Below are 115,343 nucleotides of genomic sequence, written 5' to 3'. Positions count from 1 at the left end.
ACGGCTTTATCGACTACGACCCACAAGAAGATGCAGTGTGGCGCGACTTAGTGGCGCGACAACAACCCAGCGTAGAACGACTGGCAGCAGCGGTTTTTCTAGAGGGCCAAAAGCAGCTTGATCTGCCCAAAGACCGTGTACCTCAATGCGTTGAGGTGTCGCAAAAATTGCAGGGGCTCACGGGGTGGAAAGTCGCCCCAGTTCCCGCGCTGATCGGATTCAAACAGTTCTTTCGAATGCTGTCGGAACAAACCTTTCCCGCAGCGTCGTTTATCCGTAGCCGCGAAGATTTTGACTATATCGAAGAACCCGACATCTTTCATGAAATCTATGGGCACACTCCGCTTTTGGCGGACGCTCGCTTTGCCCGTTTCTCGCAAGTGATTGGTGAAACGGGTCTCAACTGTGATAAATCCGACTATGCGTGGCTGATACGGCTTTACTGGTTTACGGTCGAATTTGGTTTGATCCGCGAAGACGGCGCGATCAAGGCGCTTGGGTCTGGTTTGGCGTCCTCACCTGAGGAACTGGAACATGCGATTCACGCCCCAAGTGTCGAGCGAAAGCCTTTTGATGTGATGGACATTCTGCGTACGCCCTACAGGATTGATATCAACCAACCGATTTACTTTGTGTTGGAAGATGTTGCGCAGCTGACAGAAATCCAAAACCGTGATCTGCTGGGTGATATTCGCAAAGCTCGAGACCTTGGGCTGCACGCCCCGACCTATCCTGCCAAGCAGACATGAGGAACACAGATGACCGACACAGATATTGCAGCGTTGAAAAATGACCTTAACCCAGATTGGATACTTGATGCACAAGCGCAAAAATTAACGCGGACCTTCACGTTCAAAGCCTATGCAAAAGCGGTCTATACCGCAAATCTGGCCGCTTTCATAAGTGACCAACAAGGCCATCACGCCGATGTAGCCTTTGGCTGGGGCTATTGCACCGTGACCTTTACCTCGCATGAATTAGGCCGCTTGTCGCCAGATGATTTTATCTGCGCTGCCAAGTTGGATGCCGCGACGGCATAAACCCTACCCATATGTGCTTTGGCAAAAGCACATGCGTTGATTTGAACAGGCGGTTTGTTTTGGCGTATTTTATGAAGTGACTGCCTCAAATGTCACAGCTTGACCTGTCAGGGCGCGTGTTTTGGCAATCTGTTCCAGCTGATCCATGTGACAAAAAATCGGGCTAACAATGACAAGGCAGTTCAAATCTTCGAACGCCAAAAGCGCATCTATACCGTCGCACAGCTGTGCTTTGGGCGCAAATTCGGCCGCAACCTTTGCCATCTCAGGGTCAGGTTCAAAAATTGCTGTGACTTGCGTGTCAGGCAGTAAGGCGATGTTGCGCAGGTGTTCCTGACAGTTTGGAGAAATCATGCGGCGCCCAGTCTGGCACGGCACCGATGCCCACACGGTCTTCTGCCCGAGTGATCCAAAATCCAAGCTGCTCTTGGTAGAACTGATATAGCTAATCTGACAGTGCTCCGTCTGGCACTTGGCCCGCGTGAGCGTCCAACCAGATTTCTTCGATCCCAATTATGGTGTCGTTAAGATACCGCAGGCGGCGGATTCGGGTGGCGTCTGTCGATGTGCCAAACCGTGGCAGGTCGGCAGGCTTCTGCATGGCCTCAACGGATATAACATCAGCTTTGGTCGGATCCGCTGATCAGGTTTTGTCAAAAATCGAAGCCTATCAAAAAATGGGAATGCGCGCCTTTATATTTTCAGGTAATCCTCACATCGATGAGGCCAAATATTTCGGTCGTCTTGTTTTACCGCATCTAAAAACCTGTTCAATGCCGCAGGCCTATGGTCGCGTGCCGAACAGCACCCCAAACACCCCCTTGGCCGCAGGAGTCCGCCGTTAATGGAACGCATTCGTTTTTCCGACACCCTAGACCTAAGCCGCATTGTTTACGGAATGTGGCGTGTTGCCGACGACACGGATACAAGCGCTGCGCATGTCACAGCCAAGATCAACGCCTGTCTTGAACAAGGGATCACATCCTTTGATCAGGCGGATATCTACGGGGAATACACGGCGGAAGCTGTTTTGGGGACCGCCCTACGCGGGGCATCTTCTTTGCGTGACCAAATGCAAATCATCACCAAATGCGATATTGTGGCACCATGCGGCAACTACAGCGACGCGCCTGTCAAATATTATGACACATCAGCGGCGCATCTTAATGCCTCGGTCGATGCCTCTTTAAGCAACATGGCCATCGACCATATCGATCTATTGCTGATCCATCGCCCTGATCCGTTCATGGATCATCACGAAACAGGTGCAGCGCTAGATGCCTTGGTCGCCTCGGGCAAGGTTGGCAATATCGGAGTGTCGAATTTCAAACCTTGGGATTGGGACTTGCTGCAATCTGGTATGACAAACAAGTTGGTGACCAACCAGCTTGAAGTGTCGCTGGCGGCACATGAAGGTTTGGTAAACGGCGATATCGCTTTCCATCAAAAGAATGCTCAGCCCATCATGGCGTGGTCACCCTTGGGAGGCGGTGCTTTGATGACCCAAAACGACGAAATCGGAGGCATATTGGACATCGTTGCGCATGAATATGGAGTGGATCGTTCGGCGGTGGCCGTGGCTTGGGTATTGGCACATCCTGCCAAAATTTTGCCCGTAATGGGCACGAATAATTTGGCACGTATTGCAAAAATCTCAGAAGCCTTCAAAGTCAAAATGGACCGCCAGACGTGGTACAGACTTTATACAGCGGCTTTAGGTCGCGAAGTCGCATAAAAGGCAAAGGAAGCTATGAATGCCAGAGTGTTTTGAACCCAATGCCGATAATACCCGTCTGTTGCGCGATGCTTTCGGGCGCTTTGCAACGGGCGTGACTGTGATAACAACGGCATCTTCAGACGGGCCTGTTGGCATCACAGCAAATAGCTTTTCGTCTTTGTCTTTGGACCCTGCTTTGGTCTTGTGGTCGCCCGCTAAAGGCACGCGGCGGTTCAAATATTTCGAAGCTGCCCCTGATTTTGCGATCCATATTCTTGCGGCGGATCAGGCTGAAATCTGCGAAGGCTTTGCCCGCAATATGCATGCCTTTGATAACTTGGATATGACGATCAATGCGCAGGGCGTGCCCTTGATTAACAACTGTTTGACGCGTCTTGAATGTCGTCATGTTGCGACCCACCCAGGAGGCGATCATGTGATCGTGGTGGGGCAGGTGACTCGCGCCGAGATTAATCAAGGCACCCCTCTAGGCTTTTTTGCTGGTCAATTTGGTGTGTTTCAAGCCGCGTAAATAAAGCCCAACGAAAACAAGAAAAAAGCGAGCTTTGCGAGGACTGTAAAAGAATAAGACCTAAAACGGGTCATCAAGGGAGGAAATAGTCTGTAGGAGAACGACTACTGGTGCTTGCACCACTTGGTTTTGTGAACCATCACGTTTTACGAGTCGCACGGGGTATTGGTGCCGTCGCGGTTGGACTTATGGCCCCCACCCGATTGCGCCTTGATGATCTTATCGCATTTGACAAAGATCAAGCAGCCTTTGGGATCGGTGAAGGTGGTCTGAGCTTAGGGCCAAGCCGTACGACAGGTGAGGGGAGTGACAGAATTCGCAAGCGTATTCCACGCAATGCACCTGCACTTTGGAATCTTGGGGCACGCGAAATTCACACGTTATTTCACGACGGTCGATTGATGGCGAGTGAGCGCTATGAAAATGGTTTTGACAGTCCCGCAGAAGAATGGTTGCCGCAAGGGTTCAACTCACTGCTCGCTGTGCAAGCTATCTTTCCGCTGGTCGCGCAATTCGAGATGGCGGGCAATCCGCGTGAAAATGAAATCGCAGGCGCCGTGCACGACCGTATCGATGCTGCATATCCGACGCTTGAGGGTATCGTACGACATCATATTGACGCCGCACCAATCTGGACGCGCGATATGGCGCAATTGCCCCAAGCTGAATGGTTGGCTGCCGTCGATTTCGCAGCACAAGATGATCGTTTTGAACGCCAGCGACACGCGCGCGTTCGCGATACAACCCCTATCGCTTTGACACAGGACGATATTACCGCTTTGGTGCATTTTCTGAATGCGTTGACGGGCACCTCTGTAACACGGCCTCCATTTGGTGTGCCGACAGAAGTCCCCAGCGGGCTGCCATTAGACTAGGAACAAAATATGAAGCCTTTGAAACGTACCGCTGAACGCCTTTTCCCCGGCTTAATTATCGCTGGTCTTGTGGCTGTCACGGCGCAATTTTTGTCGGAACATTACGGCGCGCCTGCAATGCTGATGGCGATCTTGTTGGGCATTTCGTTGCAGTTTTTATCGGAAGAAACGCGCACAGAACCTGGCGTTTCATTCGCTGCAAAGGATCTATTGCGCTTTGGTGTCGCCCTTTTGGGTGCGCGGATTAGTGTGGAGATGCTGCAAGACCTAGGTCCAGTTTTGGTAGGTTTGATTGTCGCTGGGGTGATCTTAACGATCCTGTTAGGCACGCTCATCGGGCGTTTGTTTGGGCGCGACACTTTGTTTTCATTTTTAACAGCTGGTTCTGTTGCGATTTGCGGGGCCTCTGCTGCGATGGCGATTGCTTCGATTTTACCCAAAGGGAAAACCCGCGAGCGTGATCTGGTGTTTACTGTTGTCATCGTCACCGTTTTGTCGACCGTTGCCATGATCTTTTACCCGATTTTATCGGATCGCATCGGGCTTGATCTGCGCCAATCAGGGGTGTTTCTGGGCGGCACGATTCATGACGTTGCCCAAGTGGTCGGCGCGGGCTATTCGATTTCGGATGAGACAGGCGACTTGGCCACAGTGGTCAAGCTGATCCGTGTGACGATGCTTGCGCCTGTTGTTTTGATCTCGTCTGTATTCTTGCGCAAATACGCTGAGCCTGGCGAAGCGCGACCGCCATTGGTGCCTGGATTTGTGTTGGCCTTTTTGATCATCGCGACGTTGAATTCATTTCACCTTTTACCCGAGGTTTTGCGCGACTTGGCCGCCGTCGTGTCGCGTTGGGCGCTGCTCACGGCGATTGCGGCTGTCGGAATGAAAACGTCGATCCCGCGTATTTTGCAGGTTGGTGGGCCGGCGATTGGTCTGTTGGTGGCGCAAAGTTTATTTTTGGCGGGGTTTGTTTTGATTGGCGCTTTGATGTTGGGATGACGCCGTCCAATTACCGCCGCGCATCGCATCAAAGAAACATGCCAAAGCGCCAAGAAAAGGATCTGGACTTATCTCATGTCACGCGACAGCGGTGAAACATTGCCACCCAAAGGATGAGCTTGGAAAAGAAAGATAACAACTGAGCCCGTCTCAAAGGTCGGTTAGGACCGTGCTTTCTGGGAAAGTAGAATTCAACTTGCGAATATGCTGCCCCGATTTCACGGCAGCCTCGAGCCCAGTTTACCTAATTGTCTGCGTGCCTGCTTTGCACAGCTTTACCCGCCTGTCTGCCCAAAAACCTATAGCAGCTTCCAACCATAGATTGCCGTAACTGCAAGCGTGTACGTCGCGAGCAAGACAACGTTCACAGGATTTCCCGATAGTTTTGGGGTTTTGATTTGCGAGACGTTCAAGGCCGCAAGGCATAGGCCTGCGACGGCAAGCACGATAGCAAAGGTCGGTTGGCTGAAATAATCGGCAAACATGAATAGAAACACTAAAAGGATGCTATTGTTATCAATGGCTAACCCAGTGTATTTCGCATCACCTGACAAGCCAAATGTACTGAAATAACTCAGACGGATGGCGCCGAAAACCAGCATGATAAATGCGACCGGCAAGAATGCGGGATGGAAATTACCATAGCTCAGAACCAAAAGCGCTGGGGTCACACCGTAGCTGACAATATCGATGAGCAAATCAAGCTGCCCACCAAATTGCCTGTCGTCTCCAGTGCGTCCCTTCATTTTGCGCGCAATCAAACCATCGGCCCAATCAAACCCAACGGCCCAGATCATGCCGATCATAGCCGCGCCATAGACGCCGGTGATCAGGAAATAGATCGCCAAAAGAGTGCATGCGAGCCCCGCGAGAGAACACAAATTCGGCAGGTCTTTGATATAGGACAGGATTGGCCTTGTCGGCGTGTCGGTTACGTTCTCGGTTGTCATGGCAAGTCCTTTGCGTTAGGTGATCTGATGCTGCGTCGATGTTCGACCGGCACTCTCTCACTTTCCGTTCTGCGTGCATTTGAAACATGTAGCTTTCAAAACACCTACCCGCCCCAGTCTGTTATGATCTGGAGCGTTCACGGATTAATTGTATGAAACTACTGATAAATGTCGTGCGTTCGAGGATTTCAGTTCCTGTGCGCTAACACCGTTTATGGGTATGCAACAGGATAAAATGAACCATGATCGTTTACACCGTCGGCACGTTTGACCTTCTTCATGTCGGTCACCTTGCATTGTTGAACCATTGCAAGAGCTTGGGGGATGTCCTCGCCGTTGGCGTTGCGTCCGACGAGGTTGTGAATATGTATAAACCCAACGTCCCTGTCGTGCCATTGGACCAACGGGTCGAAATGCTAGAGGCGCTAAGCTGTGTCGACATTGTTCGCCCCTATTATGAACTGGAATACGTTTCGGGCTGTAAAGCCGTGGGCGTCGATATCTTTGTTGTTGGCGAAGATTGGGGCAGCAAACCTCACAATCTTGATGTGAACGACTACCTTCACGATTTAGGCAAACAGATTGCTCAGGTGACGTATAATCCTCGCACTTCGTCAACGCGGATTAAGCAGATGGTCATGACGCAATCGGCCGCGTGACACAGGGTGCAGTCGCCAAAACCCGATGCGCCCCCCAACACTTCCACTGCCTCAATGTCTGGAAAGGGGCGGTGCGGTGACGCCGCTTCACGCGATGCCCAACGCCTTCAGTGTTGTCGAGTGCGAACGGATCATTGCCAGTACGGCGCTTGCACCGAAAGACGAAGCGCTTCTTGTAGGTCAGACCCGTGATCATAATCAGCGCCGCGCAGAGTTGGTATGGATCGACCAAGTCGACGGCATGGGTTGGGTTATGGAGCGTTTGATTGACTTTGTGCGCATATCGAACCGAGAACGGTTCGACTTTGACCTGCGAGATTTTGCGGAAAGCCCACAAGTCGCGACATATGATGCTGCCTCTGGTGGTCATTTCGCATGGCACTCAGACATTGGCGATGGGCGGCTCGCACGACAGCGCAAACTGACACTGGTTTTGCAGTTGAGCAATTCGAAATCCTATGAGGGCGGTGATTTGCAGGTGATGCCAAGTGCAAATATTCTAACCGCCAATCGCGAACAAGGTTGCGTCAGTATCTTTCCAAGCTTTTCCTTGCACCAAGTCACGCCCATTACGCATGGGATACGGCATTCACTAACGGTATGGTCGCACGGCCCTTCTTTTCGCTAAAGACCAGCAAAGAGGTCGCAAAAAGAAAAAGTGGGGCGATCACAACCCAACGGGTGGAGACAATTGAATGTCCGTCGGCTGAGAATGGGTATTGAAATAGGGCGCCTGAACGCCCGCAAAGTCCGCACTGCCGACCTCTAAGTTTGGCACAGCAAATGTTTGGGTTAGAGCAACGTAAACGGTCCCATGCCGGCCATTGGCCAGATGTAGAAGCGCTGCTGCGCGGAAAAAGCTGCTTAGGAAGGGCGGTGACGCGTTGCGGTTCTGTAAGTCTGGCGTTTGCAACGCGGCCTGCAAAAGACCGCGTCTCACTCTTACCTATACAGCAGAACTGGAATTTTCACGGACTGGATCATTGCAGTGGTCGTGGATCCGATGATGAGGTTTCTGATCCGGCTATGCCCATAAGCCCCCATCACCAGAAGATCGAAATCCTCCTCAGAAACCAACTTATTGAGAACCTCTTCGGGTTCTCCAGTTGCGATACGCGGTAATGCCGTGATGTTAGCTGTCTGAAGCTTAGTAACGGCTTCATCAGCAACTTTTTGGGCATGGGTAATATCTTGCGCCACACAAAGCACACAGACATCGAGATCAGCAAAAGCAGGGCTGATCGACATACGTTCGATAGCGGTCTTGGCCGTTGCGCTGCCGTCATAGGCCACAAGAACCTTAGAAATCGGGCGGAACTCGCGTGAGGCCACAAAGACTGGCACCTTCGCGCTGCGCACGATCCGCTCCAAGTTCGATCCCAAATGACCAGAGGCGAAATCCGCCCCTTCACCCCGCTTACCGATGGTTATTGCGCGAATATCGCTTTCAAGTTCGCGAACCGCCTCCAAAAGATCACCCTTTCGCAAACGCACATCCACCTTTGGGATTCTGTCTTGTTCAAGGATCGCTTTCGCATCTTCCAGAATGGCATGACCCTTCGCTTGGGCAAGTTTAGCGCGTTGCGCGTCCATGGCAGAAAGCTCTTCTAGAAGTGCAGTCCTCGCTCCTAGGCTTAGCGCCCCCGAAAGGTCGGTTGAGGCAGCCCCTTCGCGACGGCCCAACACATGCATGGCTATCACGCTGGCGTTGAGCTTTTGCGCGATCCAAGCAGTATGGTGGCAGACGCTTTCGGAATAGTCCGATCCGTCCAGTAGTGTCAGTATCTTATCCATAACGATCCTCCCTCAATGTCCCATCAACTTATCCATCGCGTCGGGCTTGTCATGTAGAGCAAGCTTATCGACGAGCGTTTCTGTTGCGGCGTTCATTCCGACAACCTCGACCTCCGAACCTTCTCGGCGGAATTTCAAAATGGCCATGTCCAGCGCTTGGACGGAGCTGATATCCCAAATATGGGCCTCGCTCACGTCGATGGTGACCCGATCAAGCGCCTCGCGGAAATCGAAAGCATCTGCGAAATCCTCGGCTGACCCATAGAAAAGCTGGCCTTCGAGCACGTAAGTCCGCTCGCGTCCATCAGCTGATAGGGTCGAGGTGATACGGAAAAGTTGCGCAATCTTGCCTGCAAAGAAGATGCCAGACAGCAGCACCCCCACCAGAACGCCAATGGCGAGGTTGTGTGTGTAGACCACGGTGACGACAGTTGCGATCATCACGATTGAGGATGAACGCGGATGCACTCTGAGCGCCTTGATCGAGGACCACGAAAAGGTGCCGATCGACACCATAATCATTATCGCGACAAGTGCGGGCATTGGAATTCGGGCGACCAGATCGCCAAGTCCTACCACAAGGATCAGGAGCACAACACCGGCGGTGAACGCCGATAATCGGCCGCGCCCTCCAGACTTCACGTTGATGATTGACTGACCGATCATCGCACACCCTGCCATGCCGCCAATAAACCCCGTACAGGTATTGGCGATGCCCTGTCCGATACATTCCTGATCGCGGCTGGATTTCGTGTCAGTCAGATCATCGACGATGTTCTGGGTCATCAGGCTTTCCAGCAGGCCGACCACCGCAACGGCGGCGGAATACGGAAAGATGATCAGCAGCGTCTCGATGGTCAGCGGCACATCCGGAATCAGGAAGAAGGGCAGCGTATCCGGCAGTGCGCCCATATCGCCCACCGTTCTGACGTCCCAGCCCATCGCCAGAACCACAACGGTCAGCACGATGATGGTAACCAGAGGCGAGGGAATGGTCGTGGTAATCCGAGGGAAGAGATAGATGATCGCAAGTCCCGCAGCCACAAGGATATAGGTCAGCCAAGTCACACCGGGGTTGCTCAGGTTCAACTCGGGCAGTTGGGCCATGAATATCAGGATCGCCAGCGCATTCACGAAGCCGGTCATCACCGATTTTGAAACATAGCGCATGAAGCGCCCGAGCTTCAAAAGCCCCGCCCCGATCTGCAAGAGACCCGCAAGAACGGTCGCGGCCAAGAGATATTCAAGCCCGTGATCCTTCACGAGCGTAATCATCAGAACAGCTGTGGCGGCAGTCGCCGCCGAAATCATTCCAGGCCGCCCGCCTGTAAAGGCGATGAGCACGGCAATGGAAAAGGAGGCGTACAGACCCACCTTGGGGCCCACGCCTGCGATGATAGAGAATGCGATGGCTTCGGGGATCAGCGCCAACGCGACGACGATACCCGCAAGCACATCGCCACGAATGTTACCGAACCATTGCTGTCGGTAGTCAGAAATTGAGATCATATAGTCAGTCCATTACCCTGCGCAGGCCCGTCTTTCACGAGACGGTCTACGGTATATATTGGGAGTTATCAGGGTTGTCCGGCGGATCAGCGGCCGGAAGAGCCACCCGGGCTCTCACCGGGTCCTTACGCTATTGGGATCACATAAACCCTATCTTCGCGGAAAAATCAATCGTTTCCAGATGCAGGGGTATCACGCCACTTGATCGAACTTCCTGTCGAGGGTCACAAACGGCCCATTGCCGAGCTTAGAGGTTTGCACTGATGCGGCGATGCCGCAATTTAATCGGTTGCCATTGCGACAGTTGTTCTAGCTTACGTGCAGGCGACAAGAATCCCAAGGCTTTCCGTGACCGATTGTTTAGGTGGTATATATTGGCCTGCCACGCCGCGCGCGTAATTTCGACACTATTTTAGAGCTGAACGCAGGCTGGGATCAGCACTCAACTGCCTCGCTGAACCCAATGCGAAACATGCACAGTAGGGCGTGCTTAGCAGGCGCGTTTAGTGGTATCCTAAAAGCTCAGTCTCCAAGCCATGCTCCGCGATTTTAATATCCGCAATGGTCAAGTCCTGTCCGCCAGTTATTTCTGCGATCAGGTCATCACCAGCGTAGAGATCTGCCCCTGTGCCGTCTTCCCAAGGCACGACCGATAGCACTTCTTCGCCATGCCAATTGGAGCCTTGCGCCTGCGTAATAAAGCCGTTTTCGATGTAGATAATATCTTCGTCAATGTTGAAATCGGTTATGATGGACGCCGCTAGGTCATGACTTGATCCGCCTTGCTCTGAGTAACTGTATTGGCTCGCCGAGAGACCAAATGTATCCGCGCCTTCGCCGCCGGTGAGGATATTGGCGTTGCTGGACAATATGATGTCATTCCCTTCTCCGCCATCAAGCACATTCATATCATCCGTGTTTTCAGCAAAAAACGCCCCAGCCCCAGTCAACAAGTCGTTGCCTTCGCCGCCATAAAGAGTGTCGCCATGGTACGCTCTGAGTTCATCGTCTCCACCATTTCCGTAGATTGTTGCCTGTGCATCATCATAATCAGCTTGAATGCGGCTCGCCTCGTCGCCATCATGAACTGTACCATTCCCAAGTACTTGCACCAAGATTCTCGAATTTTCGAAATCTTCTAACTGAGCACCGTAGATCTCAGCCAAGACTGTTTCCCCATTCATAAGATTCGCACCTAGGCCGTCGTCACGCTCTTCAAAAGACAGGTCCAGTACATCTTCATCATGCGCATAGATACGCACGAAACTGAGGGAATCTTCTGCGGTTTCGAAATCTGTAATGATCGGCGCAGGCTCTGTAGCTTGTGTATCAAGCTCCAGCCGAAAGTCGGAATGCCCATTTACGGAGGTTTCTGTAATACGATCATCCGCTTCAATGTCGTCGTCATTGGGAACATTGTCAGGTTCTTGAATGATCTCATCCGTCAAATCTGCAACGTCACCTTCAGTGTCACCCTCGTCATAAGTGTCCAGAAGGTCAGGAGTGCCGTCCGATGCGTCCAGCGCTTCGGCATCGCTTTCATCCGTTGAGGTTGTATTCTCGTCAGAGTTCTTATCAAAAACATCGGCCACGGTCGCAATGCCAATGGCACCGAACAAACTCAAGAAAATCAAACCAAACATTACGACCTCACAAAAAACACAGGGATTATATACTTAATATTATGTAACTATGAGATAAAAGATAGTCTAAACCATTGGCCTTGTCGCGGCTTAGTGTAAGCAGTGTTTCACTTCCCAAATTCCCACCGCAAAAGCTATTCAACAGCTAATTTGCACTGGCAGCGCAAGTCCGCAATCCGCCGAAATTTTAAAGGTCAGGCCTGCCTATTGCGGAAACCCAGCCAAGTTAGACGAATTCGCCTCAGCATCCTCAAGGATACTGTTCCGTTTTCCAATTATTTTAGGGTCTAAAAAGGTCTATCCACAATATTTGTAGATTGTATGGGAACTGCGGGTAGGCATGAGGTGTGCTGAACAAACCGAGAATTTGTGCAGTCTTATGCCCCATCTACAAAAACACCAAAATGATGGCGATCCCACGAGGAATCGAACCCCGAACCCCCTGCTTAGAAGGCAGGTGCTCTATCCAGTTGAGCTATGAGACCGTGCAAGTGTTTTGCGCGACTGCGATAGGATTTTCAAGCCCTAAGACGCAATTGTTTTTCGGATCTGGCGTGTGGAAAAAAGACGATCTGGCTCAAGGGCAATCATGTCGGGCTAGGCAGGTTGCAGGTGCGGCAAGCCAAGTTCGCCCAAGAATGCATTGAGATGTATTGCGCAGGCGGTGGGGGCATCCAGCATCGGCAAATGGCCTGCACGTCGGATCAGTTGAAAGCGTGACCCCGCAATTAATCCGACCGTTTCACGCATCAAATCAGGTGGTGTGACGCGGTCATCAATGCCACACAGCCCAAGACAGGGCAGACGCAGTGCAGCGGTCGGGGTGTAGAAATCAGTCCCTGATATGGCAGCGCAGCAGCCCACGTAACCTTGGACATCCATCTGTGCGCATTGGCTCTGCCAGTGTCGTGCATGCGTACTGTCTTGGGTCTTGCGGGGAAAGGTGAGGGGCATCGCGTTATAAGCAATTTGCGCCATGCCTTGCGCCTGTGCCATTTCGATTTGCCGCGCCCATGTCTGCGGCGTGCCCAATTTGGCAGCTGATCCGCACAAGACGAGCGCACGGATTTGATCAAGGCGTTTTACGGCCAACCCTTGTGCGATAAGCCCGCCCATACCCGCACCTAAAAAGACGCAATCTCGAACGTTGAGGTGATCCAATACATGCTCGGCGTCTTTGATCAATTGCCCCATAGAATAGGGAGTATCAGGCGCGCCTGAGGCACCATGCCCGCGCGCATCATACCGCACCAGTCGCAAACTGTCGGGCAGCTTCGCACAAAGCGCGTCCCATTGACTTAGGTCACTGCCAAGCGAATGTGCGAAAACCAGCGCAGGTCCGTCTTGCGGGCCTTGGTCAGAAATATTGATTGTATGGTGTGAGATTTTAATGCGCATCAATGGCCTTTGGGGTCGCGCCGTAATTGCGGCGTTGCTTTCCGAAAGCTATAAACGCGCCGCATCTTTGGGTCAAAGCATGATCTGTCTAGGCAAAGCCCGACGGTTACAAATATGCTTATTGCCCTATACCCCTGACGGGGGCCCCAAATTGGGGGCGGCGCGCTGTGACATTTTTAGTGTGAAACGGCAATCATGCCAGAAATAATAAGACCGCCGCCGATCATCATTTTCGGGGTAATACGTTCCCCCATAAACAAGGCTGCGATCAATACAAGGGCCGTTTCGACACCAACTAGGATGAGGTAGAGTTCGCTCATCGAGTTGTCTTTTAGCAGTGCTATTTCGCCGGTCGCGGCGAGCGCGAGCCCCGCGAGAATGAGAGCAGCCCCTCCCCAAGCGAATTGGATGCCAGAGACAAGCTTCATTCCCATTGTGGCAAGCGCATAGCTTGAACCGACGAGAATTAATAATACGGATTGCGGTACTGCATAGGCTAACATAAAGCCCCTTATTGTTGTTGACGATGGCCCCTTATATCATGGCTTTATGAACCGCATATCTCTATTTCATCGTGGCCTCACACATAAGCGTGATAGATATTTTTTGCACGTATACTGGGCTATGGTCGAGGTAGGGCTGCGATGAATAGCGCGATGGCGTCTATGCTTTCGGGTTCGTCCAAAAAAGGCACATGCCCACGGTCTTTGACCTCGCGTGCGATCATATCTGGGCGTAAGTTTTGCATTTTTTGCCAGCATTTTTCACAGAGAATATCAGAGTTTTCACCGCGCAGCGCAGCAAGGGGCAGGTCGGTCAGCGCATCAAAAAGCGGCCACAAGTCGGGGGTCTCACCTGTGGCCCCTTGGGCTTCTATCGCCTCACGCAGTTTGGGATCATACCGCAATTCCATGCCCGTGGTACTTTCATGCCAAAGTCGTCGCGCATAGTCCTGCCACTGTTTTTCGGTCACATTTTTAAAGGAGCCAGAGAGTGCAATGGGCAGTTTTTGCGCGGCGTCATCATAGGATACGTAAGCGCAAGGACGCCCGAGATAGGTCATGATGGTGCTCATGCCCTTGTGATCAATCTCAGGGCCAATGTCATTAAGAAGTACGCCCAAAAGGCGATCTTTGGCAGTTGCCGCGATCACCATCGCGATCAAGCCGCCGCGCGACGTGCCAAGAATAGCCGCGCGTTCAAGTCCCAAATGGTCAAGCAAGGCCAAGGCATCATGGGCCTCAATCGGAATTGTATAGTTCTGCGGATTGAGATCGTAATCTGACGCCCCGCGTCCGCGGCTGTCGATTCGAATAATCTGCGCTTGATTGGCAAATGCTGCGATCACAGGATCAAAATCATCCATGTTGCGAGTCAAGCCCGCCAAGCACAAGATAGGCACGCCCGACCCCGTGATGTCGTATGCCAAGTTGAGTCCATCATGGGTGGTGAATGTCTGGATCATGTCCTGCCTCATTCTACACTGGTTTTATGAGGCACAGTGGCACGGGTAAGGCCAAAGAATAAAGTCTTATAAAACGCTGTTCAGCAACCACCAGCCGCCCGTAAAATGAACGCAGAGGCAAAACGCATAGGTCGCCATGACCAGCAGCGTGTTGTTTGGAGACAGTTGAGTTTGACTATGCCTTTTACGGTGAAATAGACTTTGCAGCCCCGCGGCCGCCAGTATCCCCATTGCGATAGATTGATCGCGCAGCGCGGCCGATAGAAACGCGGAGGCCATAAAAATCGTCACGACGAATGACATCTTTGGCCAAAAGCTATCTGAAATAGCGCGCACGACGCGCCCACCTGCAAAGGGAAGAAAAGGCAAGAGCATGATGAAGTTGAATGCGCCTGTCATAATGCCGATCGCGCGCATAAATTCTGAGAAGGTCGGGAAAAATGGCGCACTGGCTTGGAATAGCCCGAAAGACACCACCATAGGCAATACCGCCAAGCCTGGCGCGTAGAGCGCAGCAAAACTGTCTTCTAAGGCATCGTCAAAAGCATGATCGGTGCGCGGTGGTGCGACGAAAGGTAGAGGGACCAAGCGCAGGCGAGCCACATCATGGCCTATTATATTACAGGCCTTCGCAGCCCCATATTCATGTAGGATGACGGCGAAAACAAAGCCAAACCCCATGAAAGGTGATGTCAGCGCGGCGACGGCTGCGGTCAAGGCAAAGCCCATAATCACGCCTGTGCCGTCAAATCCATAAGTTGCAATGCGCCCTTGTCCTTGGGCGGCTGGGCGTAACAAGGGTGCAGCCAGAATGCTCAAGGCAAGAGAAAGCAACAAAAATATCATAGAGAGTAGGTCCACGCAGAAAATATATTTTCGACCTTGATGCGTCCCAAATATGGCAACAATGTGTCTTTTGCCTTGGTTTGCAGCGTAAGAAGGGAAGGAAACAGTCTATTTCCACAATGCGGACAATGGAATTGAACCGCTCTGCGTCGAGTATAAAAAATGCCCCGCCTGTGACAAGCGAGGCCTATTGTAGCGCGATAAATAAGGCGGTTACAGATTTTCGATCTGCGGCATGCCCACAACGTGATACCCACCATCAACGCGGATGATTTCGCCTGTCGTGTAAGCCCCGCCATCAGAGTTCAGGTAAACGGCTGTTGCGCCCACGGCTTCCAAAGTCGCGTTCGAACGCAAGGGCGCGTTTTCTTCGGTGTGTCTGTAGGTGCGTCGCGCGCCGCCGATGGCTGCCCCTGCAAGGGTTTTCATTGGACCTGGAGAAATCGCATTGACGCGAATTTTCTCTGACCCAAGATCATTGGCTAAGTAACGCACAGAGCTTTCCAAAGCGGCTTTCGCGACACCCATCACATTGTAATTCGGGGTCACGCGGTTTGAGCCGCCGTAGGTCAATGTGATCAAAGATCCGCCATCAGGCATTAATTCTGCGGCGCGTTTGGCCACATCGATGAAAGAATAGCAGGAGATGTGCAAAGAGTTTTTAAAGTTCTCCGCAGTTGTGTCGCGGATGCGCCCTGTCAGTTCATTTTTGTCAGAATATGCGATGGCATGGACCACGAAATCCAATGTGCCCCATTTATCTTTGAGAGCGGCAAAGGCTGCATCCATTTGTTCGGGGTTGGTGACATCAACGTCGACCATTGTGTCTGATCCAACACGTTCCGCCAAAGGGGCCAAGCGTTTTCCAAAAGCTTCGCCTTGGTATGTAAAGGCCAGTTCTGCACCCTCTGCCGCACAGGCTGCTGCGATGCCCCATGCGATAGAGCGCTCGTTGGCGACGCCCATGATAAGCCCGCGTTTGCCTTTAAGAAGATCTGCCATGTAATCACACTACCTTTGTTGGTTTGAAGGTGTTTCGCCTTTTTACGCCTTAACGTCAAGTTTTTGCACTGTTTCAAGGAAGTTTGAGAGCGATTTTAGCTCGTCTGTCATGTGGTGCAGCTGCTCTTCAGACCAATTGTCCAAAAAGCTTGGCAATTCCGGCATCAGGCTGCGGTGTACCTTTTGCAGATGCATACCGCCGTCGCGCGTCAGTGACGCTTCTTTGACGCGCCCGTCTTGTTTTGATCCGCTCAAAGTGACCCATCCGGCCCGTTCAAACTTGATTAGCATTTTTGTTACGGCAGGCTGACCCACGTCGATGGCGCGCGCAATGTCGCTGACACGTAGCGGCATTGCGCGCCGCGCCAGATGCGTCAGCGCGGCCAATTGCGCAGGTGTGAGGTCATGTGCGGTGAGTCGTTTTTCTATAATGCCGCGATACAGGTCAGACGTAATCGCCAAGCGGGTCGCAAATTTGATAATGTTTTCAGGGCTATGCTTCACAGATTGCGACCAATTCAAATTGGGGGTTGATTTACGTTCCAAGGAATGAATATTATATATTCCATGGAATGCAAATTGAATTAACTCGGAAAGATTTCAAATGTCTGTTCTCTCAAACATTTTAAACGTCGCAGCAAAACGCCCTGTATGGATTCACGCTCTTGGAGCCGCGGCAACTTTTGTGGTCTTTGGGCAAGTTCAGGCGCACCTAAATGCGTCTTATGAAGCCTCAAACCATCCTGTTGATTACATGACAGGGCAGACAGGCTTCGATGCCGTGCTGATCAAAGGCTACTATGCGCATATGGAGCACCTCGGCACCTTGGGCGTGTATCTCCAGACGCAGTTCATAGATTTCGGGTTTATCATCATGATGGCCCTGATGGGGATCATGTTTGGCACCTTGGTCGCGCGCTTGGGCGGGCAGGGCAGTTGGAGGTATCGATTTGGGGTGGCTGCCGCAGTGTCGGTCGTCTGCGGTGCGATGTGCGACGCTTTTGAAAACCTAGTGTCGTTCGTGATGCTGGCCAATCCGACCAGCTTTGCCGATTGGTTGGCGCTGCCTTACTCAACCTTTGCTGTCATCAAGTTTGGCTTGATCGCACTGGGGCTATTGCTTGTCATCTTGAGCGCGGTCATTGGTGCGGGGGAACGCGGATTGGCACTCATTGCAAATAAGCGCGGTGTGGCCAAAGCCTAATCACAGGTCACAAATCGACAAAACCCAGATCGGGATCGTTGAAATATTGCGCATCCATGTTTGTATCGGATCAAACTCTACAAGCCGACCAATGCGGACACGTGAGACAGTGGTGTTCAAACTGCGATTGCTCGTTCGTAATTTCACTAGTGTTTCGGACTTCAATCCTAGGTATTGCGAATTACTCAACAGTCAAAGATGTCTTCTATACAAAAGCGGCCGCACCTCAAGGGTGCAGCCGCTCATAAGCTAGAAACGGCAAGCTTTAGTCGCGGTATTTTGACATCAGCATTGACCCGTTGGTGCCGCCAAAACCAAACGAATTGGTCATCACGGTATCAAGGCCTGCGTTGTCGATGCGCGTTGTGGCGATCTCACCAGCATTGATCGCAGGATCAAGCGTTTCGACATTGATCGACGGTGCGATGAAATCGTTTTGCAACATCAAAAGACAGTAGACAGCTTCTTGTGCGCCAGTCGCACCTTGGCTGTGGCCTGTCATTGATTTCGTTGATGAAATCAAAGGTGTTTTACCGTCATACGCTTCGAGTGGATTGAAAACACGGCGTACAGCTTCGACTTCGCCCACATCGCCCACTGGTGTAGATGTGCCATGCGCGTTGATGTAGCCGACTTTGCGGTCTGCGCCCAATGTAGACAGGGCGATATTCATAGCGCGTTCGCCGCCTTCACCTGATGGGGCAACCATGTCAGCGCCGTCAGATGTGGCGCCGTAACCTGTGACTTCTGCATAGATTTTAGCACCGCGGGCTTTGGCGTGCTCAAGTTCTTCCAAAACCAAAATAGCACCACCGCCGCCGATGACAAAACCATCACGATCGGCGTCAAAGGCGCGTGAGGCTTTCGTCGGCGTGTCGTTGTATTTCGAAGACATCGCGCCCATGGCGTCAAACAGACAAGACAGGGACCAATCCAACTCCTCGCCGCCGCCTGCAAACATCACGTCTTGCTTGCCCATCATGATCTGCTCTGACGCGGACCCGATGCAGTGCAAGGATGTGGAGCAGGCTGAGGTGATGGAATAGTTGATGCCTTTGATCTGAAACGCAGTCGCGAGGTTCGCAGAGATCGTTGACCCCATACATTTGGGCACAGCGAAGGGACCAACACGTTTGGTCGCACCCGATTTCAAAACAGTTTGGTGTGCTGTGAGCATCGCAGATGTGGACGGACCACCAGAGCCTGCAATCAGACCTGTGCGCACGTTGATCACGTCGCTTTCTTCCAAGCCTGAATCCGCAATCGCCTGAGACATCGCGATAGAGGCATAGGCCGCACCAGGGCCCATAAAGCGCAATGCGCGTTTATCTACGTGGTCTTTGATATCAAGCTTGACGTTGCCTGCGATCTGACTGCGAAACCCGTATTCTTTCATGTCCTCGTTGGCAGTGATGCCAGAGGTGCCTGCTTTGAGGGAGGCAAGAACTTCTTCGGCATTGTTGCCGATTGAGGAGACAACCCCAAGACCTGTAATAACGACGCGGCGCATAGCGTGCTCCTTTTATATGTTCGGTCTTTTGTACGGCAGGCGGGGGCAGGGGTGCAAGCGGTTAGGCCATTTATGCTTTGCCCTGTTGTGCTGTCTGAGTAAAATAGACCGTGTCGATCCGTCGTGGGCTCAAGAGGCTATGACACTCAAGGCAGATCATAGAAAAAGCGGCAGCATTTTTATGCCGCCGCTTATAGGTACCAGAGTCATAAACGCCGTGTCTTTTTCGCGTCTCTCGCTCGGGCGCTTAGCTTTCAGACAGTGCCACTTTCATGTCTTTTACTTCGTAGGCCACTTCGCCGTCGATTTTCACGATGCCGTCGGCCACACCCATGGTTAGGCGGCGAGTTTGGATGGCTTTGGTGAAATCGATCTCATAGGTCAAAAGCTTGGCCTCTGGGCGCACCATGGCTTTCAGTTTGATTTCGCCCACGCCCAATGCATAACCACGGCCCGTCCAGCCACGCCAGCCAAGGTTAAACCCTGTGAGCTGCCACAGGCCATCAAGGCCTAGACAGCCAGGCATAATTGGATTGCCTGGGAAATGGCATTCAAAGAACCAAAGATCGGGTGTGATGTCGAACTCTGCGCGCACGTGACCTTTGCCATTTGCACCACCATCACCCGAAATATCGGTGATGCGGTCCATCATCAACATGGGCGGGGCTGGCAATTGCGCGTTGCCTGGGCCGAACAGCTCGCCGCGTGCACATTTCAAGAGGTCTTCTTTATCAAAGCTAGTCGGAAAATCGGCCATGGATGCAATTGCCTTATGTTGGTTTTTTGTCAGGTTTTTTAGGTCTGTACCATTGGACAGGCAAAAGGCGCAAGTCTGCAGGCTTGTGTCCGCACAAGACGTTGCAGGGAAAATGTTTGAAACATAAGGTAACGGCGGTATATAGTCTCAAAAGTTGGGAATGACGTGCACTTGGGATCGCCCGTGTCGCAACAAGATTGCCAAGCCAGTGACCGCACTGCCAGCCATATGAAACAGCGAGCCAAACAGTGACCAATGCAAATAACGAGATAGCACAAGCGGATAAAATGCGCCGTGGAAAAGCGTGGTTGGCCAGCGCCGATTTGCGCCCGACCCGTCAACGCTTAAGCTTGGCCGCGCAGCTTGTGGGGGATGGTCAAGATCGGCATGTGACAGCAGAAAGCCTGTTTGTTTCTGTCAGCGAAACGAGCGAAAAAGTATCATTGGCGACGGTTTATAATACGCTGCGCACTTTTTGTGATGCAGGTCTGATGCAAGAAGTCACTGTCGATGGCACGCGTTCTTATTTTGACACGAATATGAGTGATCATCCGCATTTTTACTGGGAAAACAGCGGTGAGTTGACGGATGCGCCTGCGGACCAATTGCAAATCATCAATCTGCCTGATGCGCCTGAGGGTACAGAAATTTCGGCTGTAGATGTCGTCATACGCTTGCGTAAAACCTAACAATATTTGCTCTGCATTATGTGGTTTGGGGCACGTAGTTTGCCAAACCGCGCAGCCACATCGTGACTTCGGTCTCTGTATTATCCAGTTCAAACTGCTCTAGGGCCGCCAGCGACCATATATCTGGGGTGATGCGATCCAGCCAAGAGTCGCGCTGCATTTCTAAATCCCGCGGAAGTGACAGGGCTTGTGATGCCAACAAAAGCTGGCGACATTTTTGCACGCTGCGCATTTGACGAAAGGCATCCATCATCGGCACTGTCAGTTTCGGATCATCGCGCCACGTGGTGTCAAACAGCGCGGTGGTGCGCTGGCCTGCGCCCAAACATTGATAGGCCACGCAGCCCGAATAGCCTTTTTGTGTCAGATCTTTGTGGATGGCACAGCCTAACCCCACCTCTGTCGCAGCAAGGTTGTGGCAAGCCACGCCTGCGGGTTTGTCATGAGCAAAACTGGCATCTGCATCAAAGGCCAAAGCCAAACAACACAGCGCAGCGCAGTTTGCGCAATCAGAGGTGAAATCATCTGCGTCAGTCATAGCTTAGGGGTGACAGTCTTGGGGCTGGCAGGCAAGAAAAAAGGCGACCCATTTACTGGGCCGCCTCTTTTATTTTTTGACATGACCCCCATAAAATCCATTTTTTGCAATGGGTTAAATGCCTGTCAGTGGCGTTAACCTTTATGCGATTTCAACCAACTCAATGTCGAATGTCAGGTCTTTGCCAGCCAACATGTGGTTCGCATCCAAAGTCACAGTTTCTTCGCCGATGGACACAACGGACACAGGGATCACTTGGCCTTCTGGAGATTGCATTTGCAACTGCATGCCAACTTCGAGCGGGATCTCAGCTGGGATCATTTCGCGCGGTACATCTTGTTGCGCATCGTCTTGGCGCGGACCATAAGCTTCGGCGGCAACAGCTGTGATGGTTTTCTTTTCGCCAACAGTCATGCCGATCATTTCTTTGTCCATGCCAACAATCACTTGACCTGAGCCAACAGTGAATTCCAATGGATCACGACCTTCAGAACTGTCAAATACAGTGCCGTCTTCCAATGTGCCTTTGTAGTGAATGCGAACTTTGTCGCCTGATTTTACGTCGCTCATGATGTGTCCTTACTTACTTTGGGGGCCAATAGCTTTCGCTGCGACCGCAATTGAGATTGGCGGGCAAGATAGGGACGTAGGCGCAGATGTAAACCCGATCACCTTTTTACAGTAAATACTCGCGATTTACCGCGTTTTTTAAAACCACTGGCCGGGTTCCATCAGCCCCAAGTCCAATAATTGTTGGGAATGCCATTCAAATTCAATCGAGTTATGCCAGCGAAAACTGTGAATATCAAAGGCGGACCCTGAGTTGCTTTTCAGCGCTTTAGCTGTGCGAAAACTGCCGATCGCTGCGGTAATGTTGTGGTGCCATGGGCAAGAATAGGTGTTGTACTCTTCTATGTTAAACGTGTGATCTTCGCGCAGCTCTAACCCTTTTTGCGACTTGAAAATCGCGATGCGGTCAATTCGACGGCGTGCGGCTGGCATGTGTTCTTCAAAGCGCCAGCGTAGCCCGCCAAAAAAATCAAGCTGGCGTTCTTTCGGCCCGTCAACGCCCGCACGCCCCAAGGCGTAATACCCAGAACGATCCAGATGCGCGTCTTCTAGGGAGACCGCAGAAGGGCAGTCTTCTAGATCGCCTGCATATAAATCAACAACATAGGTCAGCATGCCAAAGCGACGTTCTTCGGTGTGAAATGTCAGCATATCAAGCACGCTGCGCGTTTCACAAAACGGGTAGAACAAATATTCAGCATTAAAACAGTAGTACATCCAAGTGTTGGGGGCCGCTTTGATCAATGCGTTCACCGCATTGGTCAGCATGTCCGGTGCGCGTGTGTTATAGGTAACGCGGTGTATTTTCATCTCGACCGCTTTGGGGATTTCCATACTTTCGGGGCCAAACAAGATCACCGATTTAAACCCAAGTGACAAATGATGCCGCAGCGTTGAGGGAATTTCAGTCAAGTCTTCGGCAAAAATCAGCGCTATTGGGCCTTTGGCCCAAGCGTCCTGTCCGTCCTTTAGAAAGGTTTCCAAGCTATCAAAGCGCATTATCTCTCCTGCCCGATGGGCGTGCCTACTGGGGCAGTGTTGTTACTTGCGGTAAAAAAGCCATGAACGCCCGTGGATTGCAAGCATATCAGAAACAAACATCCCCGCAGCCATACTGTGAAAACAACAGAATGCTTTGCCCTAGGCTATGTGGCTTAGCGCGTCGTTACAGTGGATTGCAAGATCGCTGGTATTTGTGTAGCTAGGCGCTTCAAATTGTTCTTTCCAAATGCATGGACCTGCCGACATGTCTGACACGCCAGCCGATACAAAAGCTGATCTGAAAAAGCTCTTCGTGAAAACCTACGGGTGCCAGATGAATGTCTATGACTCCGAGCGCATGGTCGAGGCGCTGGGCGGATCAGGCTATACCGAAGTCAGCAGCCCCGAAGAGGCTGACATGATTTTGCTAAACACGTGTCACATCCGCGAAAAGGCGGCTGAAAAGGTCTATTCAGATCTGGGCCGCTATAAAGATATCAAGCTTGCCAACCCAAATCTAAAAGTCGGTGTAGCAGGCTGTGTGGCGCAGGCGGAAGGCGAAGAAATCATCCGCCGTCAGCCGATGGTGGATTTGGTTGTAGGGTCGCAAGCCTACCACCGCTTGCCCGAACTTGAGGCAAAAGTGGGCAATGGTGTGACCGCCGTTGATACGGATTTTCCCGAGGTCGATAAATTCACAGCTATGCCTAACCGTCCCAAAGCGCGCCGTGCGCCCGCTGCGTTTTTGACGGTACAAGAAGGCTGCGATAAATTCTGCGCTTTCTGTGTGGTGCCCTATACGCGCGGTGCAGAAGTTTCGCGCCCTGTGGACCGTGTTTTGCGTGAGGCACAGGATCTTGTAGAACGCGGTGTGCGTGAAATTACTCTTTTAGGTCAGAATGTTAACGCCTACCATGGTCAGGTCTCTGGCGGGGCAAAAGACACGTTTGGCTTGGCGAAACTGATCCGGAAATTGGCTGAAATCGATGGCTTGGAGCGCATTCGCTTCACCACGTCACACCCCAATGATATGGAAGACGATCTAATTGCCGCCCACGGTGATTGCGCGAAATTGATGCCCTATCTGCACCTTCCTGTGCAGTCGGGATCGGATAAAATCCTGAAAGCTATGAACCGTAAACATACGGCTGAACAATACATTCGCTTGATGGAAAGATTTCGTGCAGCGCGCCCTGATATGGCATTGTCTGGCGATTTTATTGTTGGGTTTCCAGGTGAGACGGAACAGGATTTCGAGGATACAATGGCACTGGTGCGTGAAGTAAAATACGCCTCTGCCTATTCCTTTAAATATTCGCCGCGCCCAGGCACGCCCGCCGCAGAGAAAGATGACAAGATGGTCGATCACGATGTGGCGATGGACCGTTTGCACCGTTTGCAGGCTCTGATTTCCGAACAACAATACGCATTCCAAGACAGTATGGTCGGGCGCGATGTGTCTGTTTTGTTCGAAAAGAAAGGCCGTCAAGAGGGGCAGATGATTGGCAAATCCGAATATCTTCACGCGGTGCATGCCAGTGTTGAAGGTGTTGAAGTTGGGGATATCCGCAAGGTAAGAATCACCCAAAGCAAGACCAATTCTCTCGAAGGTAAGCTGATTGATTGATCAGAAGTTTGTGACACGTCTGTGGCGCATCGGCGGAAAAAAGCCGTATGACGTTGCCGTTGCGGCAACAGTTGTAGTTAGAATGGGTCATAGTTTTGGGTTTCGGCACAATATCTTGTGAATTTTCTTCACATTCACGCGAAGTTTGCTATCCTGACGCTATATTTGCGAGTAGGGCGCTGCAGCGTGGTTCATGTTGAAGCGTGGAGTGTGTCTGTCCGAAAGCGTTAACAAAGGAGACTGAAGACGTGTTTAACGAACTTCTTTCTAAAGGACGAGCAGTGGTCGCATGCTCTTTGATAGCCGCCACGACTTTTGTAGGCACGGCCGCACATGCGCAAATGATTTCTGGCGTGGTAAATGGTGAGCGCTACGCGCCAACCATTTGGATTGACCCAGATGGTTGTGAACACTGGGTCATGGATGATGGCGTTGAAGGGTATATGGACCTTAAAGTTGACCGTCAGGGTAACCCAACATGTCACCCCGTCGAAGCCTGCGCTGTGATGAATTCAGACCAGTTGTTTGCTACCGACCGCTATTCAATCTCTGCGGCGGGTCGCCAGCGTTTGCAAAGCTTCTTCGCGCAAGCAGGTGCCACAGCATACACTATCATCGGTCACACGGACAGCCGTGCCTCTGACGAATACAACATGAAGCTTAGCTACAACCGCGCCAATGCTGTTGCAAAGATTGCAGCGCAAACAGGTGCGCGGATCGCGGATGTACGCGGTTACGGTGAGCGTATGCCAATCGCGTCCAACGGGACGAGTGCAGGTATGCAGAAGAACCGCCGCGTTGAAATCATTTGTATCAAGTAAGGAGCGGACGCATGAAAACTATTAAAGTAATCGCGATTCTGGGTGTTGCCGTTTCTTTGTCAGCCTGTGAAACTGCTTTCACCGAAGGCGCTGGCGCTATGCTGGGGAGTAAAGCCGACAAAACGGTCGACCGTGGATTTGATTCCAAGCACCTATCAGCATTGCAGGCCGGTATTTGGATTGATCCAATCGGTTGTGACCATTGGATTATTGATGACGGTGTTGAGGGCTACCTGTCTCCGCGCGTTGATAAATACGGTAAACCTGTCTGTTCTGGTGTGGCGGAACCCAACACAGCCGTTGGTAATTTCAAAGGCGGCTCAACTTTTGGTGATCCGATCTAAATCAACTGATCGTAGTTTTTACAAAAAGCCGTTCCATAAGGGGCGGCTTTTTGCATTGTGATATGCCGCTGGCCTGATCAAGAATGCGCCAGTTTACATCAATTCACATGAATATTTTGTATGACGTCTTGCACCTGACACAATCCCTTGGCACCATCAACATATTGGACCTTTAGGAGTCGGAGACACATTTGGCCACCAGCGCGCTTACCCCCCCGCTCATGCAAGACAACGGATATGAAACTCTTTTGGAGTTTGATGACAATCGGTCGCTTATAGATCTTTGCGGTGAATATGACCGAAATCTCGCGCAAATTGAATCAAATCTGTCGGTCCAAATCGTGCGCCGCGGGAATATTCTTGCGATCATGGGCGAAGAAGAACCTCGCGAAATGGCTTGCTCCACTTTGACCGAATTATATTTAAAACTCGATGCTGGGCGCGATATAGACGAGGGCGAAATCGCAGGCACGATCCGCATGGGGAAAGGGCATAAATCGCAAGCGGCAAGGGCCGAAGCGCGCAGCAGTGATGGCGCATTCCCTGCGGATCAAATCGAGATGTTCAAAGGCTCTGGGTCGGAAATTAAGACCCGAAAGAAAACCATCGAGCCGCGCACCGAGGCGCAAAAAGCCTATGTTGATAGCCTGTATAAGAATGAATTGGCCTTTGGCATCGGCCCTGCGGGGACGGGTAAAACATATCTGGCTGTCGCCGTGGGCGTGAACATGTTCATTAATGGCCATGTTGATAAAATTATCTTATCGCGCCCTGCAGTGGAAGCGGGCGAACGTTTGGGCTTTTTACCTGGTGATATGGGGGAAAAGGTCGACCCCTACATGCAGCCGCTCTATGATGCTTTGAACGACTTCTTGCCTGCAAAACTGGTGGAAAAACTCAAGGCTGAAAAGACTATCGAAATCGCGCCCTTGGCGTTCATGCGCGGACGCACGCTTAGCCGCGCGTTTGTCGTTTTGGATGAGGCGCAAAATGCCACAACCATGCAAATGAAAATGTTTTTAACGCGTTTGGGCGAAGGATCTCGAATGGTCATCACTGGCGACCGCACCCAAATCGATTTGCCACGCGGTGTGTCGTCTGGCCTGCGTGATGCAGAACGCATTTTGAAGGGTGTGAATAAAGTCGCATTCAATTATTTCACCTCGCAAGATGTTGTGCGTCATCCGCTTGTGGCTGCGATTATTGAAGCTTATGAGAAGGACGAAGCTGCGCATTAAGCGCTTTGTTTGATAGGGCTTATGCGATGCAGATTGACATAGACATCACGGATGCGCGCTGGGAAACGCTTGGGTTGGCGCAAATTTCCACTGATGCGCTCACCGCAGTGTTGGCCCGACTTGGAATTGATCCTGAGGCTTGCGAAGTCTCTATCTTAGGCTGCGATGATGCGCGTATCAAAGAGCTCAATAGCGATTTTCGCGATAAAGACAAAGCCACCAATGTGCTGTCTTGGCCAGCTCAAGACCGCAGTGCAGATCTAGGCCAAGTCCCTGAACTGCCAGCCACAGACGTGTTCGGTGAAGTTGAGTTGGGCGATATCGCCATTTCCTACGACACCTGCGTGAACGAGGCCGAGGCAGCAAATAAGCCGATTATTCATCATGTCACCCATTTGGTCATTCACGGAATCTTACATTTGTTGGGTTATGATCACATAAATGATGCAGATGCGGCGATAATGGAACAACTTGAGACAGAACTACTTGAAACTATGGGTATCCCTGACCCATATTAAATCAGTAAGCCGCATTTTGGCTGTAAAATTTGGAAAGGACGCATGGGCGACAACGAGCCTGGGTCTTCTACGGCGGCGCAAAGCGCGCACCAAGACCCCAAAAGAGTCTCAGATAGGAGCCTCTCCCCGAACGACAAAGACGCAAACACAGGTTTTGCAAAAACAGCACCACTGCGGGGCTGGTTTGAACGTGTGTTTTCTGCCTTGTCACTTTCTTCCAAATCAAATCAGGTCACTCCTTTGACACCCCCTGCTGAGGCACCTGCCCCAGTGGAACGGCCTGGCATGATGAACCTGCGCTCTATGCGGGTTGATGATGTTGCCGTGCCCAAGGTGGAAATCACGGCTGTGCCTGTGGATATCGAAAAAGATGAACTGGTTAAGATCTTTCGCGAAAGTGGAAATTCCCGTTTGCCTGTCTACGACGGCACACTGGACACGCCTGTTGGATTGATTCACCTTAAAGATTTCGCGCTGACCCATGGGTTTAATGGCAAAGATACCCGTTTTGATTTGTCGACACTATTGCGCCCTTTGATCTATGCGCCGCCCTCTATGCCCATCGGTGTGTTGTTGACCAAAATGCAGACAGACAGAATGCATATGGCTTTGGTCATTGATGAATACGGTGGAGTCGATGGGCTTTTGACGCTTGAAGATTTGGTCGAACAGGTGATTGGCGAAATCGAAGACGAACACGATGTCGAAGAAGACCTGTATTGGACGCAGCAAGAAGACGGTATTTATATCGCCCTCGCAAAAACGCCTTTGGAAGATTTCGAAGCCGAAGCAGACCTGCGCCTGATGCCAGAGGATGAGGATGAAGAAACCGACACTTTGGGCGGTTTGGTGTTTTTGCTGACGGGGCGTGTGCCTGTGCGCGGCGAAGTGATCCCGCATCCGACTGGGACAGAGTTCGAGATCATTGACGCTGACCCGCGCCGCATTAAACGCATTCGCGTGCGTCTGCCAAATGCGGCGAAACGCGCTGTGCCACAAATGCCATCCTCAGGTGCAACCTCTATGGCTGATGCGATAAGGGCGTAACGTGATCAACGCAAAACGGTTCAAAGCCAGCGTCCAAGTGCCGCGTTTTTGGGCGCTGGTCGCAGGCCTGTGCTGTGGTGCGGGGCAGGCGCCTTTGCAACTTTGGCCGATTACTCTGATTGGCATGGGGTTTGGCGTGACCCTTTGGGCTTGGGCCAAAACCCCGCGCGCGGCTGCGGCCATAGGATGGTGGTTAGGGTTCGGCGCGTTTCTAAGTGCAATGACTTGGCTGGCAGACCCATTTTTGGTTGATGCGAAACGCCATGCTTGGATGATCCCTTTTGCGCTAGGCGCGATGGCTGGAGGGCTCGCTTTATTTTGGAGTTGCGCCTTTTACGTCGCCAAAAAATTCCGCACAGGTATTTTCGGGCTGGCGGCTGTTTGGGCTTTGGCAGAGTTGGCGCGCGGCTTTGCGTTTACCGGATTTCCTTGGGCATTGCCTGCCTATATTTGGCTCGACACGCCAGTGGCGCAGCTGGCGGCCTATGTTGGCCCCTACGGTTTAAGCGCCGTAACATTTGGCGTGGCCGCTTTATATGCCAGAATTTTCATTCACAGATCTTTGCGCGTTGCACTTTGGCCTGCCTTGGCACTGGCGGCGATGTTTGGTCTGGGTGAGTTGCGTCTGGCCCAGCCTTTGCCAGCTGATAGCACGCATAATCTGCGCCTTGTACAGCCCAATGCGGCCCAGCACCTGAAATGGGATCCTGCCTATATTGATCTGTTCTTTGATCGTGCCTTAGCGTTGTCTGACCCTGAGGGCGTTGATCTTGTCATCTGGCCTGAAACATCTGTGGCAGCGCCTTTATATGCAGCTCAGCCCTATTTGGATCAAATTTCTGAGCGAACTCAAGGTGTACCAGCCGTGGTGGGTTTGCAGCGGGTTGAGGGTTACAAAGGATATAATTCTGCCGCCGTGATCGGTGCATCGGGGCAGGTCGAACAGATATATGACAAGCGCCATTTGGTGCCTTTTGGGGAATATCTTCCTTTACCAAGTTTGCTGTCTGCCGTTGGTTTGCGAACATTTACAGCCCAGCAAGGTTTCGGTTTTTCTGCGGGGGAAGAAGCGATCCTGTTTGACTTTGGTCCACTTGGAACGGCACTGCCGCTGATCTGCTATGAGGCAATCTTCCCGCGTGATACCCATAGCGCAATACGCCCCGATTGGATGCTGCAGATCACAAACGACGCTTGGTTTGGGACGCGTTCGGGCCCGCAACAAAGTCTGGCGCAGGCACGATTTCGCGCGATCGAAACAGGCCTGCCTATGGTGCGAGCGGCGAATACGGGTATCTCTGCGGTGATCGACCCTTACGGAAACTTGCGTGCACAATTGCCGTTGGGAGAGGCGGGAAGTTTGATTTCAGCCTTGCCGACAGCGCTCGCGCCCACGTGGTATTTGCGCCTGACAGATCGCTTTATTTTGATTTTATTAAGCTTTGCGGCTTTATCAGCGATCATCGCGGGTCGTCGTCGGCATTTATCAGAAACCGTTTGACCCCACTAAAAACGCGCTATATCGCACTAAACATATCGGCTCGCACAACGGCTTCCTGACGTGTGAGCGACATGAAATAACGGAGCACCACCCATGTCACGACAAGATTATATTTTTACGTCCGAATCTGTATCTGAAGGACACCCAGACAAAGTCTGTGATCGCATTTCAGATGCTGTGTTGGATGCGTTTTTAACCGAAGAACCCGAAGCCCGCGTTGCGGCTGAAACTTTTGCCACAACAGACCGTGTTGTTATCGGGGGCGAAGTTGGTCTTTCGGATCAAACCAAGCTGAAAGAGTACATGGGCAAAATCGATGGTATCGTGCGCGACTGTGTGCGTGACATCGGTTACGAGCAAGACAAGTTCCATTGGAAGACTTTGAAAGTTTCGAACTATCTGCACGAACAATCTGCGCATATCGCTCAGGGTGTCGATGCGGCAGAAAATAAAGACGAAGGCGCTGGCGATCAGGGTATCATGTTCGGTTTTGCGACCAATGAAACCGAAGCCTTGATGCCTGCACCAGTCCACTATGCCCACGCCGTTTTACGCCGCTTGGCTGAAGTGCGTAAAGACGGCACAGAACCACGCCTTGGGCCAGATGCGAAATCGCAACTTTCTGTGCAATACCGCGACGGCAAGCCTGTTGGTATTTCGTCATTGGTTTTGTCGACTCAACACCTTGATGAAAGCATGTCCTCTGCTGACGTCCGCGAGTTGATAACACCCTATATTTTGGACGTTCTGCCTGAGGGGTGGATCACACCTGAAACCGTCTGGCACGTCAACCCAACTGGTAAATTCGTCATCGGCGGACCTGACGGTGACGCTGGTTTGACTGGGCGCAAAATCATCGTGGATACATATGGCGGGGCCGCGCCGCATGGTGGTGGCGCTTTCTCTGGCAAAGATCCGACCAAAGTGGATCGCTCTGCGGCCTATGCTGCGCGCTATTTGGCGAAAAACGTTGTGGCGGCGGGCTTGGCTGAAAAATGTACCATCCAGTTGTCTTACGCGATTGGCGTTTCTGCGCCTTTGTCGATCTATGCTGATCTGCATGGCACAGGCGAAATTGATCCAGCCTTGATCGAAGCCGCAATTCCGAAAGTGATGGATTTGACGCCGCGCGGTATTCGCACCCATTTGCAGTTGAACAAGCCAATTTATGCGCGCACGGCAGCTTACGGGCATTTTGGTCGCGCACCTGCGGCTGATGGTGGCTTTTCTTGGGAGCGCACTGATCTGGCGGATGCGTTGCAAAGCGCACTTTGATTTCTAAGCGACGTGCTTTGATATAAGTGGGCGGGGGAAACCTCGCCCTTTTTCTTTGGTCAAGAGCGCGCTAAGTATCGCGAAACGACAGAGGTGAATTATGGTACAAACAGATACAAGTAAGCTGACGCAGCTTGGTGGGGCATCGGATTTGCCCGCGTCACCTGAGGCGGCAACACTAGAACGGGTTCCTCATACGCATGAAGGCGAACGCTATGTCGCGCGCTTTACAGCGCCCGAATTCACATCGCTCTGCCCCATGACAGGTCAGCCTGATTTCGGCCATTTGATGATCGATTATGTGCCACGCAAATGGTTGGTCGAAAGTAAATCTCTGAAATTGTTTCTTGGGTCATTCCGCAATCATGGCGCGTTTCATGAGGATTGTTCTGTTTATATCGGCAAGCGCTTGACTGAACTTTTGGACCCTGAGTGGTTGCGTATTGGTGCCTATTGGTATCCGCGTGGCGGCATCCCGATTGATGTGTTTTGGGCCTCTGGGCCGGAACCCAAAGATCTATGGATCCCTGATCAAGGTGTGCCACCCTATCGTGGGCGCGGGTGAAGGCTAAAGTTATTTGAACTTTCTGCGCTGATAGCGTCTTTAGTTAGGCGCTATGGTGCAGCTTAAAAAAAGGATATCCCAATGATACAACCCACTACATCTTTCAAAGACAACCTGTCTCAAATGCCTCCGGTTGACGGAATTCTTCGCATCGACCTTGTCAACGCAGCAGATGAGATCACTGCGACGATTGAAAATGTGCAAGGCAAACAGGGATCTTTGGTGGTTTACAATTACCTTAGCCAAAATTTTGACACCCTCGACGCCGCAGCGGCAACGCATGGCCTTGCAGTGTTTGGTGAACACACCGAAGATGCAAAAAACCGTCCTGGCGCGCACCCTAACATTGATCGCTTGTTTGAAATTGTGTCGGGGGCTGAGGCGCTGACAATCCGTATCATCACAGCGTAAAGCAGCCTGCTGGACTGGAGGGCGCATCAGGCAGTGGCAAAACGGTGCTCGTGACCAAGCTGGGTGCGAAGTTGGGCCCGCCCGTGATCCTTGGGGACCAATTTTATTTTGATCCGAATTTTCATTTCGATTGGGTATTAGCGCAGGATGCCCGATCCAAAGCCAAAATGGATTGGGTCTATGAGAGGCACCGCGAATTGACGCCTGCGAAAAGCTGCAAAGCGCCGCTGAAGTGTTACAGTTTTGCGCGCGCCTACGGCATATATCGCCGAGGCTGAGATGCATTGTTGCAAAGTAACTGCGCAAGAATGATGCTTTAAACGAGGCGAGCCTTGCTGCACTCTGAGGCCAATATTCTGAATGCCCTTTGCTAGGGCCATTTTAAGTGGACAACAGATGACTGACAGTTTGCGTGACCCCATCGTAATGTTTTTTGCAGGCGTGGGTATTCCCATTTTGGCGGCGCTCAATGCGCAACTTGGCGCACGCCTTGGGTCGCCTGCTATCGCTGCGGCGATTTTGACCTGCACCGCCTGTATTGCGGCTTTGATCTATTGGTCTTTCTTTGAACACAGCAGCAGTATCGCAAATGTCTTTGCACAGCCCAAACACCTGTTCCTTGGCGGTGTTTTGTTTGCCTTTTATATTGTATCAATCACCACAATCGCACCGCGCTTTGGGGTGGGGAATGCTGTGTTTTTCGTACTTTTGGGGCAAATGGTGGCCGCAGCTGTGATTGACCAATTCGGCCTATTTGGTGCGGTGCAAAACCCTATAACGGCAATGCGTGGGGCGGGAATTGCGATGATGGTTGGCGGGTTATTCGTTATCCAGCAGGCGTAGTTCTGTCACATCAGTTCTCAGGTGGGTCAACGCAGATGTTGCCGCCGCGCCAAAGCCCTGATAAATCGCTGCCCATGACCGATAAAACCACACCCAAAAAACAGCCCCCCGGCGCGCATCAATCCGGTGCGCCTTGGCGTAATTTCTATGGCCGCTTGCATGGCAAAACGCTGAACCAAGCCCAAAAAGACTATCTGGAAGAAGATCTGGATGCCCTCTCGCCTGGCGATGTCGGCTGGGATGTAAACCCAGATCGCACGCCCATAGACATGGCCGTGAAGTTCAAGAACAAACCCGTGTGGCTTGAAATCGGCTTCGGCGGGGGAGAGCATTTGGTGCATATGGGTGAGACCTACCCAGATGTTGAAATTATCGGTTGCGAACCGTTTATGAACGGTGTCGCGATGCTCTTGGGTAAAATTCGCAAACTGGGCACGCAGAATGTTTGGGTGCATCCAGGCGATGTGCGCGATCTGTTTGACGTGGTGCCTGATGAAAGTCTTGAAAAAGCGTTTTTGAACTACCCCGATCCTTGGCCAAAGTCACGTCACCATCGGCGTCGCTTTGTGACCCAAGAACATTTGGTACCTTTGTTCAAAGCCATGAAAGCTGGAACAGAGTTTCGCGTGGCCACAGATATTCCAGATTACGTGCGTCAAACCCTCGAAGAAGTTCCCAAAGCAGGCTTCATCTTTGAGGGCGACCGCGATGATCTTAGCACGCCGTGGTCCGATTGGATTTCAACGCGCTATGAACAAAAAGCGCTGCGCGAAGGGCGGACCCCACATTATATGACGTTTCGCCGCCCTTAAAGTGCAGAGCCGCGGTCCTTACCAATAGACCCTGATTTTTGTTTGCGCTATCAATTGACCAAATACATATAGGCGCCCTGCGCCACATGAGGAGAGACCCATGTCCGGCCACGGCACCCCAATCCCAATGACCGCCCGCAAATCTGGCCCACTTAAAGGCACAGCAGCGGTTCCGGGAGATAAATCTATTTCGCACCGCGCGTTGATTTTTGGCGCGATGTCTGTGGGTGAAACCAAAATCACTGGCCTTTTAGAGGGTCAAGATGTGCTGGACACAGCCAAAGCTATGTCCGCTTTGGGCGCGCAAGTGGTGGATCACGGCGCTGGCAATTGGTCTGTGCATGGTGTGGGGGTTGGCGGGTTTCGTGAACCTGAAAATGTGATCGATTGCGGCAACTCTGGCACGGGCGTGCGCCTGATCATGGGCTGCGTCGCTACGTCTGATTTCGCTGTGACATTCACAGGCGATGCCTCATTGAATAAGCGACCTATGGGACGTGTGACCGATCCTTTGGCTTTGTTCGGCACCAAATCTGTTGGTCGGTCTGGCGGGCGTTTGCCGCTGACGCTAGTTGGTACGGGCGACCCGATGCCTGTGGAATACGTGACACCTGTGCCGTCTGCGCAGGTAAAATCGGCCGTGCTTTTGGCTGGGCTGAATGCACCAGGCAAAACGGTTGTGATCGAAAAAGAGGCCACCCGAGACCATACTGAGCGTATGCTGCGCGGCTTTGGCGCTGAAGTGATCACCGAAGAAACCCCCGAGGGTCACAAGATTACCCTGACAGGGCGCCCCGAATTGAAGCCGCAAGTCGTGGCTGTCCCCCGTGATCCCAGCTCTGCCGCTTTCCCTGTATGTGCGGCTTTGATCGTTGAGGGTTCTGACATCATGGTGCCAGGCGTGAGTCAAAACACGACACGCAATGGGCTCTACACCACGCTTGTTGAAATGGGCGCTGACATCACGTTTGAAAACCCTCGCGAGGAGGGCGGCGAACCTGTTGCTGATTTGCGGGTGAAATACTCCAAACTGAAAGGTATCGAAGTACCACCCGCCCGCGCGGCTTCCATGATCGATGAATACCCAATCCTGTCAGTTGTGGCGTCATTTGCTGAGGGTACGACTGTGATGAAGGGCGTGAAAGAATTGCGCGTGAAAGAAAGCGACCGCATTGATGCTATGGCGCGCGGTTTGGAAAAATGCGGTGTTGAGATCGAAGAAGATCACGATACGCTGATTGTGCATGGTTGCGGACCGAACGGTGTGAAAGGCGGTGGAACCTGTGCCACGTTTATCGATCACCGTATCGCGATGTCGTTTTTGATCATGGGCATGGCCAGCCAAGCCCCTGTTTCTGTCGATGATGGGTCACCGATTGCCACATCTTTCCCAGTGTTCGAACGCTTGATGGGCGATCTCGGGGCAGTTGTTGAGCGCAGTCCTGCTTAGGTCAAACTTTGGCTTGCGCATCATGTGTGCGCTTGCCATCTTGGGCGTCCAACAAGGGATAAACGCATGAGCTTTTGCATCGCTATCGACGGTCCTGCTGCGGCAGGAAAGGGTACTGTTTCGCGCGCCGTGGCCGAAGAATTCGGCTTTGCGCATCTGGATACGGGGCTTTTGTACCGTGCGACTGGGGCCAAAACCTTTGAAGGTCTGTCGCCGATTGAAGCCGCAAAAACCCTAACCGCCGAAGATTTGGCACGCGCAGATTTACGTACTGCTGATGCAGGTCAAGCGGCGAGCCGTGTTGCGGCAATTCCTGAGGTGCGTGAAGCTTTGATCGATTTCCAACGTGCATTTGCGCGCCGCACAGGGGGCGCAGTTTTGGATGGGCGCGACATAGGCACGGTGATTTGCCCCGATGCTGAAGTTAAGTTGTACATCACCGCAACTGACGACATTCGTGCCAAGCGCCGCTTTGATGAATTGACGGCTGGGGGTGCTGAAACCACATTTGATCACGTTCTGGCGGATTTGCGTGAACGCGATGCACGCGATTCCGCGCGCGCGGCGGCGCCTCTAAAACCAGCAGAGGACGCAAAGATCATCGACACCAGCGACATGACGATTGACGCGGCCGTGGCGCAGGTTGTTGCTTTTATCAAGGCGCAGCGCGCTTAAGCTGTTTTTGGTCTAAATAATTCTGTGCATCTGCGCTCACCCGAGGCGCATTTTTAGTATACACGCGAATTAAATTATTTTAATTCAGTGGGTTATTTGAATGCTTGACGTAAATTGGTCTGCGTCGTTGAACGTTGCAATTTGATCCAAGATACCCACATGATGGATATAGATATTTCACAACACACGGATCAAAATTATGTTTCTCGATAAGTTGAACTGGCGCTACGCGACAAAGAAAATGGACCCAAGCAAACCTGTGTCCGAAGAAAATGTTGCCAAGATCGTTGAAGCGATCCGCATGGCGCCATCCTCCAGCGGCACACAGCCATACAACGTCTTTGTTGTGTCCAATCCCGAAGTACGTGCGCAGTTGTCTGAGGCTGCTTTTGGTCAGCAACAACTTGTCGACGGCTCGCATGTGATCGTTTTTGCCGCATGGGATAACTACACCGAAGAGCGCATCAGCTCTATCGTTGATGTCCACGTGGATGTGCGCGGCGGCGAACGCAAGCCAGTCAACGATTACTACGATGGTTTGCGCGGAAAATTGCTACCGCGTGACCCAGAGGTAAACTTTGAACACGCCGCGCGCCAAGCCTACATCGGTCTGGGTTTTGGTTTGGCGGCTGCGGCAGAACTGGGCGTCGACACAACCCCAATGGAAGGCTTCATTCCTGAGAAAGTTGATGAAATCCTTGGCTTGGCAGAGCTTGGTCTGAAATCCGCAGTGATCTTGACCATCGGCACACGCGATGCGGAAAACGACTGGCTCTTGCCACAAAAGAAAGTGCGTCGTTCTGTTGAGTCCTTTGTGACCAAAATCGACTAAGGCGAAATTACAATTTGTTGCGAAAGCCGGACCTTAAGGGTTCGGCTTTCGTCTTTTCACTCATTCTTTCGAGGCCTCTATGAAGCAGTTTTCCATTCTTGATCTTGCGCCCGTGACCGAAGAGCAGTCGATGTCACAGGCCATTGCGGCCTCGGTCAGCTTGGCACAACATGCTGAAAATTTGGGATTTCATCGGTTTTGGCTGGCAGAGCATCACAACATTGCGGGTATTGCCAGTGCGGCCACCGCTGTTTTGATCGGCCATATTGCTGCGGCGACCAAAACGATGCGGATCGGGTCGGGGGGCATTATGTTACCAAACCATGCGCCTTTGGTCGTTGCCGAACAATTCGGCACCTTGGCCGCAATGTATCCCAACCGTATTGATCTGGGTCTAGGCCGTGCGCCCGGATCGGATATGGACACAGCGCGCGCCCTGCGCCGCAATATGCAAGCTGGGGATCAATTCCCCGACGATGTGGTCGAACTGCTGCATCTTTTGGGTGATAACCCTGATACGGCAAAGATTAGGGCCTTTCCTGGGGAAGGTAGCCATGTGCCTGTTTGGATTTTAGGCTCTAGTCTGTTTGGTGCGCAGCTCGCTGCGCATTTGGGCCTGCCCTACGCGTTTGCGTCGCATTTCGCGCCTGCGCAGTTGGAACAAGCTTTGCATATTTACCGCACAACATTTCGCCCCTCGCAGTGGCTGGATGCGCCCTATGCGATGATGGCTGTGGGTGTTGTTGGCGCTGAAACGGATGAAGAGGCTCACTATCTGCATTCGACGCAACTCATGTCATTTGCGAATGTGATCCAAGGCACACCTGGCAAATTGCGCAAACCCGAACGCGATGTCGAAGCTCACATTCCCGCTCAAATTTTGGCGCATGTCAAAAATGCGATGTCGGTGTCGGCAGTGGGCAACCCAGACACGGTGCAGCGCCGTTTGTCACAGATCATCAAACAACATCAACCTGATGAAGTCATCATGACCAGTATGATCCATGATCTGCCTGCGCGACTGTCATCACTTACAATCGCGGCCGCAGCTTTGTCGTCATTGGTGACTGCCGAATAGCCAATTTAGGGACTGAACGCTGCGTATAGGTTAAAACCCCTTATTTTCTTGCATCTTTGGGGAAACTTGCCTATACGCGCCCTGTCTAGAAGACCGTAAGAGTCGTTTGACGCAAATGAGCAGGGCTAGGGGAATACCCGTGGCCCTTGTTCTTTTTGCAAAACGCTTTGTTTTCAATGACCAATGCAACCCAAGACCTGCGGAGACAACCGCATGGCCCGAATATAAGTTTTTGAAAAGGAAATTGAGACCACATGGCTCAGAACATCACTATGGAAGACTTCGAAGCTCTTCTCGCAGAAAGCTTTGAAATTGACACACCTCAAGAAGGGTCTGTCGTAAAAGGTAAAGTCATCGCAATCGAAGCTGGCCAAGCCATCATCGATGTAGGCTACAAAATGGAAGGCCGCGTTGAACTAAAAGAATTCACCAACCCGGGCGAAGCTCCTTCAATCGCTGTAGGCGACGAAGTAGAAGTCTTCCTTGACCGCGTTGAAAACGCACGTGGCGAAGCGGTTATTTCCCGCGATAAAGCCCGTCGTGAAGAAGCATGGGATCGTCTTGAGAAAGCATACGCAGCTGAAGAGCGCGTTGACGGTGCTATCTTTGGTCGCGTTAAAGGCGGCTTCACGGTTGATCTTGGCGGCGCAGTTGCGTTCTTGCCAGGTTCACAAGTTGATGTGCGCCCTGTGCGTGACGCTGGCCCATTGATGGGTCTTAAGCAGCCATTCCAAATTTTGAAAATGGACCGTCGTCGTGGCAACATCGTTGTATCACGTCGTGCTATCCTTGAAGAATCACGTGCAGAACAGCGCGCTGAAGTTATCGGCAACTTGACTGAAGGTCAGGCTGTTGAAGGCGTTGTCAAAAACATCACTGAATACGGTGCGTTTGTTGACTTGGGCGGCGTTGACGGCTTGTTGCACGTCACAGACATGGCATGGCGCCGTGTAAACCACCCATCCGAGATCCTCACAATCGGTGAGAGCATCAACGTGCAAGTGATCAAAATCAACAAAGAGACACACCGTATCTCCTTGGGCATGAAACAATTGCAAGACGATCCTTGGGATGCTGTTGAAGCGAAATTCGCGCTTGAAACAGTTCACATGGGCCGCGTAACCAACATTACTGATTACGGCGCATTCGTTGAGCTTGAGCCAGGTGTTGAAGGTCTCGTACACGTTTCCGAAATGTCTTGGACAAAGAAAAACGTACACCCAGGCAAAATCGTTTCTACTTCACAAGAGGTCGAAGTGATGGTTCTGGAAATCGATTCTTCTAAGCGTCGCGTTTCTTTGGGTCTCAAGCAAACTCAACGTAACCCATGGGAAGTATTCGCTGAATCACACCCAGAGGGCACACAGGTTGAAGGCGAAGTTAAAAACATCACCGAATTCGGTCTGTTTGTTGGCTTGCCAGGCGACATCGACGGCATGGTTCACTTGTCTGATCTGTCATGGGAAGAGCGCGGCGAAGAAGCCATCCAGAACTTCCGCAAAGCGGATGTTGTTAAAGCCGTTGTCACTGAAGTTGACGTGGAAAAAGAACGCATTTCTTTGTCCATCAAAGCGCTCGACGACAGCTTCTCTGGCGCTGTTGAAGGCGTGAAACGCGGCTCAATCGTAACTGTCACAGTGACAGCAATCGAAGAAGGTGGTGTTGAAGTTGAGTACGAAGGTGCGAAATCCTTCATCCGCCGTTCTGACCTTGCACGTGACCGCGCAGACCAGCGCCCTGAGCGTTTCAACGTTGGCGACAAGCTTGACGTTCGCGTGACCAATGTGGACCAAAAGACACGTCGTCTTGGCCTGTCCATCAAAGCACGTGAAATCGCTGAAGAAAAAGAAGCAGTTGAACAGTACGGTTCATCAGCATCTGGCGCGTCCTTGGGTGATATCCTTGGCGCAGCTTTGAAAACAGAAGACTAAGCGCAAACTGCGTTAATCTGACGACCCTAAACGGCCTCGTGTTCTGCACGGGGCCGTTTTTCTATGTGCCATTGTGCGGCTGTGCGATTCGCATCACCTTGATAAAAAAGACCAAAATTTGGATTCCATGTCCTTCCGTCCAATAAAAAGTGCGTAAATTAAGTATTTTGGGGTAAGCTAAGCGTATCAAAGGCAAAAAATTCGACTCGAAGGTCAAGGAAACTATTTCACGATGGAAATTCGCGTCCTATAGTCTTTGCAGCTTGCTGAACTACAAAGGCCAAAGGCCAAACTTTTAGGGGGATACTTCATGATCCGATCTGAACTCATTCAGAAGATCGCAGACGACAACCCACATTTGTATCAACGGGATGTCGAGCGGATCGTGAATACGATCTTTGAAGAGATTATCGACGCTATGGCAAAAGGTGATCGCGTTGAACTGCGCGGATTTGGCGCCTTTTCTGTCAAGAAACGAGATGCCAGAATGGGGCGTAACCCCCGCACTGGTGAAAGTGTGCCCGTTGAAGAAAAACATGTGCCGTTTTTCAAAACAGGTAAACTTCTCCGCGATCGTTTGAACGAAGAGTAAGGAGCGCCCGATGCGCACCATCCGTTATGTTTTTCTCGCAGCCCTTGCGGTTGCGCTTATCACGATTGCTTTGGCCAATCGTGCCGAGGTCACTCTGAACCTTTTGCCTGCTGAAATGGCCGACTATTTGGGGATCGCCTATTCGATTTCCCTGCCACTGTTTGTCGTCATTTTTGGTGCTATCATCGCGGGGCTTTTGATCGGCTTTGTTTGGGAATACATGCGCGAGTACAAACACCGTGCTGCTGCCAGCAAGCACCGCCGCGAAAAAGATGCCTTGGCACGCGAAGTGTCAAAGCTGAAAGTTGCGAAAGCAAAAGACGAAGGCGACGAAGTGCTCGCATTGCTCGACACTTAAACTAAAACGACTTCAGCGATTTAAGGCTAAATATGGATACGCGCGTTAAGATTTGCGGGATAAACTCCCAGCAGTCCAGTGAAGCTGCCGTTGCTGCGGGGGCGCAATATTTGGGGTTCGTGTTTTTCCCTAAGTCGCCCCGAAATGTGTCGCTGGAACTGGCGCGTGATCTTGCTTTGGATGTACCCGTTGGCGTGGCCAAGGTCGCCTTGGTGGTCAATTCAACCGATGAGGCATTGGACCAGCTGACAGACACAGTGCCGATCGATATCTTGCAATTGCACGGATCAGAGGATCTTGAACGGGTCAAAGCTATCCGTGCGCGCTATGGCTTGCCAGTGATGAAAGCCGTTGGGGTGTCATCCCCGCAGGATGTGAAAGCGCTCGATGCTTATGGGCTGGTGAGTGATCAGGTTTTGGTCGATGCGAAAGCCCCAAAAGGCGCTGCATTGCCCGGTGGTAATGGCTTGGCCTTTGATTGGCGATTGATTTCTAAGCGCGGCTGGAACGCACCATGGATGTTGGCGGGGGGGTTAACGCCTGAAAACGTTGTGCAGGCCATTCAATTGACGGGGGCGAAACAGGTTGATGTTTCCTCTGGCGTTGAAAGCGCGCCGGGGGTGAAAGACCCCAAAAAGATCAAAGCCTTTATCGATGCCATTCGCGCAGCATGAAAATACAGGCCAAAGCAGCCGCACCGCTTTACCAGCCTAGACCACTGCGCTACATCCAATGTGACAGTTAGATAATTGCACCTTTGAAGGCCGTGATGTGGCCTAGATTTCTCGTGCAAGGGAGCCTCAAGATGAACGATCTTTTCAATAGCTTTATGAACGGCCCAGATGAAAAAGGCCGCTTTGGCAATTACGGTGGGCGCTTTGTGTCCGAAACCTTGATGCCTTTGATCCTCAGTCTTGAGGAAGAGTTCGAAAAAGCCAAAACCGATCCGACATTTTGGGCGGAAATGGATGACCTGTGGAAACATTACGTTGGCCGTCCAAGCCCGCTATATTTTGCGCAAAACATGACGGAAGAACTTGGTGGCGCCAAGATTTATCTCAAGCGTGATGAATTGAACCACACAGGCGCCCATAAAATCAATAACGTGCTTGGTCAGATCATTCTGGCGCGTCGCATGGGTAAAACCCGTATTATCGCCGAAACAGGTGCAGGGCAGCACGGTGTGGCCACAGCGACCGTCTGTGCCAAATTCGGCTTGGAATGTGTAATCTACATGGGGGCGCATGACGTCGAACGCCAAGCGCCAAATGTGTTTCGTATGAAGTTGCTTGGCGCTGAAGTGGTGCCCGTGACATCAGGCCGTGGCACGCTAAAAGATGCGATGAATGACGGTTTGCGCGACTGGGTGACCAATGTAGACAACACTTTCTACTGTATTGGCACCGTTGCAGGACCACACCCTTACCCCGCGATGGTGCGTGATTTCCAATCGATTATTGGTAAAGAAGTGCGCTGGCAGTTGCCCGAACACGAAGGCGAGGGCCGCCTGCCTGACACTGTCATCGCAGCTATCGGCGGTGGGTCTAACGCAATGGGGTTATTCTACCCCTTCCTTGATGACGAAAGCGTTCGCATCATTGGTGTCGAAGCTGGCGGCAAGGGCGTGAATGCAAAAATGGAACATTGTGCGTCCCTCACAGGTGGGCGTCCTGGTGTGCTACACGGCAATTTGACATATCTTTTGCAAGACGATGATGGTCAAATTCTGGAAGGTTTTTCAATTTCTGCTGGTCTTGATTACCCAGGTATCGGGCCAGAGCATTCATGGTTGCATGACACGAAACGCGCGGAATACGTGTCGATCACCGACAAAGAAGCGCTTGACGCATTCCAATTCTCATGCCGCACCGAAGGTATAATTCCCGCCCTTGAACCTTCGCACGCGCTGGCGCACGTGATGAAAATTGCGCCAACTTTGCCCAAAGATCATATCATTGTCATGAATATGTGCGGGCGCGGAGACAAAGACATCTTCACGGTGGCGCGTCATTTGGGTATCGAAATGGGCGCAGAAGGCCGCGATTCCGAATAACGGTTTCGACATTGAAACAGTCATGAGCGCGAGGGGCAAACCCTCGCGTTTTCTATTTAGGCGGGGTCAATTGCGTGCTGCTTCAGCACCTCTAGTGGCACGATATCAAGCGCGCGCTTATGTGTGCAGGCTAGCTTTACTTTGGGCGCGCAGCCTTCATCATGTGCCTGTAGAAACCGACTGGCGCAAAGACACCACGCATCCCCAGCCTTTAAACCGTCAAAGCCGAATTCAGGGCGAGGCGTCGATAAATCATTGCCGACATATTTGGAAAACGCCAAGAACTCATCTGTCATCACGGCGCAGACTGTGTGCGACCCAGTGTCTTGAGCGCAGGTGTTGCAGGTGCCGTCACGAAAGAACCCAGTCACGGGGGCTGTAGAGCATAGGCCCAAAGCTCCGCCCAATACATTTACACTGTCATCAGGTGTGATCATTTGAATTTGTCTTTCAATTTTTCAAAAGGGCTGCGGCTGTCAGGGGCAGGGGGGGCAGGCTTATCTGGGCGTGGTGTCGGCGCTTGGCGTATGCCTTTAGGTCCTTGTGGCTTGGTGCCTGTTGAGGAGCGTGGTGGGTTCACCCGCAGGCCGACTGCATTGCCAAATTTGGCGTTCTCGCCCGCTGCTAAATCTGCGGCCCCATCCACACATCCGCGGATCAAATCATCTAGCCAGTTTTCGTCGGCCTTTGCGAAATCTGATAGTACATAGCCCGCAACGCGATCTTTGTGTCCGGGGTGGCCGATACCCAAGCGCACGCGGTCATATTCTGCGCCGATGTGTTGGTGAATCGAGCGCAAGCCATTGTGGCCCGCATGGCCGCCACCGGTTTTGACCCGCGCCTTTCCGGGGGCCAAGTCCAACTCGTCATGAAACACGATCACATCGGCAGGCGTGAGCTTGTAAAACCGCATCGCTTCGCCGACAGATTGCCCTGACAGGTTCATAAAGGTTTCAGGTTTTAGCAAGATGACCTTTTCAGCGCCAAGTTTGCCTTCAGTCACTTTGCCTTGAAATTTTGCACGCCACGGCGCAAAGCCATTTTCGGCCAGACGGTCGAGCACCATAAACCCGATGTTGTGGCGATTGCCTGCATATTTCGCACCGGGGTTTCCGAGGCCGACAAAAAGCTTCATGTGAGGTCTCCTGTTTGTAGCCGTTTTAGGCCATGGCGGCGCATCAGGCCATAGGGGATTTCCGAACCATGGCCAAACCGAAGATTGGTGCTGACCCTTCACCCAGTGATCACTAAATCGCTTGATGTCGGTCTAAAGCTATTTCTGTCTTGTGTCCTGATTTCAGTTTGGATATGATACGTTATAACATAACAATTATTGCATGGGCGGCTATGTAAGTCCCTACTTGCGATTTAGTTCGCGCGACAGTGATGCGCACAAACAACCATACAGAAAAGGCCATACGATATGCCAATTCCCGCGACACCTTTGAAAGACCGTTTGCCTGTAACGGTCCTGTCAGGCTTTCTAGGTGCTGGAAAGACGACGCTTTTGAATGAGGTCTTAAACAACCGAGATGGTCGTCGTGTGGCGGTGATTGTCAACGATATGTCCGAAGTGAATATCGACGCGGACCTCATTCGAGAGGGTGGCGCAAATCTAAGCACCACAGAAGAAACTTTGGTCGAAATGACCAATGGCTGTATTTGCTGCACGTTACGTGATGATTTACTGCAAGAGGTTAGCAATTTGGCACAGCAGGACCGCTTTGATTACTTGCTGATCGAATCCTCAGGCATTTCTGAACCTCTGCCCGTTGCTGCGACCTTTGACTTTCGCGATGAATTTGATGTCAGCCTCTCCGATGTGGCCCGCCTCGATACGATGGTCACTGTGGTTGATACTGTGAATCTGCTGAAAGATTATGCCAGTCATGATTTCATCAAGGATCGAGGGGAAGCTTTGGGGGATGACGACAATCGTACCTTGGTGGATTTACTGGTGGAGCAAATTGAATTTGCTGACGTTATTGTGCTTAACAAGGCCAGCGATGCGGGATCTTATAAACTGGATGCAGCGCGTAAGATTGTTGTGGCTTTAAATCCAGATGCGCGGATTGTTGAGGCGGATTACGGCAAAGTCTCTCATGAACATATCTTTGATACAGGTCTGTTCAATTTTGAAGCGGCGCAAGAGCACCCGCTTTGGGCCAAAGAACTTTACGGGTTTGAAGATCACATCCCCGAGACAGAAGAATATGGTATTTCATCTTTTGTCTATCGCGCGCGCCGCCCATTTGATCCTGAAAAATTAAGCGCGGTTCTCAATGGCCCCCTGCCGGGCGTCTTGCGTGCAAAGGGGCACTTTTGGATTGCCACGCAGCCAGATTGGCTGGCTGAGTTCTCCTTGGCTGGCGCGCTAAGCAGTATCAAGCCGCTGGGTGTGTGGTGGGCTACCGTTCCGCAGAACCGCCGACCAGACACGCCTCAGGCACAGGCCTATCTTGATCATCATTGGCAAGAACCGTTTGGTGATCGCCGCCAAGAGCTTGTGTTTATCGGCGCGGGGTTGGAGCGTGCGACCATCACTAAGGCGCTGGATGCAGCGCTTGTTGAAGGGGCTGAAACATTCGAACCAGAGGCATGGAAAAACATGTCAGATCCCTTCCCCAAATGGCGTCGTCAGCCGCAATAAACGCAGACAATAAAAAACGCGGCCCGAAAGGACCGCGTTTTGAAAATTTTCGAAGGGAAGGAAACTTACGCTTCTTCTGCCGCTTCTGCTTCTGGCGCGTCTGCATCGTCTTCGTCAGCAGATGCCAAGCCAGCAGGCGCTGTGATGTTTGCAATCACGAAATCGCGGTCAATCACAGGGCGTGTGCCTTCAGGCAATGTCACGTCAGAGATGTGGTATACATCGCCAAGGTTGCCTTTTGAGACATCCAAAGTGATTTTTTCAGGGATATCGCCAGCTGTCACCATGAGTTCTACCTCAGTGCGAACGTGGGTCACAACACCACCTTTTTTCATGCCAGGCGCTACGTCTTCGCCAACAATCTCAACAGGGATGAAAAGGTTGATGCGTGAAGTGCGCTTTAGACGCATGAAATCAACGTGTGTTGGCAGATCTTTAACAACGTGGCGCTGAACACCGCGACAGATCACACGAACGTCTTCTTGACCTTCAACTTTTAGGTTGAACAAAGTGGACAAAAAGCGACCCTGTTTTAGAGTCTTCAACAAAACGTTGAACGGGATGTTGATCGGCAAAGGATCTGCTTCACCACCGTAAACGATACCTGGAACCAAGCCGTCGCGACGTGCTTGACGAGCGGCGCCCTTGCCTGTCCCCGTACGTTCCGTGGCTACAAAATCAGGAATCTGACCAGCCATAATAATTCTCCAATGTTTTAGGGCGGGCCTCCTCCAAGGCTGTAGACCCGCGTGAAGTCGCGCGTATAGGTGAGAATCTGATAAATTGAAAGATCTTTTTTTAACATCTGATCATAAAGAGTGACTTCGCGCGGGCCCCTCGCATATTGTACGCTGGTGTGCATTGCCTTAGCTGGATCCAAGCGCTTTGATCAACATGAAGGGGCGGGGAGAATTATGTCGATCATCAAGGCCATTCACGCGTCGCGGGCGCCCTTTTTCGGGTTGGGTTGTGTTGGAATCTATTGGGGCTGCTTTGCCGCAATGGTGCCTGACATTAAAGCGCAAACAGGGGCGTCAGATAGTCAATTTGGGTTGGCTTTGATGGGGGCGGCAGTCGGCGGGATGGTCGCAATGTTTATGGCCCCAAAACTCTCTAAGTCACTCGGCAAGTTTCTATTGCCTGTTCTGGCACTGGTTCTCGCGATTCTTATGCAATTTCCTATTTTTGCACAGTCTTTGCTGAGCTTGTTTACGTTCCTCATCATCATGGGGGCAGGGGTCGCAAGCTTTGATATCTGCACCAATATGCGATTGTCAGAATTGGAAGAACGCCACAGTTTGCATCTAATGAACGCCAATCATGCGATGTTTTCGCTGTGTTTCGGCTTGTCTGCTTTGATTGGCGGTGGACTGCGGCAAGTGGGCTTAGAACCGAGCCAAATATTCCCCACTATGGGGGGTGTTTTGTTGGTTATGAGCGTTTTCACATGGGAACGTAATTGGCAACCTGTAGAGGCTGATGCCTCCGCGAAGCCTGTCCCTAAACGTTTGCCGTGGTTCTTTATTTTACTCGTGGCAGTGATGCTTTTTGTTTCGTTCTTGGGGGAAAATTCAATCGAATCTTGGTCTGCGCTGTTTTTGGAGCGCGAGCTGGGCAGCGCGCCAGGCGAAGGCAGTTTCGGCCCAACAACATTAGGTTTGGTGATGTGTGTCATCCGTCTGTTGGGGCAAGTGTTTACAGAAAAACTCGGCGAAGAACGGATCGTGTTCTGGTCGGGTATCTTGGGCATGTTGGGGGCTACGGTAATTGCATTAGCGCCGACCCAGACCATCGCCTTAATCGGGATCGGTCTATGTGCAACAGGGATGGCTGTAATTGTTCCAACGGCCAATTCACTTTTGGGTAAGCTCGTTCACCGTGAACAACGCGCAATCGCCATTTCGCGCGCGTGGCTCTTTGGCTTCACGGGGTTCTTTGTCGGTCCCGCACTGATCGGTTTCGTGTCCGATCTCTGGGGATTGCGCGTGGCCTTTGCCGTTGTCGCAATCCTGATCGCAGTGATCATTCCTGCCGTGATCGCAGTCCAAATGCGACGGGCTTACCTCGCGAATACAGCCTGAGCCTGCGCGGAATTTAGGCCCAATCACCATAGAAGTCGCGTGGCACAAGAATGTTATCTTTGTCCATAGTCTCGATGTGTCTTCGCCCACAGAGCGCCATGGTCGTATCCATTTCTTTGTGAATGATCTGTAAGGCTTGGGTGACCCCAGTTTCGCCGTTCGCGCCAAGTCCATGAATGTAAGCGCGCCCAATATAAGTGCCTTTGGCACCAAGCGCGATGGCCTTTAGGGCGTCCTGACCCGACCGAATACCACTGTCGATATGGACTTCGATTTGGTTCCCAACTGCGTCAAGAATTGCAGGGAGCATTTTGATTGAGGAAAGAGCCCCATCCAATTGGCGTCCGCCATGGTTCGAAACGACAATGGCATCTGCGCCCACCTCGACTGCTTTACGCGCATCTTCTGGTTCCATGATGCCTTTCAAAATGAGCGGGCCACCCCACATTTTTTTGATCTTTGCGACTTTGTCCCAGTCGAGTTGCAGATCAAATTGTTCGGCCGTCCAAGTGAACAACGATCCCATATCGCTCACGCCTTTTGCATGCCCAACGATATTGCCAAAGCTCTTGTTTTGCGTGCGAAGCATCCCTATGCCCCAGCGCCATTTTGTGGCCACATCAAGTATGTTGCCCGCCGAAGGGCGCAAGGGAACCGACAGGCCGTTTTTCAAATCCTTGTGACGTTGACCAAGAATTTGCAAATCAAGCGTCAAAACAAGTGCGGAACATTTTGCATCTTTAGCGCGCTGAATGATGTTTTCTAAAAAAGCCTGATCTCGCATGACATAGAGTTGAAACCAAAACGGTTTCGTTGTGTGTTTGGCAACGTCTTCTATCGAGCAGACCGACATTGTTGACAGTGTGAACGGCACGCCAAATTTTTCAGCAGCTTTTGCCGCTTTAATTTCACCATCAGCGCATTGCATTCCAGTCAATCCAACGGGTGCCAATGCGACAGGCATGGCAACATCTTGCCCGATCATTTTCGTCGCGGTCGTGCGGTCTTGCATGTCCACGGCCACGCGTTGCTTGAACCGAATTTGATCAAAATCTGTTGTGTTTTCTCGAAATGTCTGTTCTGTCCAAGACCCGCTTTCACAGTAATCGTAAAACATCTTTGGTGTGCGCCGTTTGTGTTGGCGTTTGAGGTCGTTGATGTTCGTGATCGCGGCCATGATCGAGCTTTCTAAATTGGATATATTTCCTTACCAATTAGAGGGTATTAAGCAGATTAGATCAAGAGGCCCGTGTTACTTTATAACTGGAGGTAGAGTTTCATGGTCTCAGTAAAGGTGAGCGTCAGCATGTTTATACCATGGGCCATGGCGATAAGTTCATCAGGACTCACCTTACCATCAAGCGTCGCGTCGAACATGCCACTTAATGAAACCCACTCCAGCCAGCTTTCAAAGTTGCGCGTTTGAATATCAAATGTAGGCGGCGGAGGTAGTCCAATCGCGGTATGGCTAAAGGCCAATCCAAAGGTGTTTAGATGAAAAGTCGGAAGGATCTGCGACAGTTGGTCAAACTGGTACTTGGCTTTGTCTGGTCCGCCGTTCAACCAGACCAAGCAACTCAGCTTGCCAGCTTGTTCGATAAGCGAACTCTGTCGATTAGCGGCAGCAATGTGCCGTGCGACACCAAGGTTGTGTGCACCACCGACAACCGTCGATTTTAGTTCATATCGACTGATAAGACTTGCCCATGATTTCTGTAGTGAATCGGCCTTAAAGCTTAGCTTTGTGAGGTTTTTATCCGTAAAAGGTTCACCCGATAAATAAGCATCGACTTTTTTCTTGGTGGGCGTCCAGATCTTTTGAGTAGAACTCAGGAGCGTCTGCGTCGTGCTATCTGTTTCTGCCGCTATTCCGCGCGCTTCATTTCCTTCAATCATAGCGTCAAGCAATGTAGATATTTCATCACGTGTTTCGACTGCCAATTGCAGATTTTCGTCACGGTGTATGTCCGCTTGTGCATAACACAAGGCGCGAACAAGACGATGCGCCAACGCAGTTTGATAGCCTGCTAATTCGATGCGTGTAGAAACCGATACCTCCGCATAAGTGGTTGAGGGTGCAAAAATACAGAGCCAAAATGTCAAATGTAAAACCCATCGTCGCATAGACATCATCACTTTAATGTTTGAAAACTTTGATCAAACAATCGCTGTATTTTCTTACCATTCGGTTACAGACGTTGGTCTTTTCTCTTGGGCCTTTTAGGTCATTAGATGCATCTTCATGGAGTTTTAAGCTGTCACGATTAGGTAGAACCTGTGAATTTTTCGGAGGATCTATGAAAACTTTCTTGACTGCAGCGGCCCTCGCCGCATCTCTTGGCGGCGCTACTGCTGCTCAAGCCGAAATTATCGGCGTGTCGATGGCCAGTGTTGGCGACACATTTTTGACAGTTCTTAAAGACCGTATTGAAAGCCAAGCTGAGGAAATTGGTGGAATTGAACTGAGGTCTGTTGAGACGAACAACGATGGCGATACGCAGCTGGCTCAGCTCAAAGCATTCATCAATTCCAATGTCGATGCTGTGGTATTTCATGTGGTGGATGAAGACATTGGCAAAACATTAAGTGATATGGCCGCAGATGCTGATCTGCCAATCATTTTTGTGAACCGGCCGCCGAAAAACGTTGATAGCATGCCTGCAAAACAATCTTTTGTTGCCTCCGCAGAACATGATGCAGGGAGGCTTCAGGCCGAAGAAATCTGTGCTGTCCTCAAAGAAACCGGCAAGCAAGATGGTGCGACTGCGCTGCTGCTGCGTGGCCCAGACGATCATGCGGGTGCAGTCGGTCGATCTGAGGCTGTGAAGACAGTGCTCGCAACTGATGAATGTGATTTTATCAAGATTGTCGCCGAAGATGTTGCAGATTGGGATCGTGCAAAAGCGCAAGAATTCGTCGCAGCACAGATCGAGTCTGGCGTTTCAGTCGATGCAGTCTTTGCCAATAACGACAGTATGGCGCTGGGGGCAATTGATGCCTTGAAAGCGGCAGGCGTATCCATGGATGAAGTTCTTGTTGGGGGAGTTGATGCAACCCAAGGGGCGCTTATGTCAATGAGCGCGGGGGATATGGATGTAACCGTGTTCCAAAATGCGGCTGGTCAAGGCGAGAATGCATTGCTGAATGCGCTTGATCTTGCGGCTGGTAAAGCCGTGCCCTCGTTGACATTTGTTCCTTTCGAGCTGGTAACGCTCGATAATATGGGCATGTACTTTGGCGCAAATTAAACCATTAGGTGATTAAAAAGGGCCCGCAATGACTGCGGGCCCCTAAAGTCGACTATAAAATCTACTCAGATTTTAAGCGTTCCAAGCTTGATCTTTACCGCCCAAACCACCGATTTGCACGCGCGTGGGCAAGCCAATGCGATCCATAATGGTGAAGAACGGTTTTGGATCCAGCTCTTCCACGTTGCGCATGGTTTTCGCGTCCCATTCGCCAGAGGCCACCAACATGGCCGCTGCGACTGGTGGGACTCCTGCGGTGAAGGAGATGCCTTGGGATCCGATCTCATTATAAGCTTCTTTGTGATCGGCCACGTTGTAGACAAAGACTTCGACCTCTTCGCCATCTTTTGTGCCTTTCACCAGATCGCCGATGCAGGTTTTGCCTGTGTAATTGGGTGCCAAAGATGATGGGTCAGGTAGAACCGCTTTGACCACTTTCAGCGGCACCACTTCTTGGCCTTCTGCTGTCATCACAGGCTGTTCTGATAAAAGTCCAAGATTTTTCAAAACTGTAAAGACGTTGATGTAGTGATCGCCAAAACCCATCCAAAAGCGCACATCGGCTTGCGGGTAGTTGGCGGATAAAGAATGCACCTCGTCGTGGCCAGACATATAGGCCTGCGAGGGGCCAACCACGGGCATATCCCAAACCTTGCCGATTTCGAACATTTGATTGGTTTGCCAAGCGCCTTGCTGCCAAGAATAGACAACGCCTGTGAACTCGCGAAAATTGATCTCTGGATCAAAATTGGTGGCAAAATATTTGCCGTGATCACCCGCGTTGATGTCGACGATATCAATCGATGTCACCTCGTCCATGAACTCGTCAATCGCAAAGCGCGCGAAAGCATTCACAACGCCCGGATCAAAGCCCGCGCCCAAGATCGCGGTGATGCCTTTCTCAGCGCACAGATCGCGCTTTTTCCATTCGTAATTGCCGTACCATGGGGGTGTCTCGCAAATCTTTTTGGGATCTTCGTGAATCGCTGTGTCGATATAGGCCGCGCCCGTTTCGATACAGGCATCAAGCACTGTCATATTGACGAAAGCAGACCCAACATTAATCACAATTTCAGCGTTGATCTTATTAATCAAAGCGACCACCGCCGCTGTATCCATTGCGTCCACTTGATGGGCCTGCAAAACGCCCTCTTGTTTCATCGCTTTTTTCTCTGCGACAGTCGCAAGCAAGTTTTCACATTTCGAAAGCGTGCGGCTGGCGAGGTGGATGTCGCCAAACACATCGTTGTTTTGCGCACATTTATGCACGACGACCTGCGCGACGCCGCCAGCGCCGATGATGAGTACGTTCTTTTTCAAACCAAAAGACCTCTTAGAGTTGGGGTGATAAATCTAGGGTGAGCTTAGCCTAAGGCTGTGATAAAGTCATCGTAACCGAAGTCACGTTTTAGGTTTACGGTTCCATCTAATTCTTTTACGGCAATTGCGGGCATTTTGACGCCGTTGAACCAGTTTTTCTTTACCATTGTGTAACCTGCCGCATCTTGAATGGACAGGCGATCCCCCGTTTTGAGCGGCTCTTCGAACTTGAATTCACCAAAAATATCGCCCGCTAAACAAGATTTGCCGCAGACCATCCAATCATGCGCGCCTGTGTTGGGGCTGATTTTTGCGCTTTCGCGGTAGATCAACAGATCAAGCATATGTGCCTCGATCGAACTGTCGACAATGGCAAGGTTTTTGCCGTTGTGCAGTGTGTCCAAAACCGAAACTTCCAGAGTGGTCGACCCCGTGATGGCTGCTTCGCCAGGTTCCAGATAGACTTGGACTTCGTTTTCCCCTGCAAATCGTTTGAGGCGTTCCGCGAATTTATCCAGCGGATAGTCGTCGCCTGTAAAATGAATGCCACCGCCAAGAGAAATCCATTGCATGCGTTTGATCAGCCCGCCAAAGCGATCTTCGATGTGACAAAGCATGTCATCAAAGCGGTCAAAATCGTCGTTTTCACAATTGTTGTGAAACATGAACCCTGAAATCAGATCCGCAACGGGTGCTATACCCGCAACGGTATGTTCACCAAGACGCGAAAAGGGGCGGGCGGGATCGGCAAGGTCAAAGTCAGATGTCGATACGCCAGGATTGACCCGTAAACCGCGTATGTGGCCGTGTGATTTGGCCTCGAACCGTTGCAATTGCGCTGCGGTGTTGAAAATAACTTTATCTGACACCTGCAGCACTTCATCGATTTCATGATCGGCCCAAGCAACAGAATAAGCATGGGTTTCTTTATCTTTTCCAACACCAAATTTGTCACGCCCAAGTTTAACTTCGTAAAGTGATGATGAAGTTGTGCCATCCATATAATCGGACATGAAATCAAAAACAGGCCAGCTGGCAAAGCATTTGAGCGCCAACAAAGCCTTGGCGCCAGACGCCTCACGCAATCGCGCAATCTTTTCCATGTTTGGCAATAGGCGCGATTTATCGATCAGGTAATAGGGCGTCTGGATCATGGTCTGGGCCTCATGGTGAAAAGGTTATCAAAGTGAACAGGCATTTAGGACAAAGCGGCCAGTGCGGCAAGTTTTGTCACATGGCAGCTTAAGGCTGCACGGTGACAGTCATGGCGAATGTCGTGCTATCATCTGGAGCAAGTGTGACAGTGTTGGGACGATCCGCGATTTGATCTGATGTTTGCATCTGAGCCGCCATTCCATGCCACGGCTCAATACACACAAAGGGTGCGTTTGCCTTTGTCCAAATGGCAAGATTGGGCAGGTTTTCAAAAGTAAAATCCAATTGCGTCGCGCCTGATGCCCCATAGGTCAAGTCAGTGCCCGCGCCTGTCGGAAATATCATGGCGTCTTGGTCAAACTGGCTATGGTCCAAGGTCAGTTGTCCATCTGTAAAAGGCGAGGGATAGCGCATGGGGGATAGTAAGCCATCAGTCAGGCGTGCCAATTCGGGTTCGCCCTTATTGTGCAATGTGATGGTGTGGGGCGCGGCTTTTTTGGCATTGGGAAGCGGCCAAACAAAGGCAGGGTGAAAGCCAAAACCAAACGGCATGGGCATCCTACTATCGTTACGGAGATCAACACGGCTCTCAAGAGTGGCACCAGTGATTTGATGTGTGACGGTCAGGCGAAAGGCAAAGGGATACTGCGCGCGAGTCGCTTCATTGTCGGTTAAAACAAAGCGGCACATGTTTTGGGTCTGAGTCTCTAAGCGAAAAACAGAGCGCCGCGCAAACCCGTGTTGTTTCATTGGGGCCGAAAACGTGCCAACAGAAATGCGATCATTGGGCGCACGCCCGACAATCGGAAATAAGATAGGGGCACGCCCAGACCAATAGGCATGATCACCATTCCACAACAAATCCTGCCCTGTCGTGGTTTGAATTGACTGCAATTCAGCGCCAAGAGGTGCCACTTGCGCCGTCAATTCGGGCGATGAAATCGTGACCAGATCCTGTGACATCAGCTGTGCTCCATGATCGGCGCGGGGTGCTATGCGCTATGCGCGCCGTCTGCCAAAGATTTTACAAAGGCTGTCACTTCTTCGACAGATTTCCCCTGCGCGATTTGGCTGACAATGGCGGATCCCACCACAGTTCCATCCGCGATAGATGCAATTTCGCGCGCTTTCTCTGGCGTATTCACGCCAAAGCCAACGATCACAGGTAAATCCGTATGAGACTTAATTCGAGCCACTTCAGGCCCAACATTGGCACCGGACGCTTCGGCTGAGCCCGTAACGCCATTGACCGAAACATAGTAAACAAAACCAGACGTATTGGTCAGGACTTTAGGCAGGCGCGCTTCGTCGGTCGTTGGGGTCGCCAATCGGATAAAGTTCAAACCCGCGTCTTGTGCGGGCAAACATAGCATGTCGTCTTCTTCAGGGGGTAAATCCACAACGATCAAGCCATCGATACCCGCGGCCGTACAGTCAGACAAGAATGCATCAACGCCGCGTGAAAAGATCGGGTTGAAATAGCCCATCAAAACGATCGGCGTGCTGTCATTGGTTTTGCGAAACTCGCTGGCCATGTCGAGTGTTTTTTGCAAAGTCATCCCTTGAGCCAAGGCGCGCTGCCCTGCCAGTTGAATGGTGCCGCCATCCGCCATTGGATCGGTAAAAGGGATGCCCAATTCGATCACGTCCACACCCGCGTCAGGCAGGGCTTTCATGATTTCAAGGGATTTGGCCTCATCCGTATCGCCCGCCATTATATAGGCAACAAAGGCCTTTTTACCTTCGGCTTTCAGCGTGGCAAATGTGGTGTCGATACGTGTCATAGCGGGCTCCGTTATACCATTTAGGGCTAGGTTTCGCCGATCTTTGCGTCAGTTGCAATGCTCATTGGGCTTAGGCGCACTTGCGCGATAGCTGTTTGGCGCTTAGATACGCGGGAAATGACATAAGAGGGACGCGAAATGGGTTTCAAAATGGGTATCGTCGGGCTGCCGAATGTTGGCAAATCGACACTTTTTAACGCTTTGACGAAAACCGCAGCCGCACAGGCCGCCAATTTTCCGTTTTGCACCATCGAACCGAATGTCGGTGAAGTGGCTGTGCCTGACAGTCGGCTTGATGCCTTGGCTGAAATCGCTGGATCAAAACAGATCATCCCGACGCGCATGACTTTCGTTGATATCGCAGGTTTGGTTAAAGGGGCATCAAAAGGTGAGGGTCTCGGCAACCAGTTCTTGGCGAACATCCGTGAATGTGACGCGATTGCGCATGTTGTGCGCTGTTTCGAAGATGGCGATGTGACCCATGTTGAGGGCCGTGTTGATCCTGTCGATGATGCAAAGGTCATTGAAACCGAATTGATGCTGTCTGATCTTGAAAGTATCGAAAAGCGTCGTGCTGGTTTGGTGCGTAAAATCAAGGGCAACGATAAGGACGCCATCCAACAAGACCGTCTTTTGGCTGCCGCGCAGACTGCAATCGAAAACGATATGCCCGCGCGCACAGTTGAAGTCGATGAAGACGATGCCAAAGCGTGGCGTTTGCTGCAGCTTTTGTCGCAAAAACCCATTCTGTATGTGTGTAATGTCGAAGAAGAAAACGCCTCAAAAGGCAATAAGCATTCAGACGCTGTCGCGGCCATGGCGGCCGAGCAGGGCGCAGGCGCTGTGGTGATCTCTGCGAAGATCGAAGAAGAAATTTCTCAGCTTGAAGCCGAAGAAGCAGACATGTTTTTGGATGAAATGGGACTGGAAGAAGCAGGCCTCGACCGTTTGATCCGTGCAGGCTACGAACTGCTGAAATTGGAAACTTATTTCACAGTTGGCCCAAAAGAGGCGCGGGCTTGGACCATCAAAGCGGGCACTGGCGCGCCTGCTGCCGCTGGCGTTATCCATGGTGATTTCGAACGCGGCTTCATTCGTGCTGAAACCATCGCCTATGACGATTACATTGCCTGTCAGGGCGAAACAAAGGCCAAAGAAACAGGCAAAATGCGCGCTGAGGGCAAGGGCTACATCGTACAAGACGGCGATGTGATGCACTTTTTGTTTAACACCTAGAGATCAGCACCCATTTCTAAAAATTCAAGTCGTTCGAATGATTCATTCGGGCGGCTTTCTTGCATGAAAAGCGCAGTCTTATTGGCCGAGATAGGCGTTTGGCATGCTTTTTTCGCGATGAGGCCTGCAAGAACGAATCGATATTCTTTTCGTATTGAGTCTAATACGTAAGCATTAAGCTTAGGAAAAAGCCGTTTTTATACTTCAATTTATAACGGCATTTCTCAGTTTATACCTTGTTTCAAGGGGTTATCAAAAAATACAAAAAACTGTCGTAAAAAAATGCAACAGTGGATGTTAATTTCTTGCTAACAATGTTGTGAAGATTGTTTTTTGCGTTATGACGTTACGTCGAAGCGTCAATTTTAAGGCTGACCTTGAACTCGGCATGTGCTGGACTAGGAGAGATTGAGTGACAAATTTTTCGACTGAAATTATTTCTCGTCCGGTGGAAACTGCTTGCGACAATGTTAAATCGGCCATGGTCTATAGGTTTTTTGGCAAACGTTTATTTGATATCTGTTTATGCCTTGTTTTAGCGCCGATTGTCTTTCCCGTAATCTTGCTTTTGGCACTTATCGTGCGTCGCGATGGTGGTTCTGCCTTTTTCAAGCAGGCGCGCGTGGGAAAAGATGGTAAACATTTTCGGTGTCTGAAGTTGCGGACAATGCGGGTCGATGCCGAAGAGCATTTGATCGAAATGTGTCGCAAAGATCCTGAAATTCGTAAAGAATGGGAATTGTACCAAAAGCTTGATGTTGATCCACGCATCACAAAAATTGGGAATATTCTAAGAAAAACCAGTCTGGATGAATTGCCGCAGTTTTTGAATGTGCTCTTTGGTGACATGAGCTTTTTCGGGCCGCGCCCCTTTTTGCCGAGCCAAAGCGCAATGTATTTGAATGCGGGTGGGAAAGCCTATTTCAAAATGCGCCCTGGTATTTCTGGCGCTTGGCAGGTCTCTACACGCAATGAATCAACATTCATTGAGCGTGTCGGATATGATGAAGAATACTACCGCACACTGTCCTTGGTCACAGATATAAATTTGTTTTGGAAGACCTTTGCGGTCGTCATCAAACGCGAAGGCAAGTAAGCTTACAAAAATCCAGAGAACACACGAATGCCCCATTGGGGCATTTTTTGTAAGCGTAAAGTCGCTGCACAGGGGCTTGCTAAATCAGGCCGCGACCGGACATAAATCTTGATTTACTTTGTTAAGATAAGTTTGCCCGCACGGGTGATGCGCAGAGTATATACTTGATTTTCCATCACAATAAGGGCTTGTTCGCCATTCTCGGTCAGCTCCCGCGCTTGATAGGTAGGCAAGCTGTGCATAAGATCCGCTGTAGGTGTTTTTGCTGGTGGGGTGCTCATTTATTGCTCCTTTGCGGCGGGCTGATATGCGGCGCTCATGGCAATAAAAGCTGTGGTGAGTTTTGATGTTAGAAACATAAAATCTGTGCGCTGTTCAAGTTTGTTGCGTTGGCTTATTTCTGACTAAAAAGATAAGATAAGTCAATTCCTATCTTTTCTATCAGAAATTAAAATGCGATAGATTATCGACCATTCAATGTAACGAAACTTGCCGAGGACCTTGCAAAATGCCCACGGATTCACATCACTCAATGCCCACGTTGAATGCTTATTTCAAAGCGGCGCAAGCACACTTGCCCGAGGATCACTTGGCATATTTTTTCGGGGGTGCTGGCAGTGAAACGACCCTGCGCGCCAATCAATCGGATTTCGAAAATATTTGTATTCGTCCGCGGATTTTGCGTGATCTACGTGGGGGGGGGACGCAAGTGACTGTGTTAAATACCCCAATGTCAGCACCGCTTTTGATCGCCCCAATCGCCTATCAAAAACTGCTGTGCCCGCAGGGGGAATGCGCAACTGCACAAGCCGCCGCCGCTCAGGATTTGCCAATGATCCTAAGTTCACAATCGGCAACCCCGATGTCTGACGTCGCCACAGCAGGTGAGGGAAACACATCGTGGTTTCAATTGTATTGGCAAGCTGATCGTTCCACGACAATGGTATTGGCCGAGCGCGCTATGCGCGCTGGTTACAGCGCTTTGGTCTTAACTGTCGATGCGCCTGTCAATGGAATTCGCGACCGTGAAATTGAAACAGGGTTTGCGCTGCCTGATGGTATTTCAGCGGTGAACCTTGCGGGTCTGCCAAGGCCGCAATTCGCACCATTGGCGGCGGATGAAACGCTTCTGTTTGACCGCGTGGCGCATTGCGCCCCGACGTGGGAAGACGTTGCATGGCTGTGCGAATCTGTTGGTTTGCCTGTGGTCATAAAAGGTGTTTTGTCCCCTGAAGATGCGCTACTTGCTGTGCAAAGCGGCGCGTCGGCATTGGTCGTTTCAAATCACGGTGGGCGCGTTTTGGATGGGGTGCCCTCAGCAATAAATGCGCTGCCAGAGGTGGTGCAGGCTGTCGGTGACGCGATACCCGTTTTCATGGACAGTGGCATTCGGCGTGGCACCGATATTTTCAAAGCTTTGGCTTTGGGGGCCTCGGCCGTGCTGGTTGGTCGGCCAGTCCTATGTGGTTTGGCAGTCGCAGGGGCGCAGGGCGCCAGCCATGTTTTGCGGATGCTGAAAGATGAATTAGAGGCAGCGATGATGCTGGCGGGATGCCGCACCATCGCGGACATCACGCCAGAACATGTTTACTTAAAACGGTAATTGATGGGCACGATCATTGTGATGGCCTCGCGCGCTAAACTTTGCGGCGGGGTGGGTAATTTTTCGATCCCATCCAAAACGTCCAATGCAGCTTGGTCAAGGATAGCGGCCCCTGATGTAGTTTCCACCGAGCGCGAAATGATCACACCGTATTGATCTATCGAAAAGCGCATGCGCACTTCGCCTTCGATCTTTTTACTGCGCGCCTGCGCGGGGTATTTGCGCGCGGCTGCGATACGAACCACAATAGATTTCTGCCAATCCGCAATTTGCGCCATTTCGACGGCTGTGAGACCTTCGGATTTTGCCTGCGCTGTATCGCCTTTATCGGCCGCATCTGATCCCTCGGATGAGGCAGCTTGCGCTTCGGCGGCTTCTGATCCAACGGCGCTTGGTTCTAGGATTTTCTCTTCGTCATAGGCCTGCGCCATTTCTTCAGCGGTTTCTTCGGTGTCCTCAACTGGATCAGGGCTGGCGATGCCGAATTTTAGGCTGTCGTCTTCTACTGCATAGGGGATTTGCGCCAACATCGGCTCATCCGCCGCTTTGGCAGCTTCAACCACTTCGGGGCTTTCGGTTACCGTCGGCGCGTCTTCTGCCTCTGCCACTTCCACACTGGCCTCACCGCTTGTCGATGGGGCGGTGATAACATCTGCCAAATCAAACAAGATGGCGCCCGTTGCGCCCGCAGATGCGGTTATGGGCGGGGTGGGGTCTTGGATGAATTGGGCCGATAGCGTCCCATGAACGGCGACACTGCCCACCAATGCCAAAGTCCAAATAAGAGGGCCTGAATTGCCCTGAGCATATGCGAAACTCATAGCGCATTCTCCACATCTTCTGGGTCAGCTGAGGCTGGATCAAGGCCGACAAGGCCAACTTTTAAATAGCCTTCGCTGCGCAGAGTGTTCATCACTTTGATCAGCTCGCCGTAGGGTACGGAAGTGTCGGCGCGCAGATATAGGCGCTCATCACGGTTCAGGCGCGTGGCGATGCCGACTTCCATGGGCAAGTCTGCGCGCTCAATCGTGACTTCGCCTATAGATAGGGTAAGATCCTCTGCGATTGTAATGAAAATCGGCTCAGATGGGCGCACGGGCGCATCTGCGACAGCCACAGGCAATTCCACAGGGATATCAACTGTTGAAAGCGGTGCTGCGACCATAAAAATAATCAAAAGCACGAGCATCACATCGATAAACGGCGTGATGTTGATATCGCTTTGTTCGGCGAGATCGCCGCCATCACCACCAATTTTAGCACCCATGATCTATTCCACTTCAACAGTTGATTGCGCGGTAAAGGCGCGATCAAGGTCGCGCGACAAAGTGCGCTGCACCAAGGTCGCAGCATCGGTCAGCATAACGCGGTAGCCTGTGATCGCACGTGATAGGATATTGTAGAAAATCACCGCAGGGATCGCCGCCACAAGCCCCAGCGCTGTGGCCAGCAAAGCTTCCGCGATGCCAGGTGCCACAACGGCCAGATTGGTGGTGTTGGTATTGGCGATTGAAATAAAGCTGTTCATAATGCCCCAAACGGTGCCGAACAGGCCGACGAAGGGCGCAACAGCGCCGACATTCGCCAAAAGCCCTGTGCCTGCCGCCATACGGCGTGCCGCACCTGCTTCAACCCGTGACAAAGCTGATTCCGCGCGGTCTTTGATGCCATCACGCGGCATGTCCGCACTGGCGCGATCGCGTTCTATCAAAGCGGCTGCAATCATCGCGGGCATCGCTCCACGACCATCAGGTGCCGCGCCGCGCAATGTGGCGTCTGTATCAAGCTGGCGATAGCTTTGTTGCAAGCGCAGGCGGGCGACGCCTAGCGACAATAGTTTTGCTGCAAAAATGGCCCATGTAAGCAAGGATGCAAAAATCAGTGCAAGCATGACGGATTTCACCACGACATCAGCCGCCATATACATGCCGATGGGCGACATGTGATCTTGGCCAGCTGTGGCGACATATGCGTTAAAGCGGGCCCATTTTTCACCCAATGTTTCAGCAGTCGCGGTCTGCGCTATGAAAAACAAGGGGAGGGTCACGGTGAGTGTAGAAAGAATGCGCATAGAATTAGACCTCGGACCAAAGACGGATCATGTTGTGATAAATACCTGTCAGGCGCACGACTTCAGCGTCGTCCACACCAAGGCGTTGCGTGAGAAGTTGGATTGTTTGATCCAGATCGAAAAGCATTGTGCGATGCTCGTTTGATCTGATCATGCTTTGCAGCCAAAAGAAGGACGAAATACGTGCGCCGCTGGTCACAGGGCGCACTTCATGCAGCGATGTTGACGGGTATAAAACCATATCACCCGCAGAGAGTTTCACCTCTTGCGTGCCATAGTGGTCTTCGATCACAAGTTCGCCGCCTTCATATTCATCGGGTTCAGACAAAAAGAGGGTCATTGATAGATCGGCGCGCAGGCGTTCTTGGGTAAAGGGCGACACGCGGATCGCGTTATCAACGTGTACGCCAAAGGTTTCGCCCGTCTCATAGCGATTGAACATCGGGGGCAAAATGCGCAGAGGCAATGCGGCTGACAAAAACAACGGATGGTTGGTTAAGGCACGTAAGACTTGTTCGCCAAGGCGGGCGGCCTCTGCGCTTTCGGGATCGAGTTGTTGATTCAGTTTGACGCTTTGCGACTGGGCGCCCGCGGTCTTTCGGCCATCTTGCCATGGGCTTGTCTCAAGGTCCGCGCGCAGGGTTTGCACTTGGGCTTTTGTAAGAACCTGTGGGATTGTGATCAGCATGGCATGGACCTGTTTTGTCGAAAAGGGAATGCGGGCGGCCCCAAGGACCGCCCGCAAAATGCGTGTTCTGTGGGCTTAGAATTTCACGTTAAACGTTGCCCAGATTTCGCGGCCAGGGGCCACATAAGTGAAGGGTTCGCCTGAACGGTATGCCGCATCGTAAAGTGTTGCGTCTGTGGCGTTTGTGATCCCGAACTGAATGTCGGAATTGTCGTTCAATTGGTAAGACCCTACGATGTCAAAGCTCCATTGCTCGGGCAGTGTTTTGCCGTTTGCATAGATGCCGCCAAGATTGCGTTCTCCTACAAAATTGGTTTGTAGGCCCAACATCAGATCTTCTGTGACGTCGTAAGTTGTCAGTAAGTTGAACTGTGTTTTGGCGATATTTGGAATTTCTTCGCCAATCGCATCTGGGTCTTGGCTTTCCAGAACTTCGCTATCCATGTAGACAGCACCACCGTAGACGCCGATACGATCGTGGATGCGGCCAGAGACACCCAACTCAAGACCTTGCACTTGGTATTTCAAGGTGTCGTATGCAACAGAGTTGCCGCGACCGCCGATATCTTCACGTGCGTTGTCTTTTGTTGTGTTGAACAAGGCTGCCGTCAAAAGCAAGTGATCTGAGTACTCGTATTTTACACCTAGCTCGTAGGATGTGTTTTTCTCAGGTGCAAGCGCTTGACCATTTTCATCTAGGCCACCGTAGAAACTACCACCCGATGCAATTTCTTGCCCCATTGGGTTGGTTGATGTTGCAATAGCGCCGTAAAGTGTAAGATCGTCTTGCGGTTTGTAGGCTGCGCCCACATTCCAGTTCAGCATGGTATCTTCACGGCTGTAGGAGTCTGTCACAGCGCCTGTATCATCATAACTGTCGCGTGACAGATCGTAGTGGTCCACACGCAGGCCACCATTTACAGTCCACTGGTCTGACAGTTTCACGCTATCCATGACAAAGACAGAAGTGGTGCGCACATTTGTATCTGTATGGCTATCAGAACGTTGCGCTTGTGATCCGTCCCAGCACCCTTCGCCGGCTGCATCTGGGTTGACCACATCAACCACACAGCGGTTGCCGCTTGTGTCTTGGTAATCTTCGCTCAACAGATCGTCGTAAGAATAGGTTGAAACGTCTTCTTGGCTAATATGTGCGCCAAAGGTGAAGCTATGCTCATAGCCGCCTAAGTTTTTTACGCCTGACAGTTCTAGATCGTCAGAAATAACGTCAGTTTCTTGGTAACGGCTCTTGAAGCTCAGGTTCGCAGTCCAATCCGCAGCATCGGTAGATCCGTTGTCATTCACCGAACTTGGCGCTGTCAAAATGTAATCGTTAATTGCTGTGGAGGCGCGCAGGGTGTTGGTCAAGGTCAAGCCGTTGTCCAATTCCCAAATCAAGCGGGCTGTGCCGACTTTGCTGGTGGCTTCTTGGTAATCACGACCTTTAACGCCGTAGAATGACTCGCGATCAACACCAAATTCGGTCACTGGACCTTCGGGGAAGTTCGGGTCGGTATTGCCAGAAGGTGCAGAAATATATGGCACGCCCCAGTCAGGTGTTTGGTTCATGTTAGTGTAAGCGTAATCCGCTTCCAACGTAACTTTGTCGTTAAACTTGTAACGCACAGCGGCTGATGCGCCTTGGCGGTCGTCGTTCAATGAATCGCGACCCGCGACGTCACCATCTTGCAACATACCATTCAAGCGGTAGGCAAAGCGGTCATCAACCACACGGTTCATATCAAGTGTCGTGCGCGCTGTGCCAGCATCGGTCACGTTTACACCGATATGCGTAAAATCAACGTCTTGTGCCTTCTTCGTCGCGATATTTACCGCACCACCTGTTGTGCCGCGTCCGCCGATTGTACCCGCTGGACCTTTCAAAACTTCAACCTGTTCTGTGTTGAAAGTCTCACGCACACCGATGCCTGGATCACGCACGCCATCAACGTAAACATCGTTGTTTGCCTTAAATCCGCGCACATAGATGTTGTCACCATAGGCATTGCCACCCTCACCGAAACCAAGCGAAATACCAGGTGTCGTACGGGCCAATTCACGCACGGATGTCGTGCCCGTTGTTTCCAATGCTTCTTTTGTCACAGCGGTTACTGTGCGCGGCATGTCTTTGATTTCGCCAGTCAGCTTGCCCATAGAAAGCGTGTCCGCTTTTAGGCCAGCATTTGGATCAGCGTAGGGGCTGTTGCCTGCATTGGCTTTGGCTTCAGCAACACGGGCTGCCTCGGCTGCTTCGCGCGCGGCTTGTTCGCGCGCGGCATCTTCTGCTGCACAGATCGGCTGGCCTGTAAGTTCTGGTGTGCACACCGTAGGGGCAGCAGGGCGCGGTGCAGAGGCGCGGCGTGTGGACCGCTGCGGCTGACTTTGCGCAGGTGCGGCTTCTGTGGTTTCAACATCAACGGTTGGCAAAACAATAACGCCATCATTCGCATTTTGGGCTGTTGCTGCACCTGCGAAGCAAGCGGCTGCAAGTGAGGCCCCCAAAAGGCCGATGTGACGTGATTCAATGGGCCGTGAAACGGCAGTCGTGTTACGCAAGCTGCGCATGGCGTTATCCCTCATTCAAGTGTTTTGGTCCAAGTCATTTTTGACTTTGGACGCATGGGCTGGCTTGAAAGGGCGGACCTTGTGGCTGGCGTCAAAATGCAAGGGCTGCTTATCCGAGTAATTTTGTAAAGTAAAGAAGTTCGGCTATTTCTTATTGAAAGACTAAGATACTTTGGGAGGGCCTGTGATATAGAAGTCACGGCGCACAGCTCAGCATGGACCCCGTAAACTCAGTTGGGGGCGCAAATCAGGGCCAATAAAACACAACTAATTTCCACTCAGCCCAAAAAACCGCTTGAATCATAATAGGCTGCACTCTAATCACGACGGCGGAGACGTGGCCGAGTGGTCGAAGGCGCTCCCCTGCTAAGGGAGTAGGCCCGGAAGGGTCTCGAGGGTTCGAATCCCTTCGTCTCCGCCAGACCTCAATTTTGTTGGTTTTGAATAGGTCGCCTTGGGCGACCTTTTTCTTTGTTTATCTGCGCCTTGTGCGATTTTATCTTTTTGTTGGATTTCTTTCGAATTGCCTCGTATGCTTTCCTTGGGTGGTATGAATTGTGGTATTTTTGAATGGCCTTATCTGGAAAACTAACAAAGAAGCTTGTTGAGAACCTAGGCGCTGGGCGGCACGGCGACGGCGGCGGCTTGTATCTTGTCGTGGACCCAAGCGGGGCGCGGCGCTGGATTGTGCGTGTTGTTGTTAAGGGGCAAAAAAACCGAAAAGGTGCGCCGTTGCGTACTGATTTTGGCTTAGGTGGCGCTGATGTCGTCACGTTGAACCAGGCGCGGGATCGCGCTCTTGAATATCGGCGTATGGCTAAACAGGGATTAAATCCGCGTTTTAATGCGCAGCGCGATATTCCGACGTTCGAAGAAATAGCCCAGCAGGTTCATATTGATCGAATGCCAACGTGGAAAAATGCCAAGCACGGTCAGCAATGGATTAACACTTTGCGCGATTATGCATTTCCCAAAATTGGCCGTATGCCCATTGATAGCATTGGTCAGCGTGAAATTTTGATGTGCTTGTCACCAATTTGGACAGAGAAACATGAAACAGCACGGCGATTGGCGCAGCGGCTTAAGATCGTTTTGGATGTCGCAAAGTCCAAGGGCTTTCGCTCTGGTGAAAACCCTGTGACAGCAATCAAGGACGCGCAGGTGCTCCCTAAGGTTAAAGTCAAAGTGAAGCACCACAAAGCGATGCCCTGGCAAGATGTGCCTGCATTTTATGCGGATCTTTCAACGCGAAATGCGATGGCTGCCAGAGCTTTAATGTTCACTTGCTTGACTGGCTCACGCACAGGTGAAGCTTTGGGGATGCGTTGGGAAGAATTGGATTTCATTGATAACATTTGGACCTGCCCAGAAATTCGTATGAAAACAGGCTCAGACCACCGCGTGCCTCTGACTGAAGCTATGTTGGGTATCATCGAACCATTGAAAGCTATGCAGTCTGAATTCGTATTCGAAGGCCAGAAACGTCACAAACCGTTGTCAAATATGGCAATGCTGATGTTGCTGCGTCGCATGGGTGTTGAAGGAGTGACTGTGCACGGGTTCCGTTCCACGTTCAGAGATTGGGCATCCGACGTCGCCGGTGCGCCTCGCGAGATCGCGGAAATGAGCCTCGCTCACAACATTGGTTCCAAGGTCGAACGCGCCTATGCTCGGTCAGACTTGCTGCAGCGGCGGCGTCAGTTGATGGATGAATGGTCAAAGTTTGTGATCGGTGATCGAAACGGCATGGAAGACCAAGAGTTGGATCAACATGATTGATGATTTACCTAGGCCGGAAGACGAATTCGGATTCGACATTAATTCTTTATGTGAGTTCCTTAAGGAAAATGTCGAGGGTTTTGAGCTGCATACGGAGCAAATTTTTTTCGATGCATGTCCAGATGATCCACTGATGAACATGGGATGGGGTGCACGTCCAAACGCACGGAAGGAAATAGAGCAACTCAAGAAACTTAGAGTTAGTTTGGAGACGCAAAGTCGAAAATTTAGAGGAACGCTTGGCGCCCACGAAGATGTTCTGGCCAAATTGCATAAATCGGCTATCGAACTGACGGACTACTCGTTGACTATGTATGACCTCTACTTTGGGCATGAAAACAGGGGCAATCCAAGTTGGGCGGCGAGGACGGTTGCGGCGATTTGTTATAAGGTAGTCGAACAATCGGGTCGAACACCGACGCTGGGGACGGCTGCGACAAGTGATGCCCCGACTGGTGAATATTGCAAGCTGGTAGAAGGAGCTCTCAAGGCTGCAGATGTTAACGCACATTGGAACAGTCCCGCGAAATGGGCATACGCTTATTACTACGATTTCGAAAAATAACTTTTCTTACTGTTTTCCTATTCAAGTTCACTCGCGTTAACCAAGTCTCATCCAATGCAAATGGAAAGAGGCAGAAAATGGCCCCCCCACGTAAAAGCAACCAAAATTTTGCTTTGAACAGCGAGAAACCCAAGCTCCTCCTTGATCGGCGCAAACCTTCACAAGCGGGTGCAAGCCTATTCGACGATACCCGAAATTACGTTCTGGGCGACGAGGAACTCAACCTCCTCGGCGACCGGGACAAACTTGCACAGTGGCGACACAAAAATATGGGCCCCGCATTCTATCGTCTGGGCCGCAAGATTATCTATCGCGGCGCAGATTTGAACGCCTATGCTGAAGCAAATCGCGTGGAGCCTGGTCATGTTGAGTGATTTGCTCAAGACCTTCAGTATCGGAAGTTGGTCTCCTACGGTTGCAATTCAAAATAGTAGAGGGAGGTTTCGAAATACCGATACTTTGAGTTCGGAAAACAAGTCGAGGCTCTATCCGTTCCCTTTCTTGGGATCCATGCAATGAGCGGTATGGCTTTGATTTGGGCTTCAAGCGTTAAAGGCTTAAAGCCTGCAGTGAAGATCGTGCTGTTCCAACTGGCGAACTTTCACAACAAGGAAACTGGCCAGTGCAACCCAAGTGCACAGCGGTTGGCAGAAGAATGCGGAATGGGTCGTGCAACACTGTTTCGGCATATGACGACTTTGGAAAAATGCGGGCTTGTCACGCGCCATGCCCGTGGGGATGGCAACGGCGGGCGGGGGGCTAACCAGTACGAACTGCACCTAGACATTAATCATGGTCCCACCTCGCGGCCGAAGGTTGGGGTAAGCGATCTCAATGGGGTTGTGTCTCAAAATGAAACGGGGGGAAACGTCTCAAAAAAGTGGGGGAAAAGTCCCAGCAGAAAGACGGGGGTAGTCCCAAACCGGGACACGAACCTTACCATTGAACCTGTGAAAGAACCACCTACGCGCAAGTGCGAGGCGGCGGGAGATGAAGAAGCTGAAAAAATTCTGGCGGCGTATCCACCGGACCGGCTTCGCGGCAAAGCAGTCTGCCTTGCCCGAATCAAAGAGGCCATGAAGGAAGGGATCGCACAGGAGTATTTGCTGCAAGCAGTCAAAGCCTACGCGACCGGCAGCGCAGGTTTCACCCGCTCCAAGGTCTGTTTTTCCGACAACTGGTTTCAGTCGAGACGCTGGCGGGCCTATGTCGAGAAGCAAGCGGAAGACCGAGAGAAAACGGCAGCATCGCAGGCCGATCATCACACGCTGCTGGCCTGCTGGATCAGTGACAGCAGCCCGCTGTGCAAACACATCACGAGCACCCAAGTCACGGCATTGCTCGCCTCGAAACTGGTGACCGAGGCGCAAATCCAAGCCGCAGGCCTCGGGCCATGACCGCGACCGATCCAACAGAAGAGCAAACAGCAAGGCGGCCCATGTCATTCGCTGGCGCTGCTGACATTGGGTCTTGCGAGGAGCGGCTAGCCGTATGGTGCCTCAATCTCGTGTCATCTCCCCACATTAATCGAGCGTACGGTATCTTTGTGCGCTTAGCGTAAACCCACAAAACTGGCCCACCGTAAATCGAACCCCAAATTGCGAAATGGTTTTACCGATGAAACAAAGCCGCAAGCGATCCAACATCGTTCCAATCACAAAAGATCCGCGCGCGACAAATGTTCTGAAATACCGGTCAGAATTTTGTAAGCTGGTAACCGAACTTGCGCGTCAGGGGCACTTCCCCGAGGAATGGTGCGCACAGATAGAAGTATCACTTTCGACGATGTACAATTGGGCGAACCGCTACCCGGCCTTCGATGATGCTTGCCAGCTGGCTTGGACCTATCTGACAGCCTACTGGACGCGCCAGGCGCTTCAGGCAGCCTGCGGAGGGCCAGCCGACGCCAAGTTATTGATCCACATTCTCCAAAAGCGTTTCCCTGACACCTGGGGTCATAAAGCCTGCAATACCCAGGCAAGCTTCCCAATGGGCACGAAAGGACAGAAACAAGAACCGGCAAAACCGTCTGCCAATAGTTTAGATGAGATGACAATATCCGAGCTAAGAGCCGAAATTCAAAGGGCGGGATCTCGAACTTAGGTGCGACTTATCGCCGATTTGTCGCCCACTTATAGCTGACTTATGTCTGATTTGCTTTAGGTTTATCAGATATTTAACGTTCAGCTCACAGACGCTACCAATTTGTTTTGGAGTAGAGAGTGTCCCGAACGACAAGCACGGAGGGCGGGCAGTCACTGTGGCGTACCCGTCCTTGATTATTACTGTGATCTGTTCGTCCGCGCAAATCTGCAGGGTACTTGGGGGGGTGAGCAGGTCAAAACCAATCAGTAAGCCTGAAATCTTGGCGAATAATTTTCCGGCCCTTAGTGCGGACCCTGAGATACCCGACTCTATACGTTTTGTGTCTCCGATGGCTTTAAGCCTCAACAAAATTGCGTCCACAAAGTCGGAAGTAAGTTTATGGAGACACTTCCATGGGGACTTATGATTGCCTACTTTGGGTAGACCTTTGTGAACGCATATTTTAAATTGGCGTGATAAGCTATTAGGCTGGCATTTTTGTTCTTTCGGTGTCAAATTGGTTGAGGAATTAAAGATGATTATAACAATTGACTGGCGCAAAAAGTACCCTCAAAGATCAGTCAAGCTGAAGGTGAGTTTCTAAGGCTAGCTAGGAGGGCTCAATGTCAATCGCGAACCAGCAAGACTACAAAATGTCCTTTAGCACCGGCGGTCTGTTCTTGAACGAAAGCCTGGAAGTCGCACGTTTGCATGTCGAGGGGGAGCCCTGGGAAAACACAATTCTCCGGGCAATGGACGAAGGCGCAACCAGTCTGCCCAAGTCTGCGTCTAACCGCAGATCGTTGCGCGAAATATCCAACCGCCTGCTCAAGTTGACGGCTGAGGAACGTTCTTACTTTTTGGAGAAAGCAGATCGGTCTGATCAGCAGGCGCTTCTCTGGATTGCTGCCTGTCGTGCATATCGCTTTGTCAGAGAATTTGCCGTGGAAGTCGTTCGCGAAAGGTATCTTTCTTACCAACTTGACCTGCCACTCGAGAGCTTTGACATCCTTCTCGCGGCAAAAGCCGAATGGGATGAAGGATTGGCAGGGCTAAGCCGGTCAACCCAACTCAAGCTTCGCCAAATTATGTTTCGTATGATGCGGGAAGCAGGGATTATTTCCGAAGACCGCCGGATCCAGACAGCAATTCTATCCACGTATTTGAAAAACATGATTGAAGAACATAATTCCGGCGAGCTGGCAGTCTTCCCCAGCGTTCCGGTCGAGGGGGCTTGATTTGAAAACTGAATTGAACCGGAAAGAGCGCGCCGAGCATCTTTTTCATGTGATTACCAGCAAGCGTTTCCTGTCCAAGCAGGGTTTTAGTGAAGTCCCTTTCTTCATTTATCCCTTTCCCGCGCTTGAGGGGATGTCAATGGACTTGGATCGAGCAAACCTAGTCACGCAAATTCAGAATGCGGGCGTTAAAGTGCTGGACATTAGCCTTTACGACCTCGCGCTCGAGGTTTTGTCCGACCGTGGTATTCTGGAGCAAGTGATCGAGATTGAGGCGGAAAGCGACAAAGATGAGATCATGGAACTTCTTCAAGGTGTTCTGGATCCAAAGGAACACTTTGCTCCCAAAATTGAGGGTTTGATCAGCACTCACGACCACGACGTTGTTTTCCTTTCCGGTATCGGTGAAATTTACCCTTTCCTGAGAGCTAATCTCATTCTCGAAAACCTCCAGAGCACGATCAAGGACAAACCACTAGTCGTGTTCTTCCCTGGGAAATATACGGCGAGCGTAGGTGGAATGACCGCATTGCACTTGTTTGGGGCGGTTCCTCCCCAACGCTACTACCGCGCTTTTGACATAATGAATTACGAGGTCTGACCCCATGGTCCAGTTGCTAAAAGACATTTTTGAAAAACCCGTCGACCGTGCCATTGATGGCGTTATCAAGGCCGACGACGAGGCGAGCCTTCGCGTTGAACTGGATGAGTACGTTGTAACCGGTGAAATCGGGCAGCGCCTTGAACAGTTCCTTGACGCTTACAATAACTACGACACATCGAACGGGGTGTGGATATCTGGGTTCTTTGGCTCTGGTAAATCTCACCTCTTGAAAATGCTCGCTTTGGTGCTCGAAAACCGAAGTGTGGATGGCGTCAAAGCCCACGACATCTTTGCGGAAAAGCCCGAAGTCAAAGACAACCCGATGTTGGGCGGTGCTTTGAACAAGGCGGTCTCGATCCCCTCAAAGTCGATCTTGTTCAACATCGACCAAAAAGCAGACGTTATCTCGAAGACGGATGTCGACGCTCTTCTCTCGGTGTTCCAGAAGGTTTTTGACGAGACCTGTGGGTATTATGGCAAGCAGCCCCACATCGCCCAATTCGAACGCGATCTCGCAGGTCGCGGCCAGTTCGACGCGTTCAAGGCCGCCTTCCTAAACGCATCAGGCAAGGATTGGGGTCGTGGGCGTGAACAAGCGGTACTCGAGTCCAAGAACATCGCGACTGCGTTTGCGGCTGCAACAGGTGGTGACGCAAACGACGCCAAGGACATCCTAAGCCAATACCGCAAAGACACTCGGGTCTCGATCGAAGATTTCGCAGAGACCGTTAAAGTGTGGATTGATGAGCAACCCAAAGGGTTCCGACTAAACTTCTTCGTAGACGAAGTCGGCCAGTATATTGCGGACAACATAAAGCTCATGACCAATCTGCAAACCATTGCGGAAAGCCTGAACACAAAATGCAAAGGGCAGGCCTGGATCATCGTCACCGCTCAGCAAGAAATGGCCTCGGTGATCGGTGACATGACCCAACAGCAAGAGAACGACTTCTCCAAAATTCAAGCCCGTTTCAGCAACCGTATGCCCCTGAACTCGGCAGATGTAGCGGAAGTGATTCAGCGTCGCCTTTTGGCCAAGACTCCTGAGGCCCAAGTAACGCTCGGCAACCTCCACGATCGCGAAGAAAACAACCTCAAGACACTGTTCGATTTCACCGACGGGTCGATGAAGCTCAAGAACTATCGTGACCGTGATCAGTTCATCGCAAGCTATCCGTTCCCACCGTATCAATACGATCTCTTTCAGATGGCGATCACTTCGCTGTCGGAGCACAACGCATTTGAGGGTAAGCATAGCTCTGTTGGCGAACGCTCAATGCTAGGCGTTTTCCAAGAGGTCTCGAAAAAACTGAAAGACCGAGAAGTGGGAGGTCTGGCGACTTTCGATCTCATGTTTGAAGGGATCCGGACCGCGCTCAAATCATCGGTACAACAAAGCATCCAGATCGCCGAAAAGAATCTGGATGATCCATTTGCAGTCCGAGTTCTTAAGTCTTTGTTCCTGGTCAAATACGTCAAAGGCTTCAAACCGTCTGTGCGCAACATCGGCATTCTGCTTTTGTCGGAATTCGAGGCTGATCAGACAATGCAACGTCGTCAGATCGAGGAAGCCTTAAGTCGCCTTGAGAGGGAAACCTACATCCAGCGGAATGGTGAGGTCTATGAATTCCTGACCAATGAAGAAAAAGACGTCGAAGCGGAAATTAAGGCACTCGACATTGACCCCTCGGAACTATCGAAGGAACTCGAGACAATCGCTTTCGATACAATCCTTCGGCATCGCAAGATCAAGCATTTGGCGACCAACAGCGAATACGCCTTCACGAGGAGGCTGGATGATCATGCGGTCGGTCGCGAATACGAACTTGCAATCAACGTCATTTCTCCCTTCAGCGATGAAGCTGAAAGCCCCGATGCAGTGCGCATGAAAACCATGTCGCGCGAGGAGCTAGCGGTATCCATGAAGCCGGATGCGAACTTCGTCCGCGACCTGATCCTCTTCAAACAGACCGATAAGTTCATTCGTCAATCTCGGAGCGGCTCTCCGCAACCAGGCCGTGACCGTATCGTCGCAGAAAAAGGCGAGCAAAATGGCCGCCGTGCCAAAGACCTCGAAATGCGGCTGCGGAAGCTAATGGGTGAGGCTCGGCTGTTCGTCAGAGGTGACGAGCTTGAGATCGGAGGTGAAGACCCTCAAGAGCGCATCAGCAAAGCTTTTCAGTCTCTGGTCGACAAGGTTTACACCAACCTGCCGATGTTGCGTGGCGTCAGCTACACTGAGGCAGACATCAACAAAGCAGTGCAATCTGAAAGCGGTCTGTTTGGATCCGATGGTACCGGCATCCACGAGGCAGAACAGGACGTTCTGAGCTTCATCAATGCGCAAGCACGCAATGGCGTCAAAGTCTCCGTCAAATACCTAGCCGACAGGTTCACTTCAAAACCCTACGGCTGGCCCATGACCGCTGCTTTGTGTCTTGCAGGTAGTTTGGTCGCCAAAGGCAAGGTCGAGGCGCGTGTCGATAGTGCAGTCAAGGAAGGGCTGGATCTCGCAAAAGCGCTCAACAACAGCCATGCGCTGCCAAACATCCTGCTTACTCCGCAATTGGAATTCACAGCCGCTGAAATTCGTAGCGCCAAAGAACTTTATCAGGAACTTTTCTCTCATCCTTCGTCGGGGACGGACGCTCGCAGCCTGGGCGCTGAATGGATCACTAGCATCGAGGCGTTGGAGGTGGAGGTAGACGGCCTTATGCGTTTGTCGCACCTCTACGCGTTCCTGACCGGGCTTGAGCCATTCCACCAACTGCTGCGTGGTATGAAGGGCAAACCGGCAAACTGGTATATATCCGAAGCCCCCAAACGTGAGGATGATCTTCTGAACGCGAAGGAAGATATCCTCGACAAAGTGAAATCCTTTATGGGCGGCGCACAAAAAGGCATCTATGACGATGCGCGCGATATGCTCGCTAATCAGTCTTCCAACATCGACTATGTGGATCCTGAAGCCGGTCAAAAACTTCGTGCGGCGTTGGAGGATCCCAACTGCTTCAAGGGATCGTCGATCCAGAGCCTGAAATCCGACCTCTTCGATCTGAAGAATAAGGTCGAGCTTAAGGTGCTGGAAGAGCGCAAAGCCGTCATCGCAGAGGTGCAAGAAGTCGCTGCCAAGATCGCGCAGATGCCGGACTTCCAAGCTCTCGATGCTGATAAACAAGCACGCATCAACGCGCGCATCGATAGCCACAAAGCCGGGCTCGACACGGTCACGCTGATCCCCGTGCTGCGTGACCGGGCCAATGGCGCGCGCACGAACCTGCTGGCTGACGCCGTCAACGAACTCGACCGGCTCGCGCGCCCTGCACCTGCACCCGATCCGCAGCCCAGCGATCGGCCCGCTCCTGCACCGCAGGCCCCAACAACAGTCCTTGCATCGACGCTCAAAATCAAAGCCCCGAAAACGCTGCTCACCGATGAAGACGACGTCGATCAGTACCTCGAAGAAATGAAAAAGACCCTGCTGGCCGAAATCCGCGCGGGCAAGAAAGTTATTGTGTAATGGATACCAACGCGCTCAAGAAATTCGCCCAAGCGGCCCGTAACCTGCTGATAGATCAGGTGACCTCCAAACTCGATGTCGTTCTGGCCGAAAACAGCGCGGCGCGGCGCGAGGCCCCCAAGGCGACCAAAGACCTCGACAACGCGATCAAACGCACCAGTAAAACGCAGGTCATCGAACAGGTCGCCTATACGTGGTTCAACCGCTTCACCGCCCTGCGCTTTATGGATGCCAACGGTTACACGCAGGTGCGGGTGGTCTCTCCGGCTGACGGCGCAACACGGCCCGAGATCTTGTCAGAGGCAATGGCGGGCAACCTGCCTGACAAAGCCCCAACCAGCATCGAAGCCCTGCTGAACGGGCGCACGCCCTCCAATGATCCGCAGGCCGAAGCTTACCGTCAACTGCTCGTCCATACCTGCAATCAGTGGCACGGGCCGATGCCCTTCCTGTTTGAGCAGATCGATGACTACACCGAACTGTTGATGCCCGAGGATCTGCTCTCGCAGACCTCCATCCTCGCCGAACTGCGCAAGGTCATGACCGAGGACGCCTGTCAGGACGTCGAGATCATCGGCTGGCTCTACCAGTTCTACATCTCTGAGAAGAAGGATCAGGTCTTCGCGGGCCTCAAGAAGAACCAAAAGATCACGGCCGAGAACATCCCCGCCGCGACGCAGCTGTTCACGCCGCACTGGATCGTCCGCTACCTCGTGGAGAACTCGCTGGGGCGGCTCTGGCTGCTGAACAATCCGCACAGCGGGCTGGCGGCCAAGATGGACTATTACATCGCGCCAGAAGAGCCCGAGACGGACTTTCTGCGCATCTCCCGCCCCGAAGAGATCCGCATCTGCGATCCCGCCGCCGGGTCGGGGCACATGCTGACATATGCCTTTGACCTGCTCTACGCCATCTACGAGGAAGAGGGATACGACGCGACCGAGATCCCCGCGCTTATCCTGACGCATAACCTGACGGGGGTGGAGATTGACGACCGCGCGGGGGCGCTGGCGGCTTTTGCACTGGCGATGAAGGCGGCGGGCAAGCTGGGGCGGCGGCGGTTCCTGCGGATGGAGGCAAAACCCGACATCTGCGTGTTGCAGGAACATCGCTTCCAGATAAGCGAGTTCAACGACTTTGTTGCCGACCTTGGCTACGACCTAAACGTCGATCGGGTGGCTAATGGCCTATCGAAAACGCCTCTCATCCTCGATGAATTCTGGCACTCCGTCAGCCGCTATTTGAAGCACGCTGAGGCAAAGGGCTTCGAGGACATCGTTGACAACGCGATGCACGTGTTCGGTGTCGCGCTCGATTGGGAGCTTGGCTTGTTTGAAGAGGCGGCTCAGACCCCCTTCATCCTGAACCAAACCCAAGACGTTCGGTCCGAACTCTTGGCCATCGCGGCATCAGACAAATCGGCCAAAGAACGCAAACAGCTTGAGACGGCGTTCAAGAAGAGTGCGAACTCGCCCAACATCTCCGAGAGATTGATCGGGATTGGCAAGGCCTACGCCAAGCACGGCAATGACACGACATACCGCATGGATCTCGACGCGCTGGTGGCCCGGGTGGAAGAGGCCACCAACGCGCCCGAGGTCTATGCCAGACTTGAGGACGTGGCGCGGCAGTTGAACGAAGCGATTGCCTTCCATGGTCCGCTTTGGGCGACCATCCGGCAATTCGAGCAGGCCAAGAACTTTGGCTCGCTGATCGTGCCGAAGCTGCGCGATCCGGCCGAGACGCTGCGGGTGGTCGAGGCGCGGGATTTTGGCGGTGATCTGCTGTTGAAGGAGGTGCAGGAGCGTGTCATCGCCGTGCTGCGCATGGCCGAGGCGCTGTCGCCAGAGTATCACGTGGTGGTGGCCAATCCGCCGTATAAGAAGAAAGGTGATCTTAACGGCCAGCTTCAGTCTTTTCTCGTCGAAAAGTTCCCCGATTGTTTTTCAGACCTCTATGCCGCGTTCATTGATCGCTTAAGTAAGCTTTGCCGCAGGCACGGGCTGTTCGCAATGATCGCTATGGATAGCTGGTTATTTGGTGACGACTATACGGAAATGCGTGCACGTCTGATCTCTGGCTCGCCCTTCCAACAGTTGGCACACCTTGGCCCTCGCGCATTTGACGAAATCAAAGGAGAGGTAGTTCAGGTAGCGGGCTTTGTGTCTCAACGCGGCGGGAATCCCGATCGAGCAGCCCAGTTCTTCGATCTTACCGAGGGGCAGAACTCTGATGAGAAGGCCGCCATGCTTCGCGAAAGACATGGTGAGCATCTGGCACGAGCGTCTGACTTTACACGTCTTCCGCGAAACGTAGTTGCCTATTTCGTATCCGACCACACTCGTAGCGCTTATGCCGACGGTACTCCCCTCAAGGAATATGCGGAAGCCTTCACAGGTCTTCAGACCGGTGACAACCCACGCTTCATTCGAAGCTGGGGAGAAGTCAGTCGTGTTTCGATCGATTTCGATATTGAACCGGAAACCAAAACAAGTTGGTCCGGGAAATGGGTTCCTTATGTTAAGGGCAGCGACTACCGAAAGTGGTTCGGAAATCATGAGTTCATTCTCGATTGGCACTCGGATGGTGCCGAGATCAAATCGCACAAAAGCTCCACGGTTAGAAACGAGCAGTATTACTTTCGTAACGGACTTGCCTACAACACTATTGCAAGCAAATTGTCAGTCCGCCGCGTAACCTATGGTCATATTTTTGATCAGAAAAATTCTATGTTCTTCAGCGACAGTCCACGCGCTCTCGATGTTTCCTTGGGCCTACTGCATTCCAAAGTAATGCCCCCGCTGCTGCGCGTCGTCGCGGCAAAAGATTTTGGCCCAGGAAGTATGAAGCTGCTGCCAGTATTCGAAGATTATGAAGAAGTATCGGTAACACATCTGGTCGACAGATTGGTAGAAATCGCCCGTGCCGATTGGGACGCCTACGAAACCTCCTGGGATTTCACCACGCTCCCGCTGCTCTCGCCCGATCACCGGGCCGACACGCTGGAGGCCACCTATACCCGCCTGCGCGACCATTGGCAGGGCATGACGGACGAGATGCAGCGCCTTGAGGAAGAGAACAACCGCATCTTCATCGACGCCTATGGTCTGCAAGACGAGCTGCCCCCCGAGGTGCCGCTGAACGAGATCACCCTCACCTGCAACCCTGCCTATCGCTATGGCATCAAGAACGACGCCGAGGCGAACGAGACCCGCCTGCGTGCCGACACCATGGCCGAGTTCCTGTCCTACGCCGTGGGCTGCATGTTCGGGCGTTACAGCCTCGACGCCCCCGGCCTGATCCTCGCCAATCAGGGCGAGACGCTGGCCGACTACCTCGCCACCCTTAAAGAAAAAGGTGTGCCCGAGCCGACCTTCATGCCGGACGAAGACAACGTCATCCCCGTGCTCGACGAGAACTGGTTCCCCGACGACATCACCGAACGCTTCCACCTGTTCCTGCGCGTGACCTTCGGCGAGGCGCATTTCCGCGAGAACCTGAAGTTTATAGAGGACACGCTTGGCAAGAACGGAAAACCAAGGTCCCTGAGAGATTATTTCACCAAGGATTTCTACGCCGACCACGTGAAGCGCTACAAAAAGCGCCCGATCTACTGGATGTTCTCCAGCCCCAAGGGCACGTTCAACGCGCTGATCTACATGCACCGCTACCGCGCCGACACAGTGTCGGTGCTGCTCAACGACTACCTGCGCGAGTTCATCACCAAGCTGGAGGGCGAGCGTACAAAGCAGGAGAAACTGGCCTATGATCCGACAGCGACCCAAGGGCAGAAGACCAAGGCGCTGAAGGAGGCGGCCAAGGTCGCCAAGCAGATCGACGAGCTGAACGAATGGGAACGCGACGTGATCTTCCCGTTAGCACAAAAGAAGATCGAGATCGACCTCGATGACGGGGTGAAGGCGAACTACCCGCTATTCGGCACCGCGCTGAAAAAGATCGTGGGGCTTAGCTGATGTCGAATCGAGAAATTTGCCAATCAACGTCATTGCTGAAAATTTACGACAAAGGGTTATTTTGAATGATTTCTGAACTACGAATTGAAAACCTCACAGCATTTGAAAATCTGCAATTAAAGCTGTCACCAAAATTGAATGTAATGATTGGCTCTAACGGTACTGGCAAAACTCACATCTTGAAAGCGATCTACGGTCTGGGTTTGGTGGGCCAGCCCTCAATAGCAGGGCAAAATAAATCTGAAGAAGAAGCTTCTGCATCAAAAAAATTCGTACGGATATTCACCCCTGAAGACGTTCGCCTAGGAGCCTTACATTCAAAAGGCGCTGATTCTGAAACAAGACTTAGTCTGGTAAATGGAGACGGTTCAACTGTCGAGATTTCATTCAACAACCGTTCAAAGTACTTCAAAATCAGTGAGACGGCTACAACATCTTCTCACGCCACAAAACCGGTTTTCATTCCTGCTAAGGAAGTTCTGTCGCTTGTTCGCGGTATGCGGAATTCAAACTACGATCGTGAAACTGTAGAGGCAATTTTCGATGATGGTTATACCGACCTCGCCGAGCTTTTAGTTTCTCCCGGATTCGAAGATGAAGCATCTCGTGTTTCTGAGGATCCTAGGTTGTCTTCTGTGATCCGTGAATTGGTAGATCTAGTAGGTGGAAGATACCGCTGGACAGAGGAAGGCGCATTCCGTTTTGAACCTGGTCATTATGAGGAAAAAGCTGCTCCAGACAGGACACGGTCGCAGGCCGCAAAGGTATACCAGGATTCCACTGTCATTCGTTTCGTCTCGAAAGAAGGTCAATCTTTCTCGAGCGCCATGACAGCTGAGGGTTACAGAAAGATAGGTGTCCTACATCGGCTGCTTTGCAACGGTGCAGTTAGTCCTGGGAAGACAGGAGTGCTGCTTTGGGATGAACCAGAAGCAAACCTTAATCCAAAGTTGATGAAGAAAGTTGTTCAAATTCTTTTGGAACTGTCACGCAACGGACAGCAAGTCGTTGTAGCGACCCACGACTACGTCCTTCTTAAGTGGTTCGATTTACTCAAAAATACCGGACATGAGGATCACATTCGCTTCCATGTTCTGGCCCGAGACGAAGAAACTGGTTCAATATCCGTTCACTCTACCGATGAATACGACCAACTAGCGGAAACTGGAATTGCGAAAACGTTTGGTGCACTTTACGACGCCGAAATCGAACGCTCTCTGGAAGGTGTGTCACTATGATAACGGTGCGAGAACTCGATTTGGAGATCAGCTTTGCAGGGGCAACAGCCGTCATCAATTTTGACGATGCCCAATATCATAGTCCCAACACCATTAAACGCGTCGACTTCATTGCTGAATACGACGATCGTGACATATTCGTAGAAATTAAGGATTTAGATATTCCTAATCCCCAGAACATCGATGGTTTCTTGAATAAACTAGGTTCTGGGGTACTTGTGCAGAACTTGGCTGGAAAGTTCCGTGACACAGTTTTTTTCAGAACTGCGCAGGGAATAACTGATCGTTCCATCGTCTACGTAGTTCTTTTGTCGATGCAAAGCTTAGACGTAGCATTATTGCTGAATAAACAGGATCAATTGAAGAAATCGATACCGATCAGGCATTTGGATTGGACGCGCGACTGCGCCACAAGTTGCGTAATCCTAAATCTAGAACAATGGAAACGTCAGTTTGGGGTTCAATCGGTTAGACGAATTAGTGAGGAGCCTGCTGTTGGACATCTCGAAGCTTAAAAAATTCTCTCAATTTGCACGGCGCGCCCTTGTAGAACAGGTCGACGCCAGGCTTGGCTTAGTTTTAATGGCGGGCGCTTCGGAAAGGCGCGAACACCCAAATGCGATGAAGAAGCTGGATGCAGCTATTGATAAACATAGCAAAGGCGAAGTCATCGAAAGGGTCGCTTATATTTGGTTCAACCGCCTATCGGCGTTGCGCTATATGGATTTGAATAATCTAAACGCTATCCGGGTTGTGTCTCCGGTGCCCGGCCAGTTTCAGCCTGAAATTCTGGTTGAGGCAAAGGCCGGAAACATAAGTGCCGATATTGTGCCTGAAAAAACTCGCAAAAGGGTCTTTGCTCTCTTGGATGGGCGTGTCCCGAGCCCCGATTCACAGTCAGAGGCCTATCGATTGCTGCTCGTTGCGGTTTGCAATTACTGGCAGAAATCTATGCCTTTCTTGTTTGAGAGGATCGACGACTACACCGAATTGTTGTTGCCGGAAGACCTACTATCGCCAGCCTCGATCCTAGCGTATCTGCGCGAAGCCATGACACCAAATGCTTGTGAGGATGTAGAGATCGTTGGCTGGCTCTACCAATTCTACATCTCCGAGAGGAAGGACCAAGTATTTGCGGACCTCAAGAAGAACGTTAAGATCGAGGCCGAGAACATCCCCGCCGCGACGCAGCTCTTCACCCCGCATTGGATCGTCCGCTATCTGGTGGAGAACTCGCTGGGGCGGCTCTGGCTGCTGAACAATCCAGCAAGCGGGCTGGCGGCCAAGATGGACTATTACATCGCGCCCGAAGAGCCCGAGACGGACTTTCTGCGCATCACCCGCCCCGAAGAAATCCGCATCTGCGATCCCGCCGCAGGCTCGGGGCACATGCTGACCTATGCCTTTGAGCTGCTCTACGCCATCTACGAGGAAGAGGGTTATGACGCGACCGAGATCCCCGCGCTGATCCTGACGCACAATTTGACCGGAGTGGAGATCGACGACCGCGCGGGGGCGCTGGCGGCTTTTGCACTGGCGATGAAGGCGGCGGCCAAGCTGGGGCGGCGGCGGTTCTTGCGGATGGAGGCAAAGCCCGACATTTGCGTGTTGCAGAACGTGAGCTTTACGCCTGCCGAGATGCAGGACGTGGCCGCCGTGGTGGGCAAGGATCTGTTCACGGATGAGCTGCGCGAGACGCTGAGGCAGTTCGAGCAGGCCAAGAACTTCGGCTCGCTGATCGTGCCGAAGCTGCACGACCCCGCCGAGACGCTGCGGATAGTCGAGGCGCGGGATTTCGGCGGCGACCTGCTGCTGAAAGAAGTGCAGGAGCGTGTCATCGGCGTGCTACGCATGGCCGAAGCGCTGACGCCGAAGTATCACGTGGTGGTGGCCAACCCGCCGTATATGGGTCGAGGTGGCATGAACCCCACTCTTATGACGTGGACCGAAGCTAACTACTCAGATTCAAAGTCTGATCTCTTCGCAATGTTTATGGTTCGCTCGCTCATGCTGAATGTCCAAGGCGGGTTCATGGCCATGATCAACATGCAGTCTTGGATGTTTCTCTCGTCCTTTGAGAAAATGCGTGGATGGTTGCTTGCATCGTCTCATCTTACTTCGATGGCACACCTTGGAGAGAGAGCATTCGATACAATCGGCGGGTCAGTCGTGTCGACAACTGCTTTTGTTTTCGAAAAGTCTCGGAAGGCTTCCAGTGCTGGGTACTTTGTTCGCTTGATAGATGGACGGAACGAAAATGAAAAACTGGAGGCTTTGAAAAGAGCCGCCTCAGGAGCGGATGACGAAGTTTACAAAGCAAGCACCACCGAGTTCGAACGGATCCCGGGCTACCCTATCGCATACTGGATATCTCAGGATGTCGCAGATGCATTCCTTGAGGATATGCTCTCTTCAGTTGGGAGCACGCGCCGAGGACTTCAAACTGGAAACAAGGACCTTTTCATCAGGCAGTGGTCAGAGGTTGGCTCTGAGCAAACAGACTTTGTTAGTCGTAACCGCGTCGAGGCTCTTCAACGTTCCGAAAAATGGTTTCGATTCAATAATGGTGGCGACTATCGGAAGTGGGCGGGTGGTATTGATCTAGTAGTGAACTGGCAATCGGATGGACGCGACATTAAGGCTACCGGCAAGGCCATTATCCCCAGCGAAGACCTGTACTTCAAAGAGGCCGTTTGCTGGGGGCGAATTTCAAGCGGTCCAGAGGCATATCGCCTCCATGAGGGCGGACTGCTTCCGGGAGACCTCTCGCCATGTTTTTTCTCTGATGCCCCCTACTTTTCATTGGCTTATTTCAACTCGCCTGTCGCGCGCACGTTCAAAAACGTTGTAAATCCTACGATCACCAATACGGTTGGAGATCTCGCCAAGATTCCGGCTCCCACGCGAGCGACCCAACAGAACGCAAGTGTTGAGCGCGTCGTCCGGCAACTTGTGGCCTCGCATACAACCGACTGGGACTCGTACGAAACCTCCTGGGATTTCACCACGCTCCCGCTGCTCTCGCCCGATCATCGTGGCGAAACGCTGGAGGTCAGCTACGCCACTCTCCGCGCCCATTGGCAGTCCATAACGGACGAGATGCAGCGCCTTGAGGAAGAGAACAACCGCATCTTCATCGACGCCTATGGTCTGCAAGACGAGCTGCCCCCCGAGGTGCCGCTGAACGAGATCACCCTCACCTGCAACCCTGCCTATCGCTATGGCATCAAGAACGACGCCGAGGCGAACGAGACCCGCCTGCGTGCCGACACCATGGCCGAGTTCCTGTCCTACGCCGTGGGCTGCATGTTCGGGCGTTACAGCCTCGACGCCCCCGGCCTGATCCTCGCCAATCAGGGCGAGACGCTGGCCGACTACCTCGCCACCCTTAAAGAAAAAGGTGTGCCCGAGCCGACCTTCATGCCGGACGAAGACAACGTCATCCCCGTGCTCGACGAGAACTGGTTCCCCGACGACATCACCGAACGCTTCCACCTGTTCCTGCGCGTGACCTTCGGCGAGGCGCATTTCCGCGAGAACCTGAAGTTTATAGAGGACACGCTTGGCAAGAACGGAAAACCAAGGTCCCTGAGAGATTATTTCACCAAGGATTTCTACGCCGACCACGTGAAGCGCTACAAAAAGCGCCCGATCTACTGGATGTTCTCCAGCCCCAAGGGCACGTTCAACGCGCTGATCTACATGCACCGCTACCGCGCCGACACAGTGTCGGTGCTGCTCAACGACTACCTGCGCGAGTTCATCACCAAGCTGGAGGGCGAGCGTACAAAGCAGGAGAAACTGGCCTATGATCCGACAGCGACCCAAGGGCAGAAGACCAAGGCGCTGAAGGAGGCGGCCAAGGTCGCCAAGCAGATCGACGAGCTGAACGAATGGGAACGCGACGTGATCTTCCCGTTAGCACAAAAGAAGATCGAGATCGACCTCGATGACGGGGTGAAGGCGAACTATCCGAAATTCGACGCTGCGTTGAAGAAGATTGTTGGGTTAAGTAAATGAGTGAGCGGATTGAAGCTGGCCTAAAACGGCTATTTGACGAGCACCGGATCGTGTTCTGGTACGACGCGGCGCGCGACATGCGGGCTGAGTATGAGGCGGCGGATCTGCCGGATGTCGAGAAGGTCGAAATCGTGAACAACGAATTTGGTCTGAAATACCGGATGCTGCGGCAAGAGCCAAAGCAGAAGTTCCTTGTGTTCAAAGATGGCCCTGCACCCGAGATGGCCGACAACTGGCTGCTCGATCTGCATTTCGCTTGCGGCGTGTTCAAGGCCGACCAGGCCGCGATCTGGTTGGCCGAGCTTGGTCTGCCTGTGCAATTTGAAGACGTGGTGCGCGACCATTTGGAGTTCTACAAATCAAAAGGCCGCATTGAGACGCTAAAGCAGCTGATCACGCCGTCAGACACAAAGACTGACGTGCTGCGCCGCATGCTGGCCGTTTGCACAGGTGCTGAAGGTGCGCTGGACACAGTGATCGAGGCGCTTCTGGGCGAGCTGGCCGAAGGCCGCGATGACGCGATACGCCTGATGGAGCGTTCTGGGCTGACTGCACTTTTCTGGAAACAAGTCGAAAATGCCTACGGCTATGCGAGTGATGAGCCGGACTTCATGGATTTTGCCATTACGCTGTTCCAGTCTTGCTATCGCCGCACGCTGGGCGAGGACAGTAAGCTGAATGGCGAGGCGCTTCTGGTCTTTCGTCGCTGGAAGAACAATCGCTTGGGTGCCAAAGCCTTTGAGACGCTGAGTGGGAAGTACCAAGACATCCTTCGAATTACCGACGATGTGCAGGATCGCGACATTAAAGCCTTGCGCGGAATTGATCATTTTGAAGCCATCGATCGTCAGATCATCCGGTCCCTCGTGTCCGAGATGGCCAGTCAAACAGTGTCATCAGCGGATGTGCTAAAAATCGTACGCGAGCGGCGGCAGAGCCATTGGTATCCGACCTACGAGGACATCTACCGCGCAATTGGCTATGCAACCGAGTTTCAACAGGCTCTGGCCGAAGCCAACCTGACCATGACCTCTCCGAGCGAGGGGGTGAAACGGTATGTCTCGCATTGGTTCAAGATCGATCAGCTGTATCGCAAGTTCATTTTTCACATGCAGAAGAGCGGTCAGGCCTCGCTGCTTGCCGCGCTGTTTGAGAGTGTAGAAAACCGCTACACGACCAATTTCCTATCCGCCGTCAACGACGCTTGGCAGGATCAGATTGCTGGTCTGAATGAATGGGCAATCTCTGGGTACACGCGGCAAACTGACTTCTACATGGATCAAGTCGCCGAATTTCGTCGCCGTGATCAGAAGGTGGTCGTGATCATTTCAGACGCGTTGCGCTACGAGGTGGCTGAAGAAACTTTACGCGAAATCCGAAAGCTGAACCGGTTCGATGCAGAAATAAAGCCGATGATTTCCGCTTTGCCAAGCTACACCCAGCTGGGTATGGCATCGCTGTTGCCCAACAAAGACCTAACGCTTTGTGGTGACACAACCGTGACATCGTTTGGAATGCCGACGCAAGGGACAGCCAACCGTGAAAAAGTGCTGGGAATGGGGCGCACTGATGATCGTGTGAAGGCCATGAAAGCAGATGATTTTATGGCGTTGAAGGCCGACGACGGAAAGGAAATTTTCCGCGACCACGATGTCCTCTATCTTTATCATAACCGGATCGACATCGTTGGAGATAAACTCTCCACCGAAGAGCGTTTGACCGAAGCTACAGAGGGTGCAGTCGAGGATCTGACCAAGCTTGTTCGCAAGCTAACAACGGCCAATTTCTCGAACATTCTCATCACAGCAGATCACGGTTTCATCTACCAGCACCGCGCTCTGGACAAGACGGATTTTTCGGTAGCAGATCCTACGGGTGGTGAAATACTCGATACGAACCGGCGGTTTGTGCTTGGCCGGAATTTAAACGAGACTGCGGGAATGAAGAAGTTTCGTCCGGATGAATTGGGGCTGAAAGGCGATATCGAGGTTCTCATCCCCAATTCAATAAACCGTTTGCGCAAAAAGGGCGCTGGCAGCCGTTTTGTTCACGGAGGTGCGACGCTTCAAGAAGTTGTCATCCCGGTCATAAGGGTCGGGAAACGGCGTGAAGCAGATGTTGAGAAGGTCGAAGTTCAGATTATCATCGCCGGAAAAAGCCTGATTTCCTCTGGCCAGACGGCGGTTACCCTCTACCAGACGCAGCCAGTTTCCGAAAAACAACAGCAGCGCGACGTCTTGGCTGGAATTTACACGTCGGACGGAACGCTCATTTCGGATGAACATCAGCTTACCTTTGACTACACTTCGCAAAACGCTCGCGAACGGGAATTACCTATTAAATTCCTGCTGGCACGAGAAGCAGATCGTTTCAATAATCAGGATGTTTTCCTTAAACTCCGAGAACGGATCGGCAAGACAAGCCATTACGATGATTACTCAAGCCACCGTTTTCAACTGCGCCGTGGCATTTCTACAGATTTCGACTTTTAAGGACTGAACATGAGCGCACTCGACGACAAAATTAATGAGCATTTCGCGGGCTATGTGGTTCGCAAGGATCTGGTGAAGGCAGTCAAAGGCAACGCGATCGTTCCAACCTATGTTCTCGAGTATCTTCTGGGACAGTATTGCGCGACGGATGATGAGGCGTCGATCGAGAGTGGCATCGAGACGGTCAAGGAAATCCTGCGTAAGCACTACGTCCACCGCAGCGAAGCGGGGCTTATCCAGTCCACAATCAAGGAAAAAGGCCGATACAAGGTTATCGACCAGATCAGCGTATCGTTGAACGAAAAGACGGACAGCTACGAGGCCAATTTTGAAAACCTCGGGATCAAGAAGGTTGCGGTCGACAGCGGCACTGTCAAAGCGCACCCTAAACTGCTCGTCACAAGTGTTTGGTGCATCGCCGATGTCCAATACGAATTCTCAGAAGAGGCCCGTACATCGCCCTGGGTGATCGAGACGATCAAACCAATCCAAATCGCCAAGGTCGACTACGAGGGATACAAAGAAGCACGCGGACAGTTCACCTCAGACGAATGGATTGACCTGCTGATGCAATCGATCGGCTTTAACCCGGACGCCTTTGGGCGGCGCAGCAAGCTCCTGCAGCTCATGCGGCTCATTCCTTTCGTGGAGCGGAACTACAACATCATCGAGCTTGGCCCAAAAGGCACAGGCAAATCACACATCTTCTCGGAATTTTCACCCCATGGACAGCTGATCTCTGGCGGTGAGGTATCGATCCCTAAGCTGTTTGTGAACAACTCGAATGGCAGGATTGGGCTAGTAGGGTATTGGGACGTTGTGGCGTTCGATGAATTTGCGGGCCGCGAGAAGACAGCTAATAAAGCGCTTGTCGATATCATGAAAAACTACATGGCAAATAAGACGTTCTCGCGCGGCACTAACCCTATGGGGGCCGAGGCGAGTTTTGCATTTGTGGGCAACACGGACCACAATGTGCCCTACATGCTTAAGAACAGCGATCTGTTCGAGGCGCTGCCCCCCCAATTCCACGATTCCGCCTTCATAGACCGCCTCCATGCCTATCTGCCGGGTTGGGAGATCGACGTTATTCGTGGCGAAATGTTCACCAGCGGCTATGGTTTTATCGTTGACTACCTTGCCGAGATCCTTCGCCATTTGCGTCAAGAAGATTTCTCGAACCGTCCTGACATGCACTTCAAAGTCAGCGAAAAGATCTCAACCCGTGACCGCGACGCCATCTACAAGACCATGTCTGGTTTTCTGAAGGTGATTTTCCCCGCCGGGGACGAAACGGCTGAGGATGTCGAAGAACTTTTGCAGCTTGCGATGGAAAGCCGAAAGCGTGTGAAGGATCAGCTATTTAGAATTGATGCAACGTACCCGGACGTGGACTTCTACTATTCCGGTTCAGATGGCGAAAAGCGGCGTGTGCAGACCGTAGAAGAGCAAGAGTTTCCACAGTTTTACTACCTCAAACCCGCTTCAGACCCCAAGCAACAGGATCAATCGACCGATGGCGCTGACGTTGTCATCGATGCTGAGCAAGCCCCTACCGATGCCACACGCGGCTTAAAGCCCGCCAAGCCTCTGGCAGAGGAAGGGCATCATGTGTTTTCGGAAAACCGAAAAGGCGTCAGCTATGACAAGCTTTTCGGCCCTTATCTGGACGGCGCGTCGCGGATCATCGTGACGGACCCCTATATCCGCTACTTTTATCAGATCAAAAATATGATGGAATTTGTTGAAATGGTCATTCAGCGCAAAGCGCCTGAAGACCAAGTTGCCATCCACCTTGTCACCGGACCTGACGATGGCAACGTCCAAAAACAGCGCGAACTTCTCGAAAGCATCACTGAGGCATGCACTGGATCAGGCGTTGATTTCACTTGGGCGTTTGATGGATCAGGAACAGTTCATGCGAGAGATATCGTCGCAGATACTGGCTGGAAAATCGTGCTTGACCGCGGTCTCGATATCTTCCAAGCGCCAGTGCGACGCGACGGCTTCAGCCTCAGCGACCGCCTCCAAGAACATCGTATGCTTAAGAATTTCTATGTGACCTATGTGCGGCAAAACTAGCGATGGAACTGCTTCAATATTTCAGAAAAGAGCTAAACGATGTTCCGCGTTGATTTGAACCAGAACCGTTTGTCCCGCCTGTCCCAGAGGCGTTTTTCTGCATGGACTTAACGCGAGCGTGACCACCTGCAAGAGTGGCGGGCCAACGAACTAAAATTGCAAAAGCGAAAAAAATAAACGGACAAAAGAATGAATAATCAGCCAAAGCCCGACTCAAAGACATACGATGACCTGATATGAGACGTCAAAAAGGGCATTATCAAAGTGCCCAAGTTCCAGCGGGATTTTGTCTGGGACTTGAAGGCTACGGCGAAGCTTTTGGATTCGATCCTGAAAGGCTATCCCATCGGCACATTTATCCTCTGGGAAACGGATCAGCGTATCAACGATATTAAAAACATTGGTGGTTTTGAACTGCCCGAGACGCCCGTAGGAAGCAATGTTCAATATGTGCTTGATGGGCAGCAACGTATCACCTCCCTCTTTGCTGCCTATCTAGGTGAGCAGATCAGAAAGCCTGGTGAGAAAAAGATTACCGACTACAAAGACATCGTCGTGAACCTTGAAAAGAACCTCGAGGAGAAGGAAAAGGATATCGTCACCGTTAAAGACGAGGCAGAAGTTTTTATACCCCTGCATGACGTTTTGAACTTCAACCATAAGATGGGCAAAAAGTTGGAAAGTGACGGCTTTGAAGAATGGCAAATTGATCAAATCGACGAATACTCCAATGCATTCAGTACTTACGCATTCTCGACAGTTACCCTTCGACAAAACGATATCGAGTCTGCCATTGAGGTTTTTACCCGAATAAATACAGGAGGAAAGGTTCTTACGCTTTTCGAAATCATGTCGGCAAAAACTTACGACGAAGCTGCCAATTTCGACATGCAGACCCACTGGGAGAAGTTCCAGAAAAAGCTCAATGACAGCAAGTACGAAAACATCTCCGCTTCCGTACTCTTGCAAATCTTGAGCCTGGTCATAAGCGAGTCGAAGGAGTGCAAGCGGAAGACTATCCTGGGTCTGGACAAGGCCGACATTATTGCAAGGTGGGATGATGTCATCTCTGTGATCGAGAAAACTATCGACCACTTCCGGACAGTTTTGCGGATACCTGTTTCCCAGATTCTGCCCTATGATACGCTGATCGTGCCTTTTGCCTACTTCTTCTTGAAAACAGGCAAGTCACCGAACGGCCAACAGCGGAAGTATCTCGAAGAGCTTTTCTGGCGTTCCTCGTTGTCGCTGCGCTATTCGTCGGCCACAGAGTCGAAACTTGCCGCTGACATTAAGAAAGTTGACTTGATCATCGATGGGAAACGGCCATCTTACCCTGAGTTCAAGCTTTTCATGAACTCGGCCCAAGATCTCAGGGAAACCGATTTCTCGACTGGGAACGCTATTTGCAAATCGATCCTCTGCATTCTTGCGTATCATGAACCAAAGGATTTCGACACAAACGGCAAGGTGCTTCTGGATAACTCATATCTCAAGATCGCCAGCAGTAAGAACTATCATCATTTCTTCCCCAGAGCTTTTATTCGCAATCACGGCACCGATGCGGAGACCCCTTATGCCAACTCGATAGTCAACATCACCTTGGTCAGCGCTGAACTGAACAAGAAGCGGATCGGAGCCAAGGCTCCTTCAGTATATCTAGCGGATTTTTCAGATGAGAATTCAGAGTTGAAACATGCGCTGAACAGCCATCTCATCGAGATGGATGATGCCTCAGTTATCCAAGACGATTTCACCGCATTCCTTAAGTATCGCTCAGAAGTTCTCTATTCCGAGATCTTGAAGCGCATCGAACCATCCGAAGCACCTCCTCAGATCGATCCCGTGCATGAGTTGATCCTCGAAGGAGAGGGTCAGCTGGTCGAGTTCAAATCCACCCTGCGATACGACATGCGCACAGGCGAAGTGAACAAGAAACTTGAACATGTGGTCGCCAAAACAGTTGCGGCATTCATGAATTCTGACGGCGGAAGCCTCTTTATCGGCGTGGATGACCATGGCAATGCCATTGGTCTCGAACTCGACTACGGCACCCTTTCAAAAAAAGATCGGGACGGTTTTCAGCTCCACCTTGCCAATATCTTCGACAAGTATCTTGGCAAGGATGTGATGAAGCTCTGGAAGCTCAACTGGCCTACCTATGACGACAAACAGATTTGTCATGTCGAGGCCTCAAGGGCGAACAAACCCGTTCACGTGATTTCAGAAGGTAAGGAGGAGTTCTTCGTTCGCAAAGAAGGATCATCCCAGCCCCTTTCTCGTGCAGAAGAACATGAGTGGAATAAGGGACGGTTCTGAGAAAAGATCGAGAGCCTTGTGCAACGGGGCGCCAGAGCGGGGGACAAAAATAGGCATGGTGGCGCGCTCACATAGATTAAGAGTGGAGATGCGGTGAGGTACTAAGTGTGGTATTGAAAATTTAAATATAAATAATACTTAATTATATAAATACTATAGGGTTCTTTGATGGCGGACTTCGTCTCCGCCACAATCCCCTTTAATTTTTTGTTTTCACTAGATAAATTGAAGGTCGATTGTTGCTTTGCATGTTGTGACGCATGTTGCGGATTTGGCTTAAGGTAATGCCCCGTCGGCGCAGGTCGCTTACGCATTCGTGAAGTTTACGTCACGCGCCACTCACAATTGCGGGCAACCCCTTGGTGAACGGTGACACACCATTTGAGCTGTAGCGGATCAGATGAGGTAAATTAAGATTGACCTGAGTGTTTGAATCATTTGCTTTGTACCAGTGGCGTACACTTGCATCCAAGCCGTCGATAAAAAGATCTAAATCAAACAGGGCGGGGGTCTTTCCGTCCGCTTCTATCCTGAATGCATGCATCTTTGATTGAGTTTCAGGAACTGAAAATAAGACATGTGTCGCGCTGTTATGCGTGTGTCCCCTCATGTCGCCCCTGTGGGCTAGCCCGCCACGCAGGCGGTAAATCCCTACCCCATTGTCTCCCAGCTCTCTTGGCGTCGAGTATTTGTCGATAAACTCAACATAATGCTTTTGCTCGGCTCTTTTGCTTGTATTTCCTAACATGTGAAGGTGTTCAAGAATTAAGCCCAGCAGCATTTAAAAGACCGTCCTATGCCAACAATCAAGCGGTCGTCGTCGGGGTCAACGCTCGCAGCAACAGCCGCTTGGTGCAAGCTCTCCTCTTTGGCAATATGTCTTGCGGCGCCCAGAAAGTGCAGGCTGGCTGCAGCAGGCACCAGCGGCGGAGGAAAACAGTTTTTTGCACATGGAAAAATGCTTAGCCTTTCCCTGCGCGTGGCGCTAATATATCCTCGGATATCTGGTGCGTATTTTGAGAATTTTCGAAAACTTCAAACTGCGTTTGTTTGATATTCATGAAATAACGTCATTCCAGCCCTATGAAAATGAACGAAGTCAGATGTGTTTCATCACCTTGCTTGTGGATGTTGTAATCTTGCAAGTTGAAAGGGGTTGGTATACATCGGCATACAATTGCTTAATCCGGATTCGTCACTTTACACTGAATCTGGGATTAACGCTTGATTTAACGCATATCCCGCGAGGCCGCCATGAGCTTGTACGCTGACTATCTAGATGAGATCGAAACCCGCAAAAAGACTGCTTTGAACCCCAAGCCCATCGAAGATGGCGCATTGGTTGGCGAGCTTGTGGAACTGATCAAAGACGTTTCAAATGATCAACGCGATACAGCTTTGAAGTTTTTCATTTACAACACATTGCCAGGCACCACGAGTGCCGCGACCGTGAAAGCTGCATTTCTAAAAGACATCATTCTTGGTGCAGCCGAAGTGGCAGAGATTACGCCAACTTTCGCGCTTGAGCTTTTGTCGCATATGAAGGGCGGACCATCTGTTGACGTTCTGCTTGATCTCGCGCTGGGCGCTGATGCGGCGATTGCGAAAAACGCAGCTGAAGTTTTGAAAACACAGGTCTTCTTGTACGACGCTGACATGGCGCGCTTGAAAGAGGCATTCGAAGCAGGCAACGCTGTCGCAAAAGACTTGTTGGAAAGCTACGCAGCTGCGGAATTCTTCACCAAGCTTCCAGAAATCGAAGAAGAAATCAAAGTCGTAACCTATGTTGCTGGCATCGGCGATATCTCAACCGACCTTTTGTCTCCGGGCAACCAAGCGCACTCACGCGCTGACCGCGAACTGCACGGCAAATGCATGATTTCACCGGCTGCGCAGGATGAGATCAAAGAATTGCAAAAAGCCAATCCAGATGCGCGCGTTATGTTGGTCGCTGAAAAAGGCACTATGGGCGTTGGGTCTTCTCGCATGTCTGGCGTGAACAACGTGGCTTTGTGGACTGGTAAACCTGCCAGCCCCTATGTGCCTTTCGTGAACATCGCGCCAGTTGTTGCGGGTACAAACGGAATTTCTCCGATTTTCTTGACCACTGTTGGCGTGACTGGCGGTATCGGCATTGATCTGCAAAACTGGGCCAAGAAAAAAGACGCTAACGGCAACACTGTCAAAGACGAAAACGGTGATCCCGTTCTTGAGCAGCTTTACTCAGTTGAAACTGGCACAGTCTTGACCATCAACACTAAGACGAAAAAACTCTACAACGGTGACAAAGAGCTGGTTGATATCTCGTCATCTTTGACACCGCAAAAAGTCGAATTCATCAAGGCTGGCGGATCTTACGCGATCGTCTTTGGCAAAAAACTACAAAACTTTGCGGCGGCCACATTGGGTCAAAAACTTGTCTCCGCTTATGCGCCTTCACGTGAAGTTTCGCACAAGGGCCAAGGCCTGACAGCTGTTGAAAAGATCTTCAACAAAAACGCTGTTGGTATTGAAGAAGGTGCAGTTTTGCATGCAGGTTCCGACGTGCGCGTCGAGGTTAATATCGTTGGTTCGCAAGACACAACAGGCTTGATGACTGCGCAAGAACTTGAATCAATGGCGGCGACAACGATCTCTCCGATTGTTGATGGCGCTTACCAATCTGGCTGTCACACAGCGTCTGTTTGGGATTTCAAAGCACAAGAAAACATTCCAAAGCTGATGAGCTTTATGAACAAGTTTGGTCTGATTACAGCGCGTGATCCAAAAGGCGAATACCACGCCATGACCGATGTTATTCACAAAGTTCTCAATGATATCACTGTTGATGATTGGGCGATTATCATCGGCGGCGACAGCCACACACGTATGTCCAAAGGCGTGGCCTTCGGCGCGGACTCTGGCACCGTAGCATTGGCATTGGCCACAGGTGAGGCGACGATGCCAATTCCTGAATCTGTGAAAGTGACGTTCAAAGGCTCAATGGCGGAACACATGGATTTCCGTGATGTTGTGCATGCGACGCAATTGCAGATGTTGAAACAGTTCGGTGACAACGTTTTCCAAGGCCGCATCATCGAGGTGCATATCGGAACTCTTCTGGCCGACCAAGCCTTCACATTCACTGACTGGACTGCAGAGATGAAAGCGAAAGCGTCGATCTGTATTTCAGAAGACGACACTTTGGTGAAATCGCTTGAGATCGCCAAGCACCGTATTCAGATCATGATCGACAAAGGCATGGACAACGAAAAAGGTGTTCTCAAGGGCCTCATCGCGATTGCTGATAAACGCATTGGTGAAATCCAGTCAGGTGAAAAACCAGCTTTGACGCCAGACGCGAACGCAAAATACTTTGCTGAAGTTGTTGTTGATCTCGACCAAATCATCGAACCGATGATCGCGGACCCAGACGTAAACAACGAAGACGTGTCCAAGCGTTACACCCACGACACCATTCGCCCTGTGTCTTACTACAAAGGCGAACGTAAAGTTGATCTTGGCTTCATCGGATCCTGTATGGTGCACAAAGGCGATATGCAGATCGTGTCTAAGATGCTGAAAAATCTTGAAAAAGAAACTGGAACGGTTGAATTCAAGGCGCCGCTTGTTGTGGCTGCCCCCACATACAACATCATCGACGAATTGAAAGAAGACGGCGATTGGGCTGTTTTGCAGAAATACTCTGGCTTTGAGTTTGATGATGCAGCACCAAAGAACACGGCGCGTACAGAGTATGAAAACATCCTCTACCTCGAGCGCCCTGGCTGTAACCTTTGCATGGGTAACCAAGAAAAAGCCGCCAAAGGTGACACTGTTTTGGCGACATCAACACGCTTGTTCCAAGGACGTGTTGTTGAAGACTCTTCAGAGAAAAAAGGTGAATCCCTGCTCGCGTCAACGCCAGTTGTTGTGCTTTCAGCTGTCCTTGGTCGCACGCCGACTTTGGACGAATACCTCAAAGCTGTTGAGGGCATCGACCTTACAAAGTTTGCACCGCCATTGCAAAAGCCGTTGGATGCAAAGTCCATCCAGTTCTAAACTGGCGACATAGAAACTCTAAAAGCGGCAAGCCTGTCTTGCCGCTTTTTTTATGCCTGCGTGCGTGCAAAACCCTGTGCGCGTCACAGCAAGGCGATGGCTAAAGGCCAGCACAAGGCCAGCGCGAGGGCAGGGCATCAGTCCAACATTTCCAGCATCTAGGACTTGGTCAAAGATGGTGGTCGATGTTGATCAATAATCTCTGTAAATTACTAATTTTAAAGGGGGAGGGGTTTGGTGGAGCCTAGGGGAGTCGAACCCCTGACCTCTTGCATGCCATGCAAGCGCTCTACCAACTGAGCTAAGGCCCCAAAACCAAGATTGACTGCAAGTGCAGTCAGCGGCGGGCGAAAAACGCCCTGCCGCGTTTGATTATTGCGCTATCGAGCGAAGTTCAAGCCCAAAATAGCACGGTGTTGCGAAAATTAGTTGTCGTCATCGTCCGCAGCGACATCAGCGATTTCGTCGAGCGACACATTGTCGTCGTCATCATCTTCTAGCAAAGAATCATCGATATCGATGTCTGAGTCGTCATCATCAACCAACAACTCGTCTGTGTCATCTACATCATCGTCTTCTGGTGCTGTAGATTGCTTTTCAGCTGCTGCAACGCGCGATTTATTATTCGCGTCAAACGTCACCACTTCACCAGTGTATGGTGAAACGATTGGGTCGTTGTTGAGGTCGTAAAACCGTTTGCCGCTGGTTGGGCAGAGGCGCTTAACGCCCCATTCTTCATTGGGCATGACAATCCCTTTCGTCTTGTAGATCCATTTCGGAGATGACGCGCCATGCCATATCATCGCGGGCGTGTCAAAGGCTTTTGCAGATTTACGGTGTTTTGCTGTGGCGACTGCGGTAAAGCAGCGGTACTGTGGTTCTGTCGTGGGAGATGAACCTGCGGCATAGGGCTGACACTGACGGACGGGCGCGAGACAATGGATCAAGTCATTTTAGAAGGCGACCCCACCATCGGGGTGATCTTGCGCCGATCTGCGCGCACACGCAGACTATCATTGCGTGTGTCACGCTTAGATGGGCGGGTCACTCTGTCGATGCCGCTGCGCACCAATGAAAAATCCGCTTTGGCTTTCTTGCGCGACAAAGAGCCATGGATTCGCGACAACCTTGGCGGGTTGCCTGATGTGCGTTTCGCGAAACTTGGGGTGCGGGTGCCCTATCGGGGGCAAGACCTGTTGATCGTTTCTGGCGCTGTGCGCGCCGCGCGCGTGCAAGATGAAACCTTGGTGGTTCCCGATCACGCCGAAATGGTGGGGCCTCGGGTTGAAGCCTTTCTAAAATTGCAGGCCAAGACACGGTTTCGTGCGGCCTCCGATAAATACGCCAAACTCTTGGATACAGATTATGGGCGCTTGACCATCCGTGATACGCGTTCGCGCTGGGGGTCCTGCACGAGTGATGGCAATCTTATGTACTCATGGCGCTTGGTGATGGCACCTGACCCCGTTTTGGATTACGTCGCAGCGCATGAGGTAGCCCACAGATTGGAAATGAATCACTCTGATCGGTTTTGGGCGCATGTCCGTGCTGTCTGCCCCGATTTTAAACTGCACAGAGACTGGTTGCGGATTGAAGGCCAAGCCTTACATGCGTGGCGGTTCGATAAGGTCACTTGAGGCCATAAGTGCTTGATTTGCGTTGGCTTGGGGACATCTGCGATTGACCTTCTTCAGCTTTGTGATCACATTAATAAAATGATACCACAACTGCCCATCAGCCAACCGCCGAAAATGCATGACACAGCAACCGCGGCGCATGAACGTGTTTATAGGACGTTGCGCGGTCAAATCATGCATGGGGAATTTCGCCCCGGACAGTCCATGACCATCCGCGGGATTGGCAAGGCATTTGATGTTTCCATGACACCCGCGCGTGAAGCCGTACGCCGACTCGTTGCCGATGGCGGTTTGACGCTGTCATCTTCGGGGCGGGTGAGTACGCCTGAGCTATCCAGCGAACGTATTGAAGAACTGGCCTCGATACGTGCTTTGATCGAACCTGAACTGGGGTCGCGGGCATTGCCGCGCGCGCATCTTGCCCTGATCGACCGATTGCAAGCAATCAATGCGACGATCGCGGAATGCGCGGCCAAGCATGACGATGTTGGCTATATCCGCACCAATTTGGAATTTCACCGCACGCTTTATTTGCGCGCGCAAGCGCCTGCAATGCTGGCTTTGACGGAAACCGTTTGGCTGCAACTTGGGCCTACGATGCGGTCGCTCTATGCGCGACTGAACCGCACAGAAGTGCCGCACAACCATCGTTTGATTGTTGCTGCGCTGCGTGCTGGCGATGAGCCAAGCTTGCGTTTGGCATTGCGATCTGATGTGACGCAAGGCTTGCGACTTTTGGTCGTTTGATCCACCCTCACTGACCTTATGATATGAGATGACTATGGAAAATTCACGCTTCTTAGAAATGACAGAACTTATGACGCCTGAGATGGCGAATTTTTCTGGCAAGGTGCATGGGGGCGCGTTGTTGAAAATTCTGGATCTTGTCGCTTTCTCATGCGCGTCGCGTTTTTCCGCTAAATACGCTGTGACGCTTTCAGTGGATCAGGTGATGTTCAAAGAGCCTATTCATGTGGGCGAATTGGTGCATTTTCGATCCTCTGTTAATCATGTAGGCCGCAGCTCTATGGAAATCGGAATTCGTGTGGAAGCGGAAAACATTCGCACCCGTAAGCTGCGTCACACCAATAGCTGTTACTTCACGATGATCGCAGTTGATGACGATGGCAAACCCGTTGCAGCACCGCAGTTCCAACCAATGACTGAACTGGATCGTCGCCGTTGGCGTGCGGCAGAATTGCGCAAAGAGCTGCGCAAAGAACATGCGGCCAAGATGGCTGCTATCAGTGGGACTTAAGCGGACGATAGTTTAAAAGCATGAAGGGCGGCCTCTATGGGCCGCCCTTTGTGATGTGTTGAACCTAAATTTTAGGCGTGGATTGGACCATCGCCCAAGGCCAGTGCGGCTTCGCGCACAGCTTCGGAATAAGTCGGGTGCGCGTGGCAGGTCATAGCAACGTCTTGCGCCGATCCGCCGTATTCCATTGCCACACAAATCTCGTGGATCATATCGCCAGCTGACGGCCCGATGATCGCAGCACCGAGCAGACGGTCGGTTTCTGCGTCCGCGATGAGTTTCACGAAACCGTCGCCTTGGAACACGGCTTTGGCGCGTGCGTTGCCCATGAAGGAAAACTTGCCAACTTTGATCTTGCGACCTTCGGCTTTCAAAGCGGCTTCAGTTTTGCCGACTGTGGCAACTTCGGGCGATGTGTAAACGACACCGGGAATGACATCATAGTTCACGTGGCCATGTTTGCCTGCGATGACTTCTGCGACGGCCATGCCTTCGTCTTCGGCTTTGTGCGCCAACATTGGTCCCTCGATGGCGTCACCGATGGCGTAAATGCCTGATACGTTTGTGGCCCAATGCGCGTTGGTTTTGACCTGACCGCGCTCTGTGAACTCAACGCCGATCTCAGCGAGGCCAAGACCGTCTGTGAAGGCTTTGCGGCCAGTTGCAACAAGAACGACATCTGCATCAAGCACGTGATCAGAGTCGTCTTTTTTGAGTTTGTAAGACACTTTGGCTTTGGTTTTATTCGCTTCAACGCCCTGAACCGCGGCACCCATGATGAATGTTAGCCCCTGCTTTTCAAGCAGCTTTTTGAAGGTGCGCTGCACGTCTGCATCCATGCCAGGTGTAATCGCGTCCATGTATTCTACAACGGTGACTTCGGTGCCCAAGCGTGCGTAAACAGACCCCAGCTCAAGCCCGATGACGCCTGCGCCGATGACGGTCATTTTCTTGGGGACTTTAGGCAATTCAAGCGCGCCTGTACTGTCGACCACGACGCCTGCGTCATTGTCGACTTCGATGCCAGGCAAGCTTGATGGGACAGAACCCGATGCGATAACGATATTTTTCGCCTCGTGTACCTCGTCGCCAACTTTCACTTTGCCAGCCGCAGGGACAGATGCCCAACCTTTGATCCAGTCGATTTTGTTCTTTTTAAACAAGAATTCGATGCCGCCAGTGTTTTGGCCAACAACGTCATCTTTGTAGGCTTTCATCTGATTCCAGTCGACGGAAGGCGATTTGCCTTTGAGGCCCATCTTGGCAAAGTTGTGCTCTGCTTCGTGCAAGTGGTGTGTTGCGTTGAGCAAAGCTTTGGACGGGATACAGCCGACGTTAAGGCATGTACCGCCCAAGGTGTCGCGGCCTTCAACGACAGCCGTTTTCAGGCCGAGCTGCGCACAGCGAATTGCAGAAACATAGCCGCCAGGGCCAGCACCGATGATGATTACGTCGTAGGAAGCCATTGTGGTTTCTCCTAGATGATGGGGAGCGCATGTCTCGACCCACAAAGTTAGAAAAGCGTTTTAGTAAATTAGGGCGGACCGAAGCCCGCCCAGATTTGATTTACAGATCCATCAACAAACGACGTGGATCTTCCAGCGCTTCTTTGACGCGCACAAGGAAGGTCACGGCACCTTTGCCGTCAACGATGCGGTGATCGTAGCTTAGTGCAAGGTACATCATCGGACGGATCACAACTTGGCCATTGATCGCCATAGGACGGTCTTGGATTTTGTGCATGCCCAAGATGCCAGACTGTGGAGGGTTCAAGATCGGGGATGACATCAAGGAACCATAAACACCACCGTTAGAGATGGTGAATGTGCCGCCTTGCATTTCAGCCATGGACAACTTGCCGTCACGGGCACGCGCGCCTTTTTCAGCAATCGCTTTTTCGATGTCTGCAAAAGACATGCCATCGGCGTCACGGATCACAGGCACAACAAGACCTGTTGGCGTGCCTGCAGCAATGCCCATGTTGACATAGTTTTTGTACACGATGTCAGTGCCGTCGATCTCGGCATTCACTTCAGGCACTTCGTTCAAAGCGTGGATACAGGCTTTGGTAAAGAAGGACATGAAGCCCAATTTGACGCCGTGCTTTTTCAAGAACAGGTCTTTGTATTCATTGCGCAGAGACATGACTTCGGTCATGTCGACTTCGTTGTAGGTGGTCAGCATCGCAGCGGTGTTTTGCGATTCTTTCAAACGGCGCGCGATTGTTTGGCGCAGTTTTGTCATTTTCACGCGCTCTTCGCGGGCTGCATCTGCAGGTGCCGAAGCTGCACGTGGTGCGGCTGCTGGTGCAGGGGCTGCTTTTGGCGCTGACATGGCTTTGAGCACATCGTCTTTCATGATGCGACCATCTTTGCCAGTGCCTGTGATCGATCCTGCGTCAACACCGTTTTCGGCCATAAGTTTGTTGGCTGATGGCGCGTTTTCAACGTCTTTGCCTGATGTCGCAGCAGGGGTTGATGTTGCAGCTGGCGCCGAAGCGGCTGCGCCTTTACCTGATGAAATAACACCAAGTTTGGCAGTCGCATCAACTGTCGCGCCTTCTGCTGCTATGATTTCAGTCAATGTGCCAGCGGCGGGTGCAGGCACTTCAACTGAAACTTTATCAGTCTCAAGTTCACACAGCATTTCGTCTTGCGCGACTGTATCACCAACAGCTTTGAACCAAGTTGCAACAGTCGCTTCCGTTACGGATTCGCCGAGTGTTGGCACCATAACATCAACGCTTGAGCCAGCTGCATCTGAAGCAGGGGCTGATTTTTCTGCAGCAGGCGCTGCGGCAGGAGCGGCGCCTGCGCTGTCACCTGCGTTCAAAGTCGCCAAGAGGGCGTCAACACCAACTGTTTCGCCTTCAGCTGCGATGATTTCGCCGAATGTGCCAGCCGCAGGGGATGGAACTTCGACGGTCACTTTATCAGTTTCCAATTCGCAAAGCATTTCATCAACAGCAACGGTATCACCTGGCTTTTTGAACCAAGTAGCGACAGTGGCTTCGGTGACGCTTTCGCCGAGGGTCGGGACGCGGACTTCAACAGACATGGGATTACCCTTCGATGTTTAGCGCGTCATTAATGAGCGCCAGTTGTTGTGCTTTGTGTTGGGATGCGAGACCAGTTGCAGGTGACGCAGATGCGGTGCGGCCAGCGTAGACTGGGCGCGTATGTGTTGCACCGATACGGGTGAGAACCCATTCGATGTTTGGCTCGACAAATGTCCAACCGCCTTGGTTTTTGGGTTCTTCTTGGCACCAAACAATTTCGGCCCCCTTGAAGCGTTCCAATTCCTTGACCATTGCAAGGGCGGGGAAAGGGTAGAATTGCTCAAGGCGCAAGATATAAGTGTCGTCTTTGCCCGCTTCATCACGCGCTTCTAGAAGGTCGTAGTAGACCTTGCCCGAACAGATCACGACACGTTTTATTTTATCGTCATCTTTCAGCGTAATGTCGGATTTGCCAGTGCGATGCTGTGCATCGGCATCATCCCAAAGAGCGCGGTGGAATGATGATCCTTCGGTGAAATCAGCGGCAACCGATGTTGCAAGCTTGTGACGCAAAAGCGATTTTGGTGTCATCAAAACGAGAGGCTTGCGGAAAGAGCGGTGGATTTGACGGCGCAAGATGTGGAAATAGTTCGCCGGTGTCGTACAGTTCGCTACGATCCAGTTGTCCTGACCACACATTTGCAAGAAGCGCTCAAGGCGGGCTGAGGAGTGTTCTGGGCCTTGGCCCTCATAGCCGTGTGGCAACAACATCACGAGACCCGACATGCGCAACCATTTGCTTTCACCCGATGAGATGAATTGGTCGAACATGATCTGCGCGCCGTTGGCGAAATCGCCGAACTGTGCTTCCCACATCACCAAAGAATTTGGTTCGGCCAATGAGTAGCCGTATTCAAATCCAAGCACCGCATATTCAGACAGCATAGAGTCGATGACTTCGTACTGTGCTTGGCCTTCGCGGATGTTGTTGAGTGGGTAGTAGCGGTCTTCGGATTTCTGATCGATCAACGCAGAGTGACGATGTGAGAAGGTTCCGCGCGTGGAATCTTGTCCTGCCAAGCGGACTGGGTAGCCTTCGGTCAAAAGCGATCCAAATGCCAAGGCTTCGCCTGTTGCCCAATCAAAGCCTTCACCCGTTTCAAACATCTTGGATTTGGCTTCAAGCTGACGGCCAACTGTTTTGTGGATGGTGAGCTCATCAGGCTTATGCGACAAAGATTTGCCAACTTCGGCCATTGTTTCGGCAGAAATCGAAGTTTGACCACGTTGGTATTCTTCGCCTTCTTTGTTGATATGCGACCAGCGCCCATCCAACCAATCAGCTCGGTTCGGTTTAAAGTTTTTGCCCGCTTCGAACTCATCATTCAGATGCGCTTGGAAGGCGGCTTTCATATCTTCGATTTCGCCCTCTGGGATCAGGCCGTCTTTGACCAAACGATCTGTGTAAAGCTGCAAGGTTGTCTTGTGCTTTTTGATCGTTGTGTACATCGCAGGGTTGGTGAACATCGGCTCGTCGCCTTCGTTGTGACCAAAACGGCGGTAACAGAAGATGTCGATCACAACGTCTTTGTGGAATTTCTGACGGAACTCAGTCGCAACCTTTGCCGCGTGTACAACGGCTTCAGGATCGTCACCGTTCACGTGGAAAATCGGCGCCTCAACAACAAGGGCGTTGTCTGTTGGGTAGGGGCTAGAGCGTGAGAAATGCGGCGCAGTGGTAAAGCCAATTTGGTTGTTCACAACGATATGGATTGTGCCGCCTGTTTTGTGACCGCGCAGGCCGGACAAGCCGAAACACTCTGCGACAACACCTTGGCCCGCGAATGCGGCATCGCCGTGCAGCAACACTGGAATCACCGATGTACGCTCAGGGTCGTTGTTCTGGTCAGTTTTCGCACGTACTTTACCAAGCACAACAGGATTTACGGCTTCAAGATGCGATGGGTTTGCTGTCAGTGACAAGTGCACTGTGTTGCCATCAAATTCGCGGTCAGATGAGGCGCCCAAGTGGTATTTCACATCGCCTGATCCATCCACGTCTTCGGGTTTGAATGACCCACCTTGGAATTCGTGGAAAATCGCGCGGTAGGGTTTGCTCATCACGTTGGACAGCACAGACAAACGACCGCGGTGCGGCATGCCGATGATGATTTCTTTGACGCCCAAGTTGCCGCCGCGTTTGATGATTTGTTCCATCGCAGGGATCAAGCTTTCGCCGCCATCAAGGCCGAACCGCTTGGTGCCCATGTATTTCACATGCAGGAATTTCTCAAAACCTTCAGCTTCAACCAGCTTGTTCAAAATGGCCTTGCGGCCGTTTTTCGTAAACTGGATTTCTTTGCCGTAGCCTTCGATCCGCTCTTTCAACCAACCCGCTTGTTCGGGGTCGGAAATATGCATGTATTGCATCGCGAAAGTGCCACAATAGGTGCGCTTCACGATGTCCAAAATCTGACGCATAGAGGCCATTTGCAAGCCGAGCACGTTGTCGATGAAAATCGGGCGATCCATGTCAGCTTCGGTGAAACCGTATGATTTTGGATCAAGCTCGGGATGCGGTGTGTCCGCTTTCATTTTCAACGGATCAAGATCAGCAACCAAGTGACCGCGAATACGGTAGGCGCGAATGATCATCAAGGCGCGGATTGAATCCAGCACGGCGCGTTTGATTTGGTCGTCAGAAACCTGAACGCCTTTTTCGTCGGCTTTGGCTTTGATTTTCTTGCCAGCGGCTTCTGGTTCTGCGGCCCATTGGCCATCCAGCGCTGCGGTCAAATCGTCATTTGGTACAGGCGGCCAATCATTGCGCCCCCAAGATGGGCCCGCGGCTTCGGCTTGCGCATCAGCGGCTGTGTCGCCCAAGCTTTTGAAAAACTCATTCCATGACGCATCAACTGAAGACGGGTCAGTGGCATAGCGGGCATACATCTGTTCGAGGTATTCCGCATTGTGGCCTTGCATAAAGGAAGACGCGTGGAAAATGTCGTTGTCGCTTTGGTCTGACATGAAAATGACCTTGGGTTTGATGTCGATGCGTTATGGCTATCTGCGCTATAGACGCATCGCCTGATGTGGAAAAGCCTGACCCCAATTCGACATGGGGACAGGCAATTTTTAGCTGTTTATTAAGCTTTGATCGCTGCCATAACAGCTTCGCCAAGGGTCGCAGGGCTATCCGCCACAACGATACCAGCAGATTTCATGGCTTCGATTTTGCTTTCTGCATCACCTTTACCACCTGCAACAATCGCGCCAGCGTGGCCCATGCGACGGCCGGGAGGGGCTGTGCGACCTGCGATAAAGCCAGCTGTTGGTTTCCAACGGCCTTTTTTACGCTGCTCTGCGAGGAATTCTGCGGCTTCTTCTTCTGCGGAACCGCCGATTTCGCCGATCATGATGATGGATTCGGTTTCGTCGTCGTCCAAGAACATGTCGAGGATGTCGATGTGCTCGGACCCTTTGATGGGGTCGCCGCCGATGCCCACAGCTGTGGATTGGCCGAGGCCCAGATCAGATGTCTGTTTCACAGCTTCATATGTCAATGTGCCAGAACGGGACACAACGCCAACAGAGCCACGGTTGTGGATGTGGCCTGGCATGATGCCGATTTTACATGCGTCAGGTGTGATAACGCCTGGGCAGTTTGGTCCGATCAAGCGTGACTTAGATCCTTCCAAAGCGCGCTGAACTTTCATCATGTCAAGAACAGGGATGCCCTCAGTGATACAGATGATCAATTCCATTTCGGCGTCGATCGCCTCAAGGATTGAATCCGCTGCGAAGGGCGGAGGCACGTAGATCACAGAGGCGTTTGCTTCTGTGACGTGTTTCGCTTCGTGAACAGAGTTGAACACTGGCAGGTCAAGGTGGGTCATGCCGCCTTTGCCTGGTGTCACGCCGCCAACCATTTTGGTGCCATATGCGATGGCTTGCTCTGAGTGGAATGTGCCTTGTGAGCCTGTTAGGCCCTGACAGATGACGCGGGTGTTTTCGTTTACGAGAATGGCCATGATATTATCCTTTCACCGCTTTAACGATTTTTTGCGCGCCGTCTTTCAGGTCGTCCGCAGCAATCACATTCAAGCCTGAATTTTTGATGATGTCTTTGCCAAGCTCAACGTTTGTGCCCTCAAGGCGCACAACAAGCGGAACCTGCAAACCAACTTCTTTCACAGCTGCAATCACGCCTTCTGCGATCACATCACAGCGCATGATGCCGCCGAAGATGTTCACGAGGATGCCTTTAACGTTAGGATCAGAAGTGATGATTTTGAATGCTTCTGTCACTTTCTCTTTGGTCGCACCGCCACCAACGTCGAGGAAGTTCGCAGGCTCAGCGCCGTAGAGTTTGATGATGTCCATTGTGGCCATCGCCAGACCTGCGCCGTTCACCATACAACCGATTTCGCCGTCGAGCGCGATGTAGTTGAGGTCATGCTTAGAGGCTGCGAGTTCTTTTGGATCTTCTTCAGTCTCGTCGCGCAGTTCAGCGATGTCCGCGTGGCGGTACATTGCGTTGCCGTCGAAAGACACTTTCGCGTCGAGCACTTTAAGATCAAGTGATTTTTCGAGAACGATCAAAGGATTGATTTCGAGCATCTCCATGTCTTTCTCGGTGAAAGCACGGTAGAGGTTGCCCATCAATTTCACACATTGCTTAACCTGTGCGCCCTCAAGGCCCAAAGCGAATGCGACGCGGCGGCCGTGGAACGCTTGGTAACCAGACGCAGGATCAACTGAGAAAGACAAGATTTTTTCAGGTGTGTTTGCCGCAACTTCTTCGATGTCCATGCCGCCCTCAGTGGAGCAAACGAAAGACACGCGAGATGTTTGACGATCCACGAGCAAAGCCAAGTACAATTCTTTTTCGATGTCAGAACCGTCTTCGATGTAGATGCGGTTGACTTGCTTACCAGCTGGGCCTGTTTGGTGCGTGACCAAAGTTTGCCCCAACATTTTTTGCGCTTGTTCTGCCGCTTCTTCAACGGAGAATGCCAAACGCACGCCACCTTTTTCGCCAGCTTCCGCTTCGACAAATTTACCTTTGCCGCGGCCGCCTGCGTGGATTTGTGCTTTCACAACCCATAGTGGTCCGTCAAGTTCGCCAGCTGCTGCTTTTGCATCTGCCGCATTCAAAACAGCACGCCCGTCAGAAACTGGTGCGCCGTATGTGCGAAGCAATGCTTTCGCCTGATACTCATGAATATTCATGAAATGGTCCCATCCTAAGTTTTATTCTTATAAGACATGACACACACTACATGTATTAAGGAACAGTTTTTTCCCGTTGTTGTCAGAGAAAATGATTATTTCGCCAATTTGTGATCACAGGCTTCAATCGTGTGATCACAAAACATGTGAATGCAATGATTAAAAGCAAAAATGCCAACTCCTGTTGGGCGATTCCCTTTTCTATAAGTGCCTTTTTCAATCTCAACACCACGATTTAGGTTGTTATAGCAAAAGTTTTGCGGTGTTCTGAGGCGTGAAAACGCCAAGTGTCATAATGGACTTAAAATTATATGCCAAACTCGAGCCCAACATGGGGTGTCGTTGCGACCGTTGATGAACCTGCAATTTTGATCGCGGCATTCGTGCGACACCATTTGACCATTGGCGCACATGCAGTACATATTTTCCTAGATCGAAAGAATGAAGCGGCACGCGATATGCTTGCCCCGATTGAACGCTGCTATGTGACGGAATGTGATCAAAATTATTGGAACGAGAGTGGTCTATCCCGCCGCCCTCCGCGTCACACTGCGCGACAAAAATTCAATGCAGAACAGGCGCAGGCTTTAGGCATGACAGATTGGTTGCTGCATTGCGATGCGGACGAGTTTGTCACTGACGGATCGGTTGTTTTTGACGATCTATCTGGTGCAAACGATCGCTGTGTTATCATTCGCAATTTCGAACGCGTTTATACACCGACAGCAAATCAAAAAGGACAAGACGCAAAGCTTTTTGATGGCGCATTTCGCGAACCGATTGAAATGTTCGATTTGGTGTCAGAGCCGTTGTTCGGGGAGTTCGCCCCGATGCTGAAATACGGGTTTAGCGGCCACGTGGGTGGAAAAGCATTTGTTCCCAAAGGCGCGCCTTGGTCGATGGGGGTGCACCGCGCGCATGTGAGGGGCACGAATGAGCGTGCGCCAAGCCGCGAAGGGCGGTCGTTGTTTTACCATTTTGATGGGCTGACGCGATTGCACTTTCTATTGAAAATCTTGAAACGAGGCTATGAAACACCCGATGGCCCCAAGCGCAAAATGGGATCGCAGCGTATTTTGCAGGCGATTTATGCCCGCGAACACGCGCATGACCGTCACAAAATGACTACAGTGACCCAAGCCTTGAAGGCATTGACGACAGATCAGGTCGCATTTTACGAGGGATTTCAGAGTTTGAATCAAACTCCATTTGGGCCTCAAGGTTGCGCGGGTCTTGATTTGAGTGCTGCCAGTTTTGATGCGTGCCTGCGCGCGGAAAATGCGGAGTTGTTGGATATGGCTGGGCTGTCATATTTTGGCGATTAGCGCCGCCAACTTAAGAATTACAAGCGCATGAAAAAGGCCGAATCCTAACGATCCGGCCTTTAATTTTTTCTGATATCAAAGTGGCTTATGCCAAAGAAGGATCGATTTCTTTACAAGCTGCGACAAGGCCTTTGACCGCGTCTACAGATTTGTCAAACATAGCTTGCTCGTCTTTTGACATTTTGATGTCGACGATACGCTCGATGCCGCCTGCGCCGATCACTGTTGGAACACCAACATAGAAACCGTCGAGCCCGAACTGACCATCGCAATATGCCGCACATGGCAACACGCGTTTTTGGTCTTTTAGGTAGGCTTCAGCCATCTCAATCGCAGATGTTGCAGGCGCGTAGAAAGCAGAACCTGTTTTCAACAGGCCAACGATTTCAGCACCGCCATCACGTGTACGCTGAACGATTGCGTCCAGTTTGTCTTGTGTGGTCCAGCCCATGTCTACGAGGTCTGGAAGTGGGATGCCGCCAACTGTGGAGTAACGCACAGATGGAACCATTGTGTCGCCGTGACCGCCAAGAACAAAGGCTGTGACGTCTTTCATGGAAACGTTGAATTCTTCTGCCAAGAAGTGGCGGAAGCGTGCGGAGTCAAGAACACCGGCCATGCCGACAACTTTTTCAGTTGGAAGACCTGAGAATTCTTGCAAAGCCCAAACCATCGCGTCGAGCGGGTTTGTGATACAGATAACGAATGCGTTTGGCGCGTGGGCTTTGATGCCTTCGCCAACAGCTTTCATTACTTTCAAGTTGATGCCCAAAAGGTCATCGCGGGACATGCCCGGCTTACGTGCGACACCAGCTGTTACGATGCAAACGTCAGCGCCTGCGATATCAGCGTAGTCGGATGTGCCGCTCATGTCTGCGTCGAAGCCTTCAGATGGGCCTGCTTCGGCAATGTCGAGCGCTTTGCCTTTTGCAGCGCCATCATTGAGGTCGAGCAACACAACGTCGCCGAGCTCTTTAAGGGCTGCAAGGTGAGCAAGTGTGCCACCGATTTGGCCTGCGCCGATAAGGGCAATCTTTGGTCTAGCCATGGAATTTGTCTCCGAAAGGTTGATAAGATTGGCCGCATGCGTACTCATTTGCGCGCCATGGTGCAAGAGCGCTGCAGTGCAGAGTGAGGTGATTTGGGCTGGTGTTAGCGTAAACGGCGCTCTAGCGTGCTGCAAAATCAACGCAAACAGGCGATTATCCCATGCATCTTGATCTATATTTTTTCGCATTTGCGATTCCCGCAGTTATCTTTGCAGGCATGTCCAAGGGTGGTTTTGGGGCTGCGGCTGCCTTTGCGGCAACGCCTTTTCTGGCACTGATTCTTACCCCAGGTCAGGCAATCGGTCTGATGTTGCCGCTTTTAATGATCATGGATGTGACTGCAATCAAGCTGTACTGGCGTAAATGGGATTGGGCCATCGCACGCACATTAATTATCGGCGCTGTGCCAGGAATTGTGCTGGGCGGTGTTTTATATGGGATCGCCGACCCTGATGTATTTCGCTTTCTGATCGGCGTGGTCGCGATCGGGTTTGTGATCTATCAGGCCGCGAAGTCCAAGAATTGGATCGCACCGCCGAAGTCAAAAATGGGGGCGCGTGGCGGATTGTTCTGGGGTAGTGTCACAGGGTTCACCAGCTTTATCAGCCACGCTGGTGGCCCGCCTGCGGCAGTGTACCTGCTTTCCCAAAAGCTGGATAAGACCACCTATCAAGCCACCAGCGTACTGGTGTTTTGGGCGGTGAATGTTCTGAAGTTTATCCCGTATTTCGCAGTCGGCATTTTTTCAAAAGATACATTTACCGCGGATCTTTACTTGATACCTGCAGCCATTTTAGGCGTCTGTGTTGGCGCTTATTTGCACAAGAAAATGTCAGACAGACTGTTCTTTGGAATGACGTATGTGTTTTTGGTGCTCACAGGGTGTAAGCTGATTTTCGATGCTTTGACTTAGTCATGCATCTTCTCCAGCGGGCGGCAGCGTACCTGCCAAAGTTTCAAATGCTTGTCCCGATGCAATGACGCAGGTGACCCCATGCACTGAAGTGACCAAGATGGTCCAGCTGCCCGTTTCAGGTGAGGCGTATGTTTCAAACAACCCGTTGTTGGGTGCAAGTCCGATAGACTGGCGTATCTCTCCATAAATGGTGTTCAGGCGCTCAATTATCTGGTCGCGCTGGGCGCAGGGTTGACGCGCCATACTGGCCGATGGGAGCATAATGCCTGCAATTGCGGCCAGAGTGAGGCTGTAAACAAATTTCGTCATCTTTGATCCCTACTGTATCTGGACGCACTTGAAAGGCGTCGCTGTTAAAGTTTAACGTGGCTTCATATTTATGGACCTATGCTGGAGGGCGAGCGGTAATAATTGGTTAATGCCTCGGCCTGTTCAGCCCTTCCTACCGCATCTGGAGTAAGAAAATCCCATGCCTTTACGGTTTTTGGGGGGCAAAGGGGCCATGAGAACGATCGCCCAACACGACATGCAGAAAGACAAGAAGATGACCCAACTTTTGCGCTCTGCGCTATATATCCCAGCGTCCAATACGCGGGCTTTGGATAAGGCGCGCGGGCTTGCCTGTGATGCGATTGTGTTTGATCTAGAAGATGCTGTTGGCCCCGATGAAAAAGCATCCGCACGCGAAACACTTAGGCAGGCTTTGGCGCAGGGCGGCTATGGGCGGCGGTTAAAAATTGTCCGCATCAACGGTCTTGATACCCCTTGGGGCGGGCTTGACGTTGACGCCTTAACTGGCCTGTCTTGCGATGCCGTGCTTTTGCCCAAAGTAAACACAGTCGATGATGTCGATCAGCTCGCTCAGGTCGTACCAAATGTACCGCTTTGGGCGATGATAGAAACGCCTCTTGGCGTGTTAAATGCGCGTGAGATAGCGCGCCATGAGCGTGTCGCAGGGTTTGTCATGGGAACCAATGATTTGGCCAAGGATTTAGGGGCGAGGTTTCGCGCGGATCGTTTGCCATTGATGACGGCGCTTCAGAGCTGCCTCTTGGCTGCACGTGCCCATGGGGTCGCTATCTTGGACGGTGTCTTCAATGCCTTCAAAGATGAAGCGGGGCTGCGGCGCGAATGTGAACAGGGGCGGGATTTGGGGTTTGATGGCAAAACTCTGATCCATCCCGCGCAGCTTGCAGTGGCCAACATGATATTTGCGCCAAGTGATCAAGACATTGATCTCGCCATGCGCCAAATCTCAGCTTTTGAACAGGCACAAGTAAACGGCAGTGCAATTGCAGTTGTCGATGGTCAAATCGTTGAGAATCTTCATATAGTCACTGCACAAGCTCTTTTAGACAAAGCGCATGCGATCAAAGCAATGGAGTAAGCCATGATCCTTATTATACTCGGTGTCGTTCTTTGGACAGGCGCGCATGTTTTCAATCGCATCGCGCCTGATGTGCGGGCAGATTTAGGCGAGAAAGGGCGCATCTTGGTCGCGGCCTTGTCTTTTATTGCGATCGTTTTGATGGTGATTGGCTATAAAACCGCAGATGGCCCTGTTTACTGGGGGCGAGTGCCAGCTTTGGTTGGTATCAATAATCTGCTGATGCTTTTTGCGATCTATCTGTTCGCCGCCTCTGGCATGAAAACTTGGATCACGTCGAAAATCAAAAATCCACAACTGACAGCTGTGAAAGTCTGGGCCTTGGCGCATCTTTTAGTGAACGGTGATTTGGCCTCATTCTTGCTGTTCGGTGGATTGCTGGCGTGGGCCGTCTGGAGCGTTATTTTAATTAAACGCGCGGGTGTGACGCCTGAACCTTATGTGCCTGTTGGGGCGAAAAAAGAAGTCATGGCGGTGATCGGCGCATTGATTGTGACGGTTGTGATCATGGGGCTGCATGCAGCGCTGGGTGCAACGCCTTGGGGGTGAAGCTATGAAAGCTTATCGATTGCTAACTGCTGATGACACATCTGACTTTTGTCATAAGGTGACTGAAGCCCTGAATAAGGGGTGGGCGCTCTATGGCGACCCATCTTACGCATATGACGCGGCAAATGGGACCATGCGCTGTGCGCAAGCTGTCACAAAAGACGCAGAGGGCAGCTATTCACGGGATGTTAAACTCGGGGCGCTTTAATAGCTTCGCTCAGTAAATCAAAACGTCGTTCTTCAACGCTAAGTCTACATTTTCGACCAAACCTTGCGGCGTAAATGTTTCGCATAAAATGGTGCCCCGCCAGCGCGGGCCGACAGGGCGCTTTGGCAGGCTATCTGCGCGTTCTATTTTCTGAAGCCTAAAGAACATCACGGGGATATCATTCGACTGCGAACAGGTCACGGCTGTCACCTGGCTGAAAACCTTGCTCAATTCTGTGTTGGCGGGGCATTATATCCAATGAAAATAGTCGGATATCATTTGGGGTGTTTTTGTGATCACGACCAAATATTTGTGATCACACTACTCAGTTTTTCTTACTTTTTATCTCATTTTCCAACAAATTCATCACTCGTTAGCGCTGACAAGAGATGACTCTGCCCTAAAACTTGATACAACATCATCGAACCGTCACCGCATCACGTGTAAGGAATTCGCCATGGCTGATGTGAACCGAGGCAATCGCCCTCTGTCACCCTTTATGATCGGGACATACTATCGTCCCCAGATGACATCTATGTCATCAATTCTTGTCCGCATCACTGGTAACGCATTGATCGTTGCCACATTCATGATCGTCTGGTGGCTTGTTGCCGCAGCTGTTTCACCTGAATGTTTTGCCACAGCCGACGCATTCTTGCGTTCTTGGTTTGGCGATTTGGTGTTCTTCTTTTCAACATGGGCGCTTTGGTACCACTTGGGCGGCGGCTTGCGTCACCTTGCTTGGGATTTCGGCTACTGCTTGAACGTTGAAACCTCAGAAAAACTAGGCTGGGCAATGTTGATCGGCGCGACTGTGCTGACATTCCTCACCATGATCGTCACATAAGGGAGGCTGCAGATATGTCTTTTCGCACTGATCGCCAACGCGCAGTAGGACTCGGCGCTGCCAAATCTGGCCCCGAGCATCACTGGCACATGATCACATCGTCTATCGCTTTGTTGATCCTTATCCCGCTTTTTGTTTTGTCCTTTGGCAACGCGCTGGGCGGGACATATGAAGAAGTTCTTGCGACATACAGCAGACCTTATCCTTCGATTATCGCAGGCCTGACTTTGGTTGTTGGCCTTATTCACTTTAAAAACGGCGCACAGGTTCTGATTGAGGACTACGTGGGTGGTCTAAAGCGCAAGTTCACAATCATCGCAGTGAACATGATGTCTTACACCCTGATCGCCGCTGGCCTTTTTGGCCTTGTAAAACTCGCGCTGTAAGGAGCACACCCCATGGCAGCAGCTTATGAATATGAAACACACGACTATGATGTCGTTGTGATCGGCGCTGGCGGCGCTGGCTTGCGTGCGACCCTCGGCATGGCCGAGCAGGGTCTGCGCACTGCTTGTGTCACCAAAGTTTTCCCAACCCGTTCGCACACTGTTGCGGCCCAAGGCGGTATCGCCGCCTCACTGGGCAATATGGGTCCAGACAGCTGGCAGTGGCACATGTACGACACTGTGAAAGGTTCTGACTGGTTGGGCGACACAGACGCGATGGAATACCTCGCGCGTGAAGCCCCCAAAGCGGTTTACGAACTCGAACACTACGGTGTGCCTTTCTCGCGCACCGAAGAGGGCAAAATCTACCAGCGTCCATTTGGTGGCCACACCACTGAATTCGGCGAAGGCCCACCCGTTCAACGTACATGTGCTGCCGCAGACCGTACCGGTCACGCGATCTTGCACACGTTGTATGGTCAGTCTTTGAAAAACAACGCTGAGTTCTACATCGAATACTTCGCGATTGATTTGATCATGTCTGAAGACGGTCAATGTCAGGGTGTTGTCTGCTGGAAACTCGACGACGGTACTTTCCACGTCTTCAACGCGAAAATGGTTGTTCTGGCGACAGGCGGTTACGGCCGTGCTTACTTCTCAGCCACCTCTGCACACACCTGTACGGGTGACGGCGGCGGCATGGTTGCACGCGCGGGTCTTGCTTTGCAGGATATGGAATTCGTACAATTCCACCCAACAGGGATTTACGGCTCAGGCTGTCTGATCACCGAGGGCGCACGCGGCGAAGGGGGTTACCTGACCAACTCCGAAGGTGAACGCTTCATGGAGCGGTACGCGCCGACCTATAAAGACCTCGCGCCACGCGATTACGTGTCTCGCTCTATGACCATGGAAATTCGTGAAGGTCGCGGTGTGGGTGCTGACGGCGATCACATCCACCTCAACTTGTCGCACTTGCCACCTGAAGCTCTCGCTGAACGTCTTCCTGGCATTTCAGAGTCGGCAAAAATCTTTGCGGGCGTTGATGTCACCAAAGAACCGATCCCCGTTTTGCCGACAGTGCATTACAACATGGGCGGTATCCCAACCAACTATTGGGGTGAGGTTTTAAACCCAACAGCAGATGATCAAAACGCTATTGTTCCTGGCCTTATGGCTGTGGGCGAAGCGGGCTGTGCGTCGGTTCACGGTGCAAACCGTCTTGGATCGAATTCATTGATCGACCTTGTGGTCTTTGGTCGTGCTTCTGCGATTAAGGCTGGCAAAGTGGTTGACCCTGAGGCGCCGAACCCTGTGCTGAACCAAGCGTCAATTGATGCCGCCTTTGATCGTTTCGATGGGTTGCGTCAAGCAAATGGCGAAATCAAAACGGCTGAGCTGCGTCTAGAGATGCAAAAAACAATGCAAGCGGATGCAGCTGTGTTCCGTACAGATAAGACGCTCAAAGAGGGCGTCGAAAAGATGACTGCCATCGCTGGCAAAATGGGTGATCTACAAGTCACCGATCGCAGCCTTGTGTGGAACTCTGATCTGATGGAAACGCTGGAACTGGCCAACTTGATGCCAAACGCTATGGCGACCATCGTTGGCGCTGAAGCACGCAAAGAGTCTCGTGGCGCGCATGCGCATGAAGATTACCCAACGCGTGATGATAAAGCTTGGCGCGTTCACACCGTTGCGCATGTCGATGGCAATAAGGTGAAACTGTCACATCGTGATGTGGTCAAAGATCCTTTGTCCACTGAAGCGGAAGGTGGCATCAGCCTGAAAACCATCGCACCAAAAGCGCGGACGTTCTAATGCGTCTCGTGGGGATCTTAGCAGCAACTGCTCTCTTGAGCGGTTGCCTTGCGCCAGAGATGGCAGTTGAACAAACTGTACGCTCTACGGCTAAAGGGGTCATCAACTCGGTGATTTCCCAAAAGCTACCAGGTGTAAATGCGGAACCCTATGTAGAATGCATTGTGGATCAAGCTTCAACAGACGAACTTGTGACGCTTGCACGCGCTGCTGTGACAGGCGTTGATAATTCCACGGTGAGCATCGTGACTTCCATTGCCAGCCAACCCGAAACCATCTCTTGCATCGCCCAAAACGGATTGGGCGTCATGCTCGGATAGGAGACATTCATGGTACAACTTACTCTGCCGAAGAACTCTAAAATTACCACTGGTAAAACTTGGCCAAAACCCGAGGGCGCGACCAATGTGCGCAAATTCCAGATCTACCGCTACAATCCAGATGCGGGCAAAAACCCAAGTGTGGACACATATTTTGTTGATATGGACAAATGTGGTCCAATGGTTTTGGACGCGCTGATCAAGATCAAAAACGAAATCGATGCGACACTTACATTTCGCCGCTCATGCCGTGAAGGTATCTGTGGATCATGTGCGATGAACATCGATGGAATCAACACTCTGGCCTGTATTTACGGTATGGATGAGATCAAAGGTGATGTAAAAATCTATCCTTTGCCACACATGCCTGTGGTCAAAGATTTGATCCCTGACCTTACGCATTTCTATGCACAACACGCGTCTATTATGCCGTGGCTGGAAACCAAAACAAACAAGCCTGCGAAAGAGTGGCGTCAGTCAATTGATGACCGCAAAAAACTTGATGGCCTTTACGAATGTGTGATGTGTGCATGTTGTTCAACATCCTGCCCATCTTACTGGTGGAATGGCGATAAATACCTCGGGCCAGCAGCCTTGTTGCACGCGTACCGCTGGATCATCGACAGCCGCGATGAGGCAACCGGTGAGCGTTTGGACGAGTTGGAAGATCCGTTCAAATTGTACCGCTGTCACACCATCATGAACTGTTCAAAGACCTGCCCAAAGGGTTTGAACCCAGCGAAAGCCATCGCATCTATCAAAGGCATGATGCTAGAGCGCGCGCATTAAAACGCTGCTTTGCTGATGAATTCATAAAAGGCCTCGCTTTGTGCGGGGCCTTTTTGGTTGGAGCGCACAAGAATTACGCGTCTTGACGTCGGGGTATATTAGACCGACTGTGGCTCGAAATTGGGAGCGAGGTAAGCTATGCGCGACGCTATAGGAATACGTTTTTTAATCGTGGGGCTTTTGACCCTGTTAATGTTCATCCCTTTGTTTTTTGTATCAGAAATCGTTCAAAGCAGAAAATACTATTCTGAAAGCACGCTGCGCGATGTTGGTCGTGAATGGGGTGGGGACCAAGTGATTTCTGGTCCTGTTTTGGTTGTGCCAGTTGAAGAAACCGTCGATGCAATCACGGCTGAGGAGGTGACAGACACAATCACTGGTGAAGTTAAACTTGATGAAAACGGCAACGCGGTATCCAAACGTGTGACGCGCCGGGTGACACAGCGCCGCGCGCCGATCTATATCTATCCAAATCAATTTGACGTTGCCGTCGACACGCAGACGCAGGTGCGCCA

The 115,343-nt window shown here is 51.7% G+C and carries 110 protein-coding genes, 3 tRNA genes, 1 pseudogene, 1 riboswitch and 1 other annotated feature (2 of these 116 cut by a window edge); of the genes and pseudogenes, 69 read left to right on the top strand and 45 right to left on the bottom strand.

Translation table 11 applies throughout. From position 1 onward, the window contains the following. Both phhA and EDD53_RS08810 read left to right on the top strand, forming a co-directional pair. On the top strand, positions 1-749 hold the 3' portion of the coding sequence (gene phhA, locus EDD53_RS08815) for a phenylalanine 4-monooxygenase (RefSeq protein ID WP_123792847.1). Its footprint begins 43 nt before the window's first position; the window shows 749 of its 792 coding nt (coding positions 44-792); its start codon lies off the left edge, out of view; it ends in the stop codon at positions 747-749. A 9-nt stretch (positions 750-758) separates the two neighbouring features. Continuing rightward, on the top strand, positions 759-1,040 hold the full coding sequence (locus EDD53_RS08810) for a 4a-hydroxytetrahydrobiopterin dehydratase (protein ID WP_123792846.1): 282 nt from the start codon (positions 759-761) through the stop codon (positions 1,038-1,040). 69 nt (positions 1,041-1,109) lie between these two features. On the opposite strand, the gene EDD53_RS08805 is transcribed toward EDD53_RS08810, so the two are convergent. Both EDD53_RS08805 and EDD53_RS14840 read right to left on the bottom strand, forming a co-directional pair. Beyond that, positions 1,110-1,394: a Gfo/Idh/MocA family oxidoreductase gene (locus EDD53_RS08805; RefSeq protein ID WP_123792845.1), complete on the bottom strand. Its 285-nt coding sequence runs from the start codon at positions 1,392-1,394 to the stop codon at positions 1,110-1,112. A gap of 91 nt (positions 1,395-1,485) precedes the next feature. Then, positions 1,486-1,641 carry a hypothetical protein gene (locus EDD53_RS14840; RefSeq protein WP_170162724.1) on the bottom strand — a complete coding sequence of 52 codons (156 nt, stop codon included), beginning with the start codon at positions 1,639-1,641 and terminating at the stop codon, positions 1,486-1,488. 19 nt (positions 1,642-1,660) lie between these two features. Between EDD53_RS14840 and EDD53_RS08800 the strand changes: the two are divergent. From EDD53_RS08800 to EDD53_RS08780, 5 genes and pseudogenes are all read left to right on the top strand, one after another. Continuing rightward, positions 1,661-1,885: pseudogene (locus EDD53_RS08800) on the top strand (LLM class flavin-dependent oxidoreductase); the annotation flags it as partial. Then, entirely contained in the window at positions 1,885-2,775 is an 891-nt protein-coding gene (locus EDD53_RS08795) for an aldo/keto reductase (RefSeq protein ID WP_123792844.1), read from the top strand. The pseudogene EDD53_RS08800 and the gene EDD53_RS08795, both read left to right, overlap by 1 nt. A gap of 19 nt (positions 2,776-2,794) precedes the next feature. Then, entirely contained in the window at positions 2,795-3,289 is a 495-nt protein-coding gene (locus EDD53_RS08790; RefSeq protein WP_123792843.1) for a flavin reductase family protein, read from the top strand. A gap of 110 nt (positions 3,290-3,399) precedes the next feature. Beyond that, positions 3,400-4,164: a hypothetical protein gene (locus EDD53_RS08785; protein WP_246002325.1), complete on the top strand. Its 765-nt coding sequence runs from the start codon at positions 3,400-3,402 to the stop codon at positions 4,162-4,164. Positions 4,165-4,173: 9 nt separating this feature from the next. Next, positions 4,174-5,166, top strand: coding sequence for a YeiH family protein (locus EDD53_RS08780; RefSeq protein WP_123792842.1), 993 nt, complete (start codon positions 4,174-4,176; stop codon positions 5,164-5,166). A 299-nt stretch (positions 5,167-5,465) separates the two neighbouring features. On the opposite strand, the gene EDD53_RS08775 is transcribed toward EDD53_RS08780, so the two are convergent. Beyond that, a complete protein-coding gene (locus EDD53_RS08775) occupies positions 5,466-6,116 on the bottom strand; it encodes a CDP-alcohol phosphatidyltransferase family protein (protein ID WP_123792841.1) in 651 nt (216 codons plus the stop codon). Between the two features lie 242 nt (positions 6,117-6,358). On the opposite strand from EDD53_RS08775, the gene EDD53_RS08770 reads away from it, so the two are divergent. Further along, entirely contained in the window at positions 6,359-6,775 is a 417-nt protein-coding gene (locus tag EDD53_RS08770) for an FAD synthase family protein (protein WP_123792840.1), read from the top strand. Positions 6,776-6,851: 76 nt separating this feature from the next. After that, on the top strand, positions 6,852-7,403 hold the full coding sequence (locus EDD53_RS08765; RefSeq protein ID WP_123792839.1) for a 2OG-Fe(II) oxygenase: 552 nt from the start codon (positions 6,852-6,854) through the stop codon (positions 7,401-7,403). A 314-nt stretch (positions 7,404-7,717) separates the two neighbouring features. Here the strand turns inward: EDD53_RS08765 and EDD53_RS08760 are convergent, their stop codons facing one another. The 10 genes from EDD53_RS08760 to EDD53_RS08715 all read right to left on the bottom strand — a co-directional run bounded on the left by EDD53_RS08760 (position 7,718) and on the right by EDD53_RS08715 (position 16,978). Beyond that, positions 7,718-8,569: a universal stress protein gene (locus EDD53_RS08760; RefSeq protein WP_123792838.1), complete on the bottom strand. Its 852-nt coding sequence runs from the start codon at positions 8,567-8,569 to the stop codon at positions 7,718-7,720. A gap of 12 nt (positions 8,570-8,581) precedes the next feature. Beyond that, positions 8,582-10,078: a SulP family inorganic anion transporter gene (locus tag EDD53_RS08755; protein WP_123792837.1), complete on the bottom strand. Its 1,497-nt coding sequence runs from the start codon at positions 10,076-10,078 to the stop codon at positions 8,582-8,584. 72 nt (positions 10,079-10,150) lie between these two features. After that, positions 10,151-10,206, bottom strand: a sequence feature (sul1 is cis-regulatory element that is thought to sense ions involved in sulfur or methionine metabolism; They are found in Alphaproteobacteria). A 375-nt stretch (positions 10,207-10,581) separates the two neighbouring features. After that, positions 10,582-11,721 carry a calcium-binding protein gene (locus EDD53_RS08750; protein ID WP_123792836.1) on the bottom strand — a complete coding sequence of 380 codons (1,140 nt, stop codon included), beginning with the start codon at positions 11,719-11,721 and terminating at the stop codon, positions 10,582-10,584. A 408-nt stretch (positions 11,722-12,129) separates the two neighbouring features. Then, positions 12,130-12,206: transfer RNA gene (locus tag EDD53_RS08745), tRNA-Arg, on the bottom strand. Between the two features lie 112 nt (positions 12,207-12,318). Then, complete coding sequence (locus EDD53_RS08740) at positions 12,319-13,119, bottom strand: alpha/beta fold hydrolase (RefSeq protein WP_123792835.1); 801 nt, start codon at positions 13,117-13,119, stop codon at positions 12,319-12,321. 176 nt (positions 13,120-13,295) lie between these two features. Next, on the bottom strand, positions 13,296-13,622 hold the full coding sequence (locus EDD53_RS08735; RefSeq protein ID WP_123792834.1) for a hypothetical protein: 327 nt from the start codon (positions 13,620-13,622) through the stop codon (positions 13,296-13,298). A gap of 119 nt (positions 13,623-13,741) precedes the next feature. Beyond that, complete coding sequence (locus tag EDD53_RS08730) at positions 13,742-14,584, bottom strand: alpha/beta fold hydrolase (protein ID WP_123792833.1); 843 nt, start codon at positions 14,582-14,584, stop codon at positions 13,742-13,744. A gap of 66 nt (positions 14,585-14,650) precedes the next feature. Continuing rightward, positions 14,651-15,430, bottom strand: coding sequence for a hypothetical protein (locus EDD53_RS08725; protein WP_123792832.1), 780 nt, complete (start codon positions 15,428-15,430; stop codon positions 14,651-14,653). 213 nt (positions 15,431-15,643) lie between these two features. Then, on the bottom strand, positions 15,644-16,432 hold the full coding sequence (locus EDD53_RS08720) for an enoyl-ACP reductase FabI (protein ID WP_123792831.1): 789 nt from the start codon (positions 16,430-16,432) through the stop codon (positions 15,644-15,646). A 42-nt stretch (positions 16,433-16,474) separates the two neighbouring features. Then, entirely contained in the window at positions 16,475-16,978 is a 504-nt protein-coding gene (locus tag EDD53_RS08715; RefSeq protein ID WP_170162723.1) for a MarR family winged helix-turn-helix transcriptional regulator, read from the bottom strand. A gap of 58 nt (positions 16,979-17,036) precedes the next feature. Between EDD53_RS08715 and EDD53_RS08710 the strand changes: the two genes are divergently transcribed. Next, entirely contained in the window at positions 17,037-17,636 is a 600-nt protein-coding gene (locus EDD53_RS08710; protein WP_123792829.1) for a hypothetical protein, read from the top strand. On the opposite strand, the gene EDD53_RS14835 is transcribed toward EDD53_RS08710, so the two are convergent. The 3 genes from EDD53_RS14835 to fabA all read right to left on the bottom strand — a co-directional run bounded on the left by EDD53_RS14835 (position 17,637) and on the right by fabA (position 19,903). Further along, entirely contained in the window at positions 17,637-17,783 is a 147-nt protein-coding gene (locus EDD53_RS14835; RefSeq protein ID WP_170162722.1) for a hypothetical protein, read from the bottom strand. A 118-nt stretch (positions 17,784-17,901) separates the two neighbouring features. After that, the gene (fabB, locus tag EDD53_RS08705) at positions 17,902-19,146 is read right to left on the bottom strand and encodes a beta-ketoacyl-ACP synthase I (RefSeq protein ID WP_123792828.1); all 1,245 of its coding nucleotides are present in this window, start codon (positions 19,144-19,146) and stop codon (positions 17,902-17,904) included. Positions 19,147-19,393: 247 nt separating this feature from the next. Then, positions 19,394-19,903: a bifunctional 3-hydroxydecanoyl-ACP dehydratase/trans-2-decenoyl-ACP isomerase gene (fabA, locus tag EDD53_RS08700; RefSeq protein WP_123792827.1), complete on the bottom strand. Its 510-nt coding sequence runs from the start codon at positions 19,901-19,903 to the stop codon at positions 19,394-19,396. 287 nt (positions 19,904-20,190) lie between these two features. Between fabA and irr the strand changes: the two genes are divergently transcribed. Continuing rightward, a complete protein-coding gene (irr, locus tag EDD53_RS08695; RefSeq protein ID WP_123792982.1) occupies positions 20,191-20,592 on the top strand; it encodes a Fur family transcriptional regulator Irr in 402 nt (133 codons plus the stop codon). 16 nt (positions 20,593-20,608) lie between these two features. Here the strand turns inward: irr and EDD53_RS08690 are convergent, their stop codons facing one another. The 3 genes from EDD53_RS08690 to EDD53_RS08680 all read right to left on the bottom strand — a co-directional run bounded on the left by EDD53_RS08690 (position 20,609) and on the right by EDD53_RS08680 (position 22,699). Next, positions 20,609-21,130, bottom strand: a complete 522-nt coding sequence (locus EDD53_RS08690; RefSeq protein WP_123792826.1) for a hypothetical protein — start codon at positions 21,128-21,130, stop codon at positions 20,609-20,611. Between the two features lie 141 nt (positions 21,131-21,271). After that, positions 21,272-21,700: an FKBP-type peptidyl-prolyl cis-trans isomerase gene (locus tag EDD53_RS08685; protein ID WP_123792825.1), complete on the bottom strand. Its 429-nt coding sequence runs from the start codon at positions 21,698-21,700 to the stop codon at positions 21,272-21,274. 138 nt (positions 21,701-21,838) lie between these two features. Next, on the bottom strand, positions 21,839-22,699 hold the full coding sequence (locus EDD53_RS08680) for a glycosyltransferase family 2 protein (protein WP_123792824.1): 861 nt from the start codon (positions 22,697-22,699) through the stop codon (positions 21,839-21,841). A gap of 247 nt (positions 22,700-22,946) precedes the next feature. On the opposite strand from EDD53_RS08680, the gene miaB reads away from it, so the two are divergent. From miaB to trpB, 21 genes are all read left to right on the top strand, one after another. Beyond that, positions 22,947-24,308 (top strand): tRNA (N6-isopentenyl adenosine(37)-C2)-methylthiotransferase MiaB, encoded by a 1,362-nt coding sequence (gene miaB, locus EDD53_RS08675; RefSeq protein WP_123792823.1) that lies wholly within the window; start codon positions 22,947-22,949, stop codon positions 24,306-24,308. 281 nt (positions 24,309-24,589) lie between these two features. Beyond that, entirely contained in the window at positions 24,590-25,129 is a 540-nt protein-coding gene (locus EDD53_RS08670) for an OmpA family protein (protein WP_425464055.1), read from the top strand. A gap of 11 nt (positions 25,130-25,140) precedes the next feature. Beyond that, entirely contained in the window at positions 25,141-25,473 is a 333-nt protein-coding gene (locus EDD53_RS08665; RefSeq protein WP_123792821.1) for a hypothetical protein, read from the top strand. 191 nt (positions 25,474-25,664) lie between these two features. Next, complete coding sequence (locus EDD53_RS08660) at positions 25,665-26,711, top strand: PhoH family protein (protein WP_425464054.1); 1,047 nt, start codon at positions 25,665-25,667, stop codon at positions 26,709-26,711. Between the two features lie 26 nt (positions 26,712-26,737). Next, entirely contained in the window at positions 26,738-27,229 is a 492-nt protein-coding gene (gene ybeY / locus EDD53_RS08655) for an rRNA maturation RNase YbeY (protein WP_123792820.1), read from the top strand. 42 nt (positions 27,230-27,271) lie between these two features. After that, positions 27,272-28,276, top strand: a complete 1,005-nt coding sequence (locus tag EDD53_RS08650; RefSeq protein ID WP_123792819.1) for a hemolysin family protein — start codon at positions 27,272-27,274, stop codon at positions 28,274-28,276. A gap of 1 nt (position 28,277) precedes the next feature. Then, positions 28,278-29,777: an apolipoprotein N-acyltransferase gene (gene lnt, locus EDD53_RS08645; RefSeq protein WP_246002323.1), complete on the top strand. Its 1,500-nt coding sequence runs from the start codon at positions 28,278-28,280 to the stop codon at positions 29,775-29,777. Positions 29,778-29,813: 36 nt separating this feature from the next. Continuing rightward, positions 29,814-29,864, top strand: a riboswitch (SAM-SAH riboswitch). Between the two features lie 6 nt (positions 29,865-29,870). Next, positions 29,871-31,052, top strand: a complete 1,182-nt coding sequence (gene metK, locus EDD53_RS08640) for a methionine adenosyltransferase (RefSeq protein ID WP_123792818.1) — start codon at positions 29,871-29,873, stop codon at positions 31,050-31,052. Between the two features lie 100 nt (positions 31,053-31,152). Continuing rightward, positions 31,153-31,617 carry a preQ(1) synthase gene (queF, locus tag EDD53_RS08635; protein WP_123792817.1) on the top strand — a complete coding sequence of 155 codons (465 nt, stop codon included), beginning with the start codon at positions 31,153-31,155 and terminating at the stop codon, positions 31,615-31,617. Between the two features lie 81 nt (positions 31,618-31,698). Further along, positions 31,699-32,028 carry a DUF2322 family protein gene (locus tag EDD53_RS08630; protein WP_123792816.1) on the top strand — a complete coding sequence of 110 codons (330 nt, stop codon included), beginning with the start codon at positions 31,699-31,701 and terminating at the stop codon, positions 32,026-32,028. Between the two features lie 396 nt (positions 32,029-32,424). After that, positions 32,425-32,871, top strand: coding sequence for a DMT family transporter (locus EDD53_RS08625; RefSeq protein ID WP_246002322.1), 447 nt, complete (start codon positions 32,425-32,427; stop codon positions 32,869-32,871). A gap of 74 nt (positions 32,872-32,945) precedes the next feature. Then, the gene (gene trmB, locus EDD53_RS08620; RefSeq protein ID WP_123792815.1) at positions 32,946-33,683 is read left to right on the top strand and encodes a tRNA (guanine(46)-N(7))-methyltransferase TrmB; all 738 of its coding nucleotides are present in this window, start codon (positions 32,946-32,948) and stop codon (positions 33,681-33,683) included. A gap of 100 nt (positions 33,684-33,783) precedes the next feature. After that, positions 33,784-35,133, top strand: a complete 1,350-nt coding sequence (gene aroA, locus EDD53_RS08615; RefSeq protein WP_123792814.1) for a 3-phosphoshikimate 1-carboxyvinyltransferase — start codon at positions 33,784-33,786, stop codon at positions 35,131-35,133. Between the two features lie 66 nt (positions 35,134-35,199). Then, the gene (locus tag EDD53_RS08610) at positions 35,200-35,808 is read left to right on the top strand and encodes a (d)CMP kinase (RefSeq protein WP_123792813.1); all 609 of its coding nucleotides are present in this window, start codon (positions 35,200-35,202) and stop codon (positions 35,806-35,808) included. 199 nt (positions 35,809-36,007) lie between these two features. Further along, positions 36,008-36,640, top strand: a complete 633-nt coding sequence (locus EDD53_RS08605; protein WP_123792812.1) for an NAD(P)H-dependent oxidoreductase — start codon at positions 36,008-36,010, stop codon at positions 36,638-36,640. A 79-nt stretch (positions 36,641-36,719) separates the two neighbouring features. Next, on the top strand, positions 36,720-37,718 hold the full coding sequence (locus EDD53_RS08600) for an LLM class flavin-dependent oxidoreductase (RefSeq protein ID WP_123792811.1): 999 nt from the start codon (positions 36,720-36,722) through the stop codon (positions 37,716-37,718). A 254-nt stretch (positions 37,719-37,972) separates the two neighbouring features. Further along, positions 37,973-39,649 (top strand): 30S ribosomal protein S1, encoded by a 1,677-nt coding sequence (gene rpsA / locus EDD53_RS08595; RefSeq protein WP_123792810.1) that lies wholly within the window; start codon positions 37,973-37,975, stop codon positions 39,647-39,649. 310 nt (positions 39,650-39,959) lie between these two features. Next, complete coding sequence (ihfB, locus tag EDD53_RS08590) at positions 39,960-40,241, top strand: integration host factor subunit beta (protein WP_123792809.1); 282 nt, start codon at positions 39,960-39,962, stop codon at positions 40,239-40,241. Positions 40,242-40,251: 10 nt separating this feature from the next. Next, complete coding sequence (locus EDD53_RS08585; RefSeq protein ID WP_123792808.1) at positions 40,252-40,599, top strand: LapA family protein; 348 nt, start codon at positions 40,252-40,254, stop codon at positions 40,597-40,599. A 32-nt stretch (positions 40,600-40,631) separates the two neighbouring features. Beyond that, entirely contained in the window at positions 40,632-41,273 is a 642-nt protein-coding gene (locus EDD53_RS08580; protein ID WP_123792807.1) for a phosphoribosylanthranilate isomerase, read from the top strand. A 131-nt stretch (positions 41,274-41,404) separates the two neighbouring features. Further along, a complete protein-coding gene (trpB, locus tag EDD53_RS08575) occupies positions 41,405-42,652 on the top strand; it encodes a tryptophan synthase subunit beta (RefSeq protein WP_123792806.1) in 1,248 nt (415 codons plus the stop codon). A 56-nt stretch (positions 42,653-42,708) separates the two neighbouring features. On the opposite strand, the gene EDD53_RS08570 is transcribed toward trpB, so the two are convergent. Beyond that, entirely contained in the window at positions 42,709-43,089 is a 381-nt protein-coding gene (locus tag EDD53_RS08570) for a DUF2237 family protein (RefSeq protein ID WP_425464053.1), read from the bottom strand. Then, the gene (pth, locus tag EDD53_RS08565; protein ID WP_123792805.1) at positions 43,086-43,787 is read right to left on the bottom strand and encodes an aminoacyl-tRNA hydrolase; all 702 of its coding nucleotides are present in this window, start codon (positions 43,785-43,787) and stop codon (positions 43,086-43,088) included. The genes EDD53_RS08570 and pth overlap by 4 nt, the downstream gene beginning before the upstream one ends. A gap of 288 nt (positions 43,788-44,075) precedes the next feature. On the opposite strand from pth, the gene EDD53_RS08560 reads away from it, so the two are divergent. After that, positions 44,076-45,302, top strand: coding sequence for a GTP-binding protein (locus EDD53_RS08560; protein WP_123792804.1), 1,227 nt, complete (start codon positions 44,076-44,078; stop codon positions 45,300-45,302). Between the two features lie 65 nt (positions 45,303-45,367). Here the strand turns inward: EDD53_RS08560 and EDD53_RS08555 are convergent, their stop codons facing one another. Further along, positions 45,368-46,000, bottom strand: coding sequence for a 50S ribosomal protein L25/general stress protein Ctc (locus EDD53_RS08555; protein WP_123792803.1), 633 nt, complete (start codon positions 45,998-46,000; stop codon positions 45,368-45,370). 216 nt (positions 46,001-46,216) lie between these two features. Between EDD53_RS08555 and EDD53_RS08550 the strand changes: the two genes are divergently transcribed. Continuing rightward, positions 46,217-47,383: an MFS transporter gene (locus EDD53_RS08550; protein WP_123792802.1), complete on the top strand. Its 1,167-nt coding sequence runs from the start codon at positions 46,217-46,219 to the stop codon at positions 47,381-47,383. A gap of 13 nt (positions 47,384-47,396) precedes the next feature. Here the strand turns inward: EDD53_RS08550 and EDD53_RS08545 are convergent, their stop codons facing one another. Together EDD53_RS08545 and EDD53_RS08540 are read right to left on the bottom strand one after the other, a co-directional pair. Further along, positions 47,397-48,560, bottom strand: a complete 1,164-nt coding sequence (locus EDD53_RS08545) for an alpha-hydroxy acid oxidase (RefSeq protein ID WP_123792801.1) — start codon at positions 48,558-48,560, stop codon at positions 47,397-47,399. An 80-nt stretch (positions 48,561-48,640) separates the two neighbouring features. Then, positions 48,641-49,486 (bottom strand): type IV pili methyl-accepting chemotaxis transducer N-terminal domain-containing protein, encoded by an 846-nt coding sequence (locus EDD53_RS08540; RefSeq protein ID WP_170162721.1) that lies wholly within the window; start codon positions 49,484-49,486, stop codon positions 48,641-48,643. Between the two features lie 194 nt (positions 49,487-49,680). Between EDD53_RS08540 and EDD53_RS08535 the strand changes: the two genes are divergently transcribed. Continuing rightward, a complete protein-coding gene (locus tag EDD53_RS08535; protein WP_123792799.1) occupies positions 49,681-50,631 on the top strand; it encodes a substrate-binding domain-containing protein in 951 nt (316 codons plus the stop codon). Positions 50,632-50,703: 72 nt separating this feature from the next. Here the strand turns inward: EDD53_RS08535 and EDD53_RS08530 are convergent, their stop codons facing one another. The 4 genes from EDD53_RS08530 to trpA all read right to left on the bottom strand — a co-directional run bounded on the left by EDD53_RS08530 (position 50,704) and on the right by trpA (position 54,890). Next, positions 50,704-51,951 carry a saccharopine dehydrogenase family protein gene (locus EDD53_RS08530; protein WP_123792798.1) on the bottom strand — a complete coding sequence of 416 codons (1,248 nt, stop codon included), beginning with the start codon at positions 51,949-51,951 and terminating at the stop codon, positions 50,704-50,706. Between the two features lie 44 nt (positions 51,952-51,995). Continuing rightward, the gene (locus EDD53_RS08525; protein ID WP_123792977.1) at positions 51,996-53,102 is read right to left on the bottom strand and encodes a carboxynorspermidine decarboxylase; all 1,107 of its coding nucleotides are present in this window, start codon (positions 53,100-53,102) and stop codon (positions 51,996-51,998) included. A 91-nt stretch (positions 53,103-53,193) separates the two neighbouring features. Then, the gene (locus EDD53_RS08520; protein WP_123792797.1) at positions 53,194-54,069 is read right to left on the bottom strand and encodes an aldose 1-epimerase family protein; all 876 of its coding nucleotides are present in this window, start codon (positions 54,067-54,069) and stop codon (positions 53,194-53,196) included. A gap of 29 nt (positions 54,070-54,098) precedes the next feature. Beyond that, entirely contained in the window at positions 54,099-54,890 is a 792-nt protein-coding gene (gene trpA, locus EDD53_RS08515) for a tryptophan synthase subunit alpha (RefSeq protein ID WP_123792796.1), read from the bottom strand. Positions 54,891-55,028: 138 nt separating this feature from the next. Here trpA and ychF point away from each other — a divergent pair, with 138 nt between their 5' ends. Continuing rightward, the gene (ychF, locus tag EDD53_RS08510; RefSeq protein ID WP_123792795.1) at positions 55,029-56,126 is read left to right on the top strand and encodes a redox-regulated ATPase YchF; all 1,098 of its coding nucleotides are present in this window, start codon (positions 55,029-55,031) and stop codon (positions 56,124-56,126) included. A gap of 412 nt (positions 56,127-56,538) precedes the next feature. Further along, a complete protein-coding gene (locus EDD53_RS08505) occupies positions 56,539-57,222 on the top strand; it encodes a sugar transferase (protein WP_246002319.1) in 684 nt (227 codons plus the stop codon). A 113-nt stretch (positions 57,223-57,335) separates the two neighbouring features. On the opposite strand, the gene hemP is transcribed toward EDD53_RS08505, so the two are convergent. Beyond that, entirely contained in the window at positions 57,336-57,503 is a 168-nt protein-coding gene (gene hemP, locus EDD53_RS08500) for a hemin uptake protein HemP (RefSeq protein WP_123792794.1), read from the bottom strand. Positions 57,504-57,730: 227 nt separating this feature from the next. On the opposite strand from hemP, the gene EDD53_RS08495 reads away from it, so the two are divergent. Next, positions 57,731-58,825, top strand: coding sequence for an alpha-hydroxy acid oxidase (locus EDD53_RS08495; protein ID WP_246002316.1), 1,095 nt, complete (start codon positions 57,731-57,733; stop codon positions 58,823-58,825). On the opposite strand, the gene EDD53_RS08490 is transcribed toward EDD53_RS08495, so the two are convergent. From EDD53_RS08490 to EDD53_RS08470, 5 genes are all read right to left on the bottom strand, one after another. Next, the gene (locus EDD53_RS08490) at positions 58,810-59,646 is read right to left on the bottom strand and encodes an energy transducer TonB (RefSeq protein ID WP_123792793.1); all 837 of its coding nucleotides are present in this window, start codon (positions 59,644-59,646) and stop codon (positions 58,810-58,812) included. The genes EDD53_RS08495 and EDD53_RS08490 overlap by 16 nt on opposite strands. Continuing rightward, entirely contained in the window at positions 59,643-60,092 is a 450-nt protein-coding gene (locus tag EDD53_RS08485; protein WP_123792792.1) for a biopolymer transporter ExbD, read from the bottom strand. Before EDD53_RS08485 ends, EDD53_RS08490 begins: the two co-directional genes overlap by 4 nt. Positions 60,093-60,095: 3 nt before the next feature. Next, positions 60,096-60,896 (bottom strand): tonB-system energizer ExbB, encoded by an 801-nt coding sequence (gene exbB, locus EDD53_RS08480; RefSeq protein WP_123792791.1) that lies wholly within the window; start codon positions 60,894-60,896, stop codon positions 60,096-60,098. 4 nt (positions 60,897-60,900) lie between these two features. Beyond that, entirely contained in the window at positions 60,901-61,584 is a 684-nt protein-coding gene (locus EDD53_RS08475; protein WP_123792790.1) for a Fe2+-dependent dioxygenase, read from the bottom strand. 75 nt (positions 61,585-61,659) lie between these two features. Further along, positions 61,660-64,164 carry a TonB-dependent receptor gene (locus tag EDD53_RS08470; protein WP_246002314.1) on the bottom strand — a complete coding sequence of 835 codons (2,505 nt, stop codon included), beginning with the start codon at positions 64,162-64,164 and terminating at the stop codon, positions 61,660-61,662. A 316-nt stretch (positions 64,165-64,480) separates the two neighbouring features. Between EDD53_RS08470 and EDD53_RS08465 the strand changes: the two genes are divergently transcribed. From EDD53_RS08465 to EDD53_RS08380, 16 genes are all read left to right on the top strand, one after another. Continuing rightward, positions 64,481-64,570: transfer RNA gene (locus EDD53_RS08465), tRNA-Ser, on the top strand. A gap of 149 nt (positions 64,571-64,719) precedes the next feature. After that, a complete protein-coding gene (locus EDD53_RS08460; protein ID WP_123792788.1) occupies positions 64,720-65,928 on the top strand; it encodes a tyrosine-type recombinase/integrase in 1,209 nt (402 codons plus the stop codon). Then, positions 65,921-66,493 (top strand): hypothetical protein, encoded by a 573-nt coding sequence (locus tag EDD53_RS08455; protein WP_123792787.1) that lies wholly within the window; start codon positions 65,921-65,923, stop codon positions 66,491-66,493. The genes EDD53_RS08460 and EDD53_RS08455 overlap by 8 nt, the downstream gene beginning before the upstream one ends. Positions 66,494-66,570: 77 nt before the next feature. Then, positions 66,571-66,867, top strand: a complete 297-nt coding sequence (locus EDD53_RS08450) for a hypothetical protein (protein WP_246002313.1) — start codon at positions 66,571-66,573, stop codon at positions 66,865-66,867. Positions 66,868-67,008: 141 nt separating this feature from the next. After that, positions 67,009-67,890 carry a helix-turn-helix domain-containing protein gene (locus EDD53_RS14985; protein WP_246002312.1) on the top strand — a complete coding sequence of 294 codons (882 nt, stop codon included), beginning with the start codon at positions 67,009-67,011 and terminating at the stop codon, positions 67,888-67,890. 220 nt (positions 67,891-68,110) lie between these two features. Next, positions 68,111-68,596, top strand: coding sequence for a hypothetical protein (locus EDD53_RS08435; protein WP_123792786.1), 486 nt, complete (start codon positions 68,111-68,113; stop codon positions 68,594-68,596). Between the two features lie 605 nt (positions 68,597-69,201). Then, positions 69,202-69,816, top strand: a complete 615-nt coding sequence (locus EDD53_RS08430) for a DUF1819 family protein (RefSeq protein ID WP_123792785.1) — start codon at positions 69,202-69,204, stop codon at positions 69,814-69,816. Position 69,817: 1 nt separating this feature from the next. Then, the gene (locus EDD53_RS08425) at positions 69,818-70,417 is read left to right on the top strand and encodes a DUF1788 domain-containing protein (RefSeq protein ID WP_123792784.1); all 600 of its coding nucleotides are present in this window, start codon (positions 69,818-69,820) and stop codon (positions 70,415-70,417) included. A gap of 4 nt (positions 70,418-70,421) precedes the next feature. Beyond that, complete coding sequence (gene brxC, locus EDD53_RS08420) at positions 70,422-73,940, top strand: BREX system P-loop protein BrxC (protein ID WP_123792783.1); 3,519 nt, start codon at positions 70,422-70,424, stop codon at positions 73,938-73,940. Beyond that, the gene (pglX, locus tag EDD53_RS14920; protein WP_211331603.1) at positions 73,940-77,914 is read left to right on the top strand and encodes a BREX-1 system adenine-specific DNA-methyltransferase PglX; all 3,975 of its coding nucleotides are present in this window, start codon (positions 73,940-73,942) and stop codon (positions 77,912-77,914) included. The genes brxC and pglX (EDD53_RS14920) overlap by 1 nt, the downstream gene beginning before the upstream one ends. A 65-nt stretch (positions 77,915-77,979) precedes the next feature. Beyond that, positions 77,980-79,152, top strand: coding sequence for an AAA family ATPase (locus EDD53_RS08405; RefSeq protein WP_123792782.1), 1,173 nt, complete (start codon positions 77,980-77,982; stop codon positions 79,150-79,152). Further along, positions 79,149-79,667 (top strand): hypothetical protein, encoded by a 519-nt coding sequence (locus EDD53_RS08400; protein WP_123792781.1) that lies wholly within the window; start codon positions 79,149-79,151, stop codon positions 79,665-79,667. The genes EDD53_RS08405 and EDD53_RS08400 overlap by 4 nt, the downstream gene beginning before the upstream one ends. Then, positions 79,648-83,172, top strand: coding sequence for a BREX-1 system adenine-specific DNA-methyltransferase PglX (gene pglX, locus EDD53_RS08395; protein WP_123792780.1), 3,525 nt, complete (start codon positions 79,648-79,650; stop codon positions 83,170-83,172). Before EDD53_RS08400 ends, pglX (EDD53_RS08395) begins: the two co-directional genes overlap by 20 nt. Beyond that, the gene (gene pglZ, locus EDD53_RS08390) at positions 83,169-85,664 is read left to right on the top strand and encodes a BREX-1 system phosphatase PglZ type A (protein ID WP_123792779.1); all 2,496 of its coding nucleotides are present in this window, start codon (positions 83,169-83,171) and stop codon (positions 85,662-85,664) included. The genes pglX (EDD53_RS08395) and pglZ overlap by 4 nt, the downstream gene beginning before the upstream one ends. Positions 85,665-85,673: 9 nt before the next feature. Then, on the top strand, positions 85,674-87,746 hold the full coding sequence (gene brxL, locus EDD53_RS08385) for a BREX system Lon protease-like protein BrxL (RefSeq protein WP_123792778.1): 2,073 nt from the start codon (positions 85,674-85,676) through the stop codon (positions 87,744-87,746). A gap of 255 nt (positions 87,747-88,001) precedes the next feature. Further along, positions 88,002-90,065: a GmrSD restriction endonuclease domain-containing protein gene (locus EDD53_RS08380; protein ID WP_342772304.1), complete on the top strand. Its 2,064-nt coding sequence runs from the start codon at positions 88,002-88,004 to the stop codon at positions 90,063-90,065. A gap of 328 nt (positions 90,066-90,393) precedes the next feature. Here EDD53_RS08380 and EDD53_RS08375 read toward each other — a convergent pair whose 3' ends face one another. Then, on the bottom strand, positions 90,394-90,846 hold the full coding sequence (locus tag EDD53_RS08375; protein ID WP_123792777.1) for a hypothetical protein: 453 nt from the start codon (positions 90,844-90,846) through the stop codon (positions 90,394-90,396). 473 nt (positions 90,847-91,319) lie between these two features. Here EDD53_RS08375 and EDD53_RS08370 point away from each other — a divergent pair, with 473 nt between their 5' ends. Beyond that, positions 91,320-94,106, top strand: coding sequence for a bifunctional aconitate hydratase 2/2-methylisocitrate dehydratase (locus EDD53_RS08370; RefSeq protein ID WP_123792776.1), 2,787 nt, complete (start codon positions 91,320-91,322; stop codon positions 94,104-94,106). 235 nt (positions 94,107-94,341) lie between these two features. Here the strand turns inward: EDD53_RS08370 and EDD53_RS08365 are convergent. Both EDD53_RS08365 and EDD53_RS08360 read right to left on the bottom strand, forming a co-directional pair. After that, a tRNA-Ala gene (locus tag EDD53_RS08365) sits at positions 94,342-94,417 on the bottom strand. Positions 94,418-94,531: 114 nt separating this feature from the next. Next, a complete protein-coding gene (locus EDD53_RS08360; protein ID WP_123792775.1) occupies positions 94,532-94,852 on the bottom strand; it encodes a TIGR02300 family protein in 321 nt (106 codons plus the stop codon). 192 nt (positions 94,853-95,044) lie between these two features. Here EDD53_RS08360 and EDD53_RS08355 point away from each other — a divergent pair, with 192 nt between their 5' ends. The 3 genes from EDD53_RS08355 (at position 95,045) to EDD53_RS08345 (ending at position 97,001) form a co-directional block, all read left to right on the top strand. Beyond that, positions 95,045-95,743 carry a M48 family metallopeptidase gene (locus tag EDD53_RS08355; RefSeq protein ID WP_123792774.1) on the top strand — a complete coding sequence of 233 codons (699 nt, stop codon included), beginning with the start codon at positions 95,045-95,047 and terminating at the stop codon, positions 95,741-95,743. 114 nt (positions 95,744-95,857) lie between these two features. Beyond that, positions 95,858-96,490 carry a GntR family transcriptional regulator gene (locus EDD53_RS08350; protein WP_246002309.1) on the top strand — a complete coding sequence of 211 codons (633 nt, stop codon included), beginning with the start codon at positions 95,858-95,860 and terminating at the stop codon, positions 96,488-96,490. Between the two features lie 34 nt (positions 96,491-96,524). Next, on the top strand, positions 96,525-97,001 hold the full coding sequence (locus EDD53_RS08345) for an acyl-CoA thioesterase (RefSeq protein ID WP_425464052.1): 477 nt from the start codon (positions 96,525-96,527) through the stop codon (positions 96,999-97,001). Between the two features lie 71 nt (positions 97,002-97,072). On the opposite strand, the gene lpdA is transcribed toward EDD53_RS08345, so the two are convergent. The 5 genes from lpdA to sucC all read right to left on the bottom strand — a co-directional run bounded on the left by lpdA (position 97,073) and on the right by sucC (position 105,231). After that, positions 97,073-98,467, bottom strand: coding sequence for a dihydrolipoyl dehydrogenase (gene lpdA / locus EDD53_RS08340; protein WP_123792771.1), 1,395 nt, complete (start codon positions 98,465-98,467; stop codon positions 97,073-97,075). A gap of 100 nt (positions 98,468-98,567) precedes the next feature. Next, positions 98,568-100,058: a 2-oxoglutarate dehydrogenase complex dihydrolipoyllysine-residue succinyltransferase gene (odhB, locus tag EDD53_RS08335; RefSeq protein WP_123792770.1), complete on the bottom strand. Its 1,491-nt coding sequence runs from the start codon at positions 100,056-100,058 to the stop codon at positions 98,568-98,570. Between the two features lie 4 nt (positions 100,059-100,062). After that, positions 100,063-103,026 (bottom strand): 2-oxoglutarate dehydrogenase E1 component, encoded by a 2,964-nt coding sequence (locus EDD53_RS08330; protein ID WP_123792769.1) that lies wholly within the window; start codon positions 103,024-103,026, stop codon positions 100,063-100,065. Positions 103,027-103,145: 119 nt separating this feature from the next. Continuing rightward, entirely contained in the window at positions 103,146-104,030 is an 885-nt protein-coding gene (gene sucD / locus EDD53_RS08325) for a succinate--CoA ligase subunit alpha (protein ID WP_123792768.1), read from the bottom strand. A gap of 4 nt (positions 104,031-104,034) precedes the next feature. After that, entirely contained in the window at positions 104,035-105,231 is a 1,197-nt protein-coding gene (gene sucC / locus EDD53_RS08320) for an ADP-forming succinate--CoA ligase subunit beta (protein WP_123792767.1), read from the bottom strand. A gap of 311 nt (positions 105,232-105,542) precedes the next feature. On the opposite strand from sucC, the gene EDD53_RS08315 reads away from it, so the two are divergent. After that, positions 105,543-106,556 carry a glycosyltransferase family 2 protein gene (locus EDD53_RS08315; protein WP_123792766.1) on the top strand — a complete coding sequence of 338 codons (1,014 nt, stop codon included), beginning with the start codon at positions 105,543-105,545 and terminating at the stop codon, positions 106,554-106,556. Between the two features lie 85 nt (positions 106,557-106,641). Here EDD53_RS08315 and mdh read toward each other — a convergent pair whose 3' ends face one another. Further along, complete coding sequence (gene mdh, locus EDD53_RS08310) at positions 106,642-107,604, bottom strand: malate dehydrogenase (protein WP_123792765.1); 963 nt, start codon at positions 107,602-107,604, stop codon at positions 106,642-106,644. Between the two features lie 161 nt (positions 107,605-107,765). Here mdh and EDD53_RS08305 point away from each other — a divergent pair, with 161 nt between their 5' ends. Beyond that, entirely contained in the window at positions 107,766-108,518 is a 753-nt protein-coding gene (locus EDD53_RS08305; RefSeq protein ID WP_123792764.1) for a sulfite exporter TauE/SafE family protein, read from the top strand. Here the strand turns inward: EDD53_RS08305 and EDD53_RS08300 are convergent, their stop codons facing one another. Continuing rightward, positions 108,519-108,830, bottom strand: coding sequence for a hypothetical protein (locus tag EDD53_RS08300; RefSeq protein ID WP_246002306.1), 312 nt, complete (start codon positions 108,828-108,830; stop codon positions 108,519-108,521). Between the two features lie 235 nt (positions 108,831-109,065). Here EDD53_RS08300 and EDD53_RS08295 point away from each other — a divergent pair, with 235 nt between their 5' ends. The 3 genes from EDD53_RS08295 to EDD53_RS08285 are packed head-to-tail and all read left to right on the top strand — an operon-like array spanning position 109,066 to position 110,665. Further along, complete coding sequence (locus EDD53_RS08295) at positions 109,066-109,908, top strand: HpcH/HpaI aldolase/citrate lyase family protein (RefSeq protein WP_123792763.1); 843 nt, start codon at positions 109,066-109,068, stop codon at positions 109,906-109,908. Between the two features lie 3 nt (positions 109,909-109,911). Further along, a complete protein-coding gene (locus EDD53_RS08290; protein WP_123792762.1) occupies positions 109,912-110,457 on the top strand; it encodes an NnrU family protein in 546 nt (181 codons plus the stop codon). 4 nt (positions 110,458-110,461) lie between these two features. Further along, positions 110,462-110,665 carry a DUF1737 domain-containing protein gene (locus tag EDD53_RS08285; RefSeq protein WP_123792761.1) on the top strand — a complete coding sequence of 68 codons (204 nt, stop codon included), beginning with the start codon at positions 110,462-110,464 and terminating at the stop codon, positions 110,663-110,665. 9 nt (positions 110,666-110,674) lie between these two features. On the opposite strand, the gene EDD53_RS08280 is transcribed toward EDD53_RS08285, so the two are convergent. Beyond that, complete coding sequence (locus EDD53_RS08280; RefSeq protein WP_170162720.1) at positions 110,675-110,866, bottom strand: hypothetical protein; 192 nt, start codon at positions 110,864-110,866, stop codon at positions 110,675-110,677. A 256-nt stretch (positions 110,867-111,122) separates the two neighbouring features. On the opposite strand from EDD53_RS08280, the gene sdhC reads away from it, so the two are divergent. The 6 genes from sdhC to creD form a co-directional block, all read left to right on the top strand. Next, entirely contained in the window at positions 111,123-111,512 is a 390-nt protein-coding gene (gene sdhC, locus EDD53_RS08275) for a succinate dehydrogenase, cytochrome b556 subunit (RefSeq protein ID WP_123792759.1), read from the top strand. Positions 111,513-111,526: 14 nt separating this feature from the next. Further along, the gene (gene sdhD / locus EDD53_RS08270) at positions 111,527-111,898 is read left to right on the top strand and encodes a succinate dehydrogenase, hydrophobic membrane anchor protein (protein WP_123792758.1); all 372 of its coding nucleotides are present in this window, start codon (positions 111,527-111,529) and stop codon (positions 111,896-111,898) included. A gap of 12 nt (positions 111,899-111,910) precedes the next feature. After that, complete coding sequence (gene sdhA / locus EDD53_RS08265; RefSeq protein WP_123792757.1) at positions 111,911-113,719, top strand: succinate dehydrogenase flavoprotein subunit; 1,809 nt, start codon at positions 111,911-111,913, stop codon at positions 113,717-113,719. An 8-nt stretch (positions 113,720-113,727) separates the two neighbouring features. Continuing rightward, positions 113,728-114,039, top strand: coding sequence for a succinate dehydrogenase (locus tag EDD53_RS08260; RefSeq protein WP_170162719.1), 312 nt, complete (start codon positions 113,728-113,730; stop codon positions 114,037-114,039). Positions 114,040-114,048: 9 nt separating this feature from the next. Continuing rightward, positions 114,049-114,828: a succinate dehydrogenase iron-sulfur subunit gene (locus EDD53_RS08255; protein ID WP_085848489.1), complete on the top strand. Its 780-nt coding sequence runs from the start codon at positions 114,049-114,051 to the stop codon at positions 114,826-114,828. A 138-nt stretch (positions 114,829-114,966) separates the two neighbouring features. Then, positions 114,967-115,343, top strand: partial view of a cell envelope integrity protein CreD gene (gene creD / locus EDD53_RS08250; RefSeq protein WP_123792755.1) — the beginning only. It continues 1,078 nt past the right edge of the window; the window shows 377 of its 1,455 coding nt (coding positions 1-377); its start codon is at positions 114,967-114,969; the stop codon falls past the right edge of the window.

This window comes from Pacificibacter maritimus (genome assembly GCF_003814915.1).
In the GTDB taxonomy this organism is placed as follows: Bacteria; Pseudomonadota; Alphaproteobacteria; order Rhodobacterales; family Rhodobacteraceae; genus Celeribacter; species Celeribacter maritimus.
The sequence above is the reverse complement of the archived record's forward strand: the minus strand, read 5'-3'. Positions and strand labels throughout refer to the sequence as shown.

Bases quoted from the DNA above. Each gene is read 5' to 3' on its own strand.
- EDD53_RS08810 (WP_123792846.1), top strand. From the start codon at position 759: ATGACCGACACAGATATTGCAGCGTTGAAAAATGACCTTAACCCAGAT.
- EDD53_RS08805 (WP_123792845.1), bottom strand. From the start codon at position 1,394: ATGATTTCTCCAAACTGTCAGGAACACCTGCGCAACATCGCCTTACTG.
- EDD53_RS14840 (WP_170162724.1), bottom strand. From the start codon at position 1,641: ATGCAGAAGCCTGCCGACCTGCCACGGTTTGGCACATCGACAGACGCC.
- EDD53_RS08795 (WP_123792844.1), top strand. From the start codon at position 1,885: ATGGAACGCATTCGTTTTTCCGACACCCTAGACCTAAGCCGCATTGTT.
- EDD53_RS08790 (WP_123792843.1), top strand. From the start codon at position 2,795: ATGCCAGAGTGTTTTGAACCCAATGCCGATAATACCCGTCTGTTGCGC.
- EDD53_RS08780 (WP_123792842.1), top strand. From the start codon at position 4,174: ATGAAGCCTTTGAAACGTACCGCTGAACGCCTTTTCCCCGGCTTAATT.
- EDD53_RS08775 (WP_123792841.1), bottom strand. From the start codon at position 6,116: ATGACAACCGAGAACGTAACCGACACGCCGACAAGGCCAATCCTGTCC.
- EDD53_RS08770 (WP_123792840.1), top strand. From the start codon at position 6,359: ATGATCGTTTACACCGTCGGCACGTTTGACCTTCTTCATGTCGGTCAC.
- EDD53_RS08760 (WP_123792838.1), bottom strand. From the start codon at position 8,569: ATGGATAAGATACTGACACTACTGGACGGATCGGACTATTCCGAAAGC.
- EDD53_RS08755 (WP_123792837.1), bottom strand. From the start codon at position 10,078: ATGATCTCAATTTCTGACTACCGACAGCAATGGTTCGGTAACATTCGT.
- EDD53_RS08750 (WP_123792836.1), bottom strand. From the start codon at position 11,721: ATGTTTGGTTTGATTTTCTTGAGTTTGTTCGGTGCCATTGGCATTGCG.
- EDD53_RS08740 (WP_123792835.1), bottom strand. From the start codon at position 13,119: ATGCGCATTAAAATCTCACACCATACAATCAATATTTCTGACCAAGGC.
- EDD53_RS08735 (WP_123792834.1), bottom strand. From the start codon at position 13,622: ATGTTAGCCTATGCAGTACCGCAATCCGTATTATTAATTCTCGTCGGT.
- EDD53_RS08730 (WP_123792833.1), bottom strand. From the start codon at position 14,584: ATGATCCAGACATTCACCACCCATGATGGACTCAACTTGGCATACGAC.
- EDD53_RS08725 (WP_123792832.1), bottom strand. From the start codon at position 15,430: ATGATATTTTTGTTGCTTTCTCTTGCCTTGAGCATTCTGGCTGCACCC.
- EDD53_RS08720 (WP_123792831.1), bottom strand. From the start codon at position 16,432: ATGGCAGATCTTCTTAAAGGCAAACGCGGGCTTATCATGGGCGTCGCC.
- EDD53_RS08710 (WP_123792829.1), top strand. From the start codon at position 17,037: ATGTCTGTTCTCTCAAACATTTTAAACGTCGCAGCAAAACGCCCTGTA.
- fabB (WP_123792828.1), bottom strand. From the start codon at position 19,146: ATGCGCCGCGTCGTTATTACAGGTCTTGGGGTTGTCTCCTCAATCGGC.
- fabA (WP_123792827.1), bottom strand. From the start codon at position 19,903: ATGGCCGATTTTCCGACTAGCTTTGATAAAGAAGACCTCTTGAAATGT.
- irr (WP_123792982.1), top strand. From the start codon at position 20,191: ATGCGCCGTGGAAAAGCGTGGTTGGCCAGCGCCGATTTGCGCCCGACC.
- EDD53_RS08690 (WP_123792826.1), bottom strand. From the start codon at position 21,130: ATGACTGACGCAGATGATTTCACCTCTGATTGCGCAAACTGCGCTGCG.
- EDD53_RS08685 (WP_123792825.1), bottom strand. From the start codon at position 21,700: ATGAGCGACGTAAAATCAGGCGACAAAGTTCGCATTCACTACAAAGGC.
- EDD53_RS08680 (WP_123792824.1), bottom strand. From the start codon at position 22,699: ATGCGCTTTGATAGCTTGGAAACCTTTCTAAAGGACGGACAGGACGCT.
- miaB (WP_123792823.1), top strand. From the start codon at position 22,947: ATGTCTGACACGCCAGCCGATACAAAAGCTGATCTGAAAAAGCTCTTC.
- EDD53_RS08665 (WP_123792821.1), top strand. From the start codon at position 25,141: ATGAAAACTATTAAAGTAATCGCGATTCTGGGTGTTGCCGTTTCTTTG.
- ybeY (WP_123792820.1), top strand. From the start codon at position 26,738: ATGCAGATTGACATAGACATCACGGATGCGCGCTGGGAAACGCTTGGG.
- EDD53_RS08650 (WP_123792819.1), top strand. From the start codon at position 27,272: ATGGGCGACAACGAGCCTGGGTCTTCTACGGCGGCGCAAAGCGCGCAC.
- metK (WP_123792818.1), top strand. From the start codon at position 29,871: ATGTCACGACAAGATTATATTTTTACGTCCGAATCTGTATCTGAAGGA.
- queF (WP_123792817.1), top strand. From the start codon at position 31,153: ATGGTACAAACAGATACAAGTAAGCTGACGCAGCTTGGTGGGGCATCG.
- EDD53_RS08630 (WP_123792816.1), top strand. From the start codon at position 31,699: ATGATACAACCCACTACATCTTTCAAAGACAACCTGTCTCAAATGCCT.
- EDD53_RS08625 (WP_246002322.1), top strand. From the start codon at position 32,425: ATGACTGACAGTTTGCGTGACCCCATCGTAATGTTTTTTGCAGGCGTG.
- trmB (WP_123792815.1), top strand. From the start codon at position 32,946: ATGACCGATAAAACCACACCCAAAAAACAGCCCCCCGGCGCGCATCAA.
- aroA (WP_123792814.1), top strand. From the start codon at position 33,784: ATGTCCGGCCACGGCACCCCAATCCCAATGACCGCCCGCAAATCTGGC.
- EDD53_RS08610 (WP_123792813.1), top strand. From the start codon at position 35,200: ATGAGCTTTTGCATCGCTATCGACGGTCCTGCTGCGGCAGGAAAGGGT.
- EDD53_RS08605 (WP_123792812.1), top strand. From the start codon at position 36,008: ATGTTTCTCGATAAGTTGAACTGGCGCTACGCGACAAAGAAAATGGAC.
- EDD53_RS08600 (WP_123792811.1), top strand. From the start codon at position 36,720: ATGAAGCAGTTTTCCATTCTTGATCTTGCGCCCGTGACCGAAGAGCAG.
- rpsA (WP_123792810.1), top strand. From the start codon at position 37,973: ATGGCTCAGAACATCACTATGGAAGACTTCGAAGCTCTTCTCGCAGAA.
- ihfB (WP_123792809.1), top strand. From the start codon at position 39,960: ATGATCCGATCTGAACTCATTCAGAAGATCGCAGACGACAACCCACAT.
- EDD53_RS08585 (WP_123792808.1), top strand. From the start codon at position 40,252: ATGCGCACCATCCGTTATGTTTTTCTCGCAGCCCTTGCGGTTGCGCTT.
- EDD53_RS08580 (WP_123792807.1), top strand. From the start codon at position 40,632: ATGGATACGCGCGTTAAGATTTGCGGGATAAACTCCCAGCAGTCCAGT.
- trpB (WP_123792806.1), top strand. From the start codon at position 41,405: ATGAACGATCTTTTCAATAGCTTTATGAACGGCCCAGATGAAAAAGGC.
- EDD53_RS08570 (WP_425464053.1), bottom strand. From the start codon at position 43,089: ATGATCACACCTGATGACAGTGTAAATGTATTGGGCGGAGCTTTGGGC.
- pth (WP_123792805.1), bottom strand. From the start codon at position 43,787: ATGAAGCTTTTTGTCGGCCTCGGAAACCCCGGTGCGAAATATGCAGGC.
- EDD53_RS08560 (WP_123792804.1), top strand. From the start codon at position 44,076: ATGCCAATTCCCGCGACACCTTTGAAAGACCGTTTGCCTGTAACGGTC.
- EDD53_RS08555 (WP_123792803.1), bottom strand. From the start codon at position 46,000: ATGGCTGGTCAGATTCCTGATTTTGTAGCCACGGAACGTACGGGGACA.
- EDD53_RS08550 (WP_123792802.1), top strand. From the start codon at position 46,217: ATGTCGATCATCAAGGCCATTCACGCGTCGCGGGCGCCCTTTTTCGGG.
- EDD53_RS08545 (WP_123792801.1), bottom strand. From the start codon at position 48,560: ATGGCCGCGATCACGAACATCAACGACCTCAAACGCCAACACAAACGG.
- EDD53_RS08535 (WP_123792799.1), top strand. From the start codon at position 49,681: ATGAAAACTTTCTTGACTGCAGCGGCCCTCGCCGCATCTCTTGGCGGC.
- EDD53_RS08520 (WP_123792797.1), bottom strand. From the start codon at position 54,069: ATGTCACAGGATCTGGTCACGATTTCATCGCCCGAATTGACGGCGCAA.
- trpA (WP_123792796.1), bottom strand. From the start codon at position 54,890: ATGACACGTATCGACACCACATTTGCCACGCTGAAAGCCGAAGGTAAA.
- ychF (WP_123792795.1), top strand. From the start codon at position 55,029: ATGGGTTTCAAAATGGGTATCGTCGGGCTGCCGAATGTTGGCAAATCG.
- hemP (WP_123792794.1), bottom strand. From the start codon at position 57,503: ATGAGCACCCCACCAGCAAAAACACCTACAGCGGATCTTATGCACAGC.
- EDD53_RS08495 (WP_246002316.1), top strand. From the start codon at position 57,731: ATGCCCACGGATTCACATCACTCAATGCCCACGTTGAATGCTTATTTC.
- EDD53_RS08490 (WP_123792793.1), bottom strand. From the start codon at position 59,646: ATGAGTTTCGCATATGCTCAGGGCAATTCAGGCCCTCTTATTTGGACT.
- EDD53_RS08485 (WP_123792792.1), bottom strand. From the start codon at position 60,092: ATGGGTGCTAAAATTGGTGGTGATGGCGGCGATCTCGCCGAACAAAGC.
- exbB (WP_123792791.1), bottom strand. From the start codon at position 60,896: ATGCGCATTCTTTCTACACTCACCGTGACCCTCCCCTTGTTTTTCATA.
- EDD53_RS08475 (WP_123792790.1), bottom strand. From the start codon at position 61,584: ATGCTGATCACAATCCCACAGGTTCTTACAAAAGCCCAAGTGCAAACC.
- EDD53_RS08470 (WP_246002314.1), bottom strand. From the start codon at position 64,164: ATGAGGGATAACGCCATGCGCAGCTTGCGTAACACGACTGCCGTTTCA.
- EDD53_RS08460 (WP_123792788.1), top strand. From the start codon at position 64,720: ATGGCCTTATCTGGAAAACTAACAAAGAAGCTTGTTGAGAACCTAGGC.
- EDD53_RS08455 (WP_123792787.1), top strand. From the start codon at position 65,921: ATGATTGATGATTTACCTAGGCCGGAAGACGAATTCGGATTCGACATT.
- EDD53_RS08450 (WP_246002313.1), top strand. From the start codon at position 66,571: ATGGCCCCCCCACGTAAAAGCAACCAAAATTTTGCTTTGAACAGCGAG.
- EDD53_RS14985 (WP_246002312.1), top strand. From the start codon at position 67,009: ATGAGCGGTATGGCTTTGATTTGGGCTTCAAGCGTTAAAGGCTTAAAG.
- EDD53_RS08435 (WP_123792786.1), top strand. From the start codon at position 68,111: ATGAAACAAAGCCGCAAGCGATCCAACATCGTTCCAATCACAAAAGAT.
- EDD53_RS08430 (WP_123792785.1), top strand. From the start codon at position 69,202: ATGTCAATCGCGAACCAGCAAGACTACAAAATGTCCTTTAGCACCGGC.
- brxC (WP_123792783.1), top strand. From the start codon at position 70,422: ATGGTCCAGTTGCTAAAAGACATTTTTGAAAAACCCGTCGACCGTGCC.
- pglX (WP_211331603.1), top strand. From the start codon at position 73,940: ATGGATACCAACGCGCTCAAGAAATTCGCCCAAGCGGCCCGTAACCTG.
- EDD53_RS08405 (WP_123792782.1), top strand. From the start codon at position 77,980: ATGATTTCTGAACTACGAATTGAAAACCTCACAGCATTTGAAAATCTG.
- EDD53_RS08400 (WP_123792781.1), top strand. From the start codon at position 79,149: ATGATAACGGTGCGAGAACTCGATTTGGAGATCAGCTTTGCAGGGGCA.
- pglZ (WP_123792779.1), top strand. From the start codon at position 83,169: ATGAGTGAGCGGATTGAAGCTGGCCTAAAACGGCTATTTGACGAGCAC.
- brxL (WP_123792778.1), top strand. From the start codon at position 85,674: ATGAGCGCACTCGACGACAAAATTAATGAGCATTTCGCGGGCTATGTG.
- EDD53_RS08375 (WP_123792777.1), bottom strand. From the start codon at position 90,846: ATGCTGCTGGGCTTAATTCTTGAACACCTTCACATGTTAGGAAATACA.
- EDD53_RS08370 (WP_123792776.1), top strand. From the start codon at position 91,320: ATGAGCTTGTACGCTGACTATCTAGATGAGATCGAAACCCGCAAAAAG.
- EDD53_RS08360 (WP_123792775.1), bottom strand. From the start codon at position 94,852: ATGCCCAATGAAGAATGGGGCGTTAAGCGCCTCTGCCCAACCAGCGGC.
- EDD53_RS08355 (WP_123792774.1), top strand. From the start codon at position 95,045: ATGGATCAAGTCATTTTAGAAGGCGACCCCACCATCGGGGTGATCTTG.
- EDD53_RS08350 (WP_246002309.1), top strand. From the start codon at position 95,858: ATGCATGACACAGCAACCGCGGCGCATGAACGTGTTTATAGGACGTTG.
- EDD53_RS08345 (WP_425464052.1), top strand. From the start codon at position 96,525: ATGGAAAATTCACGCTTCTTAGAAATGACAGAACTTATGACGCCTGAG.
- lpdA (WP_123792771.1), bottom strand. From the start codon at position 98,467: ATGGCTTCCTACGACGTAATCATCATCGGTGCTGGCCCTGGCGGCTAT.
- odhB (WP_123792770.1), bottom strand. From the start codon at position 100,058: ATGTCTGTTGAAGTCCGCGTCCCGACCCTCGGCGAAAGCGTCACCGAA.
- EDD53_RS08330 (WP_123792769.1), bottom strand. From the start codon at position 103,026: ATGTCAGACCAAAGCGACAACGACATTTTCCACGCGTCTTCCTTTATG.
- sucD (WP_123792768.1), bottom strand. From the start codon at position 104,030: ATGGCCATTCTCGTAAACGAAAACACCCGCGTCATCTGTCAGGGCCTA.
- sucC (WP_123792767.1), bottom strand. From the start codon at position 105,231: ATGAATATTCATGAGTATCAGGCGAAAGCATTGCTTCGCACATACGGC.
- EDD53_RS08315 (WP_123792766.1), top strand. From the start codon at position 105,543: ATGCCAAACTCGAGCCCAACATGGGGTGTCGTTGCGACCGTTGATGAA.
- mdh (WP_123792765.1), bottom strand. From the start codon at position 107,604: ATGGCTAGACCAAAGATTGCCCTTATCGGCGCAGGCCAAATCGGTGGC.
- EDD53_RS08305 (WP_123792764.1), top strand. From the start codon at position 107,766: ATGCATCTTGATCTATATTTTTTCGCATTTGCGATTCCCGCAGTTATC.
- EDD53_RS08300 (WP_246002306.1), bottom strand. From the start codon at position 108,830: ATGACGAAATTTGTTTACAGCCTCACTCTGGCCGCAATTGCAGGCATT.
- EDD53_RS08295 (WP_123792763.1), top strand. From the start codon at position 109,066: ATGACCCAACTTTTGCGCTCTGCGCTATATATCCCAGCGTCCAATACG.
- EDD53_RS08290 (WP_123792762.1), top strand. From the start codon at position 109,912: ATGATCCTTATTATACTCGGTGTCGTTCTTTGGACAGGCGCGCATGTT.
- EDD53_RS08285 (WP_123792761.1), top strand. From the start codon at position 110,462: ATGAAAGCTTATCGATTGCTAACTGCTGATGACACATCTGACTTTTGT.
- sdhC (WP_123792759.1), top strand. From the start codon at position 111,123: ATGGCTGATGTGAACCGAGGCAATCGCCCTCTGTCACCCTTTATGATC.
- sdhD (WP_123792758.1), top strand. From the start codon at position 111,527: ATGTCTTTTCGCACTGATCGCCAACGCGCAGTAGGACTCGGCGCTGCC.
- sdhA (WP_123792757.1), top strand. From the start codon at position 111,911: ATGGCAGCAGCTTATGAATATGAAACACACGACTATGATGTCGTTGTG.
- EDD53_RS08255 (WP_085848489.1), top strand. From the start codon at position 114,049: ATGGTACAACTTACTCTGCCGAAGAACTCTAAAATTACCACTGGTAAA.